Raw genomic sequence first — 112,566 nt, forward strand, 5'->3', positions numbered from 1 at the left:
CCGCTCATTGAAATGCTGGCTGGGAAGGGCGGCTTCGCCGGCCAGGGTGAGGCGACGATTCGACCGTAGCGAGTGTCCTGTGCGCCGCAACGCAATCCGGTCCTTAACCTAACCAGTCAAGGTTACTCCTTGTCGTTCTTGCCCTTTTTCTTCCCGTTCTCGGTAGATTCACGGTCCTTTCCGTTACCTTCTTTGCCGTTACCTTCCTTGCGGCGGTTGGTGAAGCGGGCGTTGCCGAGCCCGGTGCCGATGGTCAGCACGCCCCAGCGATCGACATCCTGCATGAACGGCACCTCGGAGAGGCCCTGAACCACGCCGTCATTGTGCATCAGGATCGCGGTGTCGTGCTCGCCGATCTCGGGGATGCCCTCGATCAGGCTCGCCGGCAGGTTGAACTTGCTGCTTTCCCAATTGCCCGGCAGGTTCTGCGCACCCTTCTCGATCGAGCCGTCCGCGTTGATCACGCCAGGACAGGCGATGCCGATGAAGGGCGCGAGCTTGAAGCCGTCCTTCCCGGCCTCGGTGATCAGCCCCTTCAGCATCTTGGTGAGCCGCTTCACCGCGCCTTCGCGTGTCGGCTCGTCGTCGGCGTGACGCCACAGCTCCGACTTCACGACCTTGGCCTTCGAGAGGTCTTTTGCCTTCTTCCAGCTGGTTTCGACCAAGCCACAGCGGATGTTGGTGCCGCCGATATCGACCGCGAGAATGCTGTCATGGGCCTCGAAAATCCAGGATGGCGCCAGATGCAGCGTGCCGATCAGTCCGGCTTCATCGGGATGGGCGCGGATCGGCACCAGGTCGATCTTGAAGTCCTCGGCCTTGAGGATGATCCCGGTGCGCGCGATCGCGAGCTCGCCTAGCCTTGAATCGCGGAAGCCGCCGCCAACGACGATGCGCTCGGTCTTGGCCCAGGCCTTGGTCTTGAGGAAGCGGCGGGTGACGTAAGCGAGCTTCTGGGCAAAGTCCTCGATCGCGCTATGCACCACGGCCGACGCCTCGGTGTCGTCGCCGACCAGCATTTCGTCGAGGACTTTCTTGCTGATGTTTTCGGACGGCTCCTTGCCGAACGGGTCCTCGCCGCTCTTGCGCAGCGGCTTGCGCCAGCGGTCGAGGATCTCGCGGAACGCGCCCTTGCTGGCGCGATCGCCGAGAAAACCGTCCTCGTCCTTCATCTCGATGTTGAAGCTGTCGATTTCGACCGACGGCAGCCGCGCCGCGCCGTGGGCGGCGATGCCCGTCGTCGTCTTGACCAGTTCGTCCGTTGCCATGAAAGCCCTGCCCGGTTACCTGTTCCGGCGGGGACAACGGCGCGGGAACCCGTTGGTTGCAAACCGGGTGCAGATTCGCCGAAGGGCCGGGACGGATGCCAAATCCTTCAAATCCGGGCTGTTTCCGGTGGTTTTCCTTGACTTGCGGCGTCCGGCGGCTATAAGTCCCGCAGCCGGCGCGGGGCGTTTCTCGCGCTGTTTGTTTTTGCGTGGGTTTTCAAAGGGATAACTCCCGCCCGCACAAAACGCGCATAAACCCATAGCGACTGACAAAAAGCCGGCCCGGACGATTCTCGTCGCGAGGCCGGGATTTGAACACGGAGAAAAAACGATGTTCGCAGTCATCAAAACCGGCGGCAAGCAATACCGCGTCGTGCCGGATGATGTTCTCGAAGTAGGCAAGATCGAAGGCGAAGTCGGCTCGATCATACAGCTCAATGAAGTCCTGGTGGTCGGCGGCGACACGCCGGTCCTGGGCGTTCCGACGGTGGCCGGCGCCTCCGTTGCGGTCGAGGTGCTCGACCACAAGCGCGGACCGAAGGTCATCGCGTTCAAGAAGCGCCGCCGCAAGAATTCGCGCCGCAAGCGCGGCTATCGCGACGAGATCACGGTGCTGCGCATCTCCGAGATCCTGACGGACGGCGCCAAGCCCACCAAGGGCCCGCGTCCGAAGAAGGAAAAGGTCGCCAAGGAAGCGACCACCGACGAGGCCGCCGCATAATTTGATCACGCGCAATCACGAATTGATGCGTGAGAAATTGTGAAATGATTCCGTCAAGGAATTGATCTAGAAATACGCAGGATTTTGGAGACGAGCCATGGCTCATAAAAAAGCAGGCGGTTCATCGCGCAACGGTCGCGATTCGAAGGGCAAGCGCCTCGGCATCAAGGCGTTCGGCGGCGAAGTCGTGATTCCCGGCAACATCATTGCGCGTCAGCGCGGCACCACCTGGCATCCCGGCCTTAATGTCGGCATGGGCACGGACCACACTCTGTTCGCCAAGATCGAGGGTCGCGTCACGTTCCAAGCCAAAGCCAACGGCCGCACATTCGTATCGGTACTCCCGATCGCCGAGGCGGCTGAATAGACGGTGGACCAAATTTGGAGTCCGCCGGGTCCTTGACCGAACCGGCGGAGTCCACAAGACGGCTCCAGGGGAGGCAGGGAAACCGGCCTCCCCTTTCGTTTGACTTGCTCACTTTTCACTTAGTGACTTTGACGGAGCCGGACATGTTGCAGGATTTCTCGAGCGTGACCTTGCGGGAGGCGAGACCTAGCGTCGTCGCCACCGAGCGGCTGACGTTGCGGCGCCCGACCCTCGCCGACGTCAGGACCATCGCCCACCTCGCCAACGACCGCCGTGTCGCGGAAAATACCCGCCGCCTTCCCCACCCCTATTCGCAGGACGACGCCGTCGAATTCGTCCGCGCCACCGCCGCGCTCGGCAGCGAGACCGTGTTCCTGATCGAGCACGACACCGGGCCGGTCGGCATGGTCGGCATCGACCGCTCCGCGCCCGACAATGCCGAGCTCGGCTACTGGCTCGGCGTCGAGCATTGGGGCCGGGGCTTTGCCACCGAGGCCGCGCGCGGCGCGATCGACTTCTTCTTCGAGGAGTTCGAGGACGATCATCTCTATGCGGGTGCGCGCGTCACCAATCCGGCCTCGCGCAACGTGCTGGAGAAGTGCGGCTTCCAGTGGAGCGGCGTCCAGCTGCATCGCTTCCTCGCGCTGGGCTCGTCCACGCCGGTCGATTGCTTCCGCCTGTCACGCGGCGTGTGGTCGTCGCTGAAGAGCTGGAGCAGTGCGAGACGGATGAGGTAGGCAGGAGTGTCTGCCACAGTCTCCAATGTCGTCCCGGCCCGCCTGTCGGGACGACACGGCTATCGGACAAATTTTCTGAACCGCCAAAGCGAGAAGCCGAACAGGATCATTCCTATCGCAATCAACGCCGCCAGCTGAGGCCAGATCACTCCGAGGCCTGCGCCGCGAAACAATATCGCCTGCGCAAGAATGACGAAGTGGGTATTCGGTGCGGCCAGCATGATGTTCTGGATGATTTCCGGCATGCTCTCGCGAGGGGTTGAGGCCCCCGACAGCATTTGAAGTGGCAACAATATAAGCATCATCAGCAGACCGAACTGGGGCATCGAGCCGCCGACCGTGGCGAGAAAAACACCAAGGCTCGTCATCGCAAACAGATAGAGCGCCGCTCCAAACAGAAACAGCGGAATCGAGCCCGCGATCCTGACCGCCAGCAGGCCCTGCACGACGAGGATGAGGGCAACAGCCGAGGCGACCAGAACGACCAGTCCCATCGACCAGATCTTGCTCGCCATGATCTCGACCGGCGTGACCGGCATGACCAGCAGATGCTCGATCGTGCCGTGTTCGCGTTCGCGGATGAGGGCCGCTCCGGTCAGGATGATCGACAGCATCGTGACGGAGGAGATGATGTTGTTGATGGAGCTGAACCAGCTCTTGTTGAGCTCCGGATTGAACCGCGCCCGCAGGGCAAGATCGATCGGCGCCGCTGCGCCCGAGCGGTAACGAGACAGAAATTCGCTCACCTCGCCGGTGGTGATGGATTGAACGTAGCCACTCCCGGTGAAGGCCTGGGACATGCGCGTCGCATCCACGTTGAGCTGGATTGTCGGCGACCTTCCAGCCAGCAGATCGCGCTGGAAGTTGGGCGGAATGTTCAGCGCGAAGATGTCGAGGCCGGCATCCAGCCGCGCCATCACATCTGCCTGGGAAACCATCTTGGGGATCGAGAAATAAGGCGGATTGAACGCCGTGATGATCCGCGTGGAGACCGGCGAGTTGTCCTCATCGACGATTGCAAGCGCGGCCCGATTCAGCGTCTCCGGTTGCGCCCGGGACGACGTATAGATCGAAACCGTGAAGGCATAGACGATCAGGATCAGCATCGCGGGATCGCGCGACAGGCCTCGCAATTCCTTCACGCCGAGTTGGACGATATTGGAGACACGCATGGCTAGTTTGCCTGTTTGCGCAACAAAAGTGTTCCAAGGCCCAGCAGTACGGGAACCGTCACGATCAAGGCGAGGAACGGCGCCGAAAGATCGTCGAACCCAAGTCCCTTCGAGAACGTCCCGCGCGTAATGGTGATGAAGTGGGCGGTCGGATAGATACGGCCGACAACGGCTCCCGCACCTTGCAACGACGATACGGAATCCACCAGCCCGGAATATTGCGTCGCAGGAATCATCGTGAGCAACGCGGTCGCGAAGATCGCGGCGATCTGGCTGTTCAGGAACGAAGAGATCAATAGCCCCATCGCCGTCGAGATGATCACGTAAAGGCAGGCGCCGACCGTAAAGGCGGGGAAACTCCCGGTGAATGGAACACGGAAGACGAACACGGCGAAGGCCGTCAGCAAGAAGAAATTCAGCATGGCGAGCGCAACGTACGGGATCTGCTTGCCGAGCAGGAATTCGAGCCGCGTGACCGGGGTAACATAGAAATTGATGATCGATCCGAGCTCCTTTTCGCGCACGACACTCAAGGCTGCCAGGATCGCCGGAATCATCAGAAGCAGGATCGGGATCACGGCCGGGGCCATCGCAACGATGCTCTTGACGTCGGGATTGTAGAGAAACCGGACCTCGATCTGAAACGCCCCGGTTGCCTCGCCGGCACCGGAGAGTTCGCGCGCCCGCTGGACCAGCCAGGTCGTGTGCATGGCCTGGACGTAGCCGCGGACGGTCTCGGCGCGAGAAGGATTGGACCCGTCGATCCATGCGCCAATCTGAACATTGGAACCGCGCGCGACATCGCGCCCGAAGCCCGGCGGAAGCTCGATCGCGAGGCTGAGCTCGCCGCTGCGCATGCGACGGTCGAGGTCATCATAGCTCGTGATGGGGGCGTGTTCGGTGAAGTAGCGCGAACCGGAAATCTGCAGCGCGTAGTCCCGGCTGATCGTGGTTTCGTCGTGATCGAGGACTGCAAAGGCCAGATTCTCGACGTCGGTATTGATGCCATAGCCCATCACGAACATCAGGATCAGGCTGCCGACGATGGCAAGCGTCGCGCGGATCGGATCGCGTTGGAGCTCCAGCGCCTCGCGCTGCGTATAGGCGAACATCCGCCGCGGGTCGAAGAACCCGAGCAGGCGGTGCGATGAATGACGCTCTTCGACCGTCGGCGGGGCCGCCGCGGAGACGGCTGCCTGCGCGGACGGCACGGTGGGGGTGGCCACCCGGTCGATCGCCTCCTGCAGATGGGCGACGAAGGCCTGCTCCAGGTTTCCATTACCCCGCTCCGCGGCGATCCGCGCAGGGGTATCGCTGATCAGAACCTTGCCGGCGTGCATCAGTGAGATTCGGTCGCAACGTTCGGCTTCATTCATGAAGTGGGTGGAGACAAAGATCGTGACGCCGTCCTTGCGCGAGAGATCCGAGAGGATTTGCCACAGCCGGTCACGCGCGATCGGATCGACGCCGGAGGTCGGCTCGTCAAGAATGAGGACGTCCGGCGCGTGGATCATCGCGACCGCCAGCGACAATCGCTGGCGCACGCCGAGTGGCAACGCGTCCGGCAAGGCGTCGATGAACGCGACGAGATCGAATCGGGTGACCATATCCCGCACGCGGCCTTCGATTGTGTCTGCAGGAAGCAGGAACAGCCGCGCATGCAGCTCGAGGTTCTGCCGCACCGTCAGCTCGGAATAGAGCGAAAAGGCCTGCGACATGTAACCGACGCGCGCCCGGACGGTCATGTCCCTCGGGTCGACCTCGTGGCCGAACAGCCTCGCCTCACCCGCGCTCGCCGGCAGCAGGCCAGTCAGCACCTTCATGGTCGTGGTCTTGCCGCAGCCGTTGGAGCCCAGAAAGCCGAAAATCTCGCCGCGCGGAATCCGAAAACTGACATCGTCGACGGCCGTGAAGTCGCCGAACTTGACCGTCAAATGATTGGCCTCGATCGCGATGTCTTCGTCCTGTCCCATCCCGCGAGGCGGTATCACCACCTCCTTGTGGCCGCGCCGCTGCTCTTCCGGAAGCAGCGCGATGAAGGCGGCGTCGAGATTATCGGTACCGGTCCTCCGCAACAGGTCTGAAGTCGTGCCGGAGGCCAGTAGGTGTCCATTGTCCATCGCCATCAGCCAGGCGAAACGCGCCGCTTCCTCCATGTAGGCGGTCGCGACGATGACGCTCATCTGGGGCCGGGCTTCCCGGATGTTCTCGATCAACTCCCAGAACTGCCGTCGCGAAAGTGGATCGACACCCGTCGTTGGTTCATCGAGGATCAGCAGATCGGGATCGTGGATCAGCGCACAGCAGAGGCCGAGCTTCTGCTTCATGCCACCTGAGAGCTTTCCCGCCGGCCGATCGACAAAGGGAGAGAGGCCAGTATCCCTCAGAAGCACTGCGATCCTCTGCTCGCGCTCATGTCGGTCATGGCCGAACAGGCGGCCGAAAAAGTCGACGTTCTCGAACACGGACAGCGTCGGATAGAGATTCTTGCCGAGACCCTGCGGCATGTAGGCGATCCGGGGGCAGGTCCGTCTGCGATGCGCCGCATCGGCCATGTCGCCGCCGAGCACATGAACCTGTCCGGTCTGAATCTCGCGCGCTCCGGCAACCAGCGAAAGCAGGCTCGATTTGCCGACCCCGTCAGGTCCAATCAACCCGATCACGCACGCCGACGGAATATCGAGCGTGATGCCGTCGAGTGCACGCGTCGAACCGTAGGACAGACTGACCGCGTCCAGATGGACCACAGGTTCTGATCGATCCTGCGCTCCCTGCGACAGCTCGTTCATTTGACCAGCTTGTCGGTCAGGCTCGCAGGCCATTGGGCGTTCTGATCGAGCCGCACATACGCCTGGCCCGGCAGGCCCGTCTTCACCTGGTCGATGTATCGGCGCAGCAGGTCGGGTGAAATATGCGCCCTGACGCGGAACATGAGCTTCTCCCGCTCCTCCTGTGTCTCGACCGTCTTGGGCGTGAACTGCGCGACATTGGCGACGAAGGTCGCCTTGGCCGGAATGACCCATTGGGGAGCGGCGTCGAGGATAAGACGGACCTCCGAGCCGATGGCAACGCGTCCCGCCTCCGCCGTCGGCAGGAAGAAGGTCATGAAGACGTCGGAGAGATCGACCATGTTCAGCACGCGCCCGCCAGCGGCCAGGACTTCGCCCGGCTGGGCGACGCGGAACTGCACGCGCCCTTCCCGCGGTGCGCGCAGCGTACTGTCATTGATATCGGCCTTGATGCTCTCGATGGCAGCCTTCGCCGCCTCGACGGAGGCCTCTGCATCGACTACCGCAGCCTTGGCGGCGTTGATCGCGGCGTCGGAGGCGGCAAGCTGGGCCTCCGACGCAGCTACGGCCGCGGTGGCGCCGTTGGCGGCCGCCCGATCGTCATCAAGCGTCTGCTGAGGCACGGCATTGGTCTTGATCAAGGTCTCCGAGCGCTGGAGTTTTCGTTCCGCGGCATCGAGTTCGGCGTTACGTTGCGCGATCACCGCGCTTGCGGACTTCTTCTCGGACTCGCGCTGGGTAACGAGGCTCTTTGCGGTATCGATGCTGATGGTGGCGCGGCGCAGTTGGGCTTCTGCTTGCCGAAGCTGGGCTTCGAGCTGCAGTGTGTCCATCTGCGCCAGAACCTGTCCGACCGAGACGAAATCGCCTTCCCTCACCAATATGTCTTTGACGCGCCCGGGTGTCTTGGTCGCGACGTCGATTTCGGTGCCCTCGATGCGGCCGTTGCCGCTGGCAAATCCCTCCGGGAGACTGCTTCTTCCAAGTTTCTGCCAGAAGAAATAGCCGCCCGCCGCGAGCGCGACAACAATGAGAGCCGCCACCCAGCGCTTTCGATTGGTCGCCATGCCAAACCGACCCTTGAGAGTTACAATCAGTCGTTGCTGGACGCTTGATATACAAGAGTAGCTCACTTGTGCGAAAAGTGAAACATCACATCTCTGCGTCCGGCCCGCTACTCCGGGTGGATAGTTCCTATGACCATGCGCGCTGGCTCGTTCGCTCAACCTTGATTCAATGAACGGCGGCGGACTATTTCGCCGCATTCACGCCGGCGGATTCACCTCGTTGCTCGGGTGGCCGAGATCGCGTTCGCGCAAGTAAATGTAGAACCCGGCGCCGATGATGATGGCGGCGCCGATGATGGTGGCAATCGACGGCACGTCGCCGAACACGACGAAGCCGAAGATCACGGCCCAGACGATCATCGAATATTGATAGGGCACGACGACGCTGGCCGGCGCGAGCTTGAGCGAGCGGTTGACGCAGAACAGCGCCGTCACCGAGACGCAACCCGCCAACGCGAAAATCCCGAGGCTGCCCGGCGTCGGCGGCACCCAGTGAAACGCAGACAGCACAGCGCCCAGCGAAAACGTGCCGACGAATTGCGACGACGCCATCACGATGTCGGGCGTCTTGCGCAGGCTGCGCGTGATCAGCATCAAAGTCGCAAACGACAGGCTGCCGCCGAGCGCGATCAGCGCCGGCAGGCTGACCGTCTGCGCCGACGGCCGCAACGCGATCAGCACGCCGCAGAAGCCGATCAGGATTGCGGTCCAGCGCCGCCAGCCGACCTTCTCGCCCAGGAAGATCGCCGACATCGCGGTGACGAAGATGGGGCCGGCGAGATAATAGGTGATGACGTCGGCGAGCGGCAGATAGACCGTCGCGAGGAAGAAGGCGGCCACTTCCAGCGTCGACAGCACGACGCGAAACAGCTGCAGGCCCGGCCGCTCCAGATGCAGGAACTGGTGACGCTGCCGCCAGACCAGCGGTGACAGCAGCAGCAGCGCCGCGCAGGCGCGCAGGAACAAGAGCTGCCCCACCGAATAGGTCCCGACCAGGAACTTGCCCATGGCGTCGCCGAAAGAGAACATGAAGATCGACAGCACCATCAGCCCAATGCCGGCAAGGCGTGCGGAGCGGTCGTCATAGGCGGAGAGATTCTTGAAGTAGGACATTGGCGCCGTTTTAATCACGTGGGCGCGCCGGACAAGCCCGCATCTGTCGATTGAACGGATTGTCGCACGCGTCTCGGCGCGATAGCGATAGCCGCCTCCCCAACGAAAGGGCACGGACATGACCGACTTCGACCCCACCCGGCATCGCATGATCCCCGCGCAACGCTGGTTTGAGGATTTCGTGGTCGGCGAGCGCTTCGTGCTGCCGAGCCGGACCCAGACCTCGGCGGTGTTCGCCGCCTTCCAGACCGCAAGCGGCGACACCCATCCCGTGCATTACGACGTGGAATATTGCCGCAGCCGCGGTATGCCGCATCTGCTCGCCCACGGCTTCCAGACCTTGATCCACACGGCGCCCGGCGCAGGGCTGTTTCCGTTCATGGTCGAGGACTCCCTGGTCGGCTTCCTCGAGCAATCGAGCCGGTTCCTGAAACCGGTGTTCGCCGACGACACCATCTATCCCGCGCTCGAGGTCACGGAGCTGGTGCCGGGTCGCACGACCGGCGCGGTGACACTCAAAAGCACCGTATTCAACCAGCGCAAGGAGCTGGTGCTGGAGGGGATGCAGAAATTCCTGATCCGGAGACGGCCTGCAGGTTAATCACGGGGCCAAATTCATGGAAATTCGGCCGATTCAGGGATAAGTCCGGGTTGCCGCGCGGGACCGCCTGCCCTACCTATGGCCCATGAAATTCCTCGACGAAGCAAAGGTCTATATCCGCTCCGGTGACGGCGGGAACGGCTGCGTGGCGTTCCGCCGCGAGAAGTTCATCGAATTCGGCGGTCCGTCGGGCGGCAATGGCGGCCGCGGCGGCAACGTGGTCATCGAGGTCGCCGACGGCCTCAACACGCTGATCGACTACCGCTACCAGCAGCATTTCAAGGCCCAGAAGGGCGAGAACGGTTCTGGCTCGGATCGCCATGGCGCCAACGGCAAGGCGATCGTGCTGAAGGTCCCCGTGGGCACGCAGATCTTCGACGAGGATCGCGAGACCCTGATCCACGACTTCACCAATGTCGGCGAAAAATTCGTGCTCGCCGAGGGCGGCAATGGCGGCTTCGGCAATGCGCATTTCAAATCGTCGACCAACCGCGCGCCTCGCAATGCCAATCCCGGCCAGCCCGGCGAAGAGCGCTGGATCTGGCTGCGGCTGAAACTGATCGCCGATGCCGGCCTGGTCGGCCTGCCCAATGCCGGCAAGTCGACCTTCCTCTCCAAGGTCAGCGCGGCCAAGCCGAAGATCGCCGACTATCCCTTCACCACCCTGCATCCGCAGCTCGGCGTCGTGAATAGCGACGGCCGCGAATTCGTGCTGGCGGACATTCCCGGTCTGATCGAAGGCGCGCATGAAGGCGCCGGCCTCGGCGACCGCTTCCTCGGCCATGTCGAGCGCTGCCGCGTGCTGCTGCATCTGGTCGATGCGACCTGCGAGCATGCCGGCAAGGCCTACAAGACGGTGCGCAACGAGCTCAACGCCTATGGCGGGCTGCTCACCGACAAGATCGAGATCGTCGCGCTGAACAAGATCGACGCGGTCGAGCCGGACGAGTTGAAGAAGCAGAAGGACCGGCTGAAGCGCGCCGCAAAGAAGACACCGCTGCTGCTCTCCGGCATCACCGGCGACGGCGTCAAGGAAGCGTTGCGCGCGCTTGTCGAAGTGATCGGCGAGGCCCCGGTATCGGCCAAGGCGAAGAGCGCGGCCGAAGCGGAGCCGTGGTCGGCGTAATCCGACCCGCTCAAGCGGCCCGCTTGTCATCGCGACCGCGATAGCGCAGCATTAAAAGATCGAGAAACGGCAGGGGCGAAGCATGGCGCGCGCGAAGAACGTTCTCTGGATCATGTGCGACCAGCTTCGCTACGACTATCTCGGCTGCACCGGCCATCCCACGCTGAAGACGCCCAACATCGACGCCATGGCCAAGCGTGGCGTGCTCTTCAGCAAGGCGTATGTGCAATCGCCGATCTGCGGCCCGTCGCGGATGTCGTTCTACACCGGACGCTACATGCGCTCGCACGGCTCGCACTGGAACGGCTGGCCGCTGCGCGTCGGCGAGCCCACGCTCGGCGACCACCTCAGGAAGATCGGCGTGCGCAACGTGCTGGTCGGCAAGACCCACATGGCGCCCGATCTCGAGGGCATGAAGGCGCTCGGCATCCCGCCCGAATCGATGATCGGCGTGCACGTCGCCGAATGCGGGTTCGAGCCTTATGAGCGTGACGACGGCCTGCATCCGACGGGACGGCCGCGCCCGAAATACGATGAGTACCTGCGCAGCCAGGGATTCGAGGCCACTAATCCCTGGGAGCATTGGGCGAATTCCGGCGCAGCGGACGACGGCTCCCTGCAGAACGGCTGGCTCCTGGTGCATGCCGACAAGGCTGCGCGCGTGCCGGACGAGCATTCCGAAACACCCTACATGACGCGGCGCGCGATGGACTTCATCAGCGAGGCTGAGACCGACGGCAGGCCGTGGTGCCTGCATCTGTCCTACATCAAGCCGCACTGGCCTTATATCGCGCCCGAGCCCTATGCGAGCATGTATTCGACCGATGACATGATCCCGGCGATCCGCTCCGAGCGCGAACGCCAGAATCCGCATCCGGTGTTCGGCGCCTACATGGACATGCGCTACTCCCGCAACATGGCGCGCGACGAGGCCCGCGAGAAGGTGATTCCGACCTATATGGGCCTGATCACCCAGATCGACGACCAGATGGGCGTGCTGATGAAGTTTTTGGAGGCGCGCGGCCTGCTGGACAGCACCATGATCGTGTTCACCTCCGATCACGGCGACTATCTCGGCGATCACTGGATGGGCGAGAAGGATCTGTTCCACAAACAGTCGGCGAAGATTCCGTTGATCATCATCGATCCGTCGAAGGAAGCCGACGCCACGCGTGGCACGCGCAACGACGCGCTGGTGGAAGGCATCGATCTCGCGCCGACCTTCGTCGATTATTTCGGCGGCAAGGTGCCGGGCCACATTCTCGAAGGACGCTCGCTGCTGCCGTTGCTGCGCGGCGAGAGGCCGTCCGACTGGCGCAAGGTCGCGTTCTCCGAATACGACTACGCCATGCAGGACGTGCGGCTGAAGCTGAACCAGCCGATCGAGCGCTGCCGCCTGTTCATGGTGTTCGACGGTCGCTGGAAATACATCCACGCCTCCGGCTTCCGCCCGATGCTGTATGATCTCGAAACCGATCCGGAAGAGTTTCTGGATCGCGGCGACGATCCTGATTGTGCCGGCATCATCGCCCGCCTTCAGGCCGAGCTGTTCGACTGGGCCCTGCATCCCAACGACCACATTACCACGCCCCGCGAGAAGATCGCGAACTATGCCGACAACCAGCTCCAGGTGAAGGGCGGCATTTTGATCGGCGTCTGGGATGAAACCGAGCTTGCGGCGATCAAGGACGGCATCGTGCAGCGCGCGAAGATGTGAGCCGCTCTTCGCCTCTCCCGTTTGCGGGGAGAGGCCGGAATTCGCGCTTTCAGCGCGCATTCCGGGTGAGGGGGCTCTCCGCGAATCCGACTGTCACCACCTTTGCGGAAGCAGCCCCTCACCCCAGCCCTCTCCCCGTAAGAACGGGGAGAGGGAGAAGGCCTCAATTCTCGATCTTGTACCCCGTCGCCTTCACGATCGGCTGCCAGAACGCCGTGTTCGCGGCGAGCTCCGTGGTCAGGCCATCGGCATTGCTGCCGACCGGGATCAGCCCGATCGCGGTAAGCTTTTCCTTCACCTCGGGCCTGGCGAGCGCGGCACTCGCCGCGGCGCCGAGCTTGCTGGCGAAGTCCGGCGAACTGCCGGCGGGAAGCCACATGCCGTACCAGGCGTCGGCCACGAGATCGATGCCGCTCTCCTTCAGCGTCGGGACCTCGGGCGCGAACGGCGAACGTTCCGCGCTCGCGACCGCGATGATCTTCACGCCCTTGGCGCGGTGCTGCGGCAGCGCATCGGCCAGTGTGGTGATTCCGAACGGCAGATGGCCGCCGACGAGGTCGTTGAGGATCGGCGCGCTGCCGCGATAGGGTACGCGGCTCAGGGGAATGCCGAGATCCTTCTCCAGTTTCGAGCCGGCGAAATGCGGAATGGTGCCGTTGCTCGGCACGCCGAACGACGTCTTGTCCGGGTGCGCCTTCAGCCACGCCACGAATGACTTGAAATCCGCAGCGTCGATCCCCGGACCGATCACGAGCCGCGAATTCGAACCGCGCCAGCAGCGACACCGGCATAAAATCCTTGGCCGTGTCGAAGCTCGGCGTCGTCTCCACCATCGGCAGCAGGTACATGGTCGGCCCGGTCGTCACCAGCACCATGCTGCCGTCGGCACTCGCGCCCTTCACCGCCTTGATGCCGATCAGGCCGTCGCCGCCGGTACGGTTCTCGACCACGATGGTCCGCTGCAGCGCCGGCGCCATCTCCTGCGCGATCAGCCGGCACAGCGTGTCGCCGCCCGCTCCCGCCGCGAACGGGAAGATCATTTTTGTCAGCCCGGCCTGCGCTTGCGATCCGCCCGCCTGCGCCAACAGCGGCAAGCCGAGACATCCGGCGATGAAGTTGCGGCGATCCATCGGTTTCCTCTTTGAGCCCATTATGGTTGGCGACAATTAGAGCCAAGCGAGCGTCCCGGACAAGCGCCGTTTACCGGCCTACCGCCTTGCGCCGGCCATCGTCCTGCTGCAAAAGCAGGCCTTAACCGGCGCCGCCTGTCGCTCCGCCGTTTTCGATGCAGAGCAATCCGTCACACGCGCCAACACATACACACATGGCCAGCCCCGAACTCAGTCAATTCCGCCGCATCGTCGTCAAGGTCGGCTCCGCCCTGCTGGTCGATTCCGACAAGGGCGAGGTGCGCGCCTCCTGGCTCGCCGCGCTCGCCGACGACATGGCCAAGCTGCATCGCGAGGGACGCGATGTGCTCGTCGTCTCCTCCGGGTCGATCGCGCTCGGCCGCAGCCGCCTCAAGCTGCCGCGCGGCCCGCTGAAGCTGGAGGAGAGCCAGGCCGCCGCCGCCGTCGGCCAGATCGCGCTGGCGCGGATCTGGTCGGAGGTGCTCGGCGCCCACGGCATCGGCGCGGGGCAGATCCTGGTCACGCTCCAGGACACCGAGGAGCGCCGCCGCTATCTCAACGCGCGCTCCACCATCGGCAAGCTGCTGGAATGGCGCGCGATCCCCGTCATCAACGAGAACGACACGGTCGCCACCAACGAGATCCGCTACGGCGACAATGACCGCCTCGCCGCGCGCGTCGCCACCATGGCGAGCGCCGATTTGCTGGTGCTGCTGTCCGATATCGACGGGCTCTACGACGCCCCGCCGAAGAACAACCCGAACGCAAAACTCATTCCCGTGGTCGACAGCATCTCCTCGGAAATCGAGGCCGTGGCAGGCGACGCCGAGTCCGAGCTGTCGCGCGGCGGTATGCGCACCAAGGTCGAGGCCGCCAAGATCGCGACCACAGGCGGCACACATATGCTGATCGCCTCCGGCAAGATCGAGCATCCCCTGCAGGCTATCGCCGACGGCGGCCGCTGCACCTGGTTCCTGACGCCGGCCAACCCCATCACCTCGCGCAAGCGGTGGATCGCAGGCACGCTCGAGCCGAAAGGCACGCTGACCATCGATGCCGGCGCCGTGACGGCGCTGCGTGCCGGGGCCAGCCTGCTGCCGGCCGGCGTGATCAAGGTGGAAGGCCAGTTCGCCCGCGGCGATGCCGTGGTCGTGCGCGGTCCTGATACCAGCGAGGTCGGCCGCGGCCTGATCGCCTACGATGCCGAGGTCGCCGAGCGGATCAAGGGCCGCTCGTCCCCGGACGTGATGGCGATCCTCGGCATCAGCGGGCGGTCCGAGATGATCCACCGCGACGATCTGGTGGTGGGCGGGTAAGAGCCGCGCCGACCCTTTTCACTGAATTTGCTGGGCCAATGACCTAGGCGGCGCCTCGCCGGAGAGACCAGCCATACCCTTCCCGCCCTTCGCAAAAGCGGGATTTCCGTGCTAGGACACTGCCTTAGCAGAAGGTTGAACTCCCCCATGGCCGCCCCCCTCAAAGCCGTCGACGGCAATGCCGATCTCCAGGCGCTGATGTCCGATCTCGCCGCCCGTGCCCGCGCTGCCGCGCGCGTGCTGGCGCTGGCGCCGCCGGAGCAGAAGAACCGGGCGCTGCAAGCGATGGAGCGGGCGATCCGCAGCAATGCTGCGGCCATTCTCGCTGCCAATGCCGAGGACGTCGCGGATGCCAAGGCCTCAGGCACCATGATCGCCTCCTTCATCGACCGCCTGACGCTGACGCCTGCTCGCATTGAGTCGATGGCAGAAGGCATCGGCATCGTGCGCGGCATCGCCGATCCCATCGGCATCGTCACCGAGAGCTGGCAGCGGCCGAACGGCATGACCATCGAGCGTGTGCGCGTGCCGCTCGGTGTCGTCGGCGTGATCTTCGAGAGCCGGCCGAACGTTGCGGCCGATGCCGGCGTGCTGTGCCTGAAATCCGGCAACGCCGTGATCCTGCGCGGCGGCTCCGACAGTTTTCGTTCGTGCCGCGCGATCCATGAATGTCTGGTGCAGGGCCTGCGTGAAGCCGGGCTCCCCGAGGCGGCGATCACGCTGGTGCCGACGCGCGACCGCGCGGCGGTCGGCATGATGCTGTCAGGATTGAACGGCGCCATCGACGTGATCGTTCCGCGCGGAGGCAAGAGCCTCGTCGCGCGCGTCGAGCAGGAAGCCCGCGTGCCCGTGTTCGCGCATCTCGAAGGCGTCAACCACGTCTACATCGATGCCAGCGCCGACCTCGCTATGGCGAAGTCGATCGTGCTCAACGCCAAGATGCGCCGCACCGGCGTCTGCGGCGCGGCCGAGACGCTGCTGGTCGATCGCGCCGTTGCCGCCAAAAACCTGAAGCCGCTGGTCGAGATGCTGATCGAGGCCGGCTGCGAAGTGCGCGGCGACGACGCCGTGCAGAAGACCGATGTGCGCGTCAAGCCTGCCAGCGAGGATGATTGGGACACCGAATATCTCGACGCGATCATCGCTGCGAAAGTGGTGGACGGTGTCGACGGCGCGATCGCGCATATCCAGAACCACGGCTCGCATCACACCGACGCGATCGTGAGCGCGGATGAGGCTGCCGCGAAGAAATTCCTGAGCGAGGTCGATTCCGCGATCGTGCTGCACAATGCCTCGACGCAGTTCGCCGATGGCGGCGAGTTCGGTTTCGGCGCCGAGATCGGCATCGCCACCGGCCGATTCCACGCCCGTGGTCCTGTCGGCGCCGAGCAGCTCACGAGCTTCAAATATCGCGTCCACGGCACAGGTCAGACGCGGCCGTAAGTCATGTCGCGAGGCGTGGGGCATTGAGTAACAATTTCGTCGCGCCACGTTTCTTCGCGCAGGCCATTCCGCCCTACACCGAAGGCATGCGCGTCGGCCTGCTCGGCGGCTCGTTCAATCCGCCGCACGAGGCCCATCGCGCCATCAGCCGGTTCGCGCTGAAACGCCTCCAACTCGACCGCGTGTGGTGGCTGGTGACGCCGGGCAATCCGCTGAAGGAGAACGGCACGCTGCATGAGCTCGGCGCGCGCATGCAGGCCGCGCGCGACGTCGCCGGCGATCCCAGGATCGAGGTGAGCTGTCTCGAATCCGTCATTCGTACCCGCTATACTATCGACACGATCAACACCTTGCGCCGCCGCCTCAGCGGCCTGCGCTTTGTCTGGATCATGGGCGCCGACAATCTCGCTCAATTCCATCGTTGGCAGCACTGGCGGCGCATCGCCGACCAGGTGCCGATTGCGGTCATCGACCGCCCGCCGCAGAGTTTTCGCGCCCTCGCCTCGCCCGCTGCCCAGGCCCTTGCACGCTACCGCATGCCCGAGACGGACGCGGCATTGCTTGCGGATCGGCCGGCGCCGGCCTGGGTCTTTCTGACGGGATTGAAACTGAACCTGTCCTCGACCGGCTTGCGGAACCCGGACGGGAGCTGGAAAGGTCCGAAGTGAGACGGAGTGTATGAATGTTGTGGGGATTTCGGACTCTCTGGCATATTGAAACCCTTAACCCCACATGATGTAGTGTAACCAGTGAGCGTCGGATTCGGCGTTCGCGATACAGTGAAAGGAATGGTCCCTGACCACATCTGTATTGTCCAAGTCTGTTTTACCCAAGGTAGCGAAACCGGCGCGTAAAACATCGACCAAAGCTGCGGCCTTGAAGGCGCAACCCGACGCCGACAAGACGCTGAGCCTGATCCTCTCCCGCCTCGACGACATGAAGGCGGAAGAGACGGTCACCATCGACCTTCGCGGCAAATCGGCGTACTCCGACTACATGATCGTCACCACCGGCCGGGTGAACCGGCATGTCGGCGCGATCGCGGACAACGTCGCCAAGGGCCTCAAGGAAAACGGCATCAGGAACATCCACGTCGAGGGCTTGCCCAATTGCGACTGGGTGCTGATCGATTCCGGCGATGTGATCGTGCACGTGTTCAGACCCGAGGTCCGCGAGTTCTACAATCTCGAGAGATTGTACACGCAGGGCCCTGGGGCGGCGAAGGCGATCTAGGCTCATCGAGCCGATTTCGAATCCGGCTGACGCGCATGCTAGCGTCGTGCGCGCGCATATTGCGCGCGGTCTTGAAACACGACCTGAAGATATCATGCGCGTTGCTGTCATTGCGGTGGGCCGGCTGAAGCAGGGCCCCGAACGGGAGCTTGCCGACCGCTATTTCGAGCGGTTCGACGAAGCCGGCCGCAAGCTCGGATTCCGCGAGCTCACCATCCACGAAATCCCCGAAAGCCGCGCGCGCGACACCGCGACTCGGATGGCCGAAGAGGCCGCGGCGATCGGTGCGCACATCCCGGAAAAATCGATCCTGGTGGCGCTGGACGAGCGGGGCCAGAATCTCGACTCCACCGTATTCGCACGGCACCTCGGGCGCTGGCGCGACGAGGGTGCCGGACATACTATCTTCGTGATCGGAGGGGCGGACGGACTTTCGCCCGAATTGCGCCGTAAGGCCAAGCTCGCGATCGCGTTCGGCTCTGCGACCTGGCCGCACCAAATGGTCCGCGTCATGCTTCTGGAACAGCTTTATCGGGCCGCCACCATTCTGGCCGGCCACCCCTATCACCGCGCGTGATGCGCGTACAACGAGCACCTTTGCGTAAAGCGATGCGAGCGCCGATCCTCAACCTGCCGCTGATCGCCGGCGTCTTCGGCCCAAGTGTCTTGGGCCTAAGTGTCTTGGGCCCAACTGTCTTGGGCCTAAGTGTCTTGGGCCCAACTGTCTTGGGCTTAAGTGTGTTGGGCGCAAGCCTCGCGCAAGCTCAGACGCAAGGTCAGACAATTGCGCCCGCGCCACAGACGGCGGCCGTCTCGCCGGATGCGATCAAGCAGCGCGAGCAGGAGCTCGAGGCCGCCCGCGCGAGGCAGAAGAGCGCCGAGGAAGCGCAGGCCAAGCTCAAGGCCGAGATCACCTCGCTCGGCCAGGACCGCACCCAGCTCAATCAGCAGCTGATCGATACCGCAGCCAATGTGCGGGCCGTCGAGACCAAGATCGACGAAGCCGAAGCGCGGCTGCGCTCGCTCAACAGCCGCGAGCAGCAGATGCGCACCTCGCTGGAGTCGCGCCGCGCCGACATCGTCGAGGTGCTGGCGGCCCTGCAGCGCGCCGGCCGGCGCACGCCGCCGGCGCTGTTGGTGCGGCCCGAGGATGCGCTGCAATCACTGCGCACCGCCATGCTACTCGGTGCCGTGGTGCCGGAATTGCGCGGCCGCGCCGAGAAGCTCGCGGGCGACCTCGGCGAGCTCGTGGCCCTGCGCAAGAGCATCGCCGCCGAACGCGACCAGCTCGCCACCGACCGCGACAAGGTCCGCAACGACCAGACCCGGCTCACCGCCCTGGTCGACGAGCGGCAACGCCAGCAGGCGTCGCGTGAAAAGGATCTCGACGCCGAGAACTCGCGCGCCATCGCGCTCTCCAGGCAGGTCGGCGATCTCCAGGGGCTGATCACCAAGATGGAGCAGGATCTGCAGAGCGCCGCCAAGGCCGCCGAGAAGGCGGCTGAGGCCGCCAAGCAGGCCGAGGCCAAGGCGGCGGCCAGCGCCAAGCCCGGTCCGGGCACTTTCAAGGACCGGTCCCGAACCACCCCGGCGATCGCATTCGCGGCGGCCAAGGGGCTCCTGCCTCTGCCGGTTAACGGTAACAAGATCAGGGATTTTGGCGGTTCCGACGGGGTCGGCGGTGTCCAGAAGGGCATTTCGCTGGCAACCAGGCCCGGCTCCCAGGTCACGACGCCGTGTGATGGCTGGGTTGTCTATTCCGGCCCGTTCCGCAGCTATGGACAACTCTTGATCCTCAACGCCGGGGGCGGGTATCATGTCCTGATCGCCGGGATGGAGCGCATTTCGGTTAACATCGGTCAGTTTGTGCTCACGGGGGAACCGGTCGCGACCATGGGGTCGACCTCTCAAGTCGCCTCCATTCTCGCCACGAACGCGAGTCAACCTGTGCTGTATGTCGAGTTCCGTAAGGACGGCACTCCAATCGATCCAGGCCCATGGTGGGCCGCAAATGAAGGCGAGAAGGTTCGCGGATGATGCGCAAGACTTCAGTTATCCTCCTCAGCGCGGCCACCGGTGCTGCGCTGACGCTGTTCGTGACCCAGCCGCGCGCGGTCTTCATGGGCTCCAGCGCGCGAGCCGCCACCGCAGACACCTATCGCCAGCTCAATCTGTTCGGCGACGTGTTCGAGCGCGTGCGTTCGGACTATGTCGAGAAGCCCGATGACACCAAGCTGATCGAATCCGCGATCAGCGGCATGCTCACCGGCCTCGATCCGCATTCGAGCTACATGGACGCCAAGAGCTTCCGCGACATGCAGGTGCAGACCCGCGGTGAGTTCGGCGGCCTCGGCATCGAAGTCACGATGGAGGACGGCCTGATCAAGGTGGTCTCGCCGATCGACGACACCCCCGCTTCGCGCGCCGGTGTCATGGCCAACGACATCATCACCAATCTCGACGACGAAGCCGTGCAGGGCCTGACCCTGAACCAGGCGGTCGAGAAGATGCGCGGTCCGGTCAACACCAAGATCAAGCTCAAGATCATCCGCAAGGGCCAAGACAATCCGATCGACGTCACGCTGGTGCGCGACAACATTCGCGTCCGCTCGGTGCGCGCGCGCATCGAAGCCGACGACATCGCCTATATCCGCATCACCACCTTCAACGAGCAGACCACCGAAGGCCTGAAGCGCGAGGTCGCCAACCTCTCGAATCAGATCGGCGACAAGCTGAAGGGCTACATCATCGACCTCCGCAACAACCCGGGCGGCCTGCTCGAGGAAGCGGTCACCGTCTCCGACTCGTTCCTGGAGAAGGGCGAGATCGTCTCGACCCGCGGCCGCAATGCCGAGGAGACCCAGCGCCGCACCGCGCATGCGGGCGACCTCACCAAGGGCAAGCCTGTCATCGTGCTGGTCAATGGCGGTTCGGCTTCGGCGTCGGAAATCGTCGCCGGCGCGCTGCAGGACCACAAGCGCGCGACCATCGTCGGCACGCGCTCGTTCGGCAAGGGCTCGGTGCAGACCATCATTCCGCTCGGCTCGGGCAACGGCGCACTGCGTCTGACCACGGCGCGCTACTACACGCCGTCGGGCAAGTCGATCCAGGCCAAGGGCATCGTGCCGGACATCGAAGTGCTCCAGGACGTGCCGGACGAGCTGAAGTCGCGCACCGACACCAAGGGCGAGGCTTCGCTGCGCGGCCATCTCAAGAACGACGGCGACGAGAAGACCGGCTCGCAGTCCTACGTCCCGCCGGACGCCAAGGACGACAAGGCGCTCAAGCTCGCGGACGACCTGCTCCACGGCATCAAGAACAGCGCCTCCGCGGCGCCGACGCCGGGCGACAACAAGGCCACGACCGACAAGCCCAAAGCGGCGAACTAGGTCGGCGCGTCATCTCATCTCTCGAAAAGGGCGGCTCCGGGAGCCGCCCTTTTTGCTTGGGGCTCCTGCTACCCCCGGCCTATCCCGGCCTGACGCCGCTTGACCTCGGCGTGGTATCGTCGGCGGGAGTGATTCGGGATCTCGCATGACTGAAACGGCCGATGATCTGAGCGCCCCGCTCGGACAGGACAAGCCGCGCCGGAAACGGCGGCTGCGGCTGCCGTTCACAGCCATGCAGGGCCTCGCGGTCATGCTCGGCCTGTTCCTGGTCGCCTTCGCCAGCTTCGCCATCTTCAACAAGGATCCGCTCGGCGGCGAGCCGATGACGCGGATTGCGATCCGTGAACCCAAGGCCACCGACGAGAAGCCGGCCGCCGCGGGCCTTGGCCAGGAGAGCAAGCCAGAGAGCAGGCACGAGGCCAAGGAAGCACCGAAGCAGGCGGGCGAGCAGAAGACCGTCACCATGATCGACGGTTCCACCGGCACGCGCCACGACGTGGTGATCGGTGGCGGCGATGCCGCCGACAAAGGCGACGCCGCGGCCGCCTCCGCCCCACCGCCCGTCATGGCCGGGATCGACCCAAAGCTGCTGGAAAAATCGCGCTACGGCATGATCCCCGTGACGGCCGAGGGCGCGAAGCCGTTCAATGTCTACGCGGCGGATGCCGACCGCGCCAAGGCGGCGAAGATGCCTGTGGTCGCGATCCTGATCGGCGGCCTCGGCGTCGGCGCGGCCAAGACCACCGACGCGATCATGCGGCTGCCGCCGGCGGTGACGCTGGCCTTCACGCCCTATGGCGCCGACCCCGGCAAGCTCGCCGAGCGGGCCCGCGCGCAGCGCCACGAGATCTTCCTCCAGATCCCGATGGAGCCCTACGACTTCCCGGACAACGACCCGGGTCCGCAGACGCTGCTGACATCGCTCACCATCGACCAGAACATGGACCGCCTGTACTGGCACCTGAGCCGGATGCAGGGCTATGCCGGCCTCACCAATTTCATGGGCGCCCGCTTCGTGGCGACCGACGCCGCGATGCAGCCGATCATCCGCGAGGCAGCCAAGCGCGGCCTCGGCTTCTTCGACGACGGCTCCTCGCCGCGCAGCATCGCGCCGCAGGCCGCGGCCAGCCAGGCGATGCCGTTCGGCAAGGGCGACATCGCGATCGACGTGGTGCCGACACCCGCGGAGATCGACCGCGCCCTGAACAAGCTCGAATCGATGGCGCGCGAGCGCGGCGTCGCAATCGGCACCGCGTCCGCCCTGCCGGTCTCGATCGAGCGCATCGGCAGCTGGACCAAGACATTGAGCGACCGGGGTATCCTTTTGGTGCCATTGACAACAGCGATGCTGAAATCAAAATCCAGCTAAATCAACGGATTGGTACGGCACGGGCCCTCGGGACCGGCATACCCACCAAGAACACGCGAGAGGTCTGGCGGAATGGCGCGTTACGAGGATCTGCCCTACCGTACTTGCGTCGGTGTGATGCTGATCAACAAGAAGGGTCTGGTGTTCATCGGCCGCCGCGCCGGCGGCATCGAGCATGTCGACGACGCCCATGTCTGGCAGATGCCGCAGGGCGGCGTCGATCCCGGTGAGGACACCTGGGAGGCCGCCAAGCGCGAGCTCTATGAGGAGACCAGCGTGCGCTCGGTCGAGCGGCTCGGCGAGGTCGCGGACTGGCTCGTTTACGACATCCCGCGCACGGTTGCGGGACGCGCCTGGAAGGGCCGCTATCGCGGCCAGCGCCAGAAATGGTTCGCGGTCCGGTTCACCGGCAAGGACAGCGAGATCAATGTCGAAAAGCCCGGCGGCGGCGGCCACAAGGCCGAGTTCATGAGCTGGCGCTGGGAGCCGATGAAGAACCTGACCGGGCTGATCATCCCGTTCAAGCGCCCGGTCTATGAGCGCGTCGTGAAGGAATTTTCCGCGCTGGGGACTGAATAAATCAAATCGTCATCCCGGGTTCGGTGCTAATGCATCGCCGGAATGACGATGAAAGACGCGCGCGTGACCAATCAAAAACCCTACCGTCCCAACGTGGGGATCGCCCTCTTCAATGCCGATGGCCGCGTGCTGATCGGTCACCGCTTCAAGGGCGACGGCCCCGAGATCATCCTGCCGGGCCTCGATTGGCAGATGCCGCAAGGCGGTGTCGATGAGGGCGAGAACCTGCGCGATGCGGCGCTGCGCGAGCTTTGGGAAGAGACCAGCGTCAAGAGTGCGGACTATCTCGGCGAGACAGACTGGCTGACTTACGAATTCCCGCCCTACGACGGGCCGCGGACGCACCGGCTGGCGAAATTCCGCGGGCAGCGCCAGAAATGGTTCGCGTTGCGCTTCACCGGCCGCGATGACGAGATCGATCCGCTGACGCCGCGCAACGAACAGCCCGCGGAGTTCGACGCCTGGCGTTGGGAGCGGCTCGACCGCGTCGCCGATCTCGTGGTGCCGTTCCGCCGCGAGGTCTACCGCGCGGTCGCGCAGCAGTTTGCGCCCTTCGCAAACTGAAACTGCGAAACAACCCCATGCACAGTAGCTGGGGATTGAATTCATGAGAGATTTTTCGTCGGAAATTTGCGTGTGAGAAGGTATCGCTCTCTCCGTTCCCTCCCCCCTTGCGGGGGAGGGAACCGACCTCCGTCGGGGCGCTGGTGAAGTCTCATTGCATCAGTTCGTCGGCCCCACCGTGAACGGGCCGATCGCGATGACGTGGCAATCGCTGTCGCGCTTGGCGCAGTCGGCGAGCGCGGAATTGACGGCGGTCTGCTCGTCCGCGGCCTTCAGGCCGAGCCCCGGCCGGCCGGCGGTTCCGACCGCGACTGCGTTCCAGCCCATGCCATCGGCGAGCTTGCGCACGACCTCGGCGCGCGCGTCGGCGGCGATCGAGGCGTTCGACGCGGCATGGAAGAAGCCGGTGATCCTGAGCAGGGTCGGGATCGGCACGACGAAATTGTCATCGACCGCGACGATCAGGCAGGCCACGCCGGCGATGGCGCCGCACGCTTCCAGTGAACGCCGCGCCGAATCGTCGACGGATGACGCGCCCAGCACCATGAAATATTGACCGCCCGGGCCGAGCGCGATCGCGCGGGATTTCGCCGCCGGCACGAACATGTTCTCGAGCCGGACTTTTGCCGGATCGCGCACCATCGGAAAATCCTTCGGCACGAAGGCCCGCTCGGTCATGGCGTCGTGGCGCACCCAGGGCTGCGGCGGCATCGGCGGCTTGCCGTGCGTGTAGACGACGTCGTTGCCGACCGCATAGAGCTCGCAACGCCGCGGCGATTGCGCGGCATCGGCGCGCTTCTGGCACTGCTCGAGCGCCATGTTGCGGGCGGCTTCCTCGGTCGGCTGGTTCAACGCCGCGCCTGTGAAGCCGCCGATATTGAGCGCGAAGGCCTTGTAGTCGCCGGAGGTGGAATAGTCGCCGGCCAGATAGTTGCGGATGCGCTCGTTGATGAAGGGCACGCTGTCGACGGCAAGCTTGCCTGATAGCGGCGCGGCGGCTGGTGAGGGCGCGGGCATCGGTGCCATCGCGGCGCCGGCATTCGCCGGGCTCATCGGAGCCATCGGCGGCATCGGACTCGGCGCCACGGCATTTGCCGCTGGCGCTGCGCTTGGCATCGCAGCACGTGGCATTGCTGCGCTCGGCGTCGCGGCCGGGGCGGGCGCGGCGGTGACCGTCTGCTTGAGCTTGGTGTTGTAGAGGAAGCCGGTGACAAGGATGGCGACGACCGAGACGACGGCGACCACCAGCGGCCACATCCACACCGGTGCCGCGGCCAGCTTGGAGGCGGGCTTCTTCACCTTCGGCGTGGCGTAGCTGCCGTCCTCGCGCCGCATCGCCACCATGTAGGCGTGCACCGGCGTCGGGATGTTCTTGACCTCCTGCGCGCCGATGTCGGCGAACTGCACCGACAGCTTGTTGGCGACCTGCTCGTGCACGGCGCGGGAGACGCAGATGCCGCCGACCTCGGCGAGGCCTTCGAGCCGGGCGGCGATATTGACGCCGTCACCGAGCAGATCGCCGTTGCGCTCGACCACGTCACCGATGGTGATGCCGATGCGGAACGACATCTGCCGGCTCGGCGGATAAGCCATGTTGCGGGTTCGCAGGGATTCCTGGATGTCGATCGCGCAGCGCACCGCATCGACCGCGCTCGGAAATTCCGCCAGCACGGCGTCGCCCGCCGTGTTGAAGATGCGTCCGTTGGCCTTCGCGATGAAGTCGTCGATGACCTCGCGATAAGAGGCGAGACGCCGCAACGTCTCCTCTTCGTCTTCCGCGACCAGTCTTGAGTAACCGGCAATATCGGCCGCGAAAATCGCTGCGATCTTGCGTTTCATCTGCCGCCAGCCCCGAAACAAATTCGCGGGCGCAGAATGCCGCTATCGGCGGCGCGGTGCAACAAAGTTTCAGCGCCCGCCACTTCCGTGACGAGCGCTGAACCTGTTCAGGAATTTTTAGCTTGAGCCCCGGAGCGGTGCGCCGGGGCTTAGTGCATAGCCGTGCTGTTGAGCTGCTGCTGGATGCTCTTGAAGTGGTCGAGCCGCTCGATGGCCTGATCGAGTTCGTCGCCTTCGTGCTCCTTCAAGCCCTCTTCCATCTCGGAGATGGTCGCGGCGAACTGGGCACGGTCGAGTTCGTCGAGCGACGTCGCAACGTCGGCGAGCACGGTGAGGCCCTTTTCGGAAACTTCGGCGAGACCGCCAAGCACGATGATCTTCACGGGCCTGCCGCCCGTGGTCACGGTGAGGATGCCGGGCCTGATCGCAGCCACGACCGGCGCATGTCCCGCCAGCACGCCGAAGTCACCCTCGACGCCGGGGATATCGACCTGATCGACCTCGCCCGAGAATGCGAGCTTTTCCGGCGAGACGAGATCGAAGTGGATGGTGGCCATTGGAAACCTGCGAATGGTGAGTAGCGAACGCGCGAGTGGCGAGCAGCGAATGGCGAATAGATTCTACTCGCCACTCCCTGTCCGCTATTCGCCGGCTTAGGCGGCTTCCGCCGCCAGCTTCTTGCCCTTCTCGACTGCCTCTTCGATGGTGCCGACCATGTAGAAGGCGGCTTCCGGCAGGTGGTCATACTTGCCTTCGCAGAGGCCGCGGAAGCCCTTGATGGTGTCCGCGAGGTCGACGAACTTGCCGGGCGAGCCGGTGAAGATTTCGGCGACGTGGAACGGCTGCGACAGGAAACGCTCGATCTTGCGGGCGCGGGCCACCGTCAGCTTGTCCTCTTCCGAAAGCTCGTCCATGCCGAGAATGGCGATGATGTCCTGGAGCGACTTGTAGCGCTGCAGCACCTGCTGGACCTGACGCGCGGTGTCGTAGTGCTCCTGACCGACGACGAGCGGCGAGAGCATGCGCGAGGTCGAGTCGAGCGGATCCACGGCGGGATAGATGCCCTTTTCCGAGATCGCGCGCGACAGCACGGTGGTGGCGTCCAAGTGCGCGAACGAGGTCGCGGGCGCCGGGTCGGTCAAGTCGTCGGCCGGAACGTAGATCGCCTGCACCGAGGTGATCGAGCCCTTCTGCGTGGTGGTGATGCGCTCCTGGAGCGCGCCCATGTCGGTGGCGAGCGTCGGCTGATAACCCACCGCCGACGGGATACGGCCGAGCAGCGCCGACACTTCCGAGCCGGCCTGGGTGAAGCGGAAGATGTTGTCGACGAAGAACAGCACGTCCTGGCCCTGGTCGCGGAAGTGCTCGGCGACGGTGAGACCCGTGAGGCCGACGCGGGCGCGGGCGCCCGGCGGCTCGTTCATCTGGCCGAACACCAGCGCGCACTTCGACTTCACGCTCGGATCCGGATTGTGCGGATCGGCGTTGACCTTGGACTCGATGAACTCGTGATAGAGGTCGTTGCCTTCGCGGGTACGCTCGCCGACGCCGGCGAACACGGAGTAACCGCCGTGCGCCTTCGCGACGTTGTTGATCAGCTCCTGAATCAGCACGGTCTTGCCAACGCCGGCGCCGCCGAACAGGCCGATCTTGCCGCCCTTCGCATAGGGAGCAAGGAGATCGACGACCTTGATGCCGGTGACGAGAATTTCAGCTTCGGTCGACTGGTCGGTGTAGGTCGGCGCCTCCTGATGGATGGCGCGCACACCTTCGGACTTGATCGGGCCGGCTTCGTCGATCGGCTCGCCGATCACGTTCATGATGCGGCCGAGCGTGCCGTCGCCCACCGGAACCGCGATCGGCTGGCCGGTGTCGGTCACTTCCTGGCCGCGCACCAGACCTTCGGTCACGTCCATCGCGATCGTGCGCACGGTGGATTCACCGAGATGCTGCGCAACTTCCAGCACGAGGCGGATGTTGCCGTTCTTGGTTTCCAGCGAATTGAGAATGGCCGGGAGGTGGCCTTCGAACTGAACGTCGACGACGGCGCCCATGACCTGGGTGACGCGACCGACCGGGTTAGCTGCTGTAGCCATGAAGCTCTCCTTCGAAATTCTTTACTTGAACGACCGTCGTTTGGTTCGTGCGTCAGACCGCCTCGGCGCCGGAGATGATCTCGATCAGCTCCTTGGTGATCTGGGCTTGACGGGTTCGGTTGTAGATCTGGGTTTGCTTGCGGATCATTTCGCCGGCATTGCGGGTGGCGTTGTCCATCGAGCTCATCTGCGCGCCGTAGAACGAAGCGTTGTTTTCCAGCAGCGCGCGGAAGATCTGCACCGCGATATTGCGCGGCAGCAGGCCGGACAGCAGTTCGTCCTCCTCCGGCTCGTATTCGTAGGACGTCGTCGGCGCATTCGCCGCCTTTTCCTCGACGACCAGCGGGATGATCTGCTGCGCGGTCGGGATCTGGGCGATCACCGACTTGAACTGCGCATAGAACAGCGTGCAGACGTCGAACTCACCGTTGTCGAAACGGGCCAGCACCTTCTTGGCGATGTCCTCGGCGTTGACGAAGCCGAGCTGGCGAACGCTGCGCAGGTCGAGATGCTCGACGATCTGCTTGTCGAACAGGCGGCGGAGCTGCTCGTAGCCCTTGCGGCCGACGCAGAAGAATTTGACTTCCTTGCCCTGTGCGATCAGCGCCTGGGCGCGCTCGCGCGCGAGGCGCACGATCGAGGAGTTGAAGGCGCCGGACAGACCGCGCTCGCCGGTGCAGACCAGCAGCAGGTGGACCTGGTCCCTGCCGGTGCCGGCCAGCAGCGCCGGCGCGCCGGGCGAACCTGCAGCAGCGCTGGCGATGTTGGAGATCACCGCGCCCATCTTGTCGGCGTAGGGCCGCGCCGCCTCGGCCGCCTGCTGGGCACGGCGCAATCTGGACGCCGCGACCATCTGCATCGCCTTGGTGATCTTCTGCGTCGCCTTGGTGGAGGCGATGCGGACGCGCATGTCTTTAAGTGACGCCATTCTTCGTCCCCGACGATCCGACCCTTTGGCCTGATCGCAAACCTATCCAGTCGTCATGCCCGGGCTCGTCCCGGGCATCCACGTGGTACCTCACACGCCGTTAGACGTGGATGGCCGGGACGCGCCCGGCCATGACGGCACTTACGCGAAGCTCTTCGCGAAGCCCTCGACCACCGACTTCAGCTTGGCGGCGGTGTCGTCGGAGAGATCGCGGCTGTCGCGGATCGCGTTGAGGATCTCGGCGTTCTTGCCGCGCAGCAGCGACAGCAGACCGTCCTCGAACGCACGCACCTTGTTGAGCGGGAGCGGATCGAGATAGCCGTTGGTGCCGGCCCAGATCACGCAGACCTGCTCTTCCATCTTCAGCGGCGCGAACTGCGGCTGCTTCAGCAGCTCGGTCAGGCGCGAACCGCGGTTGAGCAGGCGCTGGGTCGAGGCGTCGAGGTCGGAGCCGAACTGCGCGAACGCCGCCATTTCGCGGTACTGCGCGAGCTCACCCTTGATCTTGCCGGCGACCTTCTTGGTGGCCTTGGTCTGCGCGGACGAGCCGACGCGCGACACCGACAGACCGACGTTCACCGCGGGGCGGATGCCCTGGAAGAACAGGTCGGTTTCCAGGAAGATCTGGCCGTCGGTGATCGAGATGACGTTGGTCGGAATGTAGGCCGACACGTCGTTGGCCTGGGTTTCGATGACCGGCAGCGCCGTCAGCGAGCCCGAGCCCTGGTCCTTGTTGAGCTTCGCCGCGCGCTCGAGCAGGCGGGAGTGCAGATAGAACACGTCGCCCGGATAGGCTTCGCGGCCCGGCGGACGGCGCAGCAGCAGCGACATCTGGCGGTAGGCGACGGCCTGCTTGGACAGATCGTCATAGATGATCACGGCGTGCATGCCGTTGTCGCGGAAGTACTCGCCCATGGTGCAGCCGGTGAACGGCGCGATGTACTGCATCGGCGCCGGGTCCGAAGCGGTGGCGGCGATGATGATCGAATATTCCAGCGCGCCCTGCTCTTCGAGCACCTTCACGAACTGGGCGACGGTCGAACGCTTCTGGCCGATCGCGACGTAGACGCAATACAGCTTGATGTTCTCGTCCGGCTGCGCGTTGAGCGGCTTCTGGTTCAGGATGGTGTCGAGCGCGATCGCGGTCTTGCCGGTCTGACGGTCGCCGATGATCAGCTCGCGCTGGCCACGACCGATCGGGATCAGGGCGTCGATCGCCTTGAGGCCGGTCGCCATCGGCTCGTTCACCGACTTGCGCGGAATGATGCCGGGCGCCTTGACGTCGACGCGCATACGCTTGTCGGCCAGGATCGGGCCCTTGCCGTCGATCGGGTTGCCGAGCGCGTCGACGACGCGGCCGAGCAGGCCCTTGCCGACCGGCGCGTCCACGATGGCGCGGGTGCGCTTGACGGTCTGGCCTTCCTTGATCTCGCGGTCGGCACCGAAAATAACGACACCGACGTTGTCGGTTTCGAGGTTCAGCGCCATGCCGCGGGTGCCGTTCTCGAACTCGACCATTTCACCGGCCTGGACGTTGTCCAGACCGTAGACGCGGGCAATACCGTCGCCGACGGACAGCACCTGTCCGACTTCGGAGACTTCAGCTTCCTGGCCGAAATTCTTGATCTGGTCCTTGAGGATCGCGGAAATTTCCGCGGCGCGGATGTCCATCAGCCTGCCTCTTTCATCGCGTGCTTGATCGAATTGAGTTTGGTGCGAAGCGAACTATCGATCATGCGGCTGCCAAGCTTGACCACGAGGCCACCGATGATCGAGGGATCGACCTTCACGTTGAGCGCGACGTCCTTGCCGGTCACCGACTTCAGGGCAACCTTGAGGGCGTCGAGATTCTTGTCCGACAGCGCTTCCGCCACGGTGACGTCGGCCGTCGTCTCGCCCTTGAACCTGGCGACGAGGGCACGATAGGCGCGAATGACGTCAGCCACCGCGAACAGGCGGCGGTTGGCGGTCAGAACCTTCAGGAAATTGGCGGAGATGCCGGCGATGCCCGCCTTGTCCAGCACGGCCGAGAGGGCCCTGGACTGGGTATCGGCCGCGAACACCGGGCTGCGGACGAGGCGCTTCAGATCGGCGCTTTCGTTCAGCAAACCCTCGAATTTGTCGAGATCGGCTTTGACCTCGTCGACCACATTCTGGTCGCGGGCCAGTTCAAACAAGGCCGTTGCATAACGGCCCGACACACCGGAAACGGACGTATCTTCTGCAGCCACAGACGCGCTCTTTTTGCTGTCAAACTCGCAAGGGAAAAACCGTCGCCACGAAGCGGCGCCAAGCGATCCAAGCCCTTGGAATTCAAGCGGGACTTCGATTTTCGGCCGACACGGGAGGTGCCGGGTCCGTTAAAATCGCGGCTTTGCTAACATAGCAGGCGCGCACGTGCAACATGACGCCAAATTAAAGGCACGACCTTATGTCGCCAGTTCGTCGCAGCCGACGACGCCGCGCTAGCCGCCTGCCACGTCGCGGAATGACGCGCCCCCTCGGCGGCATCTCGACCTTTGGTTCCTGCCCTCAACGCATACCGGCCATGAACACGGATCGCTGAGGCGTGATTCGGACCGCGCTGCCAACTCTTCCCGAATACTTACCCAATTCTAAATCCAAAGTATAATTGTTTCGCTTTACAGTATTCATAAGTAATCGATTAGTTAAAGAATCGTTAAAGCGAATGACTGCAGAACATCGGCTGCAATATCGATGCCAGTCACAAGATATTTCATGACGACATAGAATGGATTTACTGCCCAATTCACGCCTCATTGGGAATCGAAACGCGATCCCGCTCACAAACTGATGGGGGCTCCTCTTGCCACACATGTGGCAATACTAGCTTAGGGACCAGAAATGCTGTCTTTGATGACGCTGGGCACCGTGACCCGGCCACGCACGGCGATTGCTTTCGTTGCCGCAACTCTTCTCGTCGGTGGAACTGCCACCGAAGCCGCTGCCAAATCCCGGCATCACCGGCACTCTCACCATCATCACCGCCATCACGTCCAGAACGATGCCAACACGACCTCCGATTGGCGCAACGCCAACGCGTCGATGACGCCGTCGTCGGGCACGGGTCGCAGCTTCTCCGGCATGGCCTCCTATTATGGCAACGAGTCCGGCAGCCGGACTGCATCGGGCCAGCGCTTCAACCAGAACGCCATGACCGCAGCACACCGCTCGCTGCCGTTCGGCACCAAGCTGCGTGTCACCCATGGCGGCCAGAGCGTGATCGTCACCATCAATGACCGTGGCCCGTTCATTCGCGGCCGCGTCCTCGACCTCTCCACTGGCGCTGCCCGCGCCATCGGCCTCACCGGTGCCGGCGTCGGCCGCGTCACCGCGGAAGTGGTCTCCTAAGGCGCCACCAGCGCCTCACCGACAAAGCGCAGCTCCAGTCAGCGTCCGCATGGACCTGTGAGCGGCGGGATCAGCGCAGGTGAAGCAAGCCCGCTGTCTTGGGGGACAGCGGGCTTTTTGTTGTCGTCATTCCGGGGCGACGCGTGGCATCGAGCCCGGAATCCATCAGGCCGCAGAGTTGGTGGATGAATGGATTCCGGGTTCACGCTTCGCGTGCCCCGGAATGACGGGGGAACTACAAAAAGCTCTGCGGATCGACGTCCACTTCGAGCTTTTGATTGCCCTTCGGCTTCGGACACACCGCCAGCCAGTTGCGCAGATAGTCCGACAGATCGAAACCGCGCGCCGATTTCACCAGGATGCGGAAACGGTAGCGGCCCTTGATCACGGCGAGCGGGGCCTCCGCCGGTCCCAGCACCACGACGCGCTCGTCGCGCGGTGCGAGCGCAACGAGGCGGCGGCCCAAACCTTCGGCGCTCGGACGGTCGCCGGCCGAAATGATCAGGCTCGCGAGCCGTCCGAACGGCGGATAGAGCGTGCGCTCGCGCAGATCGATCTCGCTGTCGTAGAAGGCCTCGCGGTCGCAGGCGATCAGCGCCTTCATCACGGGATGATCGGGCTGGTGGGTCTGGAGATAGCCGACGCCGCGGCCCTGCTCGCGCCCGGCGCGGCCGATCACCTGGTTGAGTAACTGCCAGGTGCGTTCCGACGCGCGCGGATCGCCGTTGGACAGGCCCAGATCCGCATCGACCACGCCGACGAGATTGAGCCGCGGAAAGTTGTGGCCCTTGGCGACGAGCTGCGTGCCGATGATGATGTCGACGCGGCCCTCCGCGATCTCGGCAAGCTCGGAGCGCATCGTCTCGATCGAGGTGATGAGATCGCTCGACAGCACCATGGTGCGCGCCTCGGGGAACAGCGCGGCCGCCTCCTCCTGCAAGCGCTCGACGCCCGGCCCGACCGCGACCAGCGATTCCTCCGCCGCGCAATGCGGGCAGGTCTGCGGCCGCGGCATCGAGAAGCCGCAATGGTGGCAAACCAGCCGCTGGCGGAAGCGGTGATCGACCAGCCAGGCATCGCAGATGGTGCAGGCGAAGCGATGGCCGCAGGCACGGCACAGCGTCAGCGGCGCATAGCCGCGGCGATTGAGGAACAGCAGCGCCTGCTCGCGCTTCTCGATCGCTTTTCTGATCTCGGAAGCGAGCCGCGGCGAGATGAAGCGGCCGCGCGCCGGCGGCTCGCGGCGCATGTCGATGGCCTCGATATGCGGCATGTGCTGGCCGCCGAAGCGCGAGGGCAGCGCGATGCGCTGATAGCGGCTCTTGCGCGCATTGACCTCGGATTCGACCGACGGCGTGGCGGAGGCCAGCACGATCGGGATCTTTGCGACATGCGCGCGGACCACCGCCATGTCGCGGGCGTGATAATGCACGCCCTCGTCCTGCTTGTAGGCCTGGTCGTGCTCTTCATCGACCACGATGAGACCGAGATTGGCGTAAGGCAGAAACAGCGCCGAGCGCGCGCCGACCACGACCGGCGCACTGCCTTCGGAGATCGCGGCCCAATTGCGCGCGCGGGTGCGCGGCGTCAGCTCGGAGTGCCATTCGATCGGACGCACGCCAAAGCGCTGCGCGAAGCGGTCGAGGAACTGGCCGGTCAGCGCGATCTCCGGCATCAGGATCAGCGATTGCTTGCCGCGACGGATCGCTTCCGCGACCGCCTCGAAATAGACCTCGGTCTTGCCCGAACCGGTGACGCCGTCGAGCAGCGCGACGTGGAACGTACCGTTGGCCGCGAGCGCGCGCATCGTATCGACCGCGACGCGCTGGAGCTGTGTGAAATCCGGCCGGCCGAAATCCGGATCAGGGGCCGGCGGCGGCGGAGGCGGCGGCATCGGCTCGATCGTGAGCGTGCCTTCGTCGACGAGGCCGTCGATCACGCCGGCCGAGACCCCTGCTTCCTTCGCCGCTTCGGACTTGCCGTGCAGCAGCCGGTCCGACAGCACCTCGATCACGCGCTGCCGCGCCGGCGTCAGCCGCCGCGGCGGATCGCCGACCAGGCGCACGCCGGCGCGCACCCGCTCCGGGCCGAGATGCTCGCCCATGCGCAGGCACATCCGCAGCACCATGCCGCGCGGGCTCAGCGTGTAATTGGCGACCCAGTCGACGACCGAGCGCAGCTCAGGCTTCAGCGGAGGAAGATCGAGCTTTTCGCTGACCTCCTTGAGCCGGTTGTGCAGGCGCGGATCGGGATTGGCGTTTTCCGCCCAGACCACGGCCAGCACCTCGCGGGGCCCGAGCGGCACGCCGACGAGATCGCCCGCCTTCAGCTCCATCCCGCGCGGCACCTTGTAGGAATAGGTCTGGTCGAGCGCGACCGGCACCAGCACGTCGACCATGCGGGTCGCGTTGGCGGGGGTGGTCGTGCTGCGCGACGAATGATCCATCAATGGTCTTTGGAGGGAGAATCGGAACCTTGGGGCCCTGAAGCTAACGCCCCCGGGCGGCCTTAGCGATCAGTAAACGGGTGTGATGCGATATACTGGGTGGAATCAATACGTCCAGAGCGCATGAGCAAAGCCGCGGCCCCCCCAATCGAGCTCGCCAGCGCCGATCCCTCGATCGCGCAGGAGATGACGCGCTGGCTGTCGCATCTCGGCGCCGAGCGGCGGCTGTCGCCGAAGACGCTGGAGGCCTATGGCCGCGATCTGCGGCAATGCCTGGATTTCCTCAGCAATCATTGGGGCGAGCGCGTGACGCTGTCGCGCTTTGCCGCGCTGGAAGCCACCGACATCCGCGCCTTCATGGCGATGCGCCGCGCCGACGACATCGCCGGCCGCTCGCTGATGCGCGCGCTGGCGGGCCTGCGCTCATTCGGCCGCTTCCTCGAGCGCGAAGGCAAGGGCAAGGTCGGCGCCTTGTCGGCGATCCGCGCGCCCAAGGTGGCCAAGACTTTGCCGAAGCCGCTGCCGATGGCTTCCGCAAAACGTCTCGCCGATGCCGACGAGCGCGCCGGCGAGGAACGCGAGACGTGGGTTCTGGCCCGCGACGCCGCGGTGATGGCGCTCTTGTATGGCTCGGGCCTGCGCATCTCCGAAGCGCTGGGGTTGAAGCGCCGCGAGGTGCCACGGCCCGGCGAGGGCGACGTGCTGATCGTGACCGGCAAAGGCAACAAGACCCGCATGGTGCCGGTGCTGCAGAACGTGCTCGCGCTCGTGCAGGAATACGTTGCGATGTGCCCCTATCCGCTGCCGGCGGAAGGCCCGATCTTCCTCGGCGCGCGCGGCGGTGCGTTGAGCCCGCGCATCATCCAGCTCGCGATGGAGCGGCTGCGCGGCGCGCTCGGCCTGCCCGACAGCGCCACGCCGCATGCGCTACGACACTCCTTCGCCACGCATCTGCTGTCGCGCGGCGGCGACCTGCGCGCGATCCAGGAGCTGTTGGGTCACTCCTCACTCTCGACGACGCAGATCTACACCGGCATCGATTCGGAGCGGCTGCTCGAAGTCTATGCGAGCGCGCATCCGCGGCGTTGAAGCTGCGGTTCAGTTCGAGAGATATTCGATCTCATAGACGTAGTTCGATCCGCGTCCAAGCTCGACGCGGACCCTTGGCCTGAACTTGTCGAGGCGCTCATAGAGCGGCTCCGTGACCTTCACGGATTGGCCCGCGATGCGGACGAGATAGTCCGCCCTGCTGCGGCCAGTTGACCTCCACGCACGATCGACGCGACCTTCGATCACGAGGCGGGAGGTCAGATGATCGAGAAGCAGCATCCGTCCAGCATACCACGCAAGGCCGCTGCCAAGCAGCACGATCAGGATCATCCAGCCGAGCGCCTTCGCCTTGTCGAGAAATGAGCCGTACAGCGGAGGCTGTCGCAGTTGCGAGCCGGCCATGGCCAGGCCCATTACGACGAAAACGACATGGATATCATTGACCGCGATAATTGAGCTCTTGTCGTAGACTGCCCCCAGAACAACGTATGCAGCGGCGGCGACGATGACGATATTGACGGCGAGCGGAAACGCCGCGGTGTTGCGGATCTTCCGCAGCACAAAGGCGGCGATGACGATGAAGGGCCAGAAGCAGGCTGCGATGAATTCCGCGGCGGTCATGAGGCAGGACTAGAGCAGCCCAGACGCGAAACCATTAATGGCAGCGGCTATGACGCTTGCCTCCGCTGCAGTTTGTGTCCTTCGGTCAACCAAAGGTGAACAGGGAGCCGACAATTCAACCGCGTGCACCGGGCGCTGAAAAAATGATGTCTGAGTATGTCCCGCCTGCCTTATTCGCGGAATCCGGCTGTGCAGCGGTGGCGAAATTTGGGCGACGTCCGCCTTGATGGACAAGATTTAAGGTTGCGCGCGCAGGTGGAATGCTACGCTCTGTCACAGACAGCGCGTCCGGCCCGTTATGGCCGGCCGCCATCGTCGTGACGGGGCTTCAATGAAGAAGAAATCTCCTGTGGTCTTCATGACCATGCTGGCGTGTCTGGCCGCGTTGATGCCGACCAGCGCCTACGCCTATCTCGATCCGGGTACGGGCGCATTCGCGGTGCAGAGCCTGATCGCGGCCATTGCCGGCGGCCTGATTGCGGTTCGCGCCTATGGACGGCGGATCCTGGGATTGTTCTGGCGTTCGAAGGCTCCCTCGGAGCGCTGGCCCAAGGACTCCTAGGGCAATGGCCATTCGTGATCCCGGCTCATTCCGCGATCCCAACGGCACCATCTTCTCGTCCGGCGACACGATCCTGCGCTCCGTCAACGGCGAGGCCGCGCGGAATTTCGCGCGGCTGAAATCATCCGGCGCCTATGACGATTTGACCGGGCGTGGATGGATCATCGGGGCGGACGAGGCCGATGCGGCACTGCTGGCGGAGGTGCCGGAGCCGGCGCGGGGCGGACGCGTCCTCGTCCACCCGAGACTGCCGTTCATCTCCTATCCCTATGAATGGCCCTTCGCGCTGCTCAAGCGCGCTGCTCTGTTGCACCTCGACGTGCAGCTGCGCGCACTCGATTTCGGTTTCGCGCTGTCCGATGCGAGCGCCTACAATGTTCAGTTCGCAGGCCACCGTCCGGTCTTCATCGACATCCCCTCCTTCGTCCCGTACCAGGACGGCGACTACTGGACCGGCCACCGCCAGTTCATCGAGCAGTTCGTCAATCCGCTGCTGCTGCGTGCGCTGTTCGGGATTGCGCACAATGCCTGGTATCGCGGCGCGCTCGAGGGCATCGCGAGCAGCGACATCGTTGCGCTGCTCGGCCGGTTCAGGCGCTGGCTCGCGCCTGATATCCTGACCAACATCACACTGCCGGACCTGATGCAGCGACGCGCGCGGCACGCGCCTGATACGGCCGTCCGCCCGGCGAGGCCGCTGCCCAGGGCTGCGCTGGAACTGGTGCTGCAGCGGCTGCATGGCTGGATTTCGAAGCTGACGCCGAAGGCGATCGCGCCGACGGAATGGCAGCGCTACGAGATCGGCAATGTGTCCTATGCCGGCGACGAGGAGCGCAGGAAGCAGGATTTCGTCGCGGACTTCGCCCGCCGCCGTCTGCCCGCCTGCGCCTGGGACATCGGCTGCAACACCGGTCGTTACGCCGAGGCGTTGCTGGCGAACGGGGCGGGATCGGTGGTCGGCTTCGACAGCGACCTCGACGCACTGGAGGCGGCGGCATCGCGCGCGTCCGCCGGAAACCTCAACTTCCTGCCGCTGTTCTCTGACGCGGCAAACCCGAGCCCCGCGCAGGGCTGGGCCGAGGCAGAGCGGTCCGGCCTGACCTCGCGCCGTAATGCCGACGCCGTCATAGCGCTGGCGCTGGTACATCACCTCGCGATCGGCCGCAACGTGCCGCTGCCGTTTGTCGTGGAATGGCTGGTCGGCCTCGCGCCGCGCGGCGTGATCGAATTCGTGCCGAAGCCGGATCCGATGGTCCAGCGCATGCTGCGGCTGCGGCGCGACATCTTCGAGGATTACGACAGTGCGCAATTCGAGCAGGCGCTCGGTCGTCACGCCCGGATCGTGCAGCGGCTCGAACTCGCGGCCGGCGGCCGCACGCTGTACGAATTCGAACGCGTTGCGGGCTAGCGACGATGCGCCCTCAGGACGATCACTGGCTTCTCCTGCGATCGCTGCTCGCGGCTGCGATCCTGTCGACGTTGGCCTTGCTCGATTTCTACGCCGGGAACATCACGGCGCTCGCCGGCCCCTCGCGGGTGCTGCACTATGCCGCCGGCACATTGGCGATCACGGCCATGCTGGCCGCCGGCCTCAAGATCCTGCTGCGGAGGCTGCCGCTCTGGCGCATCCTGCTTGCATCGGGATTGATGATGTTCGTCTTCTTCGCCTACGACATCGATCTGATCCAGCGCGAACTGAAAGCGCATCTCGGCCAACTGGCGCCACTGGCCTGGGTGCTGGTGACATTGGGCAGCCTCATCCTGACACTCGGCACGATCCGCAATCGCGCCGCCGTGTCGATCGCGCTGGTTCTGTCGGCCGCATTTGCGGTGCCGTCGATCGCGCGAATTGCGACATTCGCGATGCGCGGCTCCCCCGCGCACGCCACTGCCTCCGATACGAGCGGGACGCGCGAGCGATTTGCGCTCTCGCCAAACATCTACTGGATCGTGCTCGACGGGTATCCGCGGCAGGACGTGCTCGCCGAGGATTTCAACTTCGACAACGGCGACTTCATCCAGTCGCTGCGCGGGCTCGACTTCGCCGTGCTGGGCAAGAGCCGCTCCAATTTCCCGGCCACCGTCAATTCGATTTCCAGCACGGCCGGCCTCGACTACTCTGTTGAGGGCGAAGGCGAGGCGCTTCGACCGCTGCCGTTGCAGGAGATGCAGGCGCGCGTCAGGGGCAAGAACGGCACCGTGGCTCGCCTGAAGGCGGCAGGCTACACCTATGTGCATTTCGAGAACGGCTACGACTATCTGACCGAATGCGCGCCGGACGAGCCGCGATGCGTGCGCGGCCATCTGGGGCTCGATGAGCTTGACATCGCGATCCTCTCCAACACCCCGATCATCGACCTGATCGTGCAGCACCGCCAGTCGACGCCGTTCGCATGGGGCGGCGTCGACGATCTCAATGCGAAGCTGGGCACCATCCGCGCGATGCCCGCGCCGTTCTTTCTCTATGCCCATGTCCTGGCGCCGCACCCGCCGATCCGTTTCCGGTCGGATTGCAGCTTTCGCCCGGCCGATCCGGATCTCCAGCTCTGGCGCCCGGAAGCGCGGCCGGCCTTCATCGAGCAGCTCACTTGCGTCAACTCACAGACGCTGGCACTTCTCCATGAGATCACGCGAGCCGATCCAGGCGCGCTGATCGTGCTCCAGTCGGATCATGGCACGGCCTTTCGCGGCCAATTCCAGAAGCCGGCGACGGCATGGACGGACGAGGATCTGCACGAACGGTTCGGCGCCCTGAACGCGATGCGATTGCCCGGCCCCTGTCGCGCCATGGCGGCCGATGACCTGACGCTGGTCGATACGTTTCCCCTGGTGCTCTCCTGCCTGTCCGGCGCGGCGTTCGAGCCGCATCATCCACGCTTTTTCGTAACGCCGTATGACAGCAATACGGATTTCGGCCGCGCGATCGAATATCCGTCCGAGCGCGTGAGATAGACCCCGGCCATCGCGACGACGGGATGCCGCGAACGCGGCTTTGAGCTTGGCGCTTGCGTCCGGCAACGCATTCGGTCAATCGTAGCGCGCCGCAGCAGGAGGGGAATCATGAGCGCACATGAAAGCATGGAGCATGCCGAGCACGCCGAGCACGCGTCCGGCTCGAACAAGAAGATCGCCCTTCTGATCGCCGTGCTGGCGCTGTTCCTGGCGATCTCCGAGACGCTCGGCAAGGGCGCCCAGACCGAATCGATCAGCAAGAACGTCGAGGCCGCCAATCTCTGGGCGTTCTTCCAGGCCAAGACCATCCGCCGCACCGTGGTGCTGACCGCATCCGAGCAGGGCAAGCTCACGCTAGCCGGCACCACTGACGAGGCCCTGAAGCCGGTGGTGCAGAAGCAGGTCGAGGACTGGACCAAGACCGCGGCGCGCTACCGCTCCGAGCCCGAGACCGGCGAAGGCACCGAGCAGCTCGCCGAGAAGGCCAAGCACGCCGAGCACGAGCGCGACGAGGCGACCGCGAAATACCATCACTTCGAGCTGGCCTCCGCCGCCTTCCAGATCGGCATCGTGCTGGCCTCGGCCACCATCATCACCGGCATGATCGCGCTCGCCTATGTCGGCGGCGTCCTGACGCTGGCCGGCCTCCTCATGACCGCGCTCGGCCTGTGGTGGCCGCATCTGCTGCATCTGCATTGAGGGGCTGATGCGGGGCGCATAAGGCCAACAACATCGACGGTGTCATGCCCGGCTTGACCGGGGCATCCAGTACGCCGCGGCTTCTCGGTTCTAGCCTTACCGTCTCTGGAATACCGGATTGCCCGCCTTCGCGGGCAATGACACCGAGTATGTTGGCGATGACAGTGTGTATGTCGCGAGCAGATCACCGCGCCTGGTGCACGCTCTTGCGAAAGCGCTGGATCAGGCGGAGCGTACGGGCGGACCAGCCTTCGCCGTTGCCGGCGATCAGCTCGCGGATGCGGTGCTTGATCGGGTCGACCAGCTCGGCGGCCTTGGCGCGCAGCTTCATCACGAGATCGTAGAGCCGCTCGAACCAGTGCATCTCCATCAGCTTGTCGCGCGTCACGTCGAACACGAAGGCCGTGACGCCGACGCCGAGCAGCTTTGCGAACAGAAACGTGGAGACGCCGGTCAGCCAGTATTCATGCGTGAGCAGATACAAGCCGATCAGCTTGAGCGGAAACAGCGGGATGATCGGCACCGCGAACACGATCAGCGTCATGGCCGGCGGCAGCGCATCGACGCGCTCGGTCAGCCATTGCTTGAAACGTGCGAGCGGAATGGCTGCGACAACCCGCGCGACGATCGGCTCGAGATGGTCCCACAGCCAAGCTTCGATCAGGAAGATGATCGCCAGCAGGACCCAGACCGGTTGAAGTAGGCGGCGCAGCATGTGTTTCCCGCCCGATTCGGCTAGGCGCGTCGCCTACATATGGATGGCCCGCTTGCCCACCGCAAGCGCGGCTTCCTTGATGGCCTCCGAGCGGGTCGGATGCGCGTGGCAGGTGCGCGCGAGATCTTCCGCGCTGCCGCCAAACTCCATGAGAACGCAGGCTTCATGGATCATTTCGCCGGCTTCACGGCCGATAATGTGCACGCCGAGCACGCGATCGGTCTTCGCATCTGCGAGAATCTTCACGAAGCCGTCGGTGGTCTGGTTGACCTTGGAGCGGCCGTTGGCGGTAAAGGGAAACTTCCCGACGGTATACGCCTGACCCGCCTGCTTCAGCTCCTCCTCGGTCTTGCCGACGCAGGATACTTCCGGCGTGGTATACACGACGCCTGGGATAACGTCGTAGTTCACGTGGCCGGCCTGCCCTGCGATGATCTCCGCAACCGCAACGCCTTCATCCTCGGCCTTGTGCGCGAGCATCGGGCCTGCGACGACGTCGCCGATGGCATAGACGCCCTTCACGCTGGTCGCGAAATGCGGATCGATCTGCACGCGGCCGCGATTGTCGAGCGCCACGCCGGCTTCCTTCAGGCCGAGCCCATCGGTGTACGGCACGCGGCCGATGCAGACCAGAACGACGTCGGCGTCCAGCGTCTCCGCGGCGCCGCCGGCGGCCGGCTCGATCTTTGCGAGCAGCGCCTTTCCATTGTTCTCGACACCCGCGACCTTCGCGCCGAGCTTGAAAACAAAACCCTGCTTTTCCAGGATGCGCTGGAATTGCTTCGCGATCTCGCCATCCATGCCGGGCAGGATGCGATCCAGAAATTCCACGACGATGACTTCGGCGCCGAGCCGCTTCCACACCGAGCCGAGCTCGAGGCCGATCACGCCGGCGCCGACGATCAGCAGCTTGCCGGGGACCTTGTCCAGCGACAGCGCGCCGGTGGACGAGACAATGCGCTTCTCGTCGATCTCGATACCCTTGAGACGCGCGATGTCGGAGCCGGTCGCGATCACGATGCTCTTGGTCTCGACCACTTGCGACTTGCCATCGGCGGACACTTCGACCTTGCCTGTCCCTAAGATCTTGCCGGTGCCCTTGAGCACGTCGATCTTGTTCTTCTTCATCAGGAATTCGACGCCCTTGACGTTGCCGTCGATGCCCTGCTGCTTGAAGTTCATCATCGCCGGAAGCTCGAGCTTCGGCGCGGAAACGGAAACGCCCATCTTGCCGAAGGAGTGCGCGGCTTCCTCGAACATTTCGGAGGCGTGCAGCAGCGCCTTCGACGGCATGCAGCCGACGTTCAGGCAGGTGCCGCCGAGCGTGGCGTTCTTTTCGACCACGGCGACCTTCATGCCGAGCTGGGCTGCGCGCACCGCGCAGACATAACCGCCCGGTCCGGTGCCGATGACGACGAGATCGTAGGTAGCCATGAGAGAAAGTCCCGTGAGTTTAACGTGATGAGGATGTGTCAGCGTCCGCGCGGCGCGTCAGCGTCCGCCGGACACATCGAGAATGGCCGAGGTGACGTAGGAGGCCTCGTCAGACATCAGCCAGACGATGGCATTGGCGATTTCGTCGGCGGTGCCGACGCGCCTCATCGGCACCATATGAGCCAGACGATGGGCACGGTCGGGCTCGCCGCCGGCAGCGTGGATTTCGGTATCGATCAGGCCCGGGCGGATGCCCGCGACGCGGATGCCTTCGCCTGCGACCTCATAGCCGAGACCGACGGTGAAGGAATCGATCGCGCCCTTGGACGCCGCGTAGTCGACATAGGTATTCGGCGCGCCGAGTCTGGCAGCGACCGATGACAGATTGACGATGACGCCGCCCTGGCCGCCGTGCTTGGTCGACATCCGCTTCACCGCTTCGCGCGCGCAGAGGATCGAGCCGGTGACGTTGACGGCCATCACGCGCCGGATGCGCTCGGCCGACATCTCGTCGACGCGCACGCCGCTCTGGCCTACGATGCCGCCATTGTTGACGAGCGCACCGAGCGTGCCGAACTTGTCGGCTTGCTTGAACAGCTCGATGATGTCGCTTTCCTCGGCGACATCGCATTTTACCGCGATGGCCTTGCCGTCGCTGGCCGCGATCTGGGCGACCACCTCGTCAGCAGCCGTTTTGTTGCTGGCATAGCCAACGACGACCCGGAAGCCGCGCGCGGCCGCCGCAATCGCCGTCGCCCGTCCGATGCCGCGGCTGCCGCCGGTGATGACAACGACCTTATCCGTCACGCGCGCCTCCATGGTTCGACCCGCGCCGTCGCACAACAAGGCGACGGCGCTCGCAGAGCTTCAGGGATCAGAGATCGAGCACCAGGCGCGCCGGATCTTCCAGGCTCTCCTTGACGCGGACCAGGAAGGTGACGGCTTCCTTGCCGTCGATGACGCGGTGATCGTAGGACAGGGCCAGGTACATCATCGGACGGACCTCGATCTTGCCGGCGACGACCATCGGCCGCTCCTGGATCTTGTGCATGCCGAGGATGCCGGACTGCGGGGCGTTCAGGATCGGGGTCGACATCAGCGAGCCGTAGATGCCGCCATTGGTGATGGTGAAGGTGCCGCCCTGCATCTCGTCGATCTTGAGCTGGCCGTCACGGGCGCGGCGACCGAAATCGGCGATGCCCTTCTCGATGTCGGCGATCGACTTGTTGTCGCAGTCGCGCACCACGGGCACGACGAGACCCTTGTCGGTGCCGACGGCGACGCCGATGTGGTAGTAATTCTTGTAGATCAGATCGGTGCCGTCGATCTCGGCGTTGACCGCCGGGATGTCCTTCAGCGCCTGCACGACGGCCTTGGTGAAGAAGCCCATGAAGCCGAGCTTCGAGCCGTGCTTCTTCTCGAACGCATCCTTGTAGTGGGCACGCAGCGCCATCACGTTGGTCATGTCGACCTCGTTAAAGGTCGTCAGCATGGCCGCGGTGTTCTGCACGTCCTTGAGGCGGCGCGCGATGGTCTGGCGCAGGCGGGTCATCTTGACGCGCTCTTCGCGGGCGGCGTCATCGGCCGGCGACGGCGCGCGCACCTGCACGGCGGCGGCGGGCTGGTTGACCGGGGTCGGCGCGGAGGCGGCACGCTCGATCGCGGCGAGCATGTCGCCCTTGGTGACGCGGCCATCCTTGCCGGAGCCCGGGACGGTGGAGGCATCGATGCCGGTCTCGGCCGAGAGCTTGCGGACGGACGGGGCGAGCGGCGCATCGGCCGGCGGCGCCTTCGCGGCCGGAGCCGGCGCAGGAGCAGCAGCCACGGCGGCCGGAGCGGCGGCGGCGGGCTTCGCGGGAGCAGCGGCGGGCTTCGCAGCACCGGCACCGTCAGTGATCTGGCCGAGCAGCGCACCGACCGCAACGGTTGCGCCATCGGCCGCGACGATCTCGCTCAGCGTGCCGGCGGAGGGCGCCGGGACCTCGATGGTGACCTTGTCGGTCTCGAGCTCCACCAAGGGCTCGTCGACGGCGACGGGATCGCCGGCCTTCTTGAACCAGCGGCCGATGGTGGCCTCGGTGACGGATTCGCCGAGCGTCGGCACACGAATTTCAGTCATGGTCTTTTCCTTAAGGGATCGCCGGTGCGGTCAAAAATTCGGTCGTCATCGGCCTGCGAAAGGCAAGCCATCCAGCAAGCCGGACGTTCGTACTCTGCACGGACGTCGCGGCGTACTGGATGCCCCGCTCCAGTGCGCAATTGCGCACGAGGCGGGGCATGACGCAGTTCAGAAAGATCAGCTCAGTGCTTCGTCCAGGAACGCTTTCAACTGCGCCTGATGCTTGGACATCAGACCAGTGGCGGTCGCGGCGGAAGCGGCGCGGCCGACATAACGCGGACGCCGGCTCGCACCGTGCACCTGGTTCAGCACCCATTCCAGATAGGGCTCGATGAAGTGCCAGGCACCCATGTTGCGGGGCTCTTCCTGGCACCACACCACTTCAGCCTTCTTGAAGCGCGACAGCTCGGCCACCAGCGCCTTCAGCGGCACCGGATAAAGCTGCTCGACGCGCATCAGGTAGATGTCGTCGATGCCGCGCTTCTCGCGCTCCTCGTAGAGGTCGTAATAGACCTTGCCGGAGCAGAGCACGATGCGGCGGACCTTCTCGTCGGGGACGAGCTTGATCGCCTCGTTCGGCAGCATCTGGGCGTCATCATAGAGGATGCGGTGGAAGGTCGTTCCCTTCGCGAGCTCCTCCAGACGCGACACCGCCCGCTTGTGACGCAGCAGCGACTTCGGCGTCATCAGGATCAGCGGCTTGCGGATCTCGCGATGAAGCTGGCGGCGCAGCACGTGGAAGTAGTTCGCCGGCGTGGTCGGGTAGACCACCTGCATGTTGTCTTCGGCGCACATCTGCAGATAACGCTCCAGACGCGCCGAGGAGTGCTCCGGTCCCTGGCCCTCATAGCCGTGCGGCAAGAGGCAGACGAGGCCGGACATGCGCAGCCATTTGCGCTCGCCCGAGGAGATGAACTGGTCGAACACGACCTGCGCACCGTTGGCGAAGTCGCCGAACTGGGCTTCCCACAGCGTCAGCGTGTTCGGCTCGGCGAGCGAGTAGCCATATTCGAAGCCGAGCACGGCTTCTTCCGACAGCAGCGAGTTGATGACCTCGTAATGGCCCTGCTCGTGGCCGAGATGGTTGAACGGCGTGTAGCGGCTCTCGTCTTCCTGGTCGATCAGGACCGAATGGCGCTGCGAGAACGTGCCGCGCTCGGAATCCTGGCCCGACAGGCGGACATGGTGGTTCTCGTTGAGCAGCGTGCAGAACGCCAATGCCTCGCCGGTCGCCCAATCGATGCCGACGCCGGTGTCGATCGCCTTGGCGCGATTGTCGAGGAAGCGCTGGATGGTGCGGTGGACGCGGAAGCCATCCGGCACCTTGGTGATCTTGCGGCCGATTTCCTTCAGCGCGGCGGTGTCGACGCCGGTGACGCCGCGGCGCGCATCCTCTTCCTGGTCGGCGATCTTGAAGCCGGACCACTTGCCGTCGAGCCAGTCGGCCTTGTTCGGCTTGTAGGAGGTGCCGGCCTCGAACTCGGCGTCGAGCCGCGCGCGCCAGTCAGCCTTGGCCTTGTCGACCTCGCCCTCGGTCATCACGCCTTCGCTGATCAGGCGGCGGGCGTAGAGCTCGAGCGTCGACGGATGGGCCGCGATCCTCTTGTACATCACCGGCTGGGTGAAGGCCGGCTCGTCGCCCTCGTTATGGCCATGCCTGCGGTAGCAGAACATGTCGATGACGACGGGCTTGTGGAACTTCTGGCGGAATTCGGTCGCGACCTTGGCCGCGAAAACCACCGCTTCCGGGTCGTCGCCGTTCACGTGGAAGATCGGCGCGTCGATCATCTTCGCCACGTCCGACGGATAGGGCGAGGAGCGCGAGTAGCGCGGATAGGTGGTGAAGCCGATCTGGTTGTTGACGATGAAGTGGACGGAGCCGCCGGTGCGGTAGCCCTTCAGGTCGGACAGGCCGAAGCATTCCGCGACCACGCCCTGGCCGGCGAACGCAGCGTCGCCATGCATCAAGAGCGGCATCACCGAGATGCGCTGGTCCGGCGGATCGCCGTGCTGGTCCTGCTTGGCGCGGACCTTGCCGAGCACCACGGGATCGACGATCTCGAGATGCGAGGGGTTGGCGGTCAGCGACAGATGGATGCGGTTGCCGTCGAACTCGCGGTCCGAGGAGGCGCCGAGGTGATATTTGACGTCGCCGGAGCCTTCGACCGCATCGGGGTTGGCCGAGCCGCCCTTGAATTCATGGAACAGGGCGCGGTGCGCCTTGCCCATCACCTGGGTCAGCACGTTGAGGCGGCCGCGATGCGGCATGCCGAGCACGACTTCCTTCACGCCGAGATTGCCGCCGCGCTTGATGATCTGCTCGAGCGCGGGAATCAGCGATTCACCGCCGTCGAGGCCGAAGCGCTTGGTGCCGGTGAACTTGGTGTCGCAGAACTTCTCGAAGCCTTCGGCTTCGACCAGCTTCATCAGGATCGCGCGCCGGCCTTCGCGGGTGAACGAGATTTCCTTGTCCGGGCCCTCGATGCGCTCCTGGATCCACGCCTTCTGCGCAGCGTTGCTGATGTGCATGAACTCGACGCCGAGCGTCTGGCAGTAAGTACGCTCGCAGATCGCGGTGATCTCGCGCAGCGTGGCGTATTCGAGACCCAGCACGTGATCGAGGAAGATCTTGCGGTCGAAATCGGCTTCGCTGAAGCCGTAGGTGCGCGGGTCGAGCTCTTCGCGGTTGCGCGGGGCTTCGATGCCGAGCGGATCGAGCTTGGCGTGGAAGTGGCCGCGCATGCGGTAGGAGCGGATCAGCATCAGCGCGCGGACGGAGTCGCGCGTGGCTTGGAGCACGTCGGCGGACGAGAAATCGGCGCCCTTGTTGCCCGCCTGGGCCTGCGCCTTGGCGGCGATCTTGGCACCGACCGCCTTCTCGACCTGGGCCCAGTTGCCGTCGAGAGCGGAGGTGAGGTCGTCCTGGGGGGTCAGCGGCCAGTTGGCGCGCTCCCAGGACGGGCCTTCGGCGTTCTTGCTGATATCGCCGGGCTGGTCGTTGAGGCTCTTGAAGAACTCCTGCCACTCGGCGTCGACCGAGGACGGGTCCTTCTCGTAGCGGGCGTAGATTTCGTCGATGTAGGTGGCGTTGGTGCCCTGCAAAAAGGAAGAGAGGGCAAAGGCTGCGTTCGCGTCTTGGCGAGACATGCTTGAGTTCCTGGCGATTTCGGTTCGCGCATAACAAACGGCGCTGGCGCTGAGCTCCCCGGCAGAGGCCCAGCGCGACAGGCACCATTTATCCTATTTGCTACGAAACTTCGCCCGGAAAAGTACGAAGAAGTGAATTAGCCTTTCAACTTTTCGGCAAGCGTGTGACCAAGGCGGGCGGGAGACGGAGACACTGTAATCCCAGCCGATTTCATCGCATCGGTCTTGGAACCGGCGTCGCCCTTGCCGCCGGAGATGATCGCACCGGCATGGCCCATGCGGCGGCCGGGAGGCGCGGTGACGCCGGCAATGAAACCGACCATCGGCTTCTTGCGGCCGCGCTTGGCCTCGTCCTTGAGGAACTGGGCGGCGTCCTCCTCGGCGGAACCGCCGATCTCGCCGATCATGATGATCGATTCGGTCTTGGGGTCGGCGAGCAGCATTTCCAGCACGTCGATGAACTCGGTGCCCTTGACCGGGTCGCCGCCGATGCCGACCGCGGTGGTCTGGCCGAGGCCTTCCTGCGAGGTCTGGAACACGGCTTCATAGGTCAGCGTGCCGGAGCGGGAGACGATGCCGACGCTGCCGGTCTTGAAGATGTTGGCGGGCATGATGCCGATCTTGCACTCGCCGGCGGTCATGACGCCCGGGCAGTTCGGCCCGATCAGGCGCGACTTGGAACCGGCCAGCGAGCGCTTCACGCGCACCATGTCGACGACAGGAATGCCCTCGGTGATGCAGACGATCAGCGGGATCTCCGCGTCGATGGCTTCGCAGATCGCATCGGCCGCGCCCGGCGGCGGCACGTAGATCACCGACGCATCGGCGCCGGTCTTCTCGCGCGCCTCGCGCACCGTGTCGAACACCGGCAGGCCCAGATGCGTGGCGCCGCCTTTGCCCGGCGAGGTGCCGCCGACCATCTTGGTGCCGTAGGCAAGCGCGGCCTCCGAGTGGAAGGTGCCGTTCTTGCCGGTAAAGCCCTGGCAGATGACCTTGGTGTTCTTGTCGATCAGGATGGACATGAGGTCTGCTTTCGCGAACTAACGAGTGAGAGGTCAGTGGATGCGGCGGTAGATGCCGGTGAGCACGTCGGCCCAGCCTTCCGCGTCCGGCGAGAACTGGATCTTCAACGAGTAGGAATTGTCGTCGATGATTTCGTAGACGTGGCGCGCATTGCCGCGGAGCGAGCCGCGCACCAGCGTCAGGGTCTTGCCGACCCAGCCGCCGGAGGCGGGCGAGGGCGGCGTGTAGCCGAGCGAGTCGTACCAGAACAATTTGTAGGTCCGGTCCTCGCGGTCGTAGGTGAAGAGGCCATGGGTGGCAAAAGCCTGCTTGCCGTCGCGCATCTGGACACAGTCCTGGATCAGGTAGAAGCCGTTCAGATCCATGCGCGCGACGACGTGCGAGGTCGCCGGCCCGCCGGCGACCCAGCGCGACGGGAAGACCACCTCTTCGCCATTCCATTCGCCGGCGAACGCGGCGAGGCGCGTGTGCTCTGCAAGCGGAGATGATGCGGCGAGATGGTCCTGGGTCATGGCCTCAGCCTCCCTTGACGGCCTTCACGATCTTCTGCGCGGCGTCGTCGAGATTGTCGGCCGGCACCACGTTCAGGCCGGATTCGCGGATGATCTTCTTGCCGAGCTCGACATTGGTGCCTTCGAGGCGGACCACCAGCGGCACGCTGAGGCCGACCTCGCGCACGGCGGCCGTGACGCCTTCGGCGATCACGTCGCACTTCATGATGCCACCGAAGATGTTGACCAGGATGCCCTTCACGTTGGGATCGGCGGTGATGATCTTGAACGCGGCCGCGACCTTCTCCTTGCTGGCGCTGCCGCCGACGTCGAGGAAGTTCGCCGGCGACATGCCGTAGAGCTTGATGATGTCCATCGTCGCCATCGCGAGACCGGCGCCGTTGACCATGCAGCCGATATTGCCGTCGAGGGTGACGTAGTTGAGGTCGTATTTCGACGCCTCGATTTCCTTGGCGTCTTCCTCGGTCTCGTCGCGCAGCGCGAGCACCTCGGGGTGACGGAACAGCGCGTTGTCGTCGAACGACACCTTGGCGTCGAGCACGCGGAGCTGGCCCTGCTTGGTCACGACCAGCGGGTTGATCTCCAGCATCGACATGTCCTTGGCGACGAAGGCGGTGTAGAGCTGCGCGGTGAGCTTCTCGGCCTGCTTGGCGAGATCGCCGGAGAGTTTCAGCGCGTTGGCGACGGTGCGGCCGTGATGGCCCATGATGCCGGTCGCGGGATCGACCGAGAAGGTGACGATCTTCTCGGGGGTGTTGTGCGCGACGTCCTCGATGTTGACGCCGCCTTCGGTCGACACCACGAACGACACGCGCGAGGTCTCGCGGTCGACCAGGATCGAGAGGTAGAACTCCTTGTCGATGTCCGAGCCGTCCTCGATGTAGAGGCGGTTGACCTGCTTGCCGGCGGGGCCGGTCTGCACGGTCACGAGCGTGGCGCCAAGCATCTGCTTGGCGAATTCGGCGACCTCGGCGGCCGATTTGGCGATGCGGACGCCGCCCTTGTCGCCGGCCGAGGCTTCCTTGAACTTGCCCTTGCCGCGGCCACCGGCGTGGATCTGGCTCTTCACCACCCAGACCGGACCCGGGAGGGCCTTGGCGGCGGCTTCCGCGTCCGCGGGCTTCAGGACGGGGACGCCCTTCGAGATCGCGACGCCGAACTCGTTCAGCAGCGCTTTGGCTTGATATTCATGGATATTCATATGGTCGCTCCCTGAACCCGCGGGCGGTGACCTCTAGGGCCCACCTCAGTCTTGTGGCTGGCATACCATATACCACAGGAACTGCAACCCGGATTCTTTGACTTCGAGATCTCTGGACTATCGAGCCGGAACCCGCCCCGGCAGTGGGCCCCGGAAGTGAAACCGCCGAAGACCGGTTTTCGATCTTCGGCGGGGTATCATTGGCGCCTTAGCGGCCGAGAAGATCGGGTGCGATCTTCTTGCAGGCATCGACCAGGCCCTGTACGGCGCCGACCGACTTGTCGAAGGCCTCTCGGTCCTTGCCGGCGAGCTCGATCTCGACGACGCGCTCGACGCCCTTGGCGCCGATCACGACGGGCACGCCGACATACATGTCCTTCACGCCGTATTCGCCGTTCAGATAGGCGGCCGAGGGCAGCACACGCTTCTTGTCACGCAGATAGCTCTCGGCCATCGCGATCGCGGAAGCGGCGGGCGCGTAGAAGGCCGAGCCGGTCTTGAGCAGATTGACGATCTCGGCGCCGCCGTTGCGGGTGCGGTCGACGATCTCGTCGAGGCGCGCCTGCGAGGTCCAGCCCATCTTGACGAGGTCGGGCAGTGGAATGCCGGCGACGGTGGAGTACTTCACCAGCGGCACCATGGTGTCGCCGTGACCGCCGAGCACGAAGGCGGTGACGTCCTCGACCGAGACGTTGAACTCGTCGGCCAGGAAGTAGCGGAAGCGCGCCGAATCCAGCACGCCGGCCATGCCGACGACCTTCTTGTGCGGCAGGCCCGAAGCCTTCTGCAGCGCCCACACCATCGCGTCGAGCGGGTTGGTGATGCAGATGACGAAGGCGTCGGGGGCGTATTTCTTGATGCCGGCGCCGACCTGCTCCATGACCTTGAGGTTGATGGAGAGGAGATCGTCGCGGCTCATGCCGGGCTTGCGCGGCACGCCGGCGGTGACGATGCAGACTTTTGCGTTGTCGAGGGCTTCGTACGAATTGGCACCGGTGTAGTGCGCGTCGAAACCGTCGACCGGCGAGGACTGGGCGATGTCGAGCGCCTTGCCCTGCGGCACGCCCTCGGCGATGTCGAACATCACCACGTCGCCCAGTTCTTTCAGGCCGATGAGATGAGCCAACGTTCCGCCGATCTGACCGGAGCCAATCAAAGCAATCTTGTCGCGCGCCATGTGAACCTGTCCTTTAGACACGTTAAGGAGGGGAAAACTGAGACGGGTGGTTATCCCTTTCGCTCCCCCCGTTCAAGTCGGTGGATGCCCAATTGTCGGGCTTGGCGAATATTGAAGCGCATCCCTGTCATTCCGGGGCGCGGCGAAAGTCGCGAGCCCGGAATCCATAACCACCAGCGGGAGTATGGATTCCGGCCTCGTCGCTTCGCGACGCCCCGGAATGACAGCGCTGGCAAATAGGACTTAAGTCTCCACCAGGCCCTTGGTGGAGCCGCTGGCGGTGGAATCCTTGCGGCCGTGAGGCAGGGCCAGATAGGATTCCGAGCTCATCTCGATCAGGCGCGATGCCGTCCGCTTGAACTCCATGGCCTCGTTGCCCTCGTGGGCGAGGTAGAGCGAGATCGGGTTGGCATCGGCCGAGGCCATCAGCTTCACGGCATTGTCATAGAGCGTATCGATCAGCGTGATGAAACGCTTGGCGGCGTTGCGCTGGGAAAAATCCATGACTGGAATATGGTCGACCAGGATGGTGTGATAGTCGTGCGCAAGGCGGAGGTAGTCGGACGCGCCGAGCGGTTTTTCGCAGAGATCCGCAAATCCGAACCGCGCCACGCCATGGGCCGAGCACGGCACGTGCAGGATGCGGCCCTTGAACGAAATATCGCGCGACTTGCATTTGGCGCCGCCGGTCATCTTCGACCAGGCGCGGTCGAGGGCTGCGTCCGCGTCGCCGTCGGCCGGCGTCAGCCACATCGGCACGCCCTGAAGCTTTTCCAGGCGGAAATCCGTGCGCGCATCGAGCCGCAGCACGTCCATGTGGTCGGTGATCTGCTTGATGAAGGGCAGGAACAGCGAACGGTTCAGGCCGCCCTTGTAGAGATCGTCGGGCGCGACGTTGGAGGTCGCGACCACCACGGTGCCGAGCTCGAACAGCTTTGCGAACAGGCGGCCGAGGATCATCGCGTCCGCGATGTCGGTGACGTGGAATTCGTCGAAGCAGAGCAGCCAGCTTTCCTCGAAGATCGCGTTCGCGGTCAGCGCGATGACGTCGCCATCCGCGATCTCGCCGCGCGAGATGCCCTGGCGATAATCGTAGATGCGCTCATGCGCTTCCGCCATGAACTCGTGGAAATGCGCGCGGCGCTTGTGCTCGACGGTGCTGTGCTGGAAGAACAGGTCCATCAGCATGGTCTTGCCGCGGCCGACTTCGCCATGGACGTAGAGCCCGCGCGGCGCCTCGTCCTTGTCCCCGCTGAACAAGCGACTGAGCAGGCCCTGCTTGCGCTGCGGCTTGTAATTCGCGAGCCGCTGGTCGAGCGCCGCATAGGCCTCGGCGATTTCGGCCTGCGCAGCATCGGGCTCGATCGCGCCGGACGCGATCTGGTCCTGGTATGCCTCGCGGAATGAGGAACTGGGGGTGGAGAGCATGGCTCTTTACCGCCAGAGATGCGCGGAAATTGCAAGCCGTGAATTGGTGGGCGGGGTATGCGTTCCGCGTCCCGGACGCGCTGCGGCACCGAAAGCGCGATCACGCGCGTCTTCAACGCGCTATGGTGACGCTGCGCAGAGCCGGGACCCACTGTTTCGTACATCGATCGTGGAGCGATGGGCCCCGGCTCAGCAGCGCACCGCTAGGCGCTGCGCCGCGTCCGGGGCGCGAGAGCTAGCTCACTCACACAGCTCGTAGGCGTCCTCGACCACATAGGGGCCGCCGCCGGTCGATGCGCGTGACGAGAACAAGACAAAACGTTCGGCCATGAACGCCTTGCTCGGGAAGTAACCGCGCAGCGAGAGATAGTCGGCGACGTCGCGGTCGGACGCGTCGTGCAGCCGGGCCAGCGTGACATGCGGGGTGAACTTGCGGCCTTCGGGATCGAGGCCGATCCGCTGCATCATGCGTTCGAGCTCGGCCTGCAATTCCATCAGCGGCTTGCTCGGCGCGATGGTCGCGACCACCGCGCGCGGCTTGCGGCCGCCGAAGCTCGTGAGCCCCTGCACCTTCACCTCGAAGGGCTTGCGATCAACGCGAAACAGCATCGACGCGATCTCGTTGGCGGACATGCCGTCGATATCGCCGATGAAGCGCAGGGTAACATGATAATTTTCGGGATCGATCCAGCGGGCGCCGGGAAGGCCGCCCCGCAAATTGGAAAGCGTCTGGCCGATCTCGGCCGGAATTTCCAGACCTGTGAACAAACGCGGCATCGTTTCGCACTCCCGATGCTTGGGCATGATCCCTGGGAAGGATCATATCCAAATTGTAGAGCCGGCGACGAATCACCGGTACCCTGATTCCTATCGCAGTTGTGTGACTCTGCGAAGCATCGCGCGCCTCACCCCGGTAAAACCCTGGGAATTACGGTTAGCGCTGCCCGCTTTTCAGCGGCGCTGCTCGCTTATGTTGCGCAAAAATGCCTCCACGGTGGGCATGATGTTGTTAACGATGATGTCGACGCCGGCCGCGGTCGGATGAATGCCGTCGGCCTGGTTGAGCTTGGCGTCGGCCGCGACACCATCGAGGAAGAACGGATAGAGCGGCACGTCGAATTTTTTCGCAAGATCCGGATAAATCGAATTGAAGCGCGCGGCGTATTCCGCGCCGTAATTCGGCGGCGCCAGCATGCCGCACAGCATCACCGCGATCTTGCGTGCCTTCAATCGCTGGACGATGTCGGTCAGCGCGGTGCGCGTCAGGTCAGGGTCGATGCCGCGCAGCGCGTCGTTGGCGCCGAGCTCGATGATCACGCCGTCGGTTCCGTCCGGGACCGACCAGTCGAGCCGGTCACGGCCGCCGGACGAGGTGTCGCCGGACACGCCGGCATTGGTCATATCGACAGCTATGCCTTTGGCCTGCAAGGCTTTTTGAAGTTTTGTGGGGAATGCGTCCTGGGCCGGGAGACCGAGGCCGGCGCTCAGGGAATCGCCGAGAACGACAAGCTTGACCGGCTTTGCCGCTTCGGCCCATGCCGGATCCACCGCCGTCATCAAAGCGAACATCAACACGGCTATGTGCATGAAGAATCCGTAACGCCTCTCGACCGCGTATGCGGAGTTGCCATATGACCGGACCATGGACAGTCGCATCGAAACCTCTTTGCTCGCCGGCACCGCGCCGGACACCATCGCCATCTCCAACGTCAATCTTTCATTGGGTACGGGCGCGGCACGCGTTCACATCCTCAAGGATATCAGCCTGCGGGTCGCCTCGGGCGAGACGATCGGCCTGATCGGCCCGTCAGGCTCGGGCAAATCCACGCTGCTGATGGTGATGGCGGGGCTGGAGCGTCCTGATAGCGGAGAGGTGGTGGTGTCAGGCACGCCTTTCAATGCCCTCGACGAGGACGCGCTGGCCCGCTTCCGCGGCCGCCAGGTCGGCATCGTCTTCCAGTCCTTCCATCTGATCCCGACCATGACGGCGCTTGAGAACGTCGCCGTGCCGCTCGAACTCGCCGGCAACCCTGACGCCGCAAGACGCGCGGCGCAGGAGTTGCAATCGGTCGGGCTCGGCGATCGCCTGCATCACTATCCGACGCAGCTGTCCGGCGGCGAGCAGCAGCGCGTCGCGCTCGCCCGCGCGCTGGCGCCCGATCCCGCCATCCTCGTCGCGGACGAGCCGACCGGCAATCTCGACGAGGCGACGGGAAAACAGATCGTGGATCTGCTGTTCGGCAAGCACGCCGAGCGCGGCATGACGCTGGTGCTGGTCACGCACGATTCCTCGCTCGCGCAGCGCTGCGATCGCGTGATCCGCCTGCGCTCCGGCCGCATCGACACCCAGTCTGCGCCGGCATGAGCATCGCGGCCGAACCGTTCGCGAAACCCAATGGCATCACGCTGTCGCTGCGCTACGCGCTGCGCGAATTGCGCGGAGGCCTGCGCGGCTTCTATGTCTTCATCGCCTGCATCGCGCTCGGCGTGATGGCCATCGCCGGCGTCGGCTCGGTCTCGGCGAGCCTGAGCGACGGTCTCGCGCGCGAGGGCCGCACGCTGCTCGGCGGCGACGTCTCCTTCGTGCTGTTCCAGCGCGAGGCGAAGCCCGAGGAAGTCTCCTTCCTGCGCTCGCGCGGCACCGTGTCCACCGCCGCCACCTTGCGCGGCATGGCGCGATCCGCCGACGGCCAGCTCGCGCTGGTCGAGATGAAGGCGGTCGACGACACCTATCCGATGCTGGGTCAGCTGACGCTGGCGCCGCCGCTGCCGATGTCCGACCTGCTCGCGGAGCGCGACGGCGCGTTCGGTGCCGCCGCCGATCCGACGCTGCTGGCGCGACTGTCGCTGAAGACCGGCGACCGCGTCACCATCGGAAGCGCAACGTTCCAGATCCGCAGCACCGTCGAGGCCGAGCCCGACAAGCTCGCCGGCGGCATCGGTTTCGGGCCGCGCTTCCTGATCAGCGAGGCGGGCCTGCGCGCCACCGGCCTGATCCAGCCCGGCAGCCTGGTGCGCTGGGTGTACCGGGTAAAGCTGCCTGACGCCGCCAACAGCGAGCGCGCCACCGACGCCTTCATCGCGGACGCGCGCAACGCTGCGCCGCAGGCCGGCTGGGAGATCCGCAGCCGCTCCAATGCCTCGCCGCAGCTCGAGCGCAACATCAACCGCTTCACACAGTTTTTGACGCTGGTCGGCCTCGCCGCGCTCCTGGTCGGCGGCGTCGGCGTCGCCAATGCCGTCAAGAGCCATATCGACCGCCGGCTCGAGGTCATCGCGGCCTTCAAGGCGGTCGGCGCCACCGGCCGCGACGTGTTCGGCATCTATCTGGCGCAGGTCCTCCTGCTGGCGGGAATTGGCTCGGTGATCGGCCTTGCGCTCGGCGCCGCCATGCCTTTCGCCATCGTCGGCCTGTTCGGAAAACTGCTGCCGCTGCCGGTGGTGCCGGCCGTGCATGCCGACGAGCTCGCGCTGTCCTTCGTCTATGGCCTGCTCACGGCGCTCGCCTTCGGCCTGTGGCCGCTCGGGCGGGTGCACGATGTGCCCGTCGCCGCGCTGTTCCGCGACACCATCAGCTCCGAATGGCACCGGCCGCGATGGAGCTATATCGTGTTCATGGCCGTCGTGATCGCGCTGCTGATCGCGGTCGTGATCGGATTGTCCTTCGACAAGCGCATCGCCGCGGTGTTCGTGGCCTCCTCCGTCGTCGTGTTCGCCCTGCTCCGCGGTATCGCCGCGCTGCTGATGACGATCGCGCGCCGGCTGCCGCGCACGCGTTTGCCGATGCTGCGGCTGGCGATCGCCAACATCCACCGGCCCGGCGCGCTGACGCCCTCCGTCGTGCTGTCGCTCGGGCTCGGGCTCGCCGTGCTCGTCACCATCACCCAGATCGACGGCAATCTTCGCCGGCAGTTCCTTGCGGCCCTCCCCGAGCACGCGCCGTCGTTCTTCTTCATCGACATCCCGAGCACGCAGGCCGAGCAGTTCGACGGCTATCTGCGCCGGATCGCGCCGGGCGCGAAGGTCGAGGACGTGCCGATGCTGCGCGGCCGCATCGTCGCCGCGCGCGGCGTGCGCGCCGAGGACCTCAAGCCGACCACCGATTCCGAATGGGTGCTGCAAAGCGACCGCGGCCTGACCTATACCGCCGAGCTGCCGAAGGGCTCCAAGGTGGTCGAGGGCGAATGGTGGAGCGCCGACTATTCCGGCCCGCTGCTGGTCTCGATGGAGAAGAAGATCGCCGACGGGCTGGGTCTCAAGCTCGGCGACGAGATCGTGGTCAATGTGCTCGGCCGCGACATCCCGGCCAAGATCGGCAATCTGCGCACCATCGACTGGCAGGGCATGGGCATCAATTTCGTGCTGGTGTTCTCGCCCAACGCCTTCAAGGGCGCGCCACATACCCATATCGCGACGCTCACCGAGGCCGGCGGCACAGCGGCCGGGGACGGCAAGATCATCAAGCAGGTCGCCGACGCCTATCCGATGGTGACCAGCGTGCGCGTGCGCGAGGTGATGGAGACGGTCGGCTCGGTCGTGACCAATCTGGCGCTCGCGATCCGCGGTGCCAGCGCGGTGACCCTGATCTCGGCGATCCTGGTGCTGGGCGGCGCGCTCGCCGCCGGCCACCGCCACCGGGTCTACGATGCGGTGATCCTCAAGACCCTCGGCGCAACCCGGCTGCGGCTGCTCGGCGCCTATGCCCTCGAATACCTGCTGATCGGACTTGCCACCGCGGTGTTCGGCGTGATCGCCGGCAGCATCGCGGCCTGGATGATCGTGACGCGGCTGATGACGCTGAGTTTCGTCTGGCAGGCCGGCAGCGCGGCCGGCGTGGTCGCCGCGGCCCTGGTGGTCACGGTCGGACTTGGGCTCGCCGGGACGCTGCTGGCGTTGAACAAAAAGCCCGCCACGGTGTTGCGGAATTTGTGACAAATGGTAGCGGGCGCCCCCGCGATGTCGGAATCGCACGATTCCAGCGATTAACCACGTCTGCCCGCTAGGATTGCGGGCGAGGGCGACATTCAGCCGCGCGTGGACGGTTGCAGCGAATGTGTTAGTTTCCCACATATCCAATGGGTTCGGAGCCCCGATTATGAGCCAGAATTTAGTCGGCACAGATCGGTATCCGAGATAGAATTTGACGAACCGGCGGCATGGCGACCCTCATGCCGGACCGGGCTAACCAACGGGAATTCGACCATGTCGGACCTAGACCGTAACTACGCTTCTCCTTTCGGCAGGGCCGCCGGGCGTGTTGACGCCGCGACGGTCGATGCCGGCCTGCGCGCCTATATGCTGCGCATCTACAATTACATGAGCATCGGCCTCGCCATCACCGGCCTGGCCGCGCTCGGCGTCTACATGGCCGCCGTGACCGACGTTCCGACCCCGGAAGCCGTCCGCGTTGGCAAGCTGTTCCTGACGCCGTTCGGCTACGCGATGTTCGTCAGCCCCCTGAAGTGGCTGTTCATGCTCGCACCGCTCGCGATGGTGTTCGTGATCTCGGCGGGCATCAACCGTCTCGCTCCCTCGACCGCGCAGATCCTGTTCTGGGTCTTCGCGGCGCTGATGGGCATCTCGCTGTCCTCGATCTTCCTGGTGTTCACGCACACCTCGATCGTGCGGGTGTTCTTCATCACCGCGGCCACGTTTGGCGCACTGAGCCTCTACGGCTACACCACCAAGCGTGATCTGACCGGGATGGGCTCGTTCCTGTTCATGGGCCTGATCGGCATCATCATCGCGAGCCTGGTCAACCTGTTCCTGGCCAGCACGATGCTGCAGTTCATCGTGTCCGTGGTCGGCGTGCTGGTGTTCGCGGGCCTCACCGCCTGGGATACCCAGCGGCTGAAGAACGACTACATCTACGGCTACGCCTCGGCCGGCGGTGACATCGCAGAGCGTGCGGCCATCACCGGCGCACTGTCGCTGTACCTGAACTTCATCAACCTGTTCACGCTGCTCCTGCAGCTCCTCGGCCAGCGCGACTAAGCGCGTCGACGAGAGAACGGATACGAACCCCGGCCGAGAGGCCGGGGTTTTTGTTTGCGCCGGCTGCCGCTTGCCCGTAGCCCGGATAGAGCGCGGCGCAATTCGGGATTCTCGCCCCAGATAGGCCCGCCCCAGATAGGCCCGCCCCGGATTTCGCTGCGCTCCATCCGGGTCCGGGCTACAAGGGCTGTCTCTCCTTGTCATTGCGAGGAGCGAAGCGACGAAGCAATCCAGAGTCCCTCCGCGGATGCATTTCTGGATTGCTTCGCCGCGCTCGTAATGACGGGTGTGGAGGCGGCGTTGCCCCTTCCAGCGGTCCCGGGAAGGCTTTAATCTTCCTCCCATGTCCGCACCTGAGATCAGGCCTGCCATCGAGGCCGACCTTCCCGCCATCACCGCCATCTACCAGCAGGCCGTCCGCGAGGGCACCGCGACGTTCGAGCTGGAACCGCCCGACCTCACCGAGATGACGCGCCGCTACCGCGCGCTGATCGACGGCGGCTATCCCTATTTCGTCGCCATCCTCGATCGTAGCGTCGCCGGCTATGCCTATGCCGGCGCCTACCGGCCGCGGCCGGCCTACCGCTTCACGGTCGAGAACTCGATCTATCTCGATCCATCGTTCCACCGCCGCGGCATCGGCTCGTTGCTGCTGGAGCGGCTGATCACCGAATGCGAGGCGCGCGGCTTCCGCCAGATGATCGCGGTGATCGGCGATTCCGCCAATGCCGGCTCGATCGGCGTGCACACGCGCGGCGGCTTCAAGATGATCGGCACGCATCCCAATGTCGGCCTGAAATTCGGCCGCTGGCTCGACACGGTGATGATGCAGCGCGACCTCGGCGAAGGCGCGAGTACGGTGCCGAAATAACCTCGGTCTCGTAGGGTGGGCAAAGCGTAGCGTGCCCACCATGCCCGGCGATTGAGGAAAGATGGTGGGCACGGCGCGGTGCGCCTTGCACCGTCAGTACGGCTAAACCACCGCCAGCTTGCGATCGATCACCAGCAGCACGCGCTCGAGCTCGTGGCCGCGGCGCAGGATCAGGCCGGTCGCCGAGATCACGCTGTACATGCCCTGCTTGCGCGCCAGCCGCGGGTCTTTCTCGATGCGATAGATCGGCACTTCCGAGGCACGGCGGAAGACCGAGAACACCGCGCGGTCCTTCAGGAAGTCGATGGCATAGTCGCGCCACTCGCCGTCGGCGACCATGCGGCCGTAGAGGTTGAGGATGCGGTTCAGTTCCAGCCGGTTGAATGTCACCCGGTTGGGTTGGGCATTCGCAGCGGCGGGGCGCGCCACTGCGCGCTGCTCGCTCGGATCGGCATCCTCCGGCGTCAGACTCATCGAGCGCCTCCTCATCTCGCGGCATGATCGCATCCGCGAAGACCGTCCCCGGAACCGCGGATCATGACAATTGCATGATCGCGCCAACTGTTCCCCGCCGCAAGGGGCTCTTCACTCAACTCATTGAATCGGGTGCGAATCGGAACACACGCAGGAGTGGAATTCTGTCGCGGCAAACCGTCACGGGATCGTTAGAAGGAATCTTGATATCGCCGCTTTTCCGCCAAGCGCCTGCCGCCCTGCATTGCGAGAAGACCTGTGTGCGTTGACCCGGTCCTTTCGGTTCCGGATTCCTCAGCCCCCAGCCCCCGGGGCCGTCAGGATCGGGTCTGTACGCGCGACAAGGAGGGCCAACGCAAGTTGGTCCTTTTTGGTTTGTGGCGGGATGTTTCCGGCACGCTGTCATTCCGGGGCGCGCCTCTTGGCGCGAGCTATCGTGCGCGATTGCGCACCTGAGAATCCATTTCTCAGCTCAGATTGTGGATCGATAGATTCTCAGGTGCGCAACCGCGCACCATAGCTTGCGCTTCGCGCGCCCCCCGGAATGACGAGAGACTAATTGTCTTGAGACGTTCTTGAGCGTGCTTCGCTTCAGTGCAGCGACGTGTACGCCGCGCCGAGCATCGCACCCGGCTTCTCACGGCTGCCGTCCTGGACATAGACCACAGCGCCGTCGACGCCGTCGCGCGTGAGATTTTCCAACGGCACCGTCCAGCTTTCCGGACGTCCGTTCCAGTCGCCGACCTTGAGCAGGTTGCGCACGACGTTGTGATAGGTGATCTGCTGCCCGCGATTTTCGCCACGGCTGATTGCGATCGGCACCGATTTCGTGATCGAGCAGATCCAGACCTCGCCGCGCGAGACCGCCGACTCCTTGCTCGCCGCCACCGAGACGTTGATCTGCTTGCCTGCAAGCGACATCGTCACCGGCACGCTCATCACACCCGTGCCCTTGTCGGTCTGGCCGATCGCGCTCTCGATGCCGGCGCGGTCGCTGCCGATGACATGCGTCGAACCGTTGACCACGACTTGCGGCGTATAGACCTCGCGGTCGCCGCGCATGCGCGAATAGGCACGCTGCCGCGCCGAGAAGCGCGAATCCGCAAGCGTGTCCTTCCAGCCGAGATAATCCCAATAGTCGATCGGCATGCTCAGCGCGATGATCGAAGGGTCTTTGGAGAGATCGCCGATGACCTGGTCGGCGGGCGGGCAGGAGGAGCAGCCCTGCGATGTGAAGAGCTCGACCACGGCGCGAGGCTCAGCCTCGGCGGGACGGATGACGGCGACGATGGCGCAGATGCCGAGCGCTCCCGACCAGAGTGCACCGGACCAGCGCGAAACCAGATTAGAAGCCATCATTGCAGTCATGTTGAACGTCACACCTCGCACGCGTGGGGGAATATCCTATCGCCTGATGGTCACCGTAGTCTTACGGGCATCGTACATCACAACCGTCCAGGGCGAGGTTTTCCGCCGGGCGGGACCATCGGACGCGTGTTCTAACGCACGAAGGCGGCCTTGTGATAGGCCGCCCTCGTTTAACCTTCTACTCACGTCGCGGTGAGCCACCGTTCACAAATTCGCGCTTAGGCCGCGAGCTTGCGCAGCACGTAGTGCAGAATGCCGCCGTTCCGGTAGTAATCGAGCTCGTCCAGCGTATCGATGCGGCAAAGCAGCGAAACCCGCTGCAACGAACCGTCGCCGGAGACGATCTCCGCGGTCAGCTTCTGGCGCGGCTTCAGGTCGCCGACCAGGCCGCGCAGCGTGACCTTCTCGTCGCCCTTCAGGCCGAGCGACGACCAGGAGGTGCCTTCCTCGAAGGTCAGCGGCAGCACGCCCATGCCGACCAGGTTGGAGCGGTGGATGCGCTCGAAGCTCTGGCAGATCACGGCGCGGACGCCGAGCAGGCGGGTGCCCTTCGCAGCCCAGTCGCGCGAGGAACCGTTGCCGTATTCGGCGCCGGCGAACACCACCAGCGGCACCTGCTCCTGCTGGTACTTCATCGCGGCGTCGTAGATCGACATCTGCTCGCCGTCGGGCCAGTGCTTGGTGAGACCGCCTTCCGGGATATTTCCGTCAGCGCCCTTCAGCATGAAGTTCTTGATGCGGATGTTGGCGAAGGTGCCGCGCATCATCACTTCATGGTTGCCGCGACGCGTGCCGTACTGGTTGAAGTCGGCCGGACGCACCTGGTGCTCGCTGAGATATTTGCCGGCGGGCGAGGTGAGCTTGATCGAACCGGCCGGCGAGATGTGGTCGGTGGTGATCTTGTCGCCGAACATGGCGAGGATGCGCGCCTCGACGATGTCGGTGACCGGCTCCGGCTCCTTCGTCATGCCGTCGAAATACGGCGGGTTCTGCACGTAGGTCGAGCTCATGTTCCAGCGATAGGTCTCGCTCTCGACCGTCTTGATCTTGCGCCAGTTGGTGTCGCCCTTGAACACGTCGGCATACTTCTTCTTGAAGATCGACGCGGTCACGAACTTCTTCATGAAGGCGTTGATCTCCTTCGTCGTCGGCCAGATGTCCTTGAGGTACACCGGCTTGCCGTCCTTGCCTTCACCGAGCGGCTCGACGGCGAGGTTCTTGGTGACGCTGCCCGCGAGCGCGTGGGCGACGACCAGCGGCGGCGACGCCAGATAGTTCGCCTGCACGTCCGGCGAGACGCGGCCTTCGAAGTTGCGGTTGCCGGAAAGCACGGCGGCCGCGACGATGCCGTTGTCGTTGATCGATTTCGAGATCTCCTCGGGCAGCGGACCGGAATTGCCGATGCAGGTGGTGCAGCCGAAGCCGACCAGGTTGAAGCCGACCTTGTCGAGATCGGCCTGCAGGCCGGAATCGGAAAGATATCCCGCGACCACCTGGCTGCCCGGGGCGAGCGAGGTCTTCACCCACGGTTTTGCCTTGAGGCCCTTCGCGGCAGCGTTACGGGCCAAGAGCCCTGCGCCGATCAAGACGCTCGGGTTCGAGGTGTTGGTGCAGGAGGTGATCGCGGCGATCACGACGTCGCCATGACCGATCTCGAAGTTCCTGCCGTCGACGGCAAAGCGCTTCGTCGGCTCTTCGGTCTTCTTGTACTCGGTGCCGAGCGCGAGCGAAAAGCCTTCGGCGACCGACGGCAGCGCGATGCGGCCTTCGGGGCGCTTCGGACCGGCCATCGAGGGAACGACGTCGCCGAGGTCGAGCGTCAGCGTTTCCGTGAACACCGGATCGGCCGACTTGGCGGTGCGGAACAGGCCCTGCGCCTTGGCATAGGCCTGCACCAGCGCGACGCGCGCCGGAGCGCGGCCGGAGGTCTTGAGGTAATCGAGGGCAGCGGCGTCGACCGGGAAGAAGCCGCAGGTCGCACCGTATTCGGGAGCCATGTTGGCGATCGTCGCCTTGTCGGCGACGGAGAGGTGGTCGAGGCCGGGGCCGAAGAACTCGACGAACTTACCGACCACGCCGAGCTTGCGCAGCATCTGCGTGACTGTGAGCACGAGGTCGGTCGCGGTGACGCCTTCCTTCATCGCGCCCTTCAGCTTGAAGCCGACGACGTTGGGCAGCAGCATCGACAGCGGCTGGCCGAGCATGCAGGCTTCCGCCTCGATGCCGCCGACGCCCCAGCCGAGCACGGCGAGACCGTTGACCATGGTGGTGTGGGAGTCGGTGCCGACCAGCGAGTCGGGATAGGCGACCTCGAAGGTGCCGGTCTTCCTGCCGACCGTCATCTTCTCCTTCTTGGTCCAGACCGTCTGGGAGAGATATTCGAGATTGACCTGATGGCAGATGCCAGTGCCGGGCGGCACGACGGAGAAGTTCGAGAACGCCTTCTGGCCCCACTTCAGGAACTCGTAGCGCTCCTGGTTCTGCTTGTATTCCTCGGTGACGTTCTTGCCGAAGGCCTTGTTGTCGCCGAAGAAATTCACGATCACGGAGTGGTCGATGACGAGGTCGACCGGAACCAGCGGGTTGATCTTCTCGGCATCGCCGCCGAGCTTCTGCATCGCGTTGCGCATCGCGGCGAGATCGACCACGGCCGGCACGCCGGTGAAATCCTGCATCAGCACGCGAGCCGGGCGGAATGCGATCTCATGCTCCAGCGACTTCTTGCGCAGCCACTTCGACACCGCGACGATGTCTTCCTTCTTGACCGTGCGGCCGTCCTCGTTGCGCAGGAGGTTCTCGAGCAGAACCTTCATCGAATAGGGGAGTTTCGAAATTCCCTTCAGACCATTCTTCTCGGCCGTGGGCAGGCTGTAATAGACATAGGTCTTGGCGCCGACCTTGAGGGTCTTTTTGCATTTGAAGCTGTCGAGCGAGGTCATGTAGGAAATCCCAATTGTTAGTTATACCCGGCAAGGGGTATTTTAACACCGTCAGCGAGTCCGGCTGGGTCGCTTGCAGGGGCAGGTTGAGTTGCTGCATCAAGTAGTTCCGGGCTTATAGAAGCTTTCTAACCGCGCCGCCACAGCCACAATCGTGCCGCAGCAATCCGCGAGCCAAAAATTCCCATGCGCTACCCCAAGATTTCCTGAGGCCAGGCTTTGAGCGGATTGGACCAAGGCAAGATGCAGCTGTCCGGACGCGGGGTCGTCTGCGTGCGCGGCGGGCGCGAGGTGTTTTCCGGACTCGATTTCGATGCTGTCGCCGGCGAGGCCGTGGCGGTCGTCGGCCGCAACGGCTCGGGCAAGACCTCGCTGCTGCGGCTGATCGCGGGCCTGCTGATTCCGGCCGGCGGGACAATCGCGCTCGCCGGGGGCGATGCCGAGCTGACTCTGCCGGAGCAGTGCCACTATCTCGGCCATCGCGACGCCCTGAAGCCGGCGCTGAGCGTGGCGGAAAATCTGTCATTCTGGGCTGATTTTCTGGGCGGCGAGCGCAGTGATGCGGCCAAGAGCCTCGCCATCGTCGGGCTCGATCACGCCACTCACCTGCCCGCGGCCTTCCTGTCCGCCGGCCAGCGCCGCCGACTGTCGCTGGCCCGGCTGCTGACGGTGCGCCGCCCGGTCTGGCTGCTGGACGAGCCGACCACGGCGCTGGACGTGGCCGGCCAGGGCATGTTCGAGGGCCTGATGCGGGAGCATCTGGCCCGCGGCGGCCTGATCATCGCGGCCACCCATGCGCCGCTGGGGATCGATTCGCGGGAGTTACGGATCGGGGGTGCGGCGTGAAGTGGAGGCACCCTCAGTTTTCCGAGCGGCCAGGCGCCGTCCTCTCCGTTCCCTCCCCCTTGCGGGGAGGGTCAGGGAGAGGGGTACCACACGGCCTGCTCTCTCGGTTTGAGCGCTTGGGAAACAGGCGCTCTGTTGCCGGCGATCGGGACCCGACTGCCATCTCTCCCGGGGCTACCCCTCTCCCCCGCCGTCCCCCGCAAGGGGGAGGGAGCCCAGTTTGCCTGGTGCCCGAGCCAGGCTCTCATGGCCGCCTCGCCGTCGGAGCCACCCCATGACCGCCCTGTCCGCCCTCATCCGCCGGGATATCCGGATCGCGCTCCGCGTCGGCGGCGGGGCGCTGATCGGCGTGCTGTTCTTCCTGACCGTCGTCGTCCTGATGCCGTTCGCGGTGGGGCCGGATCTGGCGCTGCTGTCGCGGCTGGGGCCGGCGATCCTGTGGCTCGGCGCGCTGCTGGCGAGCCTGCTCACCCTGGACCGGCTGTTCATGGCCGACCACGAGGACGGCTCGCTCGACCTGATCACGATGAGCCGGACGCCGCTGGAACTCGCCTGCGCCGCCAAGGCGCTGGCGCATTGGCTGGCCGCCGGCCTGCCACTGATTGTCGCAACCCCGGTGCTCGGCCTGCTGCTCAACCTCGACATGGTCGCGACCGGGGCGGTGGCGCTGACGCTCCTGGCCGGTACGCCGGCGCTGACCTTCACCGGCATGATCGGCGCGGCACTCGCGGTGACGCTGCACCGGGGCGGACTGCTGATGGCCGTGCTGGTGCTGCCACTGTCGATCCCGGTGCTGATTTTCGGCGTCGCGGCCTCGCAGGCCGCGATCGTCGGTCCCCTGACGTTCGGCGCGCCGTTCTCGATCCTGTGCGCGTTGTCGCTGGTCAGCCTCGTCATCGGCCCTTTCGCGGCGGCGGCGAGCCTGCGCCATGGTCTCGACTGAAATGGGCCGGATTGCCCTTGACCCCGATCAACTTTCGCTGCGCGCTTTTATGCTGATTGCGTGAGTGCTGACCTGTGATTATCAGAATACCATGACGCTGATCGATCTCGCCAATCCGACACGGTTCCTCGCGCTGACGGCGCGAGTGCTGCCGTGGCTTGTAGCCGCGACCGTCATCCTGCTCACCATCGGCCTCTACCAGTCCGTCCTCGCGCCCGACGACTACCAGCAGGGCGCGACGGTGAAGATCATGTTCATCCACGTGCCCAACGCCTGGCTGTCGATGTTCGTCTGGGGCGTGATGAGCATCGCCTCATTGGGCACGCTGGTGTGGCGGCATCCGCTCGCCGACGTCGCCGCCAAAGCCGCCGCGCCGATCGGCGCCGCCTTCACCTTCCTCGCGCTGCTCACGGGATCGCTGTGGGGCCGGCCGATGTGGGGCACCTATTGGGAATGGGACGCGCGGCTGACCTCGGTGCTGATCCTCTTCCTGATGTATCTCGGCCTGATGGCGCTGTGGCGCGCGGTCGAGGATCCCTCGCGCGCGGCGCGCGCCGCCGCGGTGCTGACGCTGGTCGGCGCGATCAACCTGCCGATCATCAAGTTCTCCGTCGACTGGTGGAACACGCTGCACCAGCCGGCGTCGGTGATGCGCATGGGCGGCTCGACGCTCGACAAGTCGTTCCTGATTCCGCTGCTGCTGATGGCCATCGCGTTCACGCTGCTGTTCGTCACGTTGCACCTGGCGGCGATGCGTAACGAGATTTTGCGCCGTCGCGTCCGCTCCTTGCAGATGATGCAGGCGAGCCAGAAGGCCGCATGACGATGTCACTTGGTCCCTACGCGTCCTTCATCGTGACGTCCTATGCCGCGGCCGCGCTCGTCGTCGTGATCCTGATCGGCTGGATCGTGCTCGACTATCGCAGCCAGACCGAGCGCCTGCGCGAGCTCGACCGCAGCGGCGTCACGCGCCGCTCCGGACGCAGCGCAACGGACACGCCATGAGCGATCCATCATGAGCGATCAACCGACGTCCGCTCCGCCGCAGCGCCGCACCTTCCTGATGGTGCTGCCGCTGATCGCCTTCATCGCCCTGGCGCTGCTGTTCTGGTTCAGGCTCGGCAGCGGCGATCCCTCGAGGATTCCCTCCGCGCTGATCGGGCGGCCGGCGCCGCAGACCACGCTGCCGCCGCTCGAGGGATTGCAGGCCGACAATTCCCAGGTGCCGGGCCTCGATCCCGCCGCGTTCAAGGGCAAGGTCAGCCTCGTCAATGTCTGGGCCTCCTGGTGCGTGCCCTGCCATGACGAGGCGCCGCTCCTGACCGAGCTCGCCAAGGACAAGCGCTTCCAGCTCGTCGGCATCAACTACAAGGACGCGGCCGACAACGCGCGCCGTTTCCTCGGCCGCTACGGCAACCCGTTCGGCCACGTCGGCGTGGATGCCAACGGCCGCGCCTCGATCGAATGGGGTGTCTATGGCGTGCCGGAGACGTTCGTCGTCGGGCGTGAAGGCACCATCGTCTACAAGCTGGTCGGACCGATCACGCCGGACAATTTGCGCACGGTGCTGCTCCCGCAGATGGAGAAGGCGTTGAAGGCGGGGAGCTAGCTCAGCTCTCGTGCGAACGAAGGCGCCGCCCCACACACCGCTGTCATGCCCCGCCTAGTGCGCAATTGCGCCCGGGGGGCGGGGCATCCAGTACGCCGCGGCTTCTCGGCTGAATCACAACTGTCTCGGAGTACTGGATCGCCCGGTCAAGCCGGGCGATGACAGTTGAGTGTGCGACTAGGCCTCAGTCGCAATGACGAGTTGAGAGAGTTCAGCCCTTCCGTACATCCCCCGCCTCGGCCTCGCTCGCCTCCAGCGACGCCGGCTCGATCCCGTAGCGCTTGGTCAGCGGCATCTGGGCGATGGCGAAGATCATGGTGATCGGGGTGACGCCGAACACCTTGAAGTTCACCCAGAAATCCGTGCTCTGGGTGCGCCAGACAACCTCGTTCAGGATGGCCATCCCGGCGAAGAACAGCGCCCAGCGCAGCGTGAGGATGCGCCAGCCCTGCGGGGTCAGGTTGAACATCTGGTCGAACATCACGGCGATGAAGGAGCGGCCGAACAACAGCCCGCCGCCGAGGATCGCCGCGAACAGGCCGTAGATGATGGTCGGCTTGACCTTGATGAAGGTCTCGTCGTGCAGCACCAGCGTCAGCGTGCCGAACACCAGCACGATCACGCCGGTCACGATCGCCATGATCGGGATGTGGCGCGTCACCACATAGGACGCGATCATCGCCGCCACGATCGCGACCATGAAGGCCCCGGTCGCGGCGAACAGATTGAACTTCGCATTCACGAAGAAGAACACGAGCAGCGGACCGAGCTCGGTCGCGAGCTTGAACAGCGGATGCGGCTGGGTCTTGTCCATTCTCAGCTTTCGATTCCGGCGATCGCACGGGCGAAATCGCGCGCGGTGAACGGCGCGAGATCGTCGACGCCTTCGCCGACGCCGATGAAATGCACCGGCAGTTTGAATTTCTCCGCGAGCGCCACCAGAATGCCGCCGCGCGCGGTGCCGTCGAGCTTCGTCATCACGAGGCCGGTGACCCCCGCCGTGCGATGGAAGGCCTCGACCTGCGACAGCGCGTTCTGGCCCACCGTTGCATCCAGCACAAGCAGCACGGCATGCGGCGCAGTGTCATCCACCTTGCGGATCACGCGCACGACCTTTTCGAGCTCGTTCATCAGCTCGGCCTTGTTCTGGAGACGGCCGGCGGTGTCGATCAGGAGCACGTCGATGTTCTGCTCCTTTGCCGCCGTCAGCGCGTTGAAGGCGAGGCTTGCCGAATCCGAGCCCTGCGCGCCCGCGATGACCGGCGTCCTGGTGCGCTCGCCCCACACCTTGAGCTGCTCGATGGCGGCAGCGCGAAACGTGTCGCCGGCGGCCAGCATCACCTTGCGGCCTTCGGATGCGAATTTTTGCGAGAGTTTTCCGATGGTCGTGGTCTTGCCGGAACCGTTGACGCCGACCACGAGGATGACGAACGGCTTCTTGGCCGTATCGATCTCGAGCGGTTTCGCCACCGACGCCAGCACCTTCTCGACCTCGGTGGCAACGACGTCCTTGACCTCGTCCGCCGAGATCGCCTTGTCATAACGCCCCGTGCCGACGGCGTCCGCGATCCGCGCCGCGACCGAGGTGCCGAGGTCGGCGCGCAGCAGCACGTCCTCGATGTCGTCGAGCATGGCGCGGTCGAGCTTGCGCTTGGTGACGAGGTCGGCGACCGCGGTCCCGAGCGAGGACGAGGTGCGCTTCAGCCCGTTGGACAGGCGGCGCCACCAGCTCAGCTTGGGGGGATCTGACGTGGTATCGTTCATGGTGCTCGTGCCGCCGATTTGAAGTTCCTACTCTCTTGTCGCAAGTCCGGTTAGGAACTTCAAATCGAAGAGCGGCACGAGAAAATATTGTTGCCAGTGCGGCCCTGGATTTGGCATTCGCTTCGCGTTTCGCCGCTGGCGCTGAGCGAATGCCAAATCCACCGCACTGGTGTGTTAGCCGTTCCGGCTCCCAAACGAAAGCGTTGACCGAAAGTCTTGCAATTGCTCGATGTTCCCGAATTGACCGCCGACGAGATCCTGGCGCGCGTGCTCCATCGCGACGGGCTGATGCTGGTCATCGACAAGCCCGCCGGCCTGCCGGTGCACCGCGGCCCCAAGGGCGGGGCCAATCTGGAAACGTCGTTCGATGCACTTCGTTTCGGCCTGCCGCGGCCGCCGGTGCTGGCCCACCGGCTGGACAAGGACACCTCCGGTTGCCTCGTGCTCGGCCGCCATCGCAAGGCGACGGCCTCGCTCGGCCTGTTGTTCAAGCACGGCAAGATCGGCAAGACCTACTGGACCGTAGTCGAGGGCGGCCCTGCCGAAGACGAAGGCACCGTCGACATGCCGCTCGGCCGGCTCAATGCCGAGCGGGGTTGGTGGCAGAAACCCGATCCCGAGGGCCAGAAGGCGATCACGAACTGGAAGGTGATGGGCCGGGGCGACGGGCTGACTTGGCTCGCCATGGAACCGGTGACCGGCCGAACCCATCAATTGCGGGTGCATTCGGCCGCGACCGGCTGGCCGATTTTCGGCGATAACATTTACGGCAACGGCCCGCGCTTCGGCGAGCCGCGGCTGCACCTGCATTCCCGCGAGATCGTGGTGCCGATCTCCCGGAACAAGGAGCCGATCCGCGTGGTCGCGCCGGCCCCGCCTCACATGCACGAGAAGCTCCGCGCCTGCGGGTGGAACGGGGAATAGGTGCTGCAAGGTCGGCGCGGGGTGAGGGCTTTCTCCTCTTGGGGGTTCTCGCTTGAGGAAGCACCCTCTCCCCGCCCCGTGGTTTACGAAACGTTCAGTGCTCGTCTCTAATGATTGCGATTGCTTAGAACAAGCTTCCGTCATTCGCTCAGGACGAGCAACGCGTCATGTCCACAGCCGAGTTTTCGATCATCGATGAAGTCGAATCAGCGATTCGGCTCGGCTCGGCGGAAAAGGGCCTGGAAACGGCCCGCCGCGTCACCGACCTCTTCCTCTCCTCCGCCGGAAGTTTTGACAACGCGCAGATCGCACTGTTCGACGACGTGCTCGAGCGCCTGATCGGCACCATCGAGCTGCGCGCCATCGCCGACATGGGCGCACGCGTAGCGCTGGCCGAGATCAGCGCGCAGCTTGCGCCGATCGCGCAGGCGCCGCCCTCCGTGATCCGCCGCCTCGCCAATAATGACGAGATTCGCATCGCCGGCCCCGTGCTCCAGGAATCCGCGCGCCTCGACGATGGCGAACTGGTGAAGATCGCCTCCAGCAAGGGCGAGCCGCATCTGCTCGCGGTCGCCGGGCGCTGGTGGCTCAAGGAGATCGTCACCGATGCGCTGCTGGCGCGGCGCTATCCCAGCGTCAGCCGACGGCTTGCCGCCAATCCCGGCGCGCGCGTTTCCGGAAACGGATTTGCCGTCATCGTCGGGCAGGCCGAGGCCGATCCCGAGCTCGCCGTGAGCGTCGGCGTCCGCGTCGACCTGCCGTCCGACTTGCGCCGCCGGTTGCTGCGTTCTGCGACGGATGCTGTGCGCACCCGGTTGCTGTCGCGCGCACCGCCGCATCTGTTCGAGGAGATCCAGGGCGCGATCGCCGCCGTGACCGTCGGTGTCGAACGCGAGATGTCAGCCGTGCGCGATTTCGAAGGCGCCAAGCGGGCCATCGCAAATCTCAAGGCGACGGGCCAGCTGACCGAGGCGACGCTGCTCGGCTTCGCTACGCAGCGGCGCTATGAGGAAGCCGTGGCCGCGTTGGCGGCCCTGTCGGGATCGACCATCGAGGTGATTCGTCCGCTGATGCAGAGCCTGCGCGAGGACGGCCTGCTGGTGCCGTGCAAGGCGGCGCAGCTCAGCTGGGAAACCACAGCGGCCGTGCTCGAGAGCCGCTTTGCCACCGGCGCGATGAAGCCCGCTGATATCGCGAGGGCGCAGGGGCATTATGCACGCATGACCTCGGAGAACGCGCGGCGGACGCTGCGATTCTGGCAGGTGCGGGCGTTGTAGGTTTGCTGCTCATCACACACTCCGCTGTCATTGCCCGCGAAGGCGGGCAATCCAGTATTCCAGAGACGGCAGCGATAGAACCGAGGAGCCGCGGCGTACTGGGTCGCCCGATCAAGCCGGGCGACGACACTGCCTATACGGTCAACCGCTCGCCATCGCTGCCGGCAATCATCAGCGGCACCACACGACCAATACGTTCGCCCGCGATCGCCACCGGCAGATAATGCTCCGTGCGGCCCTGGCTCTCGCTCTCGATCAGCACGTCGCGCGTGGCGCCGGCCTCGGTTTGCAGCCGCCGCCGTAATGCCGCTTCGCCCGCCGCACGCAGCCGCTTCGCGCGCTCCTTGATCGCACCACCTGCGACCTGCGGCATCCGCGCGGCCGGCGTGCCGGGGCGTGGCGAATACGGGAAGACGTGCAGGAACGTCAAACCGCACTCCTCGACGAGATCCAGCGAGCGCGAAAACATCTCCTCGGTCTCGGTCGGAAAGCCCGCGATGATGTCGGCGCCGAAGGCGATGTCCGGGCGCAGGCGGCGGACCTGGTCGCAGAACGCGATCGAGTCGTCGCGCGAATGACGCCGTTTCATGCGCTTCAAAATCATGTCGTCGCCGGATTGCAGCGACAGGTGCAGATGCGGCATCAGGCGCGCATCGTCGCCGATAGCATCCAGCAGATCGGCATCGGCCTCGATCGAATCGATCGAGGAGATGCGCAGGCGCTTCAGCTCCGGCACATGCCGCAGGATCTGCTTGGTCAGCATGCCGAGTCTCGGTGCACCCGGCAGGTCGGCGCCATAGCTGGTGAGGTCCACACCGGTCAGCACGATCTCGGCATGGCCGCGCGCAACAAGCACGCGCACCTGATCGACCACCGCGCCCATCGGCACCGAGCGTGAATTGCCGCGGCCGTAGGGGATGATACAGAACGTGCAGCGATGGTCGCAGCCGTTCTGCACCTGCACGAACACGCGCGGCAGGCCGCTCGCAAAGCCGTCGATCAGATGCGGCGCCATCTCCTTCACCGCCATGATGTCGCTGACGGCGATCTTTTCGCTCGCACCGAGATCGAACGCGGCACGTGCATCGCGCCAGGCTTCGCGGCGCATCTTGTCGTCATTGCCGAGGACGCGATCGACCTCGGCCATGTCTGCGAACATCCGGCTCTGCGTCTGCGCCGCACAGCCGGTGACGACGATGCGCGCACCCGGCCGTTCGCGCTTCGATTTGCGTATCGACTGGCGCGCCTGCGCCACCGCTTCATTGGTGACGGCGCAGCTGTTGATGACGATGGTGTCGGAGAGGCCCGCGCCCTCGGCCTCGCGGCGGATCAATTCGGCCTCGAAGGCATTGAGACGGCAGCCGAAGGTGACGACGTCGACGGCCATCAGCCGACCGGCGCGAACAGCGCCGGATCGAAGGAGCCCTCATACTCGAAGGTCGCGGGGCCCGTCATCAGCACGTGGTCGTCGCTTTCCCGCCATTCGATTTCGAGCTTGCCGCCGGGCAGCGTGATCTCGACATTGCGCTCGGTGCGCTTCAGCCGCGCGGCCGCGACCGCGGTCGCGCACGCCGCCGAACCGCAAGCTCTGGTCAGGCCCGCGCCACGCTCCCAGGTGCGGATCGTGACGTGGTCGCGATCGACGATATGGGCGAGCGTGATGTTGGCGCGCTCGGGGAAGATCGGGTGATTTTCCAGCAGCGGACCAAAACGCTCGAGATCGTAGCCGTTGACGTCCTCGACCCAGAAGATCGCATGCGGATTGCCCATGCTCACCACCGAGGGCGAATGCAGGATCGGATTGTCGATCGGCCCGATCTGCAATTCGATGTAGCGGGTGTCGCGAAACTCTTCCGCCAGCGGAATCTCCTGCCAGCCGAACTTCGGCGCGCCCATATCGACGGTATAGAGATCGGGCGCCGGGCCCTGCCAGCAGTTGAGCAGGCCCGCAGCGGTCTCGAACGTTGCCGTGGTCTGCCCGGTCTTCTCGAAGATACGCCGCACCACGCAGCGCATGCCGTTGCCGCAGGCGCCGGCCTCGGAGCCGTCATTGTTGTAGATGCTGATGAAGGCCTCGGTACCGTCGAACCGCGGCTTCCGGAGCACCATGAGCTGGTCATAGGGCACGCCGCCCGGCGCGGACGCGACCGCGCGGGCGTCATCCGGCGTCACTGGCGCGGCGGAATCACGCATGTCGACAACGACGATCTCGTTGCCGATGCCGTTCATCTTGGCAAATGCGTGGTTGGCCAGAGCGCTCATGAAATTTCCCGAATTTCGCCTGCCTTATATGGCGATCCTTGGTGGCTTGGCCAGTGATTTGCCGCCATGGCCATGACGCATCTGTCATGGGACGAATTCGGCACTCGCGTGTTAGAACGGCGCGGTTCGCGCAATCCGGGACGCGCGGCCGGCTCAAGGCCTTGGGGACGTAAGGCCTTGACGATGTAAGGCCTTGGCGACGCAAGGCTTGGACGTAAGGCTTGGACATAAGGCTTGGCGGATAAGTCCTTGGGGAGAATAGAATGAATCGTTTTTGTCGCCTCGTACTGCTCGCGCTGATCCCGGCAGCGACCATGTCGTTTGGCGTGCCCGGCGCTCTGGCGCAGACCCCGAGCCCGGCGCCCGCCGCGTCGGCCAGCCCTTCGCCGGCTCCGTCGGCCTCGCCCGCCCCGGCCGCAAGTACCGCACCTGCACCCGCGGGAGCGCCCTCTCCGGCGCCATCGCCTGCGGCCAGCGCTTCGCCCTCACCCGCTCCGGCGGCCCCACCGCCCGCTGCGGCCGCGACGCCCGCCCCGGTGCAGGCCGCCGATCCCTTCGGCCTAGAGACCACGCTCGAGCCGAAGAAGGTCCTGATGGTCAAGGGCACCGCCAATTGGGATTCGGCCTTCGACACGCTGATCGACGCCTTCAAGGCGCTGAACACGCTGCTGGACAAGCAGGGCATCAAGCCCGCCGGCAATTCGATGATCGTCTACACCTCGACCGACGACACCGGCTTCACCTTCCTGGCCGAGATCCCGGTCGAGCAGGACCCGAAGAACCTGCCCAAGGACATGAGCATCGGCAAATCGCCGGAAGGCAAGGCGCTGAAATTCGTCCATCGCGGCTCCTACGACAACATGGACAACACCTATGAGGCGATCACCAATCACCTCGACGACAAGAAGCTGGAAGCCAAGGACACCTTTGTCGAGGAGTACCTCACCGATCCCCTGAAGACGGCGGAGGACAAGCTCGTGATCAACGTGTTCGTACCATTGAAGTGAGCGAGATGAAGAAGCCTACCGTCCTTTTTACGTCTATTGCCGCCGCCGTCGCCGCCACGCTGCTGGCAACGCCCGCTCTCGCCGACGATTTTCCATCCGCCATCACGGTGAGCGGCGAAGCCATGATCTCCGCGGCACCCGATCTCGCGCAGATCGACGCCGGCGTCGCCAACGATGCCAAGTCGGCGAAGGAAGCCTCCGACGCCAACAACGCCGCGATGGGCAAGGTGCTGCTGGCGCTGAAGGGCGCCGGCATCGCCGAGAAGGATTATCAGACCTCGCGCCTGTCCTTGCAGCCGCAATACGGCCAGAACAAATCCACCGGCGCCTCGCCCGTGGTCGGGTTCCGCGCCTCTAACCGCGTCACCGTGAAGATCCGCGACGTAACCAAGGTCGCCGGCATCATCGACACGCTGGTCGGCGCCGGCGCCAACGACATCGGCAACATCTCCTTCGAGGTGACGCAGGCCTCAAAGCTGCTCGACGATGCCCGTGAACAGGCGGTCGTTGACGCCCGCCGCAAGGCCGAGATTTACGCCAAGGCCACCGGCGTCACGCTCGGCTCGCCGCTCAGCGTATCCGAGGGCGGCGGCCCGGTGCCGCTGTTCAAGGCAAGAATGGCGACCGCGCCGATGGCGGCGCCCGCGGCAGTCGCGCCGGGCGAGGAAACGCTGTCGGTGACCGTGAATGTGAGCTGGGCGATCATTCGCCCTGAAGGCAAATAAGTCTCGTGCCCCGGACGCGCTGCAGCGTGAAACGCTGCGGCGCAGAGCCAGGACCCAGAAAGCAACACCGCATAATACGGCGACATGGGCCCCGGCTCTGCAGCGCATCGTCGAAGAGACGCTGCGCTGCGTCCGGGGCACGAGCGGTGTGTGCGGAGAGAGCTAAATCTCCACCACCTGCCCCGGCTTCATCGCCACAAACCGCTCCTGCGGAATCTTCGCGGCATCGAGCGCTTCGACCAGCGCCTTCGCCGGCGCGTCGATCGCTTCATCCGTCAGCTGGAACGTGCCGTGATGATGCCCGAGCGCGGCTTGCGCGCCGCAATCGGCCAGCGCCTTCACGGCGTCTTCCGGATTCATGTGCTGGTCGCGCATGAACCAGCGCGGTTCGTAGGCGCCGATCGGGAGGATCGCCAGACGCAGCGGCCCGTGCTTCTCGGCGACGCGGCGGAAATGCCCGCCGTCGCCATAGCCGGAATCGCAGACGACGTAGATTTTCCCCGCCGGCGTCTCCAGTACGAAACTCGCCCAAAGCGCCTTGTTGCGATCGAACATGCCGCGCGCCGACCAGTGCCGGGTCGGGACCAGCGTCACGGCGATTCCGCCGCCGAGCTCGACGCCGTCGTGCCAGTCAAACGCTTCGGCCTTGATGGAGGAGTCGGCGCTGCGCATCGTCACGTCGTTGCCGAGTGGCGTCACCACGCGCGGCGAAAAGTTTTTTGCGAGCCGCGACAGCGTCGCGATGTCCAGATGATCGTAATGACCGTGCGAAACCAGCACGACGTCGATCTTCGGCAGCTTCTCGAAGGCGACGCCGGGGTCGTTGTGCCGCTTCGGTCCGGCAAAGCTGACAGGCGAGACCCGCGAGGACCAGACGGGATCGACGAGGATGTTGAGGCCGCCGGCCTGGATCAGCCAGCTGGCGTGGCCGACGAAGGAGAGCCGCACCTTGTCGCCCTCGACTCGGGCGGGTGGCGTGTCGGCGCGCGAGTTCGGCACCCAGTCGGGCCAGTCCGCGCGCTGCCCCCGGGCACCTAATTGCCAGCGCAGCACCTCGCCGAGCGATCTCGGCGGCGCCCCATCGGGATCGAAGAAGGTCAGGCCGTCAAAATGGTCCGAGACCGGGCCGTCATAGGTTTTCATGCGGGACATCCAGAGGGGCGGAACACCGACCAGCGCGGCGCCACCGGCGATCAATCCAAAAAGGCGGCGGCGGGTGATCGGCACAAGCGGGCTTCAGGGATGGTAACGAAGGTAAGTCATCATCTTCTATATGGGCGGAGCCCAGGCAAAAGGAACCGGTCGCCAAAAGTTCCGTATTCTCAGGGCCTTGCCCTGGCAAAGGCACCCCGGCCCCCTAACTTTCCTTGACTTTTGGGCGGGAGCGGCGTTTAACCCCGCCACTTTCTCGGAAAGGCTTTCTTTTCGACCCGCCCACTGGCCCTGGAGGCCAGAGGCCAACGCCCGACAGCGCTGTGCGCCCTCGGGCGCAAAGGTGTTTGGAAGATCGCTTGCTTAGGAAGTGGTCATCGCCCGATTTGATCGGGCGATCCAGTATCCCAGAGGCCACTCGGCTGAACCGAGATGCCGAGGCATACTGGATGCCCCGGTCAAGCAGGGGCATGACAGTAGTGAACGCGGCAACCCTGCGCGAGCAGGACAAGGGACAACGGCATTGTTCGACAATCTGTCGGAACGGCTTGGTGGCATTCTCGATCGTCTGACGGGGCGCGGTGCGCTGACCGAAAAGGACGTTGACGCCGCGATGCGCGAGGTGCGCCGCGCGCTGCTGGAAGCCGACGTCGCGTTGGAGGTGGTGCGCAGCTTCACCGAGCGCGTCCGCGAGCAGGCGATCGGCGCCACCGTCGTCAAGTCGGTCACGCCCGGCCAGATGGTGGTCAAGATCGTCCATGACGAGCTGATCAACACGCTCGGCGCCGAAAGCCAGACCATCGACGTCAATTCCGTGCCGCCGGTGCCGATCATGATGGTCGGTCTGCAAGGCTCCGGTAAAACCACCACCACCGCAAAGCTCGCCCGCCGCCTGGTCCAGCGCGACAAGCGCAAGGTGCTGATGGCCTCGCTCGACGTCTACCGCCCGGCGGCGATGGAGCAGCTGGCCGTGCTCGGCCGCGACCTCGACATTCCGACCTTGCCGATCGTGGCGGGGCAGCAGCCGCCGCAGATCGCGAAGCGCGCGCTGGAGGCCGGCAAGCTCGGCGGCTACGACATCGTGCTGCTCGACACCGCCGGCCGCACCACGCTCGACGAAGACATGATGGCGGAAGCAGCGGCGATCAAAGCCGCTGCGAACCCGCATGAAGTGCTGCTGGTCGCCGACAGCCTCACCGGCCAGGACGCCGTGAATCTTGCCCGCGCCTTCGATCAGCGCGTCGGGCTCACCGGCATCGTGCTGACCCGAGTCGACGGCGACGGCCGCGGTGGCGCCGCGCTGTCGATGCGCGCCGTCACCGGCAAGCCGATCAAGCTGATCGGCACCGGCGAAAAGACCGACGCGCTGGAAGATTTCCATCCCGATCGTATCGCCGGCCGCATCCTCGGCATGGGCGACGTGGTCTCGCTGGTCGAACGTGCCGCCGCCAACATCGACGCCGAGAAGGCCGCGCGCACCGCCGAGCGCATGCGCAAGGGTCAGTTCGACCTCAACGACATGCGCGAGCAGCTGTTGCAGATGGCGAACATGGGCGGCATCAGCGGGCTGATGGGCATGATGCCCGGCATCGCCAAGATGAAGAACCAGATCGCGGCCGCCGGCATCGACGACAAGATCCTGAAGCGCCAGGTCGCTGTGATCGATTCCATGACGCGCGACGAACGCCGTCATCCCGACCTGCTCAAGGCCAGCCGCAAGAAGCGCATCGCCGCAGGAAGCGGCCAGAGCGTCGAGCAGGTCAACAAGCTGCTCAAGATGCACCGGAACATGGCCGACGTGATGAAGGCCATGGGCTCGGGCAAGCGCGGCCCGCTCGCCGGCATCGCACAGGCGATGGGCTTCGGCGGCGGCATGAAGATGCCCTCGCCCGAAGAAATGAAGGCAATGCAGGAGAAGATGCAGAGCGGCGGCGGGCAGGGTCTGCCCAGCCTGCCGAAGGATCTGCCGCCCGGTCTTCGCTCGGGGCTGCCGAATTTGCCGGGGCTTACGGGCCTCAGCGGCAAGCCGACCCTTCCGGGGCTCGGCGGTTTTCCCGGCAAGAAGAAATGAGGAATTCGTCGCGGGGGATCGCAAGCGTCCCGCGCAACGCGGAATACCAATCAACCGAACAAACCGTACTTTGCAAACCGTACTTCGAAGGAGAACTGAATGTCCGTCGTTATCCGCCTCGCTCGTGCAGGCACCAAGAAGCGCCCCGTCTATCACGTCGTCGTCGCCGATTCGCGCTTTCCCCGCGATGGCCGCTTCATCGAGCGTCTCGGTTATTTCAACCCGCTGCTGCCGAAGGACAACGAGGCCCGCCTCAAGCTCGACATGGACAAGGTGAAGGCCTGGGTCGCCAAGGGTGCGCAGCCGTCGGACCGCGTGGCGCGTTTCCTCGACGCCGCCGGCGTCAAGAAGCGCGAAGCGCGCAACAACCCGCAGAAGGCCGTGCCGCGCAAGGAGCGCAAGGCGCAGGCCGAAGCCGCCGCGAAGGCGTAAGGCCGGACCATGTCGGCGCTGGTCTGCGTCGCGCGGATCGGCGCCGCGCATGGTGTGCGCGGTGCGGTCAAGCTGTGGACCTTCACCGAAGATCCCTTTGCCATCAAACGCTACGGTCCGCTTCTCTCCAAGGACGGCAAGCGTCAGTTCGAGGTAGCAACGGCGCGCGAGGCCAGGGATCATCTGGTCGCGACGTTCAAGGGCGTCACGACCCGCGATGAGGCCGAGCGCCTCAACGGCATCGAGCTCTACGTCGCGCGCGAAAAGCTGCCCGCGACCGACGAGGACGAATATTACCACACTGACCTGATCGGGCTCGCCGCCGTCACCACCGACGGCGACGCGCTCGGCCGCGTGCTCGCGATCCACAATTTCGGCGCCGGCGACATCATCGAGATCGCACCTCTCAAGGGCACGACGATGCTGCTGCCGTTCTCGAACGCAGTGGTGCCGGAAGTTGATCTCACAGGTGGGCGCGTCGTGATCGCGCTGCCGCAGGAGGTCGAGGGTGAGGATGGGGGCGAGGATCTCTCTCCGAGCCGTCCCCGCGAACGCGGGGACCCATAACCACGGGCCGTGGTTTTTGGCTAAGCTGCTAGCCTCGATCATCGCAAAACTGGCTGCGGTGGTTATGGATCCCGGGCTCGCGCTCCGCGCACCCCGGGACGACGAGATCGGGAAACAATGACCAACCCCTCACCCTGGCGCGCGACGGTGCTGACGCTGTTTCCGGAGATGTTTCCGGGACCGCTCGGCGTGAGCCTCGCTGGCCGGGCGCTGGCTGGCGGGCTCTGGGAACTGGAGGCGCGCGACATCCGGGCCTCCGCGACCGACCGCCACCGCAGCGTCGATGACACGCCGGCCGGCGGCGGACCGGGCATGGTGCTGCGGGCCGATGTTCTGGCGGCGGCGATCGATGCCGTCGAGATCGGCCAAGATCCCTCAAAAGTGCGGCCGCGCCTGCTGATGAGCCCCCGCGGTCGGCCATTGACCCAGGCCCGCGTCGTGGAGCTGGCGCAAGGCCCCGGCCCCCTGATCGTCTGCGGGCGGTTTGAGGGGATCGACCAGCGGGTGATCGACGGGCGCGGCCTGGAGGAGGTCTCGATCGGCGATTACGTGCTCTCTGGGGGCGAAATCGCCGCGCTGGCCCTGATCGACGCCTGCGTCCGGCTGCTGCCCGGCGTGATGGGCAAGGAGGCCTCGGGAACCGAGGAAAGCTTCTCTGAGGGCCTCCTCGAATACCCCCAATACACCCGCCCGCAGCTGTTCGAGGGGGCTCCGATCCCGGAGACCCTGACCTCCGGCGACCACGCCAAGGTTGCAGCCTGGCGGCGGGCGCAATCCGAGGCCCTGACGGCGGCCCGGCGGCCCGATTTATGGGCCCAAATCCCGGCCAAGGCCCCGAATCGGGCCAGACGCCAAAAAACGCCAAAAACAAGACAGACGGGTGACAAACGCTCCGGCTTGCCTTATAGGAGCGCCCACATCCGCAATAGCTGGATCAACGAATTTCGCGCAGCCCCCACCCTGCGGCTGGGCGCGCCGATGGAGATTTACCCATGAACCTGATCAAGCAGCTCGAGCAAGAGCAATTCGACAAGCTCTCGGCCGGCAAGGACATCCCGGAGTTCGGACCCGGCGATACCGTGATCGTCAACGTCAAGGTCGTCGAAGGCGACCGTACCCGCGTGCAGGCCTATGAAGGCGTCTGCATCGGCCGTTCCGGCGGCGGGCTCAACGAGAGCTTCACCGTCCGCAAGATCTCCTATGGCGAGGGCGTCGAGCGCGTGTTCCCGGTGCTCTCCCCGATGATCGACTCGATCAAGGTGGTGCGCCGCGGCAAGGTGCGTCGCGCCAAGCTCTATTACCTCCGCAACCTTCGCGGCAAGTCGGCCCGCATCGTCGAGAAGCAGGACCGCGCGACTGCCGTCGGCGAGTAATCTTCGCCCCACCAGGCAAGTTTTCGAAAGCGCGGGGCAAAACCCCGCGCTTTTTGTTGCGTCAGCCGTGCGCGTCAAAGCACTCGCGCTTCCAATTCGGCCTGCTATATATTCTTGGAATGTTTCCAGATCAGACCAGCCTCGCCCCCGTCACGCGCATCGTCATCGACGATCGCTCGCGGTTGCCTGGCCGGTTCTTCGGACGCTTCGCGACCTCGGCAACGTCAGAGCTTACGCGCGCAGCCTAAAAGCTGCGCTGACGATTTTGTTGCCCGCGCGTGACCGCGCATATCCGCACCACAACATTCCTGGAGCTGAAGCTCATGTCCAAGCCGAACACATTGTACGACAAGATCTGGAACGACCATCTGGTGCACGAAGCCGACGACGGCACCTGCCTGCTCTATATCGACCGCCATCTGGTGCATGAGGTGACCTCGCCGCAGGCATTCGAGGGTCTGCGCGCCACCGGCCGCAAGGTGCACTCGCCGGAAAAGACGCTCGCCGTCGTCGACCACAACGTGCCGACCACCGACCGCACCAAGCCGAACCCGGATCCGGAGAGCATCGAGCAGATCAAGGCGCTGGCCGAGAACGCCAAGGAATTCGGCATCGAATATTACGACGAGTTCGACAAGCGCCAGGGCGTCGTCCACGTCATCGGGCCCGAGCAGGGTTTTACGCTCCCCGGCACCACCATCGTCTGCGGTGACAGCCACACCTCGACGCATGGCGCGTTCGGCGCGCTCGCACACGGCATCGGCACCTCCGAGGTCGAGCACGTGCTGGCGACGCAGACGCTGATCCAGAAGAAAGCGAAGAACATGCGCGTCACCGTCGACGGCAAGCTGCCGGAGGGCGTGACGGGCAAGGACATCATCCTCGCCATCATCGGCGAGATCGGCACTGCCGGCGGCACCGGCTACGTGCTGGAATACGCCGGCGATGCGATCAGCGCGCTCAGCATGGAAGGCCGCATGACGGTCTGCAACATGTCGATCGAAGGCGGCGCGCGCGCCGGCCTGGTTGCGCCCGACCAGAAGGCGTTCGACTTCCTGCGCGGCCGCCCGAAGGCACCGAAGGGCGCTGACTGGGACGCGGCGATGCGCTATTGGGAGAAGCTGCGCTCCGACGACGGCGCGCATTTCGACCACGAGCTGCGCCTCGACGCCGCCAAGCTGCCGCCGATCGTGACCTGGGGCACCTCGCCCGAGGACGTCATCTCGGTGACCGGCATCGTGCCCGATCCTGATCAGATCGCGGACGAGGCCAAGCGTCTCTCCAAGCACCGCGCGCTGAAGTACATGGGCCTGACCGCGGGCACCAAGATCACCGACATCAAGGTCGACCGCATCTTCATCGGCTCCTGCACCAACGGCCGCATCGAGGATCTGCGCGCGGCGGCGAAGATTGCCGAAGGCAAGACCGTTTCAGCGCATGTCAACGCCATGGTCGTGCCGGGTTCCGGCATCGTGAAGGAGCAGGCCGAGGCCGAGGGTCTGGACAAGATCTTCATCAAGGCCGGCTTCGAATGGCGCGAGCCCGGTTGCTCGATGTGCCTCGCCATGAACCCGGACAAGCTGAAGCCGGAAGAGCGCTGCGCCTCGACCTCGAACCGCAACTTCGAGGGCCGCCAGGGCTTCAAGGGCCGCACGCATCTGGTGTCGCCGGCGATGGCGGCAGCCGCGGCGATCGCGGGTCACTTCGTCGACGTCAGGGAGTGGCGGTAAGCCGCTCCCTGCAATTTGAGCTAAAGCGGCAAACGGCCGTTAATCGGCATCGCCGACACTGCGTCCTCGCGACGGTTTCGCGAGGACGAAAGCCATGGCCAACAAGCCTGAATATGTCGATCTGATCGGCGAGGCGACGCACCAGCACCGGCGGCGCGCAACACCCTTGCCCATCGTCGCCAAGCCCGAGGTCGAGGAGATCTCGAAGCTCAGCCGCTGGCCGCCGGCGATGATCAAGCAGTGGAAGCTCGAGAACCTGACGCGGTGGAAGCCGGCGTCATGGAAATTGAAGGATTGGCTCTAGGCCGCACGAACAAAGGGCGCCGTCGCGGCGCCCTTTTCATTTCGATCGCGATCACCAATAGCGATACGGATAGTGCCAGCGATGCCACCGGCAGACGCGGCGCGGACCGTAATAGGTCCAGATCACCCGGCAGCGGCGCGGATAGTGATAGTAGGGATAATAGCCGCCGTAATAATAGCGCCGGTGGAAGTGACGATAGCCGTAATGCGGGCGATAGATCCCGTAGCGATGATAACCGCCATAGTGGCGAAATCCGCCGTAGCGATAGCCGCCACCGTGAAAGGCGGGCGCGGCGCGGAAGCCGCCGAAATGGCCGCCACGAAAGCCACCGCCGCGGAAACCGCCGATATGTCCTCCACCACCGTGGAAACCACCACCACGAACACCGCCACCGCCATGGAAGCCGCCACCATGTCCGCCACCACCGCCGCCATGGCGAACCTGCGTGATCATGTCGTCGCTTGCGGCCTTCGCCGCCGGCAATGGCGTCGGGTTGATCGGAGTCATCGCTTCGGCACGTTGTGCGGTCCCGGCCGACAGCATCAGCGTGGCAACGGCCGCAAGCCCGAGCAAGCGTATCGGGCTTGTCCGAGCATCCGAGATCCGCAGCATGGAATTCTCCCTGAATCCGAACGGCAGCATTGCGGCGCGGCGTCGCTCGCATCGCATCGCTGTTCAATTGCAGTCGCTCCCAAGATTAATTAGGGACAGCGACGTGAACCCCTCATGAATGAACAACCTGCCGAGGCGCCGTGGCACACAAGAGGAATTCGAGAGATGACCGTCTACGCGATCGCGCAATTGAAGATGACGGACCGCGCGGCCTATGACCGCTATCAGGCGCGGTTCTTCGACGTGTTCAGAAAGTACAATGGACGGTTGCTCGCCGCCGACGAGCAGCCGCGCGTGCTCGAGGGCCCGTGGCCGTTCGACAAGCTCGTCATGATGTCGTTTCCCGACGAGGCCGCGTTCCTCGCCTTCTCGAATTCGCCGGACTACGAAGACATCTCGCGCGATCGCAAGGCGGGCGCGCAGGCAACCGTGCTGCTGGTCAAGGGATTCGCGCCGGCGGGCTAACGCGACGGCATCACCACCACGGCCCGTAGCCGAACACGAACGGTGCGGGCACGCCGTAGGGATAGGGACGGTAGTAGACCGGCCGCGCGTAATAGCGCGGATCATGGGGCGCTGAGCGCCGCGCAACGTCATGGTGTCTTGCGTGCCGTCTCGCATCGAAAATCGCTGTGCCGGCCGAGGCATCCGGCTTCGTCACACTCTGCGCGGTTGAAGCGCGAGGCAAACCCGCTGCGAGCCCGGCGACAACGGCCAATGCAATCCATCTCGTCATGACGAACTCCGCCCTCAAGATGCGGGCATCACACGGCCGTTGAGGCGCGTCAGCCCCGCCGCCAGTAGCAGCTCATATGCGGCACGATCACCGTGCCGCTCGGCCGATATTCCTGCACATAGGTGGCGTTGCACTCGCGCACCGCGTCGGGACCCGGATTGTAGCGCGGATAGACGCCGTCCGGAGCGTAGTAGGGCGTGACGCGCAGCCGGGCGGGCGGGCGCCTGCGCGGCGGGGGAACGTCGTCTGGCGAGGCCGCCTGGGCCAGCCTGACACCGGCGCCAGCCGTCTGGGCTTCCGCACCAACGCAAAATTGCGAAAACAACCCCATGCAAAGTAGAACCAGTATTGCTGTTCCCGCCCGCATCGCACCACCACCCACCTGAGCTATCCCCTTGAGGCGCCGTACGCTCCCCGTTTTCGCGCGCGGCGTCAACTCTTCGTAGCCTCCTATAAAGCCGGATGCATCGCCACGGAACCCGCGCTAAGAAAAGCCCATGTGGACGGAATTGAAAGCGCCCTCGCTGGCGGAGATGGAAGCGACGGCGCATGACATCTTCGAGCGCCTGCCGGCGGAATTTCGCGGCCTCTGTGAGGGCGTGATCCTCCGCGTCGACGACTTCCCGACCGAGGAAGTGATGGACGAGATGGAATGCGAGAGCGAGTTCGACCTGCTCGGCCTGTTCCAGGGCGTCGGCCTGCCCCAGCAGAGCCTGGGCGACGTGGCGCGTCTGCCCAACATGGTCTGGCTCTACCGCCGGCCGATCCTGGATTACTGGGCCGAGCACGACGAGAGCCTCGGCCACATCGTCCGCCACGTCCTGATCCACGAGATCGGCCACCATTTCGGCCTCTCCGACGACGATATGGCCGCGATTGAGGCTCAGGCGGACTAGGACGTCATCGGTTGCGCATGGTTGGCGCAGCGAGAAGCATCGTCAGCCGATAGTCGGACCAGCCCGCGAGAGACAGCGACACCTGCTGATAGTGCAGCAGTCCCATGGTCGGATGATCGAACGCACGCTCGCCGCCTTCGCGTGCCAGAACCCCCTGCGTCTCCCAGCAGCGTTCGAAGTCGGGGCTTCCAACTCTCAGTTCCTCGACGAGCCGGCGAATGTCCGGATCGTCGGAATAGGCTGTAACAGCGGCGCGGAATTCTGCGACGACGCGCCGCGCGCGCGAGGTCCAGTCGAGGATCAGTGTTCGCGCCTCGGGCCTGAGGAAGATGTAGCGCAGAAGGTTTTTTTCGCCGTCAGCATCGAGCCATCCGGCGAACAACCGGGACGCTTTCGCATTCCAACGACGCGCGCCCCATGTGCGATCGAGAATGTAGGCCGGCCCATCGATCGCATCGACGCAGGCCAGCACCTCCTCAGGCGGATCATCCCTGTGGCCGGGACGCTCGGGATCGCGCTTGCCCCCAACTTCGAACAGATAGCTGCGCTCCGCTCGTGACAGGCGCAATCCGCGTGCGAGGCGCGCAAGTGTCGAAGCCGAGACGGAGACATCGCGACCCTGCTCGATCCACGTGTACCAGGTGACGCTCAATCCGCAGAGCTGAGCGACCTCCTCGCGCCGGAGGCCGGGCGTGCGCCGCCGTGCTCCGGCGGCGAGGCCGAATTCTGCTGGAGACTGGCGCTCCCGGAGCGCGCGCAGGAACGCGCTGAGCGAGAGAGCCGGAGCGATCGCGTCTGGTCCCTTCATGGTGGTTTTTATACCAGCATAAAGAACATTCTTAAACGGGTATAATTGGCATGCTAACTCTTTGTCGCTGCGGCGTCGCCGCGGAAAGGACGAACGGGCATGGGCAGGCAATTCGCAAGGATCGAACCCGAGCACAGGGCTTTCATCGAACGGCAGAAGATCTTCTTCGTCGCGAGCGCCCCGCCGAAGGGACGCATCAACGTGTCTCCCAAGGGCCTGTCGTCATTCCAGGTGCTGGGAGAGAGCGACGTCGCCTACCTCGATTGCACCGGCAGCGGCAGCGAGACCCGCGCACACCTGATCGCATCTGATGACAAGCGGCTAACCATCATGTTTTGTGCCTTCGACGGCGACCCGGTGATCCTGCGGCTCTATGGCCAGGGCCGATCGCTCATGCGCGGCACGCCGGAATACGCCGATCTCGCTCCGAAGTTCGAGGACATGGCGGGCGCTCGCCAGATCGTGCGCCTCTCGGTCGACCTTGTGCAGACGTCATGCGGTATGGGCGTGCCGCTGTTCGACTACAGACAAGAACGCGGCAGCCTCGTGCGCTACTGGACGGCGCAGGGTGTCAACAATTTGCGAAAATACTGGGGTCTGAAGAACATGAAGAGCATCGACGGCCTGCCGACCGGCTTTGCCCCTGACAGCATGGCTCCGCCAGGCTGAGGACGAACCTCGATTTACGCCCCTTAGGCCTGCCGAATCCGGCCTAGGATTTGTGTGCCAACCGGGCTAAATAGCCCTCCCCTGACTTCAAACCGGGAAGCCTGAAATGGACAAGTTCACCACGCTGGAAGGCGTCGCGGCGCCGCTGAAGATCATCAATGTCGACACCGACATGATCATTCCGAAGCAGTACCTCAAGACCATCAAGCGCACCGGCCTTGGCAAGGGGCTCTTCTCCGAGCAGCGCTACAAGGACGACGGCAGCGAGAATCCGGATTTCGTCCTCAACCAGCCCGCCTATCGCAATTCGAAGGTGCTGGTCGCCGGCGACAATTTCGGCTGCGGCTCGAGCCGCGAGCACGCGCCCTGGGCGCTGCTCGACTTCGGCATCCGTTGCGTGATCTCGACCTCGTTCGGCGACATCTTCTACAACAACTGCTTCAAGAACGGCATTCTGCCGATCCGCGTCTCGCAGGAAGACCTCGACAAGCTGTTCGACGATGCCGAGCGCGGCGCCAATGCGACGCTGACGATCGACCTGCCGAACCAGGAGATCCGCGGCCCCGACGGCGGCAAGGTCAAGTTCGAGATCGACCCGTTCCGCAAGCACTGCCTGATCAACGGCCTCGACGACATCGGTCTGACGATGGAGAAGAAGGCCTCGATCGACACCTACGAGGAAAAGCTCAAGCGCGAACGCGCCTGGGCCTGAGATCGAGCTCCAGTTCGAGCCCCGGTGCGACCAGCGCCGGGGCTTTTTCTCTGCCCTGATTAACCCCTAAATTGACGCGCATGCTGCCCGACATCGTCACCTTCTGGCACGGCCCGATGGACGCACTGCGCCAGACCTGTCTGCGCTCGCAGTTAGCTGCCGGCCACAAGGTCACGGTCTACAGTTTCGACACCATTCCCGGCCTGCCCGCGGGCATCGGGAACGCGGACGCCGAGGCGATCCTGCCGCACGCGTTCTCCGAGCGATTGCGGCCGCCGCAGCCGGACGGCAGCTGGCGCGACTGGACCACGCTGCAGTTCAGCGACTTCTTCCGCATGAAGCTGATGGCGAAGAACCTCGGCCTCTGGCTCGATGCCGACGTGCTGCTGCTGAAACCCGTCGAGATCGACCCGACAAAACCCTACTTCGCCTGGGAGCGGCCGCGCCAGCTCGGCAATTCCGTGATCTATCTGCCGGCGGAGCACGGCATCGTTGCCGCCTTCGAGGAGTTGATGGAGCAGGAGGAGCTGACGCCGAACTGGCTGTCGGTGCGCCATCGCATCACCTTCATGATGCGTCGCCTGCGCGGGGGCTCGAACCGTCTCTCGGACATTCGCGTCGCGATCTTCGGGCCGGCGGCGCTCACCGCGCTCGCGCGCCGCACCGGTGAATTGCAGAATGCACTGCCGAAGCAATCGTTCTACGCCGTGCATGCCGAGCCAAAACTGTTCTTCGATCCCTCGAGCTATCTCGGCCTCGTCACCAACCCCGAGATCATCGGCCTGCACATCTCGCCCAAGGGCCGCGGCGGCGAAAAGCCGATCCCGGGCAGCCTGTATGCGTGGGCGACGGAGCGGTTCGCGTAACTCAGTCCGCTACGCGGCGCTCTCGTGCCCCGGCTCAGCGGAGCGGCACTGCGCGCCACACCGCGTCCAGGACACGAAACCAACCACCAACGCGCCACACTCCAACGCTTCCAAATTTGATCCAGCGCAACGCGCCCCTGCACCATTGTGCCTAATCTCGCTCCGATTCCGCCGCCCGAATGGAGCTTTCCATGAGCACCGCAAGCAGGCCTTATCCCATCGTTCAGGACCTCATCGAGTCCTTTGCCGCCTGGCTGAAGCATCGCCGCGAGATGAACGAGATGCGGCAGCTCGATCGCGCCGATTTCGACCGGATCGCGCAAGATCTCAGGATCGCGCCTGACGATCTGGAGGAACTGGTCCGTCACGGCAAGCACGCTGCGGACGAGCTGCCGAAAATGCTCGAGCAGCTCGGCATCAGCGCAGACAGGCTCGGTCGTGCGCAGCCGCTGCTGCTCCGCGACATGGAGCGCGTCTGCTCGCTCTGCGATCACAAGGGACAATGCGACCGCGATCTCGCCGATGGCACCGCCGCGGAGAACTACCACGGCTATTGTGCCAATGCGTCGACGCTGGAGTCGCTCGATCGGGCCGACGTCGCCCCGCGCTGACGCGTCATCTAGGTCGAAAGATCAAATCGCGCCGTTTCGCGCGCAAGCGTCGCGCTGGACAAATCCCTTCACGAGCCGACGACGAGCTACCGACGATGCCGGTACAGCTCGGCATCGGCGCAGAAGGGCTGGGCCAGGGGCAGGCTCACGCGCTGCCGCGACAATCCCTGGTCGATCACCACGTGTGGCACCTCGCCGAGTAGCAAAGGGCGTCAATAGTATGATGTATGGAAGACCCTGTTTGCGCGGCGAGGATGCCGGCAAGGTCTCCGCAATTGTCCGTGCTTGATCTCGACGAATGGCTCTGTTTGGATGGTTGCCCTTCGGCAATTCGTATTTCGGATGGTCATGGCAAGCGAAATAGATGGTTACCGTCGTTCGTTGGGTGCTCGTTCATCGGAAAGCGCCGTGACTGTCCACCGCACGGGCATCGGGAATCGACTATTGGAGGCGTTGCCGCCGGCGGATCTCGGTTTGCTCACGCCCTACTTCCAGAAGGTCTCGTTCGAACCCGATGCCATCCTGGTGCGGTCGGGCGATGAGCTCGACCCGGTTTGTTTTCCCCATAGCGGCGCCATCGCCTTCATGCTCGATATGCCGGACGGGCAAACGGTCGCAACCACCTTGATGGGACGGGAAGGCGCCTTGGCCTCGTTCTCCGTGCTCGGCCCGTCGCTGTCATCCGTGACCGCGATTGCCCGCATCGCCGGCACGGCATCGCTGATTTCCGCCGCCAAGTTTCGCGCGGCCTTTGCGCAAAGCGCCGCCATCAGGAACGTCGTGCAAGTCCACGCCCGCGCGGTGTTGTTGCAGCTCCAGCACGTGGCCGCCTGCAACGCGCTGCACCGGGTGGATGGCCGCATGGCGCGGTGGCTCCTGCAGCTTCACGACCGCGTTCCCGATGACCGGCTTCCGGTGACGCACGAGGCGCTTGCGCAATTGCTTGGGGTGCGGCGGACGACAGTGACCCTGACGATGAGCAAGCTGCGCGATGCCGGCGCCGTCCCGTCCGACCGGCGCGGGTTCGTCGAGATCCATCGGGCGCGGCTCGAGAAGGTCGCATGCGATTGCTATGCGCTCATGCAGCGCAAGATCGACCAGATGTATTGCCAGGAATTGGCGGCGCCGCAGCCTGTCGATCCGCCGTCCCGCGAAAGCGCCATCGTCGCCGGTGGCGAATCCAGAGCCGCTTCGCGGGCGGGAAAATAGGCGATCGGGACTGACCGTCGCGATGCCCGCCTGGGTCACAAGCGGCAGCCCGCTTAACGTCCAGAAGATGTCCGCCTGGGCGGGGACAAGCGGATATCGCTTCTTCGAGTTGACGCCTCAGCCCTTGCTCATCGCTGCGATCGCGTCCGCGATCTCGATCGTGCGCCGCGCCATGTCGGCGTGCAGACGCTCCACCATTGCACCATCGAGCCGGATCGCGCCGCGCGAGACGTTCTCAGGCAGCTCGAACGCTGCGATGATCTTTCGCGCGCGCGCGACTTCCTCTTCGGGCGGCGTGAAGATCGCGTTGCAGGCCTCGATCTGCGATGGATGGATCAGCGTCTTGCCATCGAAGCCGAGGTCGCGGCCCTGTGCGCATTCGGTGGCAAAGCCGTCGGAGTTCGCGATGTCGCTATAGGGACCGTCGAGGATCTCGAGGCCATGGGCGCGCGTCGCCAGGATGCAATGGGTGATCATCGGGATCATCGCCGCGCGGCCCGGCAACATCTTGATGCGCGTCTCGCGTGAGATGTCGTTCGGGCCGAACACGAAACCGGAGAGGCGCGTCTTGGGATCGCGGCCCGCGGCGGCCAGCTCCTCGGCATGCAGCACGGCGCGCGCGGTCTCGATCATCGCCCAGACCTTCACCGTCGGCGCGGCGCCGAGCTCGGCAAGGCGAGCGCCGATCGCCTTGAGATCCTCGATGCTTGAAACTTTTGGAACCAGAATGCCGTCAGGCGAGGCCTTGGCGGCCATCGCGACGTCATCGGCCCACCAGGACGTGTCGAGGCCGTTGGTCCGGATCAAAATCTCGCGCTTGCCGAACCCCTTGTCCGCGATCGCAGCGGCGATGCCGTCACGCGCCACCCCCTTGAGGTCGGGGGCGACGGAATCTTCCAGATCGAGGATCAGGCCGTCGGCGGCGAGATTTCGCGCCTTTTCCAGCGCGCGGGGGTTGGAGCCGGGCATGAACAGATGGCTGCGGCGCGGGCGGGTCATGCGAGCATTCCTTCCAGTTTCCTCAGGTGTATTCTGGAGCATGATCCCGGAAAAGTGTGCGGAGATTTTCCGAAAGGATCATGCTCAAACAACAAGCCAAGCCGATAGCACCTGGCCTGCCTATTCGAAAGGCTTGTTCGCCCCTCTGGTCTATGGTTAGGCATAGGCCATGATCACATTCCCGAAGCATTTGCTGGAAGGCTACAAGGCCTTCGCCACCCAGCGGCTGCCGACCGAGCAGAGCCGCTATCGCGAGCTGTCGGTGAAGGGGCAGTTCCCGGAAGTGATGGTGATCGGCTGCTGCGACAGCCGCGTCTCGCCCGAGGTGATCTTCGACGTCGGCCCGGGCGAACTGTTCGTGGTCCGCAACATCGCCAATCTGGTGCCGGTGTATCAGCCCGACGGCAATGCGCACGGCGTCTCCGCGGCGCTGGAATATGCCGTGACGGTGCTGAAGGTGAAGCACATCGTCGTGCTCGGGCACGCGCAATGCGGCGGCATCCGCGCCTTCGTCGACAAGATCGAGCCGCTCACGCCGGGCGACTTCATCGGCAAATGGATGCAGATGTTCATCAAGCCGGGCGAAGTGGTCGAGCAGCGCGACCACGAGACCATGGCGCAGTTCGTCGAGCGCATCGAGAAGGCCGCCGTGTTCCGCAGCCTGGAGAACCTGATGACGTTTCCGTTCGTGCAGAAGGCGGTGGACTCAGGCCAGATGCAGACCCACGGCGCCTATTTCGGCGTCGCGGAGGGATCGCTGTTCGTGCTGGACAAGGTCGCGAAGGAATTCAAGAACGCACGCGGTGCGGCGTAAGTCGCTCTTGTAGGGTGGGCAAAGGCGCAACGCGCCGTGCCCACCATCTTTCCCGATCGAGACCTTGGTGGGCACGCTTCGCTTTGCCCACCCTACGAGATCCCCGCCGTTACGCCGCCTTCTTCTTCGCGCTGATCAGCTTGCGGTTGATCAGCACTTCCGCGATCTGGATGGCGTTGAGCGCGGCACCCTTGCGCAGATTGTCGGACACGCACCACAGCACGAGGCCGTTCTCCACCGTCGCGTCCTCGCGGATGCGGCTGATATAGGTGGCGTCCTCGCCGGCGGCTTCATACGGCGTGGCGTAGCCACCGGGCTCCTGCTTGTCGATGACGAGGCAGCCCGGCGCCTTGCGCAGGATGTCGCGTGCCTCGTCCGCCGTGATCGGATTCTCGAACTCGATGTTGACGGCCTCGGAGTGGCCGACGAACACCGGCACGCGCACGCAGGTCGCGGAGAGCTTGATCTTGGGATCAAGGATCTTCTTGGTCTCCGCCATCATCTTCCACTCTTCCTTGGTGTAGCCGTCCTCCATGAAGACGTCGATGTGGGGGATGACATTGAAGGCGATGCGCTTGGGGAATTTCTTCGCGATCAGCTCGTCATTGGTGTAGACGGCCTTGGTCTGCGAGAACAATTCGTCCATCGCATCCTTGCCGGCGCCCGATACCGATTGATAGGTCGAGACCACGACGCGCTTGATCGACGCCTTGTCGTGCAGCGGCTTCAGCGCGACCACGAGCTGCGCGGTCGAGCAGTTCGGGTTGGCGATGATGTTCTTCTTCTTGAAGCCTTCGGTCGCGGCCGCGTTCACTTCGGGCACGATCAGCGGCACGTCCGGGTCCATGCGCCAGGCCGAGGAGTTGTCGATCACGACCGCGCCGGCGGCGCCGATCTTCGGCGACCATTCCTTCGACACCGAGCCTCCCGCCGACATCAGGCAGATGTCGACGTCGGAGAAGTCGTAGTGCTCGAGCGCTTTGACCTTCAGGGTGTGGTCGCCATAGGAGACCTCGACGCCGACGCTGCGGCGTGACGCCAATGCCACCACTTCGTCCGCGGGGAATTTGCGCTCATCGAGGATGTTGAGCATTTCCCGTCCGACATTGCCGGTCGCGCCGACGACTGCGACTTTGTAACCCATCGTTCACTCTCCGATGAAAAAGCCCGTTCCTGAAGCTGACGCTTAAACAGGAAGAGCAGCGCTTCTATGCGAGAACCGGCCTCAAGACAACGTTGGACCATGCCTGAAGGCCGTGGATGCAGTCGCCAGAGGCCAGCACGGCCGCCACCCCTACCCAGATCCATCTGGCGCTCGCAGCCCTCGCCGACGAAGTCGTCGGCACGCTGGCGCGCCTGTTCGCCTATGTGGGGGCGCTGGTCCTGTTTGCCATCCTCGCCCTCGCCGCGCTCGACCAGCTGCCCAGCCTGCGCGACGATGAGCCCGTGGAGAAGCCGGGGTGGAGCGTGGCCGACCGCTCGCAACCGGCCTTCGCCCTCAGCCGACTCGATTCGTCAGAAAAAACAGCCTCTTACGTCATTCTCAGGCATCCCGAAGGCGGCCGCCGGGACGTGATGCGCTGGACCGGCGAGGCGGACAAGCCCGTGGCGGAGCTCGAGATCTACCGGGAAGGCGGTGAATTCGACGTGGCCCTCCCGGCGACAGCGGACCTGGCGGTCCACATGGGCCTGGGTGACGCAACGCTGCTCGAGCAGGCCGGCCTGATCGACACGAAATTCGGTCCCGTCGCCCTGTTCCGGCCCACCGGCACGGCGGAGGGCACGCGGGCGTGCCTAGGCTACCTCAAGCGCAGCGAGGAGCCGGCGCTCCAGATCTCCGGCTTCTCCTGCCAGGGCGACACCCTGCCCGCCCGACGCGCGGCGATCGCCTGCACGCTGAACCGGCTGACGCTCCTGACCTCGGGCAACGAGCCGAAGCTGGCGGAATTGTTCGCCCATGCGGAGCTGAAGCGCCGCTCCTGCGCTCCCCAGGGTTCGTCGGACTGGCTGCTGGGCGCGGCGAACGCGCAATTGCGCGGGGCGCTTTGACCGGCATCAAGCTCAAGTGGCTGGTATTGATGCAACTTTTGCCAGCGCGCACGATTATTCCGGGCTGGTGTGACCCAATAGACCTAGTTGCGGCCGCCCCAGCCGGGTTAGTATGGAGATGAAATCGATTGGCGGCTTGCCGCCTGAAGGGGACGTGATGAGCTCGAATTTCTCCGCCGCGAACAAACTGGCGATGTGGCTTGCGGCCGGCGCCGTCGTTGCCATGTCCTCAGCCCTCGCGACACCCGCCTCGGCCGACACCAAGAAGCAGCGTTACGACAACAGCCGTCCCTATTACGGCCCGAGCGGCCCGAACGCGGTCTATCAGCAGGGCCGCACCCGCCTTTATGTGAGCAAGCGCTCCTGGCTCGACGGCGGCACCGAGGTCAATCCGGGCGACCGCAAGTTCTCCGATTACGCTTTTCCGCCGGCGATCGGCTATCCGACCTTCGCCCGCGAGAACAACAACCGCCCGATCGATCGCCAGCCGCTGAGCACGCCGGCCGACGTCGGCGGCTACCCAAGGAATTTCCCGCTGTACTGAGCGGAATGATCGACCGAATCAAAATGGCCGGGCTCGCGCCCGGCCATTTTTGTTTGCGAGAGATACGTCCGCTTCAGGCGTTGGCTGCCGGATCGTAGCGCCTGCAAAATTCTTCGATCGCCTCGGAGCGGAAATCGCCCAGGCGCTCGAAGATCAGCTCGTCCGGCCAATCCCACCAGGCAATGCGGCGCAGGCTTTCGGCCACCGAATCGTCAAAGCGCCTGCGGATGGCTCGCGCGGGAACGCCGCCGACGATTGTGTAGGGCGCGACATCGCGGCTGACGACCGCGCCCGCTGCAATCACCGCGCCGTCGCCGACCGTGACGCCCGGCAGCAGGATCGCGGCGTGCCCGATCCAGACGTCATTGCCGACGATGACGCGATCTCCGCGACGATCCGCAAAGAAGTCGCGGTCACGCGTCGCACTTGCCTCGTAATATTCCGGGACATAGGTGAAGCGATGCTGGGACGGACGGCCCATCGGATGATTGGGCGCGCCGATCCGCACCGAATTGGCGATTGCGGTGAATTTTCCGATCACCGCGTCGGCGACCTCGCAATTCTCGCCGAGATAGGAGTAGTCGCCGAGCTCGGCATATTCGATGCGGGTGTTGGCGAGGATTTCGCAGCGGCGCCCGATCCGTGCTTCGCGCTGGCGCACCGTTTCATGGATGATGGTTTCCGCGATCTTGGGGCGGGGCGAGGCATCCATGAGGTGGCTCCGATGAAGACGTCAGCGCCGTAGGGTGGGCAAAGGCGCGAAGCGCCGTGCCCACCCTCTTTCGGCAATCGCGATAGAAGAGGTGGGCACGCTATCGCTTTGCCCACCCTACGATTGCGGTGCTTGCCGCTTACGCGTGCAGCTTCTGCAATTCCTTCAGGATCGCTTCGCCCATCTGCGTGGTCGAGGCGGCCGTGGTGCCTTCCGACTTGATGTCGGCGGTGCGCAGGCCGCTCGCCAGCACGGCGGCGATCGCGGCATCGACCTTGTCGGCGAGCGCGCCCATGTCGAAGGAGTAGCGCAGCGCCATGCCGAAGGACGAGATCATCGCGATGGGATTGGCGAGGCCCTTGCCGGCGATGTCAGGCGCCGAACCGTGCACGGGCTCGTACAGCGCCTTGCGCTTCTTGCTCTTCACGTCGACCTCGCCGAGCGAGGCCGAGGGCAGCATGCCGAGCGACCCCGTCAGCATTGCCGCGATGTCGGACAGCATGTCGCCGAACAGATTGTCGGTGACGATGACGTCGAACTGCTTCGGCGCCTTCACCAGCATCATGCCGCCGGAATCGGCGAGCTGATGCTCGAGCGTCACGTCAGGATATTCGCGCTTGTGGACCGCCGTCATGACCTCGTTCCAGAGCACGCCCGACTTCATGACGTTGCGCTTCTCCATCGACGTCACCTTGTTCTTGCGCTTCCTGGCAAGCTCGAAGGCGACGCGGCCGATGCGCTCGATTTCATAGGTGTCGTAGACCTGGGTATCGACGGCCCGCTTCTGGCCGTTGCCGAGATCGGTGATGGTCTTGGGCTCGCCGAAATAGACGCCGCCGGTGAGTTCGCGCACGATGACGATGTCGAGGCCCTCGACCGCCTCGCGCTTCAGGCTCGAGGCATCGGCCAGCGCCGGATAGCAGACGGCGGGACGGAGGTTGGCGAACAAAGCGAGATCCTTGCGCAGGCGGAGCAGGCCGGCTTCGGGGCGCACCTCGTAAGGAACGGCATCCCACTTCGGGCCGCCGACCGCGCCGAAGATGATGGCGTCGGCGGCCAGCGCCTTGGCCATGTCGCCCTCGGAGATCGACACCTTGTGGGCGTCATAGGCGGAGCCGCCGACCAGGCCGGTATCGGTCTCGAATTTGGCGATCCCTGCCGAATTGAGCCAGTCGATCAGCCGCTTCACCTCACCCATCACCTCGGGGCCGATACCGTCGCCGGGGAGCAGCAGCAATTTGTGGGTCGCCATGGTCGTTTCCTCTGAGATCGAATTCGGCCGGAGTGCTAGAGCGGCGTTGCGCGCTTGGCAAGACACCATTGCCGCCTCGCGGCTGTGCAAGGCCCGCAGGGCCTGCCACAGTGCGGGACGCCGGAGTATCCCTTGCGCGCCCAAGACTGCTTTGCTCAAGACCGTCGTCCCCCGCCCGACGCACATCCCGCGCGGCTGATCCTGACGCTGTCGCTGGCGGCGACGGTCGGGCTCGGCATCGGCCGCTTTGCCTATGCGCTGGTGTTGCCCGATATGCGGGAGGACCTCGGCTGGTCCTACTCGGCCGCCGGTTTCATGAACACCATCAACGCGGTCGGCTACCTCGTGGGCGCGCTTGTCGCGTCCCGGCTGATCCAGCGCGTCGGCTGGTCGGCGTCGATCCGCGGCGGAACCCTCGCCTGCGTCGCCGCGCTTGCCACCTGCGCGCTGACCGGAAATTTCGTTGCGCTGAGCCTCGCACGCCTCGTGCTGGGCTTAGGAGCCGCGGCCGGCTTCGTCGCCGGCGGCGCGCTGGCCGCGGCTATCGCGCAGTCGCGCCCGGAACGGGCCAATTTCCTGCTCAGCCTGTTCTATGCCGGGCCCGGCATCGGCATTCTCGCCTCGGGGCTGATCGCCCCGTTCACGCTGCAATATTTCGGGCCGGGCTCGTGGTGGCTGGTGTGGTGGGCGCTGACGCTGCTGTCCGTCGTGATGACCGTGCCGCTGTTCCTGATCCGCATCGAGAGCGGGGTGCGCTTCTCGGAAGGCAGCCACGCCACCTTCGCGATTCTACCCGTGCAGATCTATCTCGCCGGCTACTTCCTGTTTGGCGCCGGCTACATCGCCTACATGACCTTCATGATCGCCTATGTGCGCGACGGCGGCGGTGGCGCCGCGGCGCAAGCCGCGTTCTGGAGCCTGATCGGCCTCAGCGCCTTCGTCACGCCCTGGGTCTGGCGCGGCGTGCTGGCGCTCGACCGCGGCGGACTTGCCACCGCGATCATCCTCGGCACCAACGCGCTCGGCGCAGCCCTGCCGATGCTGGGGCATTCGCCGGCGTGGCTTGCGGTCTCGGCTGTGGTGTTCGGCGTCGCCTTCTTCGCCGTGGTCGGCTCGACCACGGCCTTCGTACGCTTCAACTACCCGCCGGAGGCGTGGCCCACCGCGATCGCGGCGATGACGATCTCGTTCGGCGTCGGGCAGACGCTCGGCCCGATCGTGGTCGGCGCGATCACGGATGCGCTGGGGAGTCTGAGTTACGCGCTGAATGTGTCGGCGGCGCTGCTGGCGCTGGGGGCGGTTGCGGCATTGTGCCAGCGCAAGGTGGGGCCAGCCAAACGATCGGTGCCGTAGGGTGGGCAAAGGCGCGCAGCGCCGTGCCCACCAAAATGGTCGACACATATGCAGAGCTGGTGGGCACGCTTGCGCTTTGCCCACCCTACGGCATCGGGGCTGGCGTCAGCTGCCGCTGAACGAATTGTACCCCTGGTCTTCCCAGTAGCCGCCCTTGTAGTCGTTGGTGACTTCCATCGAGACCACGTATTTCGGGTTCTTGAATCCGAGTTTTGTCGGCACGCGGATCTTCATCGGGAAGCCATAGGCGCGCGGCAGGATCTCGTTCGCATATTTGAACGTCATCTGGGTCTGCGGATGCAGCGCGCTACGCATGTCCAGCGGCGAGTTGTAACCGTCCTTGTCGGCGCACTGGAACCACACGTATTTCGCACGCGTATCGGCGCCGATCAGCTTGAGGAAATCGCGGAGCGGCGTGCCGGTCCAGCTTCCGATCGCGCTCCAGCCCTCGACGCAGATGTGGCGGGTGATCTGCGTGACCTGCGGCAGCTTGTAGAGCTCGTCCAGGGTCCAGGACTTCTTGTTGTCGACGAGGCCGCGCACCTCGAGCTTCCAGTCCGCGGCCGAGACATCGGGCGCGTCGTCGAGATCGTAATAGGCGTTGAACGGGAACGGTTTCGTAATCGCGCTCTCGGGGAAGGTCGGCGCCAGTGCGTCGGGATTGAACATCCACGCCTGCACGGCGTCGTTGAACTTCGAGACCTTCGCGAGCAGGGTATCGGCCGACGAGGAATCGACGACGTCGCAGCCGGTGAGCAGCGTCAGCGCGCCGAGGCTGGCGCCGCCCGCGATGAAGCGGCGGCGGGTGAAGTCCGGCATGGACTTGATGGAGTCCTTGATCAGCAGCCGCTTGTCGACGCCGGGGATGAGGAATGAGCGCTTGGCCATAACGGGTCTCCTAATCAGCGGCCAATGATCATCGCGCGCAGGCTCTTCGGCACCAGCAGCGCAAGCAAGACGTGAATGACGAGGAAGGCGCAGATCGCGGCCATGCAGAAGAAATGGACGTAGCGCGCGGTCGGATAATCGCCGAACAGCATCACGAGATAATAGAGCTGCACCGGCTTCCACATCGACAGGCCCGACAGCACGATCAGCACGCCGACCACGATGATGCCGGCATAGAGCAGGCGCTGCACGTAATTGTAGACGGTGAGATCGTCATGGCCGAGCTTGAAGGTCAGGGCAGCCCTGACATCGTGGAGCACGCCGGATGGCGTGATCGGCAGCAGCTTCTTGCGGAAGCGGCCGGTGGCGAAGCCGGTGACGAGATAGGCGAGGCCGTTGACCATCAGCAGCCACATCGCCGCAAAGTGCCAGAGCAGGCCGCCGCCGAGCCAGCCGCCAAGCGTATATTCGCGCGGAAAGCTGAAACCGAACAGCGGCGAGGCGTTGTAGATCTGCCAGCCCGACAGGATCATCAGGATCATGGCGACCGCGTTGGTCCAGTGCATGACGCGAACCCAGGCCGGCTGGATCACTTTGGCGGGGGTGGCGCTGACCTGCTCGTCGCTGACTGTGAGGCTCGACATGATGGTTCCGTCCTGAAGGTCGTCTGACACCGAATATACGCTGATACGGCCGCTTTCGTTACGCCCCGCCGGCCATCGAATCGATGCCTATGGGCTATCGTGGTCACAATAAAGCGAGCCGGGTGCCCCCGGCTCGCCGTTTCGTCGCATCCTGCTTGCGGGATGAAACAGGGACGCGCGGTGTTACGTCGCCGGCATCAGCACGGTGTCGACCACATGGATGACGCCGTTCGACTGGTTGACGTTGGAGATCGTCACCATCGAGGTGCCGCCCTTGGCATCGACGATCCAGACCTTGCCGTCCTGCTTCTTCACGGTCAGTTCCTCGCCTTCGGCGGTCTTCATCTTCTTGCCGTCGGTGAGGTCGGAGGCCTCGAGCTTCCCGGGCACGACATGGTAGGTGAGGATCTTGGTCAAGGTCGCCTTATTCTCGGGCTTGACCAGGTTGTCGACGGTGCCGGCCGGCAGCTTGCCGAAGGCGGCGTTGGTGGGCGCGAACACCGTGAACGGGCCCTTGCTTTCCAGCGTCGGCACCAGGCCGGCCGCCTTCACCGCCGCGACCAGCGTGGTGTGATCCTTCGAGTTGACGGCGTTCTGGACGATGTTCTTGGACGGGAACATCGCGGCGCCGCCGACCATGACGGTCTTCTCCTCGGCGCGGACAGGCGCGACGACGGTCGCGGTGATGGCCAGGGCGCTGAAGGCGGCGGCAGCGAGATAGGCAATACGCTTCGACATGGAGAGTCTCCCGATTGAATTGTGACCGGCAATGGCCGGCGTTTGCGTTGGGGCAACAACGGCGCCTGCGACCTTTTGGCGTGAAGCAGCAGTGCCGTCGTTGGACCGAACTACGGGAGGGTTCGGGATGGGGTTTCGGGAAATAATTTATCGTGATGCGTGAAACTAAGCGGGGGGACGTTCGTGTGATGCGCGGCCATCGCGCAAAAACTGCGGCGCAGTAGGTGTCGTAGGGTGGGCAAAGGCGCGTAGCGCCGTGCCCACCATCTCTCCGCGATTGAGGACGGGTGGTGGGCACGCTCCGCTTTGCCCACCCTACGGCAGTGTGCCCGCTTCAATCCCTGTTGTTCGGCGTCTGAATGAATCCGCGATTATGCGTCGGGCTGATCAGGAGCTCGTTGATGCAGACGCGCGGCGGCATGCTGGCGATGAACGCGATGGTGCGGCCGAGATCTTCGGATTGCAGCATCTTCGCCTGCTCCGCCTCGCTCGGCACCAGCGGGCGCAGCTTCAGAATGGGAGTAGCCACCTCGCCCGGCATCAGGCAGCAGGCGCGCAGGCCGTTGACGCATTCGTCCATGTTGAAGGAATGGGTCAGCGCGAGCACCGCATGCTTGGTGGTGGTGTAGGCCGGGCCCGGCATCTTCGAGACGTGGCGGCCGGCCCAGGATGAGACGTTGATGATCGAGCCATCCTGCTGCTTGCGCATCGTGGGCAACACCGCGCGCATGCAATACAGCACGCCATTGAGATTGACCTGGACGAGCTTGTCCCAGCCCTCCAGTTCCATATCCTTCCAGCTCCGCCTGGGGACATTGATACCGGCATTGTTTACGAGCAGGTCGATGCGGCCTTGCTTCGCGACGATTTGGTCGGCCGCCTTCTGGGCTTCGGCGGCGTTGGACACGTCGAGCGCAATGGCCTCAGCCGCCCCGCCTGCCCCAGCAATCCTGGCAACCACGGTATCCAGGGCATCCTTGCGGCGGCCCGAGACCACGACTATCCAGCCGTCGGCCGCGAGCGCCTCGGCGCCGGCCTCCCCGATGCCGCTGCCACCGCCCGTCACCCAGGCCACGCGTTTCCCGTTTTTGGTCATGCAAACTGTCTCCGTTGCTTCATTGGGGCGGTTTTTGCTAATCCAGCCCTCGGTTTTGACCGGCCTTGTTGCCTTGCGGTCGAGGAAATCTTGCATGAACCAAGCTGCCAACGCCAACCTGTTTTCCCGCCTGTTCGACGATCTGGACGATCCCAAACGCCTCGCGGTCGAGACGCAGGACGGCGCCCATATCAGCTATGGCGATCTGATCGCGCGGGCCGGGCAGATGGCGAATGTGCTGGTCGCGCGCGGCGTGAAGCCCGGCGACCGCGTCGCGGTGCAGGTGGAGAAATCGGTCGCCAATATCGTGCTGTATCTCGCCACGGTGCGGGCCGGCGCGGTCTATTTGCCGCTGAACACGGCCTATACGCTGAACGAGCTTGACTACTTCATCGGCGATGCCGAGCCATCGCTGGTGATCTGCGATCCCTCCAAGGCGGAAGGCCTCGCCCCGATCGCCGCCAAGGTGAAGGCCAAGGTCGAGACGCTCGGGCCCGACGGCAAGGGCTCGCTGACGGAAGCCGCCGACAAGGCCAGCAGCGAATTCGTAACCGTCTCGCGGGCAAACGACGATCTCGCCGCGATCCTCTACACGTCGGGCACCACCGGCCGCTCCAAGGGCGCGATGCTGACGCACGACAATCTCGCGTCGAACTCGCTCTCGCTCGTCGGCTATTGGCGCTTCACCGACAAGGACGTGCTGATCCACGCGCTGCCGATCTACCACACGCACGGCCTGTTCGTGGCGACCAACGTGACGCTGTTTTCGCGGGCGTCGATGATCTTCCTGCCCAAGCTCGACCCGGATCTGATCATCAAGCTGATGGCGCGCGCCACGGTGCTGATGGGCGTGCCGACCTTCTACACGCGGCTGCTCCAGAACTCCGCGCTGTCGCGCGAGACCACAAAGCACATGCGGCTGTTCATCTCGGGCTCCGCGCCGCTGCTCGCCGAAACCCATCGCGAATGGTCGGCGCGCACGGGACACGCGGTGCTCGAGCGCTACGGCATGACCGAGACCAACATGAACACGTCGAACCCGTATGACGGCGAGCGCGTGCCCGGCGCGGTCGGCTTTCCTCTCCCCGGCGTCTCCGTGCGCGTGACCGAGCCCGAGACCGGCAAGGAGCTGCCGCACGACGAGATCGGCATGATCGAGGTGAAGGGCCCGAACGTCTTCAAGGGCTATTGGCGCATGCCGGAGAAGACCAAGTCGGAATTCCGGTCCGACGGCTTCTTCATCACCGGCGACCTCGGCAAGATCGACGACAAGGGCTACGTCCACATTCTCGGCCGCGGCAAGGATCTCGTGATCTCCGGCGGCTTCAACGTCTACCCCAAGGAAATCGAGAGCGAGATCGACGCCATGCCGGGCGTGGTCGAATCCGCCGTGATCGGCGTGCCGCATGCCGATTTCGGCGAGGGCGTCACGGCGGTTCTGGTCTGCAACAAGGGCGCCGACGTCACCGAGGCCGGCGTGCTGAAGGCGCTCGACGGAAGGCTGGCAAAGTTCAAGATGCCCAAGCGCGTCTTCGTCGTCGACGAGCTGCCGCGGAACACCATGGGCAAGGTACAGAAGAACGTGCTGCGCGATACCTACAAGGATATTTACGCGAAGAAGTAGGGGGCTGCCTCGTCGCAGCTTTGTTGCGACGAGGCGCCGCCACGCAACGCGCCGTCATGCCCCGGCTTGACCGGGGCATCCAGTACGCCGCAGCCTCTCGGTTCAATCACTGCTGTCTCTGGAATACTGGATCGCCCGCCCCAGTGCGCAAGTGCGCACAAGGCGGGCGATGACAGCGGAGTATGTGGCGCAGGCTCAGGCGCTCACTGGCCGCCCACCAAGCTCATCACAAACCGGCTGCCGACGATAAACAGATAGCAGCCGAACGCCACTTCCAGCGTCCGCTTCGACATCGCATGCGCGGCTCTCACGCCGAGCGGCGCGGTGACGAGGCTCATCGGCATCACCAGCACGGCGCCGATCAGCGAGACGTAACCGAGCGCGAACGGGATTTGCAGCGCTGCGACGGCCGGATAGGTCGCAGCTGCCGGCCAGCCGGCATAGATGTAGCCGAGCGCGCCGGGGATCGAGATCAGGACCGCGAGCGCCGACGAGGTCGCCACTGCCTGGTGGATGGGCCGGCCGTAGAACGTCATCAGCAGGTTCGAGAACAGGCCGCCGCCGATACCCATCAGCGTCGAGAGGATACCGACGCAGAAGCCGTAGACGCGCATCAGCGGCCCTTTAGGCAGATCGTCGCCGAACTTCCAGCCCTCGCGCGCGAAGATGAGACGCGCCGACGCGGAATAGGCGACGCAGACAAACACGATCTTGAACAGCTTCTCCGGCGCGTAACGCGCGATGACGCTGCCGGCGACGACGCCGATCACGATCGGCAGCCACCACACGCGCAGGATCGACATGTCGACGGCGCCGCGCTTGTAGTGCGCCTGGAACGAACGGATCGAGGTTGGAATGATCACCGCGAGCGAGGTGCCGATGCAGAGCGGCATGCGCACTTCGAGCGGCACGCCGGCGATGCGGAAGCATTCGTAGAACACCGGCACGAGAATCGCGCCGCCGCCGATGCCGAACACGCCGGCCAGGAATCCCGAGAGCGCGCCGGTTGCGATCAGCAACAGCGCGAGCTCGACGATCTCCTTGATATCAAGACCTGCAATCACCCCTGACCTGCCCCGGCGACTGGTCGCAACTTCTCCGAAGCATGCGGTCGGAAAGCTGCGCGCGGAGCTTTAGGCGATCTGATTCTCGCGGTCGACACCCACGTCTTGCGGCTGGGGTGGAATGCAAGGTGTGCATATCCGGACAGGGGTCAAACCGGGCCGGGGCGGGAGCGGGTTGGTACCGTCCGAATGGCGTTAGCGGCCCAAAAGACCAGCCCCGGGCAGGTTTGGACGGCATGGTCCGTTTAGAGGCGTTCCAATAGCAATTTCAACGCGCATCGGTCCCTCCAGAACAAATGAATATATATTCTGTTTTTCGTTGGCGGACCGAAGTGCTGGTATACCAAGCCACTGATTGGCCTTGCATCATCAACGCTCTAGAGCTGAACCGCGGTTCGATTTATGGCGATTTGGTGATTGCGCAGGCGAAATCGACTCCGTAAATAGAGCCGACCTTTCGCGATCCCCGCGTGCCCCCTGCTGGGCCGCAATAAACATCAAAAGCCCATGACCGCACGGATCGAACGACCGCTTTCCCCCCACATGCAAGTCTACCGCTGGACGCTGACGATGGCGCTGTCCATCGTCCATCGCGCCACCGGTATCGCGCTCTACGTCGGAACCCTGCTGTTGGCCTGGTGGCTGATCGCGGCGGCTTCCGGCCCCGCCGCCTATTCCCACGTCCAGGCCTTCACCGGCAGCATCATCGGCCGGCTGATCATGTTCGGCTACACGTGGGCGCTGATGCACCATATGCTGAGCGGTATCCGGCACTTCGTGTGGGACCTCGGCTACGGCTTCAAGGCCAATGAGCGCGAAGCGCTGACCTGGGGCGCACTGATCGGCGGCATCGCGCTGACGGTGCTGATCTGGATCATTGCCTACGCGATCGGAGGTGGACGATGAGCACGGCCGATACGCCGAAGCGCAGCATGCGCACCCCGCTCGGCCGCGTCCGCAACCTTGGCGCGGCGCATTCCGGCACGTCCGATTTCTGGCGCCAGCGCTTGACTGCAGTGGCGATGGTCCTGCTGATGATCCCCGTGATCGTCGTCATCATGATGCTGCTCGGCCGCAACCAGGCCTATGCCAAGCAGATCCTCGGCTCGCTGCCGATCGCCATCATCATGGTGCTCTTCATCGTCGCCAGCGCCTGGCACATGAAGATCGGCATGCAAGTCGTGATCGAGGACTATATCCACAACGAGAAGCTGAAGCTCGCGACGATCATGCTCAACAATTTCTTCTCGATCGCGGTCGCGCTCGCCTCGATCTACGCGATTCTCCAACTGTCATCCGGAGTGTAACCCATGGCCAATGCGACGAATGGCAAGGGCAACGGCGCTCCCGCCACCAACGGCAAAGCCTATCCGATCGAAGACCACACCTATGACGTCGTCGTGGTCGGCGCCGGCGGCGCGGGCCTGCGCGCCGTGGTCGGCTGCAGCGAAGCCGGTCTTCGCACCGCCTGCATCACCAAGGTGTTTCCGACCCGCTCGCATACGGTCGCGGCGCAGGGCGGCATCTCGGCCTCGCTCGGCAACATGCACAAGGACGACTGGCGCTGGCACATGTACGACACCGTGAAGGGGTCGGACTGGCTGGGTGACCAGGATGCGATCGAATACATGGTGCGCAACGCGCCCGAGGCCGTCTACGAGCTCGAACATTGGGGCGTGCCGTTCTCGCGCACCGAGGACGGCAAGATCTACCAGCGTCCGTTCGGCGGCATGACGACCGAGTTCGGCAAGAGCCAGGCGCAGCGCACCTGCGCCGCCGCCGACCGCACCGGCCACGCCATGCTGCACACGATGTATGGCCAGTCGCTGCGTCACGCGGCCGAGTTCTTCATCGAGTTCTTCGCCATCGACCTGATCATGGACGACCAGGGCACCTGTCGCGGCGTCATCGCGCTCAGATTGGACGACGGCACGCTGCACCGCTTCCGCGCCCAGACCGTGATTCTCGCCACCGGCGGCTACGGCCGTGCCTACGCCTCCTGCACCTCGGCGCACACCTGCACCGGCGACGGCGGCGGCATGGTGCTGCGCGCCGGCCTGCCGATGCAGGACATGGAGTTCGTGCAGTTCCACCCGACCGGCATTTACGGTTCGGGCTGTCTCGTCACCGAAGGCGCGCGCGGCGAAGGCGGCTATCTCGTCAATTCCGAGGGCGAGCGCTTCATGGAGCGCTATGCGCCGTCCGCGAAGGACCTCGCCTCGCGCGACGTCGTCTCGCGCGCGATGACCATCGAGATCCGCGAAGGCCGCGGCGTCGGCAAGAAGAAGGACCACATCTTCCTGCATCTTGACCATCTCGATCCCGCGGTGCTCGCCGAGCGCCTGCCGGGCATCTCCGAATCCGCAAAAATCTTCGCCAATGTCGACGTGACGCGCGAGCCGATCCCGATCGTGCCGACCGTGCACTACAACATGGGCGGCATCCCCACGAACTATCATGGCGAAGTGCTGACCAAGCGGGATGGCGACGACAACGCCATCATCCCCGGCCTGATGGCGATCGGCGAAGCGGCTTGCGTCTCCGTGCACGGCGCCAACCGCCTCGGCTCCAACTCGCTGATCGACCTCGTGGTGTTCGGCCGCGCCGCAGCGCTCCGTCTCGCGGAGAAGCTCACGCCCAACGCCAAGCAGCCCGAGCTGCCGGCGAACTCGTCCGAGCTCGCGCTCGGCCGCCTCGACCATTACCGCTACGCCTCCGGCGGCACGCCGACCGCGAAGCTGCGCGAAGGCATGCAGCACGTGATGCAGAACAATTGCGCGGTGTTCCGCACCGGCGAGGTGCTCAGCGAAGGCCAGAACCTCATCGAGAAGGTCCACAGCGGCATCACCGACATCGCGGTGTCCGACCGCTCGCTGGTGTGGAATTCCGACCTGATCGAGACGCTGGAGTTCGACAATCTGATCTCGCAGGCGGTGGTGACGATGGACTCCGCCGCCAACCGCACCGAGAGCCGCGGCGCGCATGCCCGCGAGGACTTCTCCGCGCGCGACGACAAGAACTGGATGAAGCACACGCTGGCCTGGCTCGACGACAAGGGCAAGGTCAAGATCGAGTACCGCCCCGTTCACGACTACACCATGACCAACGACGTGCAGTATATCCCGCCCAAAGCTCGCGTTTACTGAGCTACGCGCGTGTACTGAGCGAACAGCGAAGGCCTTAATCGAAATGGTTGAATTCGCACTTCCGAAGAACTCCAAGATCACCGGCGGCAAGACCTGGCCGAAGCCGGCGGGCGCGACAGACGTTCGCGAATTCCGCGTCTATCGCTGGAATCCGGACGACGGCAAGAATCCGAGCGTCGACACCTATTACGTCGACACCCATGATTGCGGCCCGATGGTGTTGGACGGCCTGATCTGGATCAAGAACAACATCGACCCGTCGCTGACCTTCCGCCGCTCTTGCCGTGAAGGCGTCTGCGGCTCCTGCGCGATGAACATCGACGGCCAGAACACGCTCGCCTGCACGCGCTCGATGCACGACGTCAAGGACGGCGCGGTCAAGATCAACCCGCTGCCGCACCAGCCTGTCGTGAAGGACCTCGTTCCTGATCTGACCAATTTCTACGCGCAGTACGCGTCCATCGAGCCGTGGCTGAAGACGACCTCGCCGATGCCGCAGAAGGAATGGCGCCAGAGCCACGAGGACCGCGAAAAGCTCGACGGCCTTTACGAGTGCATCCTCTGCGCCTGCTGCTCGACCTCGTGCCCGAGCTATTGGTGGAACAGCGATCGCTATCTCGGCCCGGCCGCCCTGCTCCAGGCCAACCGCTGGGTCTCCGACTCCCGCGACGAGGCGACCGGCGAACGGCTCGACAATCTCGAGGATCCGTTCCGCCTCTACCGCTGCCATACCATCATGAACTGCGCCAAGGCCTGCCCGAAGGGTCTCAACCCGGCCGAAGCCATCGCCGAGCTCAAGCTGAAGATGGTCGAGCGCCAGATCTAGCCAGCCTTTGTCGCCTTGATTCCCCGGCCGGAACGGCCGGGGCATTCTACTTCCGCCACGAATTCAGCGAGATTGTTCTCCCGGCCCGCGTCACGCGCGAACGTCCGAATTGCAACCTCCGGTTCCATCGACAAGCCGCTTCCTTCCCAGCGGGAATTTCAAGTAAGCTCTCCGGTCAGGGACCGGAGCGACTGTGCAGGGTGCGCAACGCAACTCGCTGAGACTGTTGCAGTGGATGATGGCGGCATCCCTGGCGCTGCCGATTGCACTGTTCGTCTTCACCTCCACGATCTCCTACACATCAACAAAGGACATCGCCGACCGCGAGATCGAGCGCACGCTCGATGTCGCCCATGAGCACGCGCTCAAGGTGTTCGAGACCATCGACCGCAGCCTTGCCGAGCTCAACGAGGTCGTGCGCGGCCTACCCGACGAGATCATCCGCTCGCGCGAACCGGCGCTGCACCGCCGCCTGAAACGGCTGACCGATGCGCTGCCGCAGCTCAAATCGGCCTGGATCTTCGACGCGAACGGGAAATCGCTGGTCAACAGCCTCGCCTCGCCACCGCAGGATCTGAGTTTTGCGGACCGCGATTACTTCTACGCCCATGTCGACCAGAACATTGGCACGTTCGTCGGCGCAGCCCTGACGCCGCGTCCGCCCTATCAGGGGGCCCGCTTCTTCGGCATGAGCCGGCGTCGCGAAGCCGACGATGGCAGCTTCATCGGCGTCATCCAGGCCTCCGTCCTGCCGGAATATTTCGAGAGCTTTTATGCCAGGATCGGCTCCGATCCCGGCAGCTTCTTCGCCATGGGACGCACGGACGGCGTGGTGCTCACCCATTTTCCACGGCTCGACCGCGACTTCCGGCTCGATCCGACCGGACCGGTCGGGCAGCAGATCGCCGCTCACCCCGAGCACGGCCTCATCACCATCGCCTGGCCCTCGGACGGAATCGAGCGGCGCGTCGGCTACAGGCGCGTCGCCGAATATCCGATCTATGTCAGCGCCGGGCTCGAGACCTCGGCGATCCGCGCGCGCTGGCTCGCCACCATGGGCCAGCATCTGGTGTTCGGCATTCCCGCCACGGCGCTGCTGTTTCTGCTGCTTGCGCTCGCGTTCCGGCGCACCCAGCATCTCCACGCCGAGGCCACGGCACGACGCGAGGCCGAGGAGGCGCTCAAGCACAGCCAGCGGCTGGAGGCGCTCGGCCAGCTCACCGGCGGTGTCGCGCACGACTTCAACAATCTCCTCACCGTGATCCGCGCCTCGGTCGACCTGCTGAACCGGCCGCAGCTGAGCGAGGAGCGGCGGCAGCGCTACATCAATGCCATTGCGGACGCGGTCGCGCGCGCCGCCAAGCTGACCTCGCAGCTGCTGGCATTCGCGCGGCGTCAGACCCTGAAACCGGAAGTGTTCGACGTCGGGGAGCGGATGCAGTCGCTGCACGACATGCTCGCCACGCTGCTCGGGCCGGCGATCGAGATCGGAATCCGGCTGCCGACCGAGCCCTGCCTCGTCAAGGCCGATGCCGGCCAGTTCGAGACGGCTCTGATCAACATGGCGACCAATGCGCGCGACGCCATGCAGGGCAAAGGCAGGATCACCTTCGCCGTGCAGGCGGCGGCGACCATACCCGATACATTGGTGCACGTTTCGGGCAGCCATGATCTCGCAGGCGGCGATGGCTTCGTCAGTGTCGCCGTCAGCGACACCGGCATCGGCATTCCCGCCGCACGATTGGGCCGCATCTTCGAGCCGTTCTTCACCACCAAGCAGGTCGGCCAGGGCACCGGTCTCGGCCTGTCGCAGGTGTTCGGCTTCGCCCGGCAATCCGGCGGAGAGGTGACCGTCGAGAGCGAGGTCGGCCAGGGCAGCACCTTCTCACTCTATCTGCCGCGCGTGCCCACGGACCTGCTGCCGCAGCGGCAGGCGCCCAACACCGCACCGGCGGTGGCCGGCAGCGGCATGTCGGTGCTGTTGATCGAGGACAATATCGAGCTCGCCAATTTCGCGGCCGACGGCCTCACCGAGCTCGGTTACAGCATCACCTTGGTGGACAACGCCACCGACGCGCTCGCCGAGCTCACCATGGACGCAGAGCGCTTCGACGTCGTGTTCTCCGACGTGGTGATGCCCGGGATGACGGGGCTCGATCTGGCGCAGGCGATCCGCGACCGCGGCATCCGCGTGCCGATCGTGCTGACCACGGGCTACAGTCAGGCCTTGTCACAAGATGGCGCCGCCGGCTTCGATCTCGTGCAAAAGCCCTATTCGATCGAGGAATTGTCGCGCGTTCTCCATCGGGCCGCGAGGCTCCGGCCGGTCCGCGACGGCGCTGCCGAGTGATGCCGGCACGGAACCAACGGGAACCGACTGATTTGGTTCGCGTTATCCGCGCATGCAGAAGACGGCCGCAAAGCGCGAACAGGGCAGGAAGCCGCCCATTGTCGAGATCAAGGGCGAGAATGGCGATGAGGTCGCGCCGCCGCCGCCGGAGGTGCTCGAGCCTGATCCGGAGCTATCACCCGAAGAAGCCGAACAGGCCCGCAAGGACTATCTGCTGACGCGCTTCTGGATCAGCGCACGCGGGTTCTGGGGCCGCAACGGCGACCGGCTGGCGTGGTTCTACTCGATCGGCCTCGTCGTGCTGATCGTCCTTACCGTCGGCTTTCAATACGGCATCAATGTCTGGAATCGCGCGATCTTCGACGCCATCGAGAAGCGCGAGGCGAGCACCGTCTTCCATCTCACGGCGGTGTTCTTCCCGCTCGCGATCGGCAGCATCGTGCTCGGCGTCGCACAGGTGTTCGCGCGAATGGGAATTCAGCGCCGCTGGCGCGCGTGGCTCACGGCAAGCGTGCTGACCCGCTGGCTGGCCAACGGGCGCTATTATCAGCTCAACCTGGTCGGCGGCGACCACAAGAACCCGGAATACCGCATCGCCGAGGATCTGCGCGTGGCGACCGATTCTCCGGTCGATTTCCTCGCCGGCGTGACGTCGGCGCTGTTGTCGGCGGTCACGTTCATCATCGTGCTCTGGACCATTGGCGGCGCGCTCACGGTCACGTTCGGCGGCTCCACCATCACCATTCCCGGTTTCCTCGTGATCGCCGCGATCCTCTACGCCGCGATCGCCTCCGGTTCGATCCTGGTGATCGGCCGCCGCTTCGTGCAAATCTCCGAGGACAAGAACCAGGCCGAGGCGGATTTCCGCTACACGCTGACGCGCGTGCGCGAGAACGGCGAGAGCATCGCGCTGCTCGGTGGCGAGGAGGAGGAGCGCGGCGGCATCGACCGCAATTTCACCAACGTGCTGCGGCAGTGGGCGCGTTTGGCCGGCCAGCACATGCGCACGACGCTGGTGTCGCAAGGCTCGAGCCTTGTTGCTCCCGTGGTCCCTCTCCTGCTCTGCGCGCCAAAATTCCTCGACGGCAGCATGACGCTCGGACAGGTGATGCAGGCGGCCTCCGCCTTCACCATCGTGCAGAGCGCGTTCGGCTGGCTGGTCGACAATTATCCGCGGCTCGCCGACTGGAACGCCTGCGCGCGTCGCATCGCCTCGCTGATGATGTCGCTCGACGGCCTGGAGCGCGCCGAGCAGGGCGACGGCCTCGGCCGCATCAAGCGCGGCGAGACCGGCAACGAGGCCATGCTGGAGATGAAGGATCTCTCCGTCACGCTCGACGACGGCACGGCCGTGGTCGGCGAAACCGAGGTGGTGATCGAGCCGGGCGAGCGCCTGCTGGTCGCCGGCGAATCCGGCACCGGCAAGAGCACGCTGGTGCGCGCCATCGCAGGCCTCTGGCCCTGGGGCGGCGGCAGCGTCAATTTCCATCCCGACCGGCGCCTGTTCATGCTGCCGCAACGGCCTTACGTGCCGTCCGGCAGCTTGCGCCGCGCGGTCGCCTATCCCGGCGCCGAGGACGACTGGACCGTGGAGGAGATCGGCGAGGCCCTGCACAAGGTCGGCCTCGACCACCTCAAGGAGAAGATCGAGGAAGAGGGGCCGTGGGACCAGACGCTGTCGGGCGGCGAGAAGC

107 protein-coding genes and 1 pseudogene (1 of these 108 cut by a window edge) are annotated in these 112,566 nt (G+C 64.8%); 60 read left to right on the forward strand and 48 right to left on the reverse strand.

Annotated features, from left to right (window positions below; all coding sequences use genetic code 11):
• Positions 1–122: 122 nt before the first annotated feature.
• Positions 123–1,268, reverse strand: a complete 1,146-nt coding sequence (locus BJ6T_RS01815; protein ID WP_014490580.1) for an ROK family protein — start codon at positions 1,266–1,268, stop codon at positions 123–125.
• A gap of 331 nt (positions 1,269–1,599) precedes the next feature.
• On the opposite strand from BJ6T_RS01815, the gene rplU reads away from it, so the two are divergent.
• The 3 genes from rplU (at position 1,600) to BJ6T_RS01830 (ending at position 3,093) form a co-directional block, all read left to right on the forward strand.
• The gene (gene rplU / locus BJ6T_RS01820) at positions 1,600–1,989 is read left to right on the forward strand and encodes a 50S ribosomal protein L21 (RefSeq protein ID WP_014490581.1); all 390 of its coding nucleotides are present in this window, start codon (positions 1,600–1,602) and stop codon (positions 1,987–1,989) included.
• Between the two features lie 97 nt (positions 1,990–2,086).
• On the forward strand, positions 2,087–2,356 hold the full coding sequence (gene rpmA / locus BJ6T_RS01825) for a 50S ribosomal protein L27 (RefSeq protein WP_011083253.1): 270 nt from the start codon (positions 2,087–2,089) through the stop codon (positions 2,354–2,356).
• Positions 2,357–2,499: 143 nt separating this feature from the next.
• The gene (locus tag BJ6T_RS01830) at positions 2,500–3,093 is read left to right on the forward strand and encodes a GNAT family N-acetyltransferase (RefSeq protein WP_014490582.1); all 594 of its coding nucleotides are present in this window, start codon (positions 2,500–2,502) and stop codon (positions 3,091–3,093) included.
• A 59-nt stretch (positions 3,094–3,152) separates the two neighbouring features.
• On the opposite strand, the gene BJ6T_RS01835 is transcribed toward BJ6T_RS01830, so the two are convergent.
• From BJ6T_RS01835 to BJ6T_RS01850, 4 genes are all read right to left on the reverse strand, one after another.
• Positions 3,153–4,265: an ABC transporter permease gene (locus BJ6T_RS01835; protein ID WP_014490583.1), complete on the reverse strand. Its 1,113-nt coding sequence runs from the start codon at positions 4,263–4,265 to the stop codon at positions 3,153–3,155.
• Between the two features lie 2 nt (positions 4,266–4,267).
• Positions 4,268–7,054 carry a ribosome-associated ATPase/putative transporter RbbA gene (gene rbbA / locus BJ6T_RS01840; RefSeq protein WP_014490584.1) on the reverse strand — a complete coding sequence of 929 codons (2,787 nt, stop codon included), beginning with the start codon at positions 7,052–7,054 and terminating at the stop codon, positions 4,268–4,270.
• Positions 7,051–8,121: an HlyD family secretion protein gene (locus tag BJ6T_RS01845; protein ID WP_014490585.1), complete on the reverse strand. Its 1,071-nt coding sequence runs from the start codon at positions 8,119–8,121 to the stop codon at positions 7,051–7,053. Before BJ6T_RS01845 ends, rbbA begins: the two co-directional genes overlap by 4 nt.
• Before the next feature lie 198 nt (positions 8,122–8,319).
• Positions 8,320–9,234 carry a DMT family transporter gene (locus tag BJ6T_RS01850; RefSeq protein ID WP_014490586.1) on the reverse strand — a complete coding sequence of 305 codons (915 nt, stop codon included), beginning with the start codon at positions 9,232–9,234 and terminating at the stop codon, positions 8,320–8,322.
• Positions 9,235–9,352: 118 nt separating this feature from the next.
• Between BJ6T_RS01850 and BJ6T_RS01855 the strand changes: the two genes are divergently transcribed.
• The 3 genes from BJ6T_RS01855 to BJ6T_RS01865 all read left to right on the forward strand — a co-directional run bounded on the left by BJ6T_RS01855 (position 9,353) and on the right by BJ6T_RS01865 (position 12,678).
• Positions 9,353–9,835 (forward strand): MaoC family dehydratase, encoded by a 483-nt coding sequence (locus BJ6T_RS01855; protein ID WP_014490587.1) that lies wholly within the window; start codon positions 9,353–9,355, stop codon positions 9,833–9,835.
• 85 nt (positions 9,836–9,920) lie between these two features.
• Complete coding sequence (obgE, locus tag BJ6T_RS01860; protein ID WP_014490588.1) at positions 9,921–10,961, forward strand: GTPase ObgE; 1,041 nt, start codon at positions 9,921–9,923, stop codon at positions 10,959–10,961.
• 82 nt (positions 10,962–11,043) lie between these two features.
• Positions 11,044–12,678, forward strand: a complete 1,635-nt coding sequence (locus BJ6T_RS01865) for an alkaline phosphatase family protein (RefSeq protein ID WP_014490589.1) — start codon at positions 11,044–11,046, stop codon at positions 12,676–12,678.
• Positions 12,679–12,841: 163 nt separating this feature from the next.
• On the opposite strand, the gene BJ6T_RS48105 is transcribed toward BJ6T_RS01865, so the two are convergent.
• Together BJ6T_RS48105 and BJ6T_RS49335 are read right to left on the reverse strand one after the other, a co-directional pair.
• Positions 12,842–13,429 carry a tripartite tricarboxylate transporter substrate-binding protein gene (locus BJ6T_RS48105; RefSeq protein WP_014490590.1) on the reverse strand — a complete coding sequence of 196 codons (588 nt, stop codon included), beginning with the start codon at positions 13,427–13,429 and terminating at the stop codon, positions 12,842–12,844.
• Between the two features lie 70 nt (positions 13,430–13,499).
• A pseudogene (locus tag BJ6T_RS49335) lies at positions 13,500–13,829 on the reverse strand (Bug family tripartite tricarboxylate transporter substrate binding protein); the annotation flags it as partial.
• 173 nt (positions 13,830–14,002) lie between these two features.
• On the opposite strand from BJ6T_RS49335, the gene proB reads away from it, so the two are divergent.
• From proB to BJ6T_RS01920, 10 genes are all read left to right on the forward strand, one after another.
• Positions 14,003–15,124 carry a glutamate 5-kinase gene (gene proB, locus BJ6T_RS01875; protein WP_028169669.1) on the forward strand — a complete coding sequence of 374 codons (1,122 nt, stop codon included), beginning with the start codon at positions 14,003–14,005 and terminating at the stop codon, positions 15,122–15,124.
• Between the two features lie 147 nt (positions 15,125–15,271).
• Positions 15,272–16,567 carry a glutamate-5-semialdehyde dehydrogenase gene (locus BJ6T_RS01880; RefSeq protein WP_014490592.1) on the forward strand — a complete coding sequence of 432 codons (1,296 nt, stop codon included), beginning with the start codon at positions 15,272–15,274 and terminating at the stop codon, positions 16,565–16,567.
• A 23-nt stretch (positions 16,568–16,590) separates the two neighbouring features.
• Positions 16,591–17,235 carry a nicotinate-nucleotide adenylyltransferase gene (locus BJ6T_RS01885; protein ID WP_014490593.1) on the forward strand — a complete coding sequence of 215 codons (645 nt, stop codon included), beginning with the start codon at positions 16,591–16,593 and terminating at the stop codon, positions 17,233–17,235.
• Positions 17,236–17,443: 208 nt separating this feature from the next.
• A complete protein-coding gene (rsfS, locus tag BJ6T_RS01890) occupies positions 17,444–17,800 on the forward strand; it encodes a ribosome silencing factor (RefSeq protein WP_014490594.1) in 357 nt (118 codons plus the stop codon).
• A 94-nt stretch (positions 17,801–17,894) separates the two neighbouring features.
• Positions 17,895–18,377, forward strand: a complete 483-nt coding sequence (rlmH, locus tag BJ6T_RS01895) for a 23S rRNA (pseudouridine(1915)-N(3))-methyltransferase RlmH (RefSeq protein ID WP_014490595.1) — start codon at positions 17,895–17,897, stop codon at positions 18,375–18,377.
• A 32-nt stretch (positions 18,378–18,409) separates the two neighbouring features.
• A complete protein-coding gene (locus tag BJ6T_RS01900; protein WP_080593823.1) occupies positions 18,410–19,837 on the forward strand; it encodes a murein hydrolase activator EnvC family protein in 1,428 nt (475 codons plus the stop codon).
• Positions 19,834–21,189, forward strand: coding sequence for a S41 family peptidase (locus tag BJ6T_RS01905; protein WP_014490597.1), 1,356 nt, complete (start codon positions 19,834–19,836; stop codon positions 21,187–21,189). Before BJ6T_RS01900 ends, BJ6T_RS01905 begins: the two co-directional genes overlap by 4 nt.
• Positions 21,190–21,334: 145 nt before the next feature.
• Complete coding sequence (locus BJ6T_RS01910; RefSeq protein ID WP_014490598.1) at positions 21,335–22,558, forward strand: divergent polysaccharide deacetylase family protein; 1,224 nt, start codon at positions 21,335–21,337, stop codon at positions 22,556–22,558.
• A 72-nt stretch (positions 22,559–22,630) separates the two neighbouring features.
• Positions 22,631–23,137 carry an RNA pyrophosphohydrolase gene (locus BJ6T_RS01915; protein ID WP_014490599.1) on the forward strand — a complete coding sequence of 169 codons (507 nt, stop codon included), beginning with the start codon at positions 22,631–22,633 and terminating at the stop codon, positions 23,135–23,137.
• Positions 23,138–23,200: 63 nt separating this feature from the next.
• Positions 23,201–23,701 carry an RNA pyrophosphohydrolase gene (locus BJ6T_RS01920; RefSeq protein ID WP_028169671.1) on the forward strand — a complete coding sequence of 167 codons (501 nt, stop codon included), beginning with the start codon at positions 23,201–23,203 and terminating at the stop codon, positions 23,699–23,701.
• 159 nt (positions 23,702–23,860) lie between these two features.
• On the opposite strand, the gene BJ6T_RS01925 is transcribed toward BJ6T_RS01920, so the two are convergent.
• From BJ6T_RS01925 to BJ6T_RS01950, 6 genes are all read right to left on the reverse strand, one after another.
• The gene (locus BJ6T_RS01925; RefSeq protein ID WP_014490601.1) at positions 23,861–25,540 is read right to left on the reverse strand and encodes an adenylate/guanylate cyclase domain-containing protein; all 1,680 of its coding nucleotides are present in this window, start codon (positions 25,538–25,540) and stop codon (positions 23,861–23,863) included.
• Positions 25,541–25,689: 149 nt separating this feature from the next.
• Positions 25,690–26,097 (reverse strand): F0F1 ATP synthase subunit epsilon, encoded by a 408-nt coding sequence (locus BJ6T_RS01930; RefSeq protein ID WP_014490602.1) that lies wholly within the window; start codon positions 26,095–26,097, stop codon positions 25,690–25,692.
• A 96-nt stretch (positions 26,098–26,193) separates the two neighbouring features.
• On the reverse strand, positions 26,194–27,636 hold the full coding sequence (atpD, locus tag BJ6T_RS01935) for a F0F1 ATP synthase subunit beta (protein ID WP_014490603.1): 1,443 nt from the start codon (positions 27,634–27,636) through the stop codon (positions 26,194–26,196).
• Positions 27,637–27,688: 52 nt separating this feature from the next.
• Positions 27,689–28,564, reverse strand: coding sequence for a F0F1 ATP synthase subunit gamma (locus tag BJ6T_RS01940; RefSeq protein WP_014490604.1), 876 nt, complete (start codon positions 28,562–28,564; stop codon positions 27,689–27,691).
• Between the two features lie 141 nt (positions 28,565–28,705).
• Positions 28,706–30,235, reverse strand: a complete 1,530-nt coding sequence (gene atpA, locus BJ6T_RS01945) for a F0F1 ATP synthase subunit alpha (RefSeq protein WP_014490605.1) — start codon at positions 30,233–30,235, stop codon at positions 28,706–28,708.
• The gene (locus BJ6T_RS01950; protein ID WP_014490606.1) at positions 30,235–30,795 is read right to left on the reverse strand and encodes a F0F1 ATP synthase subunit delta; all 561 of its coding nucleotides are present in this window, start codon (positions 30,793–30,795) and stop codon (positions 30,235–30,237) included. The genes atpA and BJ6T_RS01950 overlap by 1 nt, the downstream gene beginning before the upstream one ends.
• A 634-nt stretch (positions 30,796–31,429) precedes the next feature.
• Between BJ6T_RS01950 and BJ6T_RS01955 the strand changes: the two genes are divergently transcribed.
• On the forward strand, positions 31,430–31,936 hold the full coding sequence (locus BJ6T_RS01955; RefSeq protein ID WP_014490607.1) for a septal ring lytic transglycosylase RlpA family protein: 507 nt from the start codon (positions 31,430–31,432) through the stop codon (positions 31,934–31,936).
• 235 nt (positions 31,937–32,171) lie between these two features.
• Here the strand turns inward: BJ6T_RS01955 and BJ6T_RS01960 are convergent, their stop codons facing one another.
• Positions 32,172–34,382 (reverse strand): primosomal protein N', encoded by a 2,211-nt coding sequence (locus BJ6T_RS01960; protein ID WP_014490608.1) that lies wholly within the window; start codon positions 34,380–34,382, stop codon positions 32,172–32,174.
• Between the two features lie 123 nt (positions 34,383–34,505).
• Here BJ6T_RS01960 and BJ6T_RS01965 point away from each other — a divergent pair, with 123 nt between their 5' ends.
• Positions 34,506–35,471, forward strand: a complete 966-nt coding sequence (locus BJ6T_RS01965; RefSeq protein WP_014490609.1) for a tyrosine recombinase XerC — start codon at positions 34,506–34,508, stop codon at positions 35,469–35,471.
• 9 nt (positions 35,472–35,480) lie between these two features.
• On the opposite strand, the gene BJ6T_RS01970 is transcribed toward BJ6T_RS01965, so the two are convergent.
• Complete coding sequence (locus BJ6T_RS01970) at positions 35,481–36,053, reverse strand: hypothetical protein (RefSeq protein ID WP_014490610.1); 573 nt, start codon at positions 36,051–36,053, stop codon at positions 35,481–35,483.
• Positions 36,054–36,384: 331 nt separating this feature from the next.
• Between BJ6T_RS01970 and BJ6T_RS01975 the strand changes: the two genes are divergently transcribed.
• From BJ6T_RS01975 to BJ6T_RS01990, 4 genes are all read left to right on the forward strand, one after another.
• Positions 36,385–36,615, forward strand: coding sequence for a hypothetical protein (locus BJ6T_RS01975; protein WP_039227220.1), 231 nt, complete (start codon positions 36,385–36,387; stop codon positions 36,613–36,615).
• 4 nt (positions 36,616–36,619) lie between these two features.
• On the forward strand, positions 36,620–38,023 hold the full coding sequence (locus BJ6T_RS01980; protein ID WP_014490612.1) for a class I SAM-dependent methyltransferase: 1,404 nt from the start codon (positions 36,620–36,622) through the stop codon (positions 38,021–38,023).
• Positions 38,024–38,028: 5 nt separating this feature from the next.
• Positions 38,029–39,567: a sulfatase gene (locus tag BJ6T_RS01985; protein ID WP_014490613.1), complete on the forward strand. Its 1,539-nt coding sequence runs from the start codon at positions 38,029–38,031 to the stop codon at positions 39,565–39,567.
• A 108-nt stretch (positions 39,568–39,675) separates the two neighbouring features.
• Positions 39,676–40,266, forward strand: coding sequence for a DUF4337 domain-containing protein (locus tag BJ6T_RS01990; protein ID WP_014490614.1), 591 nt, complete (start codon positions 39,676–39,678; stop codon positions 40,264–40,266).
• A gap of 184 nt (positions 40,267–40,450) precedes the next feature.
• Here the strand turns inward: BJ6T_RS01990 and BJ6T_RS01995 are convergent, their stop codons facing one another.
• The 12 genes from BJ6T_RS01995 to BJ6T_RS02050 form a co-directional block, all read right to left on the reverse strand.
• Positions 40,451–40,981 carry a hypothetical protein gene (locus BJ6T_RS01995; RefSeq protein WP_014490615.1) on the reverse strand — a complete coding sequence of 177 codons (531 nt, stop codon included), beginning with the start codon at positions 40,979–40,981 and terminating at the stop codon, positions 40,451–40,453.
• Between the two features lie 33 nt (positions 40,982–41,014).
• Positions 41,015–42,415, reverse strand: a complete 1,401-nt coding sequence (lpdA, locus tag BJ6T_RS02000) for a dihydrolipoyl dehydrogenase (protein WP_014490616.1) — start codon at positions 42,413–42,415, stop codon at positions 41,015–41,017.
• Between the two features lie 57 nt (positions 42,416–42,472).
• Positions 42,473–43,234 carry an SDR family oxidoreductase gene (locus BJ6T_RS02005; RefSeq protein ID WP_014490617.1) on the reverse strand — a complete coding sequence of 254 codons (762 nt, stop codon included), beginning with the start codon at positions 43,232–43,234 and terminating at the stop codon, positions 42,473–42,475.
• Positions 43,235–43,289: 55 nt separating this feature from the next.
• On the reverse strand, positions 43,290–44,534 hold the full coding sequence (gene odhB / locus BJ6T_RS02010; protein WP_014490618.1) for a 2-oxoglutarate dehydrogenase complex dihydrolipoyllysine-residue succinyltransferase: 1,245 nt from the start codon (positions 44,532–44,534) through the stop codon (positions 43,290–43,292).
• A 177-nt stretch (positions 44,535–44,711) separates the two neighbouring features.
• Complete coding sequence (locus BJ6T_RS02015; RefSeq protein ID WP_014490619.1) at positions 44,712–47,681, reverse strand: 2-oxoglutarate dehydrogenase E1 component; 2,970 nt, start codon at positions 47,679–47,681, stop codon at positions 44,712–44,714.
• 137 nt (positions 47,682–47,818) lie between these two features.
• Positions 47,819–48,703 carry a succinate--CoA ligase subunit alpha gene (gene sucD, locus BJ6T_RS02020; RefSeq protein WP_014490620.1) on the reverse strand — a complete coding sequence of 295 codons (885 nt, stop codon included), beginning with the start codon at positions 48,701–48,703 and terminating at the stop codon, positions 47,819–47,821.
• Between the two features lie 33 nt (positions 48,704–48,736).
• Positions 48,737–49,216 (reverse strand): DUF1579 family protein, encoded by a 480-nt coding sequence (locus tag BJ6T_RS02025; protein ID WP_014490621.1) that lies wholly within the window; start codon positions 49,214–49,216, stop codon positions 48,737–48,739.
• Between the two features lie 4 nt (positions 49,217–49,220).
• Positions 49,221–50,417: an ADP-forming succinate--CoA ligase subunit beta gene (gene sucC, locus BJ6T_RS02030; RefSeq protein WP_014490622.1), complete on the reverse strand. Its 1,197-nt coding sequence runs from the start codon at positions 50,415–50,417 to the stop codon at positions 49,221–49,223.
• Positions 50,418–50,625: 208 nt separating this feature from the next.
• Entirely contained in the window at positions 50,626–51,594 is a 969-nt protein-coding gene (gene mdh, locus BJ6T_RS02035) for a malate dehydrogenase (RefSeq protein WP_014490623.1), read from the reverse strand.
• Positions 51,595–51,837: 243 nt separating this feature from the next.
• Positions 51,838–53,022: a cell division protein ZapE gene (gene zapE, locus BJ6T_RS02040; RefSeq protein WP_014490624.1), complete on the reverse strand. Its 1,185-nt coding sequence runs from the start codon at positions 53,020–53,022 to the stop codon at positions 51,838–51,840.
• A gap of 240 nt (positions 53,023–53,262) precedes the next feature.
• Positions 53,263–53,799, reverse strand: coding sequence for an RNA 2',3'-cyclic phosphodiesterase (gene thpR / locus BJ6T_RS02045; protein WP_014490625.1), 537 nt, complete (start codon positions 53,797–53,799; stop codon positions 53,263–53,265).
• A 174-nt stretch (positions 53,800–53,973) separates the two neighbouring features.
• Entirely contained in the window at positions 53,974–54,609 is a 636-nt protein-coding gene (locus tag BJ6T_RS02050; protein ID WP_028169673.1) for an arylesterase, read from the reverse strand.
• Between the two features lie 55 nt (positions 54,610–54,664).
• Here BJ6T_RS02050 and BJ6T_RS02055 point away from each other — a divergent pair, with 55 nt between their 5' ends.
• From BJ6T_RS02055 to BJ6T_RS02070, 4 genes are all read left to right on the forward strand, one after another.
• The gene (locus tag BJ6T_RS02055) at positions 54,665–55,387 is read left to right on the forward strand and encodes an ABC transporter ATP-binding protein (protein WP_014490627.1); all 723 of its coding nucleotides are present in this window, start codon (positions 54,665–54,667) and stop codon (positions 55,385–55,387) included.
• The gene (locus tag BJ6T_RS02060) at positions 55,384–57,954 is read left to right on the forward strand and encodes an ABC transporter permease (RefSeq protein ID WP_014490628.1); all 2,571 of its coding nucleotides are present in this window, start codon (positions 55,384–55,386) and stop codon (positions 57,952–57,954) included. Before BJ6T_RS02055 ends, BJ6T_RS02060 begins: the two co-directional genes overlap by 4 nt.
• 270 nt (positions 57,955–58,224) lie before the next feature.
• Complete coding sequence (locus BJ6T_RS02065) at positions 58,225–59,016, forward strand: Bax inhibitor-1/YccA family protein (RefSeq protein ID WP_014490629.1); 792 nt, start codon at positions 58,225–58,227, stop codon at positions 59,014–59,016.
• 343 nt (positions 59,017–59,359) lie between these two features.
• Positions 59,360–59,887 (forward strand): GNAT family N-acetyltransferase, encoded by a 528-nt coding sequence (locus BJ6T_RS02070; protein WP_014490630.1) that lies wholly within the window; start codon positions 59,360–59,362, stop codon positions 59,885–59,887.
• A 102-nt stretch (positions 59,888–59,989) separates the two neighbouring features.
• On the opposite strand, the gene BJ6T_RS02075 is transcribed toward BJ6T_RS02070, so the two are convergent.
• The 3 genes from BJ6T_RS02075 to acnA form a co-directional block, all read right to left on the reverse strand.
• Entirely contained in the window at positions 59,990–60,361 is a 372-nt protein-coding gene (locus BJ6T_RS02075; protein ID WP_014490631.1) for a DUF2794 domain-containing protein, read from the reverse strand.
• A gap of 591 nt (positions 60,362–60,952) precedes the next feature.
• On the reverse strand, positions 60,953–61,729 hold the full coding sequence (locus BJ6T_RS02080) for a DUF1223 domain-containing protein (protein ID WP_028158560.1): 777 nt from the start codon (positions 61,727–61,729) through the stop codon (positions 60,953–60,955).
• A gap of 218 nt (positions 61,730–61,947) precedes the next feature.
• On the reverse strand, positions 61,948–64,668 hold the full coding sequence (acnA, locus tag BJ6T_RS02085; RefSeq protein ID WP_014490633.1) for an aconitate hydratase AcnA: 2,721 nt from the start codon (positions 64,666–64,668) through the stop codon (positions 61,948–61,950).
• A 243-nt stretch (positions 64,669–64,911) separates the two neighbouring features.
• On the opposite strand from acnA, the gene ccmA reads away from it, so the two are divergent.
• From ccmA to BJ6T_RS02110, 5 genes are all read left to right on the forward strand, one after another.
• Positions 64,912–65,514, forward strand: a complete 603-nt coding sequence (gene ccmA / locus BJ6T_RS02090; protein WP_014490634.1) for a heme ABC exporter ATP-binding protein CcmA — start codon at positions 64,912–64,914, stop codon at positions 65,512–65,514.
• 274 nt (positions 65,515–65,788) lie between these two features.
• The gene (gene ccmB, locus BJ6T_RS02095) at positions 65,789–66,457 is read left to right on the forward strand and encodes a heme exporter protein CcmB (RefSeq protein WP_014490635.1); all 669 of its coding nucleotides are present in this window, start codon (positions 65,789–65,791) and stop codon (positions 66,455–66,457) included.
• Positions 66,458–66,548: 91 nt separating this feature from the next.
• Entirely contained in the window at positions 66,549–67,280 is a 732-nt protein-coding gene (locus tag BJ6T_RS02100) for a heme ABC transporter permease (protein ID WP_028169674.1), read from the forward strand.
• Positions 67,277–67,462: a heme exporter protein CcmD gene (gene ccmD, locus BJ6T_RS02105; RefSeq protein ID WP_014490637.1), complete on the forward strand. Its 186-nt coding sequence runs from the start codon at positions 67,277–67,279 to the stop codon at positions 67,460–67,462. The genes BJ6T_RS02100 and ccmD overlap by 4 nt, the downstream gene beginning before the upstream one ends.
• A 10-nt stretch (positions 67,463–67,472) precedes the next feature.
• A complete protein-coding gene (locus BJ6T_RS02110) occupies positions 67,473–68,066 on the forward strand; it encodes a DsbE family thiol:disulfide interchange protein (protein WP_014490638.1) in 594 nt (197 codons plus the stop codon).
• 211 nt (positions 68,067–68,277) lie between these two features.
• Here BJ6T_RS02110 and BJ6T_RS02115 read toward each other — a convergent pair whose 3' ends face one another.
• The gene (locus BJ6T_RS02115; protein WP_014490639.1) at positions 68,278–68,880 is read right to left on the reverse strand and encodes a septation protein A; all 603 of its coding nucleotides are present in this window, start codon (positions 68,878–68,880) and stop codon (positions 68,278–68,280) included.
• A gap of 2 nt (positions 68,881–68,882) precedes the next feature.
• The gene (ftsY, locus tag BJ6T_RS02120; RefSeq protein WP_014490640.1) at positions 68,883–69,830 is read right to left on the reverse strand and encodes a signal recognition particle-docking protein FtsY; all 948 of its coding nucleotides are present in this window, start codon (positions 69,828–69,830) and stop codon (positions 68,883–68,885) included.
• A gap of 222 nt (positions 69,831–70,052) precedes the next feature.
• On the opposite strand from ftsY, the gene BJ6T_RS02125 reads away from it, so the two are divergent.
• Together BJ6T_RS02125 and BJ6T_RS02130 are read left to right on the forward strand one after the other, a co-directional pair.
• Positions 70,053–70,754: an RluA family pseudouridine synthase gene (locus BJ6T_RS02125; protein WP_014490641.1), complete on the forward strand. Its 702-nt coding sequence runs from the start codon at positions 70,053–70,055 to the stop codon at positions 70,752–70,754.
• A gap of 167 nt (positions 70,755–70,921) precedes the next feature.
• Positions 70,922–72,031, forward strand: coding sequence for a DUF2336 domain-containing protein (locus BJ6T_RS02130; RefSeq protein ID WP_014490642.1), 1,110 nt, complete (start codon positions 70,922–70,924; stop codon positions 72,029–72,031).
• A 133-nt stretch (positions 72,032–72,164) separates the two neighbouring features.
• Here BJ6T_RS02130 and mtaB read toward each other — a convergent pair whose 3' ends face one another.
• Together mtaB and dapF are read right to left on the reverse strand one after the other, a co-directional pair.
• Positions 72,165–73,418: a tRNA (N(6)-L-threonylcarbamoyladenosine(37)-C(2))-methylthiotransferase MtaB gene (gene mtaB, locus BJ6T_RS02135; RefSeq protein WP_014490643.1), complete on the reverse strand. Its 1,254-nt coding sequence runs from the start codon at positions 73,416–73,418 to the stop codon at positions 72,165–72,167.
• Complete coding sequence (dapF, locus tag BJ6T_RS02140) at positions 73,418–74,293, reverse strand: diaminopimelate epimerase (protein WP_014490644.1); 876 nt, start codon at positions 74,291–74,293, stop codon at positions 73,418–73,420. Before dapF ends, mtaB begins: the two co-directional genes overlap by 1 nt.
• A gap of 263 nt (positions 74,294–74,556) precedes the next feature.
• Here dapF and BJ6T_RS43030 point away from each other — a divergent pair, with 263 nt between their 5' ends.
• Entirely contained in the window at positions 74,557–75,300 is a 744-nt protein-coding gene (locus tag BJ6T_RS43030) for a GyrI-like domain-containing protein (RefSeq protein WP_028169675.1), read from the forward strand.
• A 5-nt stretch (positions 75,301–75,305) separates the two neighbouring features.
• Entirely contained in the window at positions 75,306–76,025 is a 720-nt protein-coding gene (locus tag BJ6T_RS02150) for an SIMPL domain-containing protein (RefSeq protein WP_014490646.1), read from the forward strand.
• A gap of 162 nt (positions 76,026–76,187) precedes the next feature.
• Here BJ6T_RS02150 and BJ6T_RS02155 read toward each other — a convergent pair whose 3' ends face one another.
• Positions 76,188–77,252 carry an MBL fold metallo-hydrolase gene (locus BJ6T_RS02155; protein ID WP_028169676.1) on the reverse strand — a complete coding sequence of 355 codons (1,065 nt, stop codon included), beginning with the start codon at positions 77,250–77,252 and terminating at the stop codon, positions 76,188–76,190.
• A 448-nt stretch (positions 77,253–77,700) separates the two neighbouring features.
• On the opposite strand from BJ6T_RS02155, the gene ffh reads away from it, so the two are divergent.
• The 7 genes from ffh (at position 77,701) to BJ6T_RS02190 (ending at position 83,654) form a co-directional block, all read left to right on the forward strand.
• Positions 77,701–79,248 carry a signal recognition particle protein gene (gene ffh, locus BJ6T_RS02160; RefSeq protein WP_014490648.1) on the forward strand — a complete coding sequence of 516 codons (1,548 nt, stop codon included), beginning with the start codon at positions 77,701–77,703 and terminating at the stop codon, positions 79,246–79,248.
• Between the two features lie 99 nt (positions 79,249–79,347).
• The gene (rpsP, locus tag BJ6T_RS02165) at positions 79,348–79,680 is read left to right on the forward strand and encodes a 30S ribosomal protein S16 (protein ID WP_014490649.1); all 333 of its coding nucleotides are present in this window, start codon (positions 79,348–79,350) and stop codon (positions 79,678–79,680) included.
• A 9-nt stretch (positions 79,681–79,689) separates the two neighbouring features.
• On the forward strand, positions 79,690–80,247 hold the full coding sequence (rimM, locus tag BJ6T_RS02170) for a ribosome maturation factor RimM (RefSeq protein ID WP_014490650.1): 558 nt from the start codon (positions 79,690–79,692) through the stop codon (positions 80,245–80,247).
• A gap of 117 nt (positions 80,248–80,364) precedes the next feature.
• Positions 80,365–81,243: a tRNA (guanosine(37)-N1)-methyltransferase TrmD gene (trmD, locus tag BJ6T_RS02175; protein ID WP_014490651.1), complete on the forward strand. Its 879-nt coding sequence runs from the start codon at positions 80,365–80,367 to the stop codon at positions 81,241–81,243.
• Positions 81,240–81,620, forward strand: a complete 381-nt coding sequence (rplS, locus tag BJ6T_RS02180; RefSeq protein ID WP_014490652.1) for a 50S ribosomal protein L19 — start codon at positions 81,240–81,242, stop codon at positions 81,618–81,620. The genes trmD and rplS overlap by 4 nt, the downstream gene beginning before the upstream one ends.
• A gap of 323 nt (positions 81,621–81,943) precedes the next feature.
• Positions 81,944–83,350: a 3-isopropylmalate dehydratase large subunit gene (gene leuC / locus BJ6T_RS02185; RefSeq protein ID WP_028169678.1), complete on the forward strand. Its 1,407-nt coding sequence runs from the start codon at positions 81,944–81,946 to the stop codon at positions 83,348–83,350.
• A gap of 94 nt (positions 83,351–83,444) precedes the next feature.
• Complete coding sequence (locus tag BJ6T_RS02190; protein ID WP_014490654.1) at positions 83,445–83,654, forward strand: hypothetical protein; 210 nt, start codon at positions 83,445–83,447, stop codon at positions 83,652–83,654.
• Positions 83,655–83,705: 51 nt separating this feature from the next.
• On the opposite strand, the gene BJ6T_RS02195 is transcribed toward BJ6T_RS02190, so the two are convergent.
• Positions 83,706–84,266, reverse strand: coding sequence for a hypothetical protein (locus tag BJ6T_RS02195; RefSeq protein ID WP_014490655.1), 561 nt, complete (start codon positions 84,264–84,266; stop codon positions 83,706–83,708).
• 165 nt (positions 84,267–84,431) lie between these two features.
• On the opposite strand from BJ6T_RS02195, the gene BJ6T_RS02200 reads away from it, so the two are divergent.
• Positions 84,432–84,731: a DUF1330 domain-containing protein gene (locus BJ6T_RS02200; protein WP_014490656.1), complete on the forward strand. Its 300-nt coding sequence runs from the start codon at positions 84,432–84,434 to the stop codon at positions 84,729–84,731.
• A gap of 10 nt (positions 84,732–84,741) precedes the next feature.
• Here the strand turns inward: BJ6T_RS02200 and BJ6T_RS02205 are convergent, their stop codons facing one another.
• The gene (locus BJ6T_RS02205) at positions 84,742–85,002 is read right to left on the reverse strand and encodes a hypothetical protein (RefSeq protein WP_028169679.1); all 261 of its coding nucleotides are present in this window, start codon (positions 85,000–85,002) and stop codon (positions 84,742–84,744) included.
• 49 nt (positions 85,003–85,051) lie between these two features.
• Positions 85,052–85,333: a hypothetical protein gene (locus BJ6T_RS02210; RefSeq protein WP_014490658.1), complete on the reverse strand. Its 282-nt coding sequence runs from the start codon at positions 85,331–85,333 to the stop codon at positions 85,052–85,054.
• 166 nt (positions 85,334–85,499) lie between these two features.
• On the opposite strand from BJ6T_RS02210, the gene BJ6T_RS02215 reads away from it, so the two are divergent.
• Entirely contained in the window at positions 85,500–85,898 is a 399-nt protein-coding gene (locus tag BJ6T_RS02215) for a metallopeptidase family protein (RefSeq protein WP_014490659.1), read from the forward strand.
• 4 nt (positions 85,899–85,902) lie between these two features.
• Here BJ6T_RS02215 and BJ6T_RS02220 read toward each other — a convergent pair whose 3' ends face one another.
• Positions 85,903–86,706: a helix-turn-helix transcriptional regulator gene (locus BJ6T_RS02220; RefSeq protein ID WP_014490660.1), complete on the reverse strand. Its 804-nt coding sequence runs from the start codon at positions 86,704–86,706 to the stop codon at positions 85,903–85,905.
• 99 nt (positions 86,707–86,805) lie between these two features.
• Between BJ6T_RS02220 and BJ6T_RS02225 the strand changes: the two genes are divergently transcribed.
• The 5 genes from BJ6T_RS02225 (at position 86,806) to BJ6T_RS02245 (ending at position 90,773) form a co-directional block, all read left to right on the forward strand.
• Positions 86,806–87,375 (forward strand): pyridoxamine 5'-phosphate oxidase family protein, encoded by a 570-nt coding sequence (locus BJ6T_RS02225; protein ID WP_014490661.1) that lies wholly within the window; start codon positions 86,806–86,808, stop codon positions 87,373–87,375.
• 106 nt (positions 87,376–87,481) lie between these two features.
• Positions 87,482–88,087: a 3-isopropylmalate dehydratase small subunit gene (leuD, locus tag BJ6T_RS02230; RefSeq protein ID WP_014490662.1), complete on the forward strand. Its 606-nt coding sequence runs from the start codon at positions 87,482–87,484 to the stop codon at positions 88,085–88,087.
• An 80-nt stretch (positions 88,088–88,167) separates the two neighbouring features.
• Positions 88,168–88,953 (forward strand): glycosyltransferase family 32 protein, encoded by a 786-nt coding sequence (locus tag BJ6T_RS02235; RefSeq protein WP_014490663.1) that lies wholly within the window; start codon positions 88,168–88,170, stop codon positions 88,951–88,953.
• 191 nt (positions 88,954–89,144) lie between these two features.
• Positions 89,145–89,564, forward strand: coding sequence for a DUF6455 family protein (locus BJ6T_RS02240; protein WP_014490664.1), 420 nt, complete (start codon positions 89,145–89,147; stop codon positions 89,562–89,564).
• Positions 89,565–89,972: 408 nt separating this feature from the next.
• On the forward strand, positions 89,973–90,773 hold the full coding sequence (locus BJ6T_RS02245) for a Crp/Fnr family transcriptional regulator (RefSeq protein WP_014490665.1): 801 nt from the start codon (positions 89,973–89,975) through the stop codon (positions 90,771–90,773).
• A 117-nt stretch (positions 90,774–90,890) separates the two neighbouring features.
• Here the strand turns inward: BJ6T_RS02245 and BJ6T_RS02250 are convergent, their stop codons facing one another.
• Complete coding sequence (locus BJ6T_RS02250) at positions 90,891–91,772, reverse strand: HpcH/HpaI aldolase/citrate lyase family protein (RefSeq protein ID WP_014490666.1); 882 nt, start codon at positions 91,770–91,772, stop codon at positions 90,891–90,893.
• 169 nt (positions 91,773–91,941) lie between these two features.
• On the opposite strand from BJ6T_RS02250, the gene BJ6T_RS02255 reads away from it, so the two are divergent.
• The gene (locus BJ6T_RS02255; protein ID WP_014490667.1) at positions 91,942–92,586 is read left to right on the forward strand and encodes a carbonic anhydrase; all 645 of its coding nucleotides are present in this window, start codon (positions 91,942–91,944) and stop codon (positions 92,584–92,586) included.
• Between the two features lie 109 nt (positions 92,587–92,695).
• Here the strand turns inward: BJ6T_RS02255 and BJ6T_RS02260 are convergent, their stop codons facing one another.
• Positions 92,696–93,730 (reverse strand): aspartate-semialdehyde dehydrogenase, encoded by a 1,035-nt coding sequence (locus BJ6T_RS02260; RefSeq protein ID WP_014490668.1) that lies wholly within the window; start codon positions 93,728–93,730, stop codon positions 92,696–92,698.
• A 116-nt stretch (positions 93,731–93,846) separates the two neighbouring features.
• Between BJ6T_RS02260 and BJ6T_RS02265 the strand changes: the two genes are divergently transcribed.
• Both BJ6T_RS02265 and BJ6T_RS02270 read left to right on the forward strand, forming a co-directional pair.
• Entirely contained in the window at positions 93,847–94,635 is a 789-nt protein-coding gene (locus BJ6T_RS02265; RefSeq protein WP_014490669.1) for a hypothetical protein, read from the forward strand.
• Between the two features lie 157 nt (positions 94,636–94,792).
• Positions 94,793–95,179 carry a hypothetical protein gene (locus BJ6T_RS02270; RefSeq protein WP_028158592.1) on the forward strand — a complete coding sequence of 129 codons (387 nt, stop codon included), beginning with the start codon at positions 94,793–94,795 and terminating at the stop codon, positions 95,177–95,179.
• Between the two features lie 73 nt (positions 95,180–95,252).
• On the opposite strand, the gene BJ6T_RS02275 is transcribed toward BJ6T_RS02270, so the two are convergent.
• Together BJ6T_RS02275 and leuB are read right to left on the reverse strand one after the other, a co-directional pair.
• Positions 95,253–95,891, reverse strand: coding sequence for a DapH/DapD/GlmU-related protein (locus BJ6T_RS02275; RefSeq protein ID WP_014490671.1), 639 nt, complete (start codon positions 95,889–95,891; stop codon positions 95,253–95,255).
• Between the two features lie 139 nt (positions 95,892–96,030).
• Positions 96,031–97,143 carry a 3-isopropylmalate dehydrogenase gene (gene leuB, locus BJ6T_RS02280; protein WP_014490672.1) on the reverse strand — a complete coding sequence of 371 codons (1,113 nt, stop codon included), beginning with the start codon at positions 97,141–97,143 and terminating at the stop codon, positions 96,031–96,033.
• Between the two features lie 132 nt (positions 97,144–97,275).
• Between leuB and BJ6T_RS02285 the strand changes: the two genes are divergently transcribed.
• Positions 97,276–98,496, forward strand: a complete 1,221-nt coding sequence (locus BJ6T_RS02285) for a YbfB/YjiJ family MFS transporter (protein ID WP_014490673.1) — start codon at positions 97,276–97,278, stop codon at positions 98,494–98,496.
• Between the two features lie 105 nt (positions 98,497–98,601).
• Here the strand turns inward: BJ6T_RS02285 and BJ6T_RS02290 are convergent, their stop codons facing one another.
• The 4 genes from BJ6T_RS02290 to BJ6T_RS02305 form a co-directional block, all read right to left on the reverse strand.
• On the reverse strand, positions 98,602–99,384 hold the full coding sequence (locus tag BJ6T_RS02290; RefSeq protein ID WP_014490674.1) for a molybdopterin-binding protein: 783 nt from the start codon (positions 99,382–99,384) through the stop codon (positions 98,602–98,604).
• A gap of 14 nt (positions 99,385–99,398) precedes the next feature.
• On the reverse strand, positions 99,399–100,028 hold the full coding sequence (locus BJ6T_RS02295) for a cytochrome b/b6 domain-containing protein (protein WP_014490675.1): 630 nt from the start codon (positions 100,026–100,028) through the stop codon (positions 99,399–99,401).
• 183 nt (positions 100,029–100,211) lie between these two features.
• A complete protein-coding gene (locus tag BJ6T_RS02300) occupies positions 100,212–100,766 on the reverse strand; it encodes a fasciclin domain-containing protein (protein ID WP_014490676.1) in 555 nt (184 codons plus the stop codon).
• A gap of 334 nt (positions 100,767–101,100) precedes the next feature.
• Positions 101,101–101,862: an SDR family oxidoreductase gene (locus BJ6T_RS02305; RefSeq protein ID WP_014490677.1), complete on the reverse strand. Its 762-nt coding sequence runs from the start codon at positions 101,860–101,862 to the stop codon at positions 101,101–101,103.
• Between the two features lie 94 nt (positions 101,863–101,956).
• On the opposite strand from BJ6T_RS02305, the gene BJ6T_RS02310 reads away from it, so the two are divergent.
• Positions 101,957–103,486, forward strand: a complete 1,530-nt coding sequence (locus BJ6T_RS02310) for a malonate--CoA ligase (protein ID WP_014490678.1) — start codon at positions 101,957–101,959, stop codon at positions 103,484–103,486.
• A 203-nt stretch (positions 103,487–103,689) separates the two neighbouring features.
• Here the strand turns inward: BJ6T_RS02310 and BJ6T_RS02315 are convergent, their stop codons facing one another.
• Entirely contained in the window at positions 103,690–104,550 is an 861-nt protein-coding gene (locus tag BJ6T_RS02315) for a sulfite exporter TauE/SafE family protein (RefSeq protein WP_014490679.1), read from the reverse strand.
• 507 nt (positions 104,551–105,057) lie between these two features.
• On the opposite strand from BJ6T_RS02315, the gene sdhC reads away from it, so the two are divergent.
• From sdhC to BJ6T_RS02345, 6 genes are all read left to right on the forward strand, one after another.
• Complete coding sequence (gene sdhC / locus BJ6T_RS02320) at positions 105,058–105,456, forward strand: succinate dehydrogenase, cytochrome b556 subunit (RefSeq protein ID WP_014490680.1); 399 nt, start codon at positions 105,058–105,060, stop codon at positions 105,454–105,456.
• A complete protein-coding gene (sdhD, locus tag BJ6T_RS02325) occupies positions 105,453–105,857 on the forward strand; it encodes a succinate dehydrogenase, hydrophobic membrane anchor protein (RefSeq protein WP_014490681.1) in 405 nt (134 codons plus the stop codon). The genes sdhC and sdhD overlap by 4 nt, the downstream gene beginning before the upstream one ends.
• Before the next feature lie 3 nt (positions 105,858–105,860).
• Positions 105,861–107,696 (forward strand): succinate dehydrogenase flavoprotein subunit, encoded by a 1,836-nt coding sequence (sdhA, locus tag BJ6T_RS02330; RefSeq protein WP_014490682.1) that lies wholly within the window; start codon positions 105,861–105,863, stop codon positions 107,694–107,696.
• 43 nt (positions 107,697–107,739) lie between these two features.
• The gene (locus tag BJ6T_RS02335) at positions 107,740–108,522 is read left to right on the forward strand and encodes a succinate dehydrogenase iron-sulfur subunit (protein WP_014490683.1); all 783 of its coding nucleotides are present in this window, start codon (positions 107,740–107,742) and stop codon (positions 108,520–108,522) included.
• Between the two features lie 193 nt (positions 108,523–108,715).
• A complete protein-coding gene (locus tag BJ6T_RS02340) occupies positions 108,716–110,872 on the forward strand; it encodes a hybrid sensor histidine kinase/response regulator family protein (protein WP_014490684.1) in 2,157 nt (718 codons plus the stop codon).
• Between the two features lie 52 nt (positions 110,873–110,924).
• Positions 110,925–112,566: the 5' portion of an ABC transporter ATP-binding protein/permease gene (locus tag BJ6T_RS02345; protein WP_014490685.1), read on the forward strand. The gene runs 317 nt beyond the window's last position; 1,642 of the gene's 1,959 nt are visible here — the first part of the coding sequence; its start codon is at positions 110,925–110,927; the stop codon falls past the right edge of the window.

Origin of the sequence: Bradyrhizobium japonicum USDA 6 (assembly GCF_000284375.1) — a bacterium.
GTDB lineage: Bacteria > Pseudomonadota > Alphaproteobacteria > Rhizobiales > Xanthobacteraceae > Bradyrhizobium > Bradyrhizobium japonicum.

Coding starts and splice junctions, on each gene's coding strand:
- BJ6T_RS01815 (WP_014490580.1), bottom strand. CDS start 1,268: ATGGCAACGGACGAACTGGTCAAGACGACGACGGGCATCGCCGCCCAC.
- rplU (WP_014490581.1), top strand. CDS start 1,600: ATGTTCGCAGTCATCAAAACCGGCGGCAAGCAATACCGCGTCGTGCCG.
- rpmA (WP_011083253.1), top strand. CDS start 2,087: ATGGCTCATAAAAAAGCAGGCGGTTCATCGCGCAACGGTCGCGATTCG.
- BJ6T_RS01830 (WP_014490582.1), top strand. CDS start 2,500: ATGTTGCAGGATTTCTCGAGCGTGACCTTGCGGGAGGCGAGACCTAGC.
- BJ6T_RS01835 (WP_014490583.1), bottom strand. CDS start 4,265: ATGCGTGTCTCCAATATCGTCCAACTCGGCGTGAAGGAATTGCGAGGC.
- rbbA (WP_014490584.1), bottom strand. CDS start 7,054: ATGAACGAGCTGTCGCAGGGAGCGCAGGATCGATCAGAACCTGTGGTC.
- BJ6T_RS01845 (WP_014490585.1), bottom strand. CDS start 8,121: ATGGCGACCAATCGAAAGCGCTGGGTGGCGGCTCTCATTGTTGTCGCG.
- BJ6T_RS01850 (WP_014490586.1), bottom strand. CDS start 9,234: ATGTCCTACTTCAAGAATCTCTCCGCCTATGACGACCGCTCCGCACGC.
- BJ6T_RS01855 (WP_014490587.1), top strand. CDS start 9,353: ATGACCGACTTCGACCCCACCCGGCATCGCATGATCCCCGCGCAACGC.
- obgE (WP_014490588.1), top strand. CDS start 9,921: ATGAAATTCCTCGACGAAGCAAAGGTCTATATCCGCTCCGGTGACGGC.
- BJ6T_RS01865 (WP_014490589.1), top strand. CDS start 11,044: ATGGCGCGCGCGAAGAACGTTCTCTGGATCATGTGCGACCAGCTTCGC.
- proB (WP_028169669.1), top strand. CDS start 14,003: ATGGCCAGCCCCGAACTCAGTCAATTCCGCCGCATCGTCGTCAAGGTC.
- BJ6T_RS01880 (WP_014490592.1), top strand. CDS start 15,272: ATGGCCGCCCCCCTCAAAGCCGTCGACGGCAATGCCGATCTCCAGGCG.
- rlmH (WP_014490595.1), top strand. CDS start 17,895: ATGCGCGTTGCTGTCATTGCGGTGGGCCGGCTGAAGCAGGGCCCCGAA.
- BJ6T_RS01900 (WP_080593823.1), top strand. CDS start 18,410: ATGCGAGCGCCGATCCTCAACCTGCCGCTGATCGCCGGCGTCTTCGGC.
- BJ6T_RS01905 (WP_014490597.1), top strand. CDS start 19,834: ATGATGCGCAAGACTTCAGTTATCCTCCTCAGCGCGGCCACCGGTGCT.
- BJ6T_RS01910 (WP_014490598.1), top strand. CDS start 21,335: ATGACTGAAACGGCCGATGATCTGAGCGCCCCGCTCGGACAGGACAAG.
- BJ6T_RS01915 (WP_014490599.1), top strand. CDS start 22,631: ATGGCGCGTTACGAGGATCTGCCCTACCGTACTTGCGTCGGTGTGATG.
- BJ6T_RS01925 (WP_014490601.1), bottom strand. CDS start 25,540: ATGAAACGCAAGATCGCAGCGATTTTCGCGGCCGATATTGCCGGTTAC.
- BJ6T_RS01930 (WP_014490602.1), bottom strand. CDS start 26,097: ATGGCCACCATCCACTTCGATCTCGTCTCGCCGGAAAAGCTCGCATTC.
- atpD (WP_014490603.1), bottom strand. CDS start 27,636: ATGGCTACAGCAGCTAACCCGGTCGGTCGCGTCACCCAGGTCATGGGC.
- BJ6T_RS01940 (WP_014490604.1), bottom strand. CDS start 28,564: ATGGCGTCACTTAAAGACATGCGCGTCCGCATCGCCTCCACCAAGGCG.
- atpA (WP_014490605.1), bottom strand. CDS start 30,235: ATGGACATCCGCGCCGCGGAAATTTCCGCGATCCTCAAGGACCAGATC.
- BJ6T_RS01955 (WP_014490607.1), top strand. CDS start 31,430: ATGCTGTCTTTGATGACGCTGGGCACCGTGACCCGGCCACGCACGGCG.
- BJ6T_RS01960 (WP_014490608.1), bottom strand. CDS start 34,382: ATGGATCATTCGTCGCGCAGCACGACCACCCCCGCCAACGCGACCCGC.
- BJ6T_RS01965 (WP_014490609.1), top strand. CDS start 34,506: ATGAGCAAAGCCGCGGCCCCCCCAATCGAGCTCGCCAGCGCCGATCCC.
- BJ6T_RS01970 (WP_014490610.1), bottom strand. CDS start 36,053: ATGACCGCCGCGGAATTCATCGCAGCCTGCTTCTGGCCCTTCATCGTC.
- BJ6T_RS01975 (WP_039227220.1), top strand. CDS start 36,385: ATGAAGAAGAAATCTCCTGTGGTCTTCATGACCATGCTGGCGTGTCTG.
- BJ6T_RS01980 (WP_014490612.1), top strand. CDS start 36,620: ATGGCCATTCGTGATCCCGGCTCATTCCGCGATCCCAACGGCACCATC.
- BJ6T_RS01985 (WP_014490613.1), top strand. CDS start 38,029: ATGCGCCCTCAGGACGATCACTGGCTTCTCCTGCGATCGCTGCTCGCG.
- BJ6T_RS01990 (WP_014490614.1), top strand. CDS start 39,676: ATGAGCGCACATGAAAGCATGGAGCATGCCGAGCACGCCGAGCACGCG.
- BJ6T_RS01995 (WP_014490615.1), bottom strand. CDS start 40,981: ATGCTGCGCCGCCTACTTCAACCGGTCTGGGTCCTGCTGGCGATCATC.
- lpdA (WP_014490616.1), bottom strand. CDS start 42,415: ATGGCTACCTACGATCTCGTCGTCATCGGCACCGGACCGGGCGGTTAT.
- BJ6T_RS02005 (WP_014490617.1), bottom strand. CDS start 43,234: ATGGAGGCGCGCGTGACGGATAAGGTCGTTGTCATCACCGGCGGCAGC.
- odhB (WP_014490618.1), bottom strand. CDS start 44,534: ATGACTGAAATTCGTGTGCCGACGCTCGGCGAATCCGTCACCGAGGCC.
- BJ6T_RS02015 (WP_014490619.1), bottom strand. CDS start 47,681: ATGTCTCGCCAAGACGCGAACGCAGCCTTTGCCCTCTCTTCCTTTTTG.
- sucD (WP_014490620.1), bottom strand. CDS start 48,703: ATGTCCATCCTGATCGACAAGAACACCAAGGTCATCTGCCAGGGCTTT.
- BJ6T_RS02025 (WP_014490621.1), bottom strand. CDS start 49,216: ATGACCCAGGACCATCTCGCCGCATCATCTCCGCTTGCAGAGCACACG.
- sucC (WP_014490622.1), bottom strand. CDS start 50,417: ATGAATATCCATGAATATCAAGCCAAAGCGCTGCTGAACGAGTTCGGC.
- mdh (WP_014490623.1), bottom strand. CDS start 51,594: ATGGCGCGCGACAAGATTGCTTTGATTGGCTCCGGTCAGATCGGCGGA.
- zapE (WP_014490624.1), bottom strand. CDS start 53,022: ATGCTCTCCACCCCCAGTTCCTCATTCCGCGAGGCATACCAGGACCAG.
- thpR (WP_014490625.1), bottom strand. CDS start 53,799: ATGCCGCGTTTGTTCACAGGTCTGGAAATTCCGGCCGAGATCGGCCAG.
- BJ6T_RS02050 (WP_028169673.1), bottom strand. CDS start 54,609: ATGCACATAGCCGTGTTGATGTTCGCTTTGATGACGGCGGTGGATCCG.
- BJ6T_RS02055 (WP_014490627.1), top strand. CDS start 54,665: ATGGACAGTCGCATCGAAACCTCTTTGCTCGCCGGCACCGCGCCGGAC.
- BJ6T_RS02060 (WP_014490628.1), top strand. CDS start 55,384: ATGAGCATCGCGGCCGAACCGTTCGCGAAACCCAATGGCATCACGCTG.
- BJ6T_RS02065 (WP_014490629.1), top strand. CDS start 58,225: ATGTCGGACCTAGACCGTAACTACGCTTCTCCTTTCGGCAGGGCCGCC.
- BJ6T_RS02070 (WP_014490630.1), top strand. CDS start 59,360: ATGTCCGCACCTGAGATCAGGCCTGCCATCGAGGCCGACCTTCCCGCC.
- BJ6T_RS02075 (WP_014490631.1), bottom strand. CDS start 60,361: ATGAGTCTGACGCCGGAGGATGCCGATCCGAGCGAGCAGCGCGCAGTG.
- BJ6T_RS02080 (WP_028158560.1), bottom strand. CDS start 61,729: ATGACTGCAATGATGGCTTCTAATCTGGTTTCGCGCTGGTCCGGTGCA.
- acnA (WP_014490633.1), bottom strand. CDS start 64,668: ATGACCTCGCTCGACAGCTTCAAATGCAAAAAGACCCTCAAGGTCGGC.
- ccmA (WP_014490634.1), top strand. CDS start 64,912: ATGCAGCTGTCCGGACGCGGGGTCGTCTGCGTGCGCGGCGGGCGCGAG.
- ccmB (WP_014490635.1), top strand. CDS start 65,789: ATGACCGCCCTGTCCGCCCTCATCCGCCGGGATATCCGGATCGCGCTC.
- BJ6T_RS02100 (WP_028169674.1), top strand. CDS start 66,549: ATGACGCTGATCGATCTCGCCAATCCGACACGGTTCCTCGCGCTGACG.
- ccmD (WP_014490637.1), top strand. CDS start 67,277: ATGACGATGTCACTTGGTCCCTACGCGTCCTTCATCGTGACGTCCTAT.
- BJ6T_RS02110 (WP_014490638.1), top strand. CDS start 67,473: ATGAGCGATCAACCGACGTCCGCTCCGCCGCAGCGCCGCACCTTCCTG.
- BJ6T_RS02115 (WP_014490639.1), bottom strand. CDS start 68,880: ATGGACAAGACCCAGCCGCATCCGCTGTTCAAGCTCGCGACCGAGCTC.
- ftsY (WP_014490640.1), bottom strand. CDS start 69,830: ATGAACGATACCACGTCAGATCCCCCCAAGCTGAGCTGGTGGCGCCGC.
- BJ6T_RS02130 (WP_014490642.1), top strand. CDS start 70,922: ATGTCCACAGCCGAGTTTTCGATCATCGATGAAGTCGAATCAGCGATT.
- mtaB (WP_014490643.1), bottom strand. CDS start 73,418: ATGGCCGTCGACGTCGTCACCTTCGGCTGCCGTCTCAATGCCTTCGAG.
- dapF (WP_014490644.1), bottom strand. CDS start 74,293: ATGAGCGCTCTGGCCAACCACGCATTTGCCAAGATGAACGGCATCGGC.
- BJ6T_RS43030 (WP_028169675.1), top strand. CDS start 74,557: ATGAATCGTTTTTGTCGCCTCGTACTGCTCGCGCTGATCCCGGCAGCG.
- BJ6T_RS02150 (WP_014490646.1), top strand. CDS start 75,306: ATGAAGAAGCCTACCGTCCTTTTTACGTCTATTGCCGCCGCCGTCGCC.
- rpsP (WP_014490649.1), top strand. CDS start 79,348: ATGTCCGTCGTTATCCGCCTCGCTCGTGCAGGCACCAAGAAGCGCCCC.
- rimM (WP_014490650.1), top strand. CDS start 79,690: ATGTCGGCGCTGGTCTGCGTCGCGCGGATCGGCGCCGCGCATGGTGTG.
- trmD (WP_014490651.1), top strand. CDS start 80,365: ATGACCAACCCCTCACCCTGGCGCGCGACGGTGCTGACGCTGTTTCCG.
- rplS (WP_014490652.1), top strand. CDS start 81,240: ATGAACCTGATCAAGCAGCTCGAGCAAGAGCAATTCGACAAGCTCTCG.
- leuC (WP_028169678.1), top strand. CDS start 81,944: ATGTCCAAGCCGAACACATTGTACGACAAGATCTGGAACGACCATCTG.
- BJ6T_RS02190 (WP_014490654.1), top strand. CDS start 83,445: ATGGCCAACAAGCCTGAATATGTCGATCTGATCGGCGAGGCGACGCAC.
- BJ6T_RS02195 (WP_014490655.1), bottom strand. CDS start 84,266: ATGCTGCGGATCTCGGATGCTCGGACAAGCCCGATACGCTTGCTCGGG.
- BJ6T_RS02200 (WP_014490656.1), top strand. CDS start 84,432: ATGACCGTCTACGCGATCGCGCAATTGAAGATGACGGACCGCGCGGCC.
- BJ6T_RS02205 (WP_028169679.1), bottom strand. CDS start 85,002: ATGACGAGATGGATTGCATTGGCCGTTGTCGCCGGGCTCGCAGCGGGT.
- BJ6T_RS02210 (WP_014490658.1), bottom strand. CDS start 85,333: ATGGGGTTGTTTTCGCAATTTTGCGTTGGTGCGGAAGCCCAGACGGCT.
- BJ6T_RS02215 (WP_014490659.1), top strand. CDS start 85,500: ATGTGGACGGAATTGAAAGCGCCCTCGCTGGCGGAGATGGAAGCGACG.
- BJ6T_RS02220 (WP_014490660.1), bottom strand. CDS start 86,706: ATGAAGGGACCAGACGCGATCGCTCCGGCTCTCTCGCTCAGCGCGTTC.
- BJ6T_RS02225 (WP_014490661.1), top strand. CDS start 86,806: ATGGGCAGGCAATTCGCAAGGATCGAACCCGAGCACAGGGCTTTCATC.
- leuD (WP_014490662.1), top strand. CDS start 87,482: ATGGACAAGTTCACCACGCTGGAAGGCGTCGCGGCGCCGCTGAAGATC.
- BJ6T_RS02235 (WP_014490663.1), top strand. CDS start 88,168: ATGCTGCCCGACATCGTCACCTTCTGGCACGGCCCGATGGACGCACTG.
- BJ6T_RS02240 (WP_014490664.1), top strand. CDS start 89,145: ATGAGCACCGCAAGCAGGCCTTATCCCATCGTTCAGGACCTCATCGAG.
- BJ6T_RS02250 (WP_014490666.1), bottom strand. CDS start 91,772: ATGACCCGCCCGCGCCGCAGCCATCTGTTCATGCCCGGCTCCAACCCC.
- BJ6T_RS02255 (WP_014490667.1), top strand. CDS start 91,942: ATGATCACATTCCCGAAGCATTTGCTGGAAGGCTACAAGGCCTTCGCC.
- BJ6T_RS02260 (WP_014490668.1), bottom strand. CDS start 93,730: ATGGGTTACAAAGTCGCAGTCGTCGGCGCGACCGGCAATGTCGGACGG.
- BJ6T_RS02265 (WP_014490669.1), top strand. CDS start 93,847: ATGCAGTCGCCAGAGGCCAGCACGGCCGCCACCCCTACCCAGATCCAT.
- BJ6T_RS02270 (WP_028158592.1), top strand. CDS start 94,793: ATGAGCTCGAATTTCTCCGCCGCGAACAAACTGGCGATGTGGCTTGCG.
- BJ6T_RS02275 (WP_014490671.1), bottom strand. CDS start 95,891: ATGGATGCCTCGCCCCGCCCCAAGATCGCGGAAACCATCATCCATGAA.
- leuB (WP_014490672.1), bottom strand. CDS start 97,143: ATGGCGACCCACAAATTGCTGCTGCTCCCCGGCGACGGTATCGGCCCC.
- BJ6T_RS02290 (WP_014490674.1), bottom strand. CDS start 99,384: ATGGCCAAGCGCTCATTCCTCATCCCCGGCGTCGACAAGCGGCTGCTG.
- BJ6T_RS02295 (WP_014490675.1), bottom strand. CDS start 100,028: ATGTCGAGCCTCACAGTCAGCGACGAGCAGGTCAGCGCCACCCCCGCC.
- BJ6T_RS02300 (WP_014490676.1), bottom strand. CDS start 100,766: ATGTCGAAGCGTATTGCCTATCTCGCTGCCGCCGCCTTCAGCGCCCTG.
- BJ6T_RS02305 (WP_014490677.1), bottom strand. CDS start 101,862: ATGACCAAAAACGGGAAACGCGTGGCCTGGGTGACGGGCGGTGGCAGC.
- BJ6T_RS02310 (WP_014490678.1), top strand. CDS start 101,957: ATGAACCAAGCTGCCAACGCCAACCTGTTTTCCCGCCTGTTCGACGAT.
- sdhC (WP_014490680.1), top strand. CDS start 105,058: ATGACCGCACGGATCGAACGACCGCTTTCCCCCCACATGCAAGTCTAC.
- sdhD (WP_014490681.1), top strand. CDS start 105,453: ATGAGCACGGCCGATACGCCGAAGCGCAGCATGCGCACCCCGCTCGGC.
- sdhA (WP_014490682.1), top strand. CDS start 105,861: ATGGCCAATGCGACGAATGGCAAGGGCAACGGCGCTCCCGCCACCAAC.
- BJ6T_RS02335 (WP_014490683.1), top strand. CDS start 107,740: ATGGTTGAATTCGCACTTCCGAAGAACTCCAAGATCACCGGCGGCAAG.